The organism is Plantactinospora sp. DSM 117369 (assembly GCF_053764795.1).
Window position 1 is genome coordinate 8310172 of the sequence record NZ_CM132446.1, and the last position, 113298, is coordinate 8423469.

Consider the following 113298-nt stretch of genomic DNA (forward strand, 5'->3'; position numbering starts at 1 on the left):
GGAGCGGATCAGGAGCAGAACCGGCAGTGCCGCGCGTCGATGACCAGGCAGAATGGAGCGTATCCGGCATCGGCAACGCAGCCGGCGTTATCGGTGCCGGTCGGTGGGGGGCAGGGTCAGTGCGGGACGTGGCCTGGGGACAGTACGTGCGGCGCCGGCGCAAGGAACTGGGCTGGACCCAGGAGGAGCTGGCCCGGCGTGCCGGGCTGAGCGTGCGGACGGTACGCAACGTCGAGGGCGAGCGCCCCGGCGCCGATCGGGGCGCCTCGGTCCACCAGCTCGCCAGGGCCCTGGGGCTGCGCGGAGACGACCTCGACCAGCCGGAACCGAGTGAGCCGGCCGGTGCGGTGCGGCTCGCCGTGCTCGGTCCGCTGCGGTTGAGCCGGGGCGGCCGGCCGGTACCGCTGACCGCGGCGAAACCGCGCTGCATGCTCGCCCTGCTCGCCATCCAGCCCGGTACCGACGTCGGCCGCGACGAGATCGCCGACGTGCTGTGGCCGGACACCCCACCGGCGACCTGGCAGAACCTGCTGCACACGTACGCGGCCCGGCTGCGCCGGCTGCTGCCGGCCGGGCCGGGGGCGCCGCGGATCGACAGCACCGCCGTCGGCTACCGGCTCTCCGCCGACGCCCGACAGCTGGACGTACTCCGGTTCCGGCAGCTCACCGAGGACACCGGCACGGGCCGGCCGGACGCCGAGCGGCTGGCCGAGGCGCTGGACTGCTGGCGGGGCCCGGTCGGCGCCGACCTGCCGGACCATCTCGGACAGCACCCGGCCGCGGTCGCCCTGCACCAGCGCCGGATCACCGCCGCGCTGGACTACGCCGACCTGGCCCTGGCCGAGGGGGAGGCGGCGGCGGTGGTGCGCCGGCTCGGCGTACTCGTGGACGTGGAACCGGTGCACGAGCCGCTGCACGCACGACTGGTCCGCGCACTCGCCGGATCCGGCCAGCGGGCCGCAGCGGTCGACGCGTTCCACCGGATCCGTGCCCGGCTCGACGACGAACTCGGGCTCTATCCGGGTGCCGAGCTGGCGGCGGCCCTCGACCACGCGCTCCGGGACGACCAGCGGGACGCCCCGCCCCCGGCACCCCCGCCCGCGCAACTGCCGACCCGGGTGGCGGCGTTCGTCGGACGCACCGGCGAGCTGGCCGAGCTGGACAAACTGCTCTCCGCCGAGGAGCCCGGCGCGACGGTCGCGCTGATCCACGGTACGGCCGGGGTGGGCAAGACCACCCTCGCCGTGCACTGGGCGCACCGGGTGGCGTCGCACTTTCCGGACGGGCAGCTCCACCTCAACCTCCGGGGATACGACCGGGCCGGTGCCGTGCTCGAACCGGCGGCGGCGACCCGGGCCTTCCTGGAGGCCCTCGGGGTACGCCCCGAGCGGATCCCGGAGAGCTACCTCGGGCAGCAGGGGCTCTATCGCAGCCTGATCGCCGACCGCCGGCTGCTGGTGCTGCTGGACAACGCCCGGGACGCCGAGCAGGTCCGGCCGCTGCTGCCCACCGCCGCCGGCAGCATGGCCCTGGTCACCAGCCGGGACAGCCTGCTCGGGCTGGTCGCCACCGACCGCGCGCACCCCGTCCCGCTCGGCCTGTTCACCCTCGACGAGGCCCGGGACTTCCTAGCCGACCGGATCAGCGACGACCGGGTCGGCACCGAGCCGGAGGCGGTCGAGCAGCTCATCGGCTGGTGCGCCCGGCTGCCACTCGCGCTCGCCATCACCGCCGCGCTGGCGGTGTCGCACCCGGGACAGTCGCTGGCCTCGCTCGCCGCCGAGCTGGCGGAAGCCGGCGACCTCGACACCCTCAGCGCCGGTGACCCGGCCACCGACCTGCGCGCGGTCTTCTTCTGCTCGTACCGGACGCTGAGCGTCGAGGGGGCGCGACTCTTCCGGCACCTCGGGCTGCACCCGGGGCCGACGATCACCGTGCCGGCCGCGGCCAGCCTGCTCGGTGCCACCCGCCGGACCGTCCGGCGCCTGCTCGACGAACTGCACCGGGCGCACCTCGTCGCCACCGACGAGCCCGGCCGGTACGCCCTGCACGACCTGCTGCGGGCCTACGCCGGAGAACTCGCCGAGGCCGGCGTCCCGCCGGCCGAGCGTGCCGAGGCGCTGGACCGCATCCTCGACCACTACCTGCACACCGCGTACGAGGCCGACCGGCGGCTCTACGTCCGCAGCGATTCCATCACCCTGGCGGAGCCGGCACCCGGGGCCGAGCCGGAGCGGTTCGCCGACGGGACGTCGGCGCTCGCCTGGTTCGACGCCGAACGGCTGGTCCTGCTCCGGGTGATCGACCTGGCCGCCGACGCCGGCCGGGCCACCCACACCTGGCAGCTCGCCTGGTCGGTCAGCATGTTCCTCAACCGGCGGGTGCACTGGCAGGACTGGGTGCACGCGCAGCAGCGGGCCCTGGAGTCGAACGCGGACCGCGACGACCTCGGGCAGGCGCAGGCACACCGCTTCCTGGGCCTGGTCTACCTGCGGATGTCCCGGGCCGACGAGGCGCACGAGCAGCTCCGGCAGGCCCTCGCCCTGTTCCGTCAGCTCGGTGACCCGGCCGGCGAGGCGAGCACCGAGCGCGGCATCGGCCGCGCGTACGCCCGGCAGGGCCGGCACGACCGGGCGTTGGCGCACACCGAGCGGGCCCTCGAACTGTTCCGGGCCGCCGGTAACCGGGTGGGCGCGGCGAGCGCGCTGAACGCCACCGGGTGGTACCACGCGCAGCTCGGCGATTATCACGTCGCGCTCCAGCGGTGCCGGGAGGCGGTCCGGCTGCACGAGGAACAGAAGGACGTCAGTGGGCTGGCCAACGCCTGGGACAGCCTCGGGTACGCGTACCACGGGCTCGGCAACCACGCGGACGCCATCGCCTGCTATCAGCGGGCGGTCGAGTTCTTCCGGGCCGCCGACGACCGGTACGGCGAGACCGACGCGCTGACCAGTCTCGGCGACACCCAGCTCGACGCCGGCAACCCGGGAGCGGCACTGACCGCGTGGCGGGCGGCGCTGGCCATCCTCACCGACATCGGCCACCCCGACGCGGCGCGGGTACGCACCCGGATCGCCGGCCTGGGCCGTCCCGGCGGGCCGGGCGTCCCTGCCGGACAGCCGTCCCACCGGACCTGACGAAGGTTCCGGGTGGGCACCCGGCCGGCCTGTCCCGGCCGGAGCGGAAATGCGCGGGAGCCGCGCGAGGCCGGCTGGTAGCGTCCGGTGGTCGACGGGGCGGGGTCGGGCGTGCGGGCGGCCGGCGCGACGGCGGGAGTGGCGGATGAACGTGGCGGCGGTGTCGTTCCGGGATGCGAACGTCGGTGACGCCGAGCGGGTCGCCGGGCTGCACGCCGACAGTTGGCGCCGGCACTACCGGGGTGCGTACACGGACTCCTATCTGGACGGTGACGTGTTCGCGGACCGGCTGGCGGTCTGGTCGGCCCGGCTGGCGGACCCGGCACCGCAGGGGGTCACGGTGCTCGCCGAGATCGCCGGGGAGTTCGCCGGCTTCGTCCACGTCATCCTCGACGACGACGCCCGGTGGGGCTCCCTGGTGGACAACCTGCACGTGGCCCGGGCCCACCACCGGCACGGCATCGGCGCCGCGCTGATGCGCCGGGCGGCCGGCACGGTGCTGGAGCGCGGCGCCACGGACGCGATGTACCTGTGGGTGCTGAAGCAGAACACCGCCGCCCGGGCCTTCTACTCGGCGCTCGGCGGCCGCGTCGCCGAGCGGTCGTACACCCGGCCGCCGGGCGACGTACCGGGCCGGCTCAACGGCCGCCCGGCCAAGCTGCGCTGCGTCTGGCCGGACGCGGGCGCCCTGCTCCCGCCGGGATAGCCCGGGCGGTACGGCGGAGGCGGCACCGGACGTAGGCCCTCGCCGTAGGCGCCGTCCGGGGCCCGGACGGCGCCGGACGTCACCGGTCAGCGTGGCGGGCCGGCGACCCCGATCAGGTTGCCCTCGGGATCGGTGAAGTGCCCGACCGCGAGCGGCCCGCCGCTGGCCGGTGCCGGCCCCAGCACCCGGGTCCCGCCGAGGCTCTCGGCCTTGCGCAGAGCCGCCTCGACGTCGGGGACACCCACGTAGAACAGGACCCGGCGCTGGTATCCGGCACCGCCGCCGACACCGCCGTTGATCCCGGTGCCGTCGCCGGTCGCGCTCCCGTCGACGAATCCGTACTCGCCCGGCGCGGAGACCGCCTCGGTGGCGGCGTCGCCGACGCCGAACCGCCAGCCGAAGAGTTCACCGTAGTAGCTGCGGAGCGCCGCCGGATCGGCGCCGATGATCTCGAAGTGCACCACCTGCTGTCCCATGATCTTCCTTTCCAGGTCACGATGTCGCGCCCTCGGTCGTCGGCGCGGCGGCACCCTTGGGGCACCACGCAGCAGAGGTCGGAGCCGCCATCCCGTTCTCGACCTCCGTCGCCGGAACCCCGCCCTCGCCGACGGCGCCACGACCGCGACAGCGCATCAGGCCGGGACGGCCGGGGACTTCCTCGGCGGACCGGCGTCGGGGACGTCCGGCGCGGGCCGGACGTCCCCGGCCATCGACGGCCGACTAGGCTGCCGGGGTGGCGGACGGAGGGTTCCGGCTGAGTGTCGACTACGGCACGTCGCACACCGTGGCTGTGCTGCGCTGGCCGGACGGGCGTACCCGTCCGCTGCTGTTCGATGGGTCGCCGCTGCTCTCCTCGGCCACCTGTGTCGAGGACGGCGGCGCGGTCCTGTCCGGTCAGGACGCCACCGGCGCCGCCCGGCGGTGGCCACAGGGCTTCGAGCCGTACCCGAAGCGGCGCATCGGCGACGGCACTGTGTGGCTCGGCAACCGGGAGGTCTCCGTCACCTCGCTGGTGGTCGCCACGCTGGCCCGGGTCGCCGACGAGGCCGCCCGGGTCGCGGGGCCGGGCTGGCCCGGATCCGTGCTGCTCACCGTGCCCGCCACCTGGGGGCCGACCCGGCGGGCGCTGCTGGTGGCCGCCGCCGTCGAGGCCGGCCTGCCCGAGCCCCGGCTCGCCGCCGAGCCGGTCGCCGCCGCGAGCTACCTGGTGGGGGCCGGTGAACTGGCCGTGCCGGCCGGTGGTCACGTCGCCATCTACGACCTCGGCGCGGGCACCTTCGACGCGACCGTGGTCCGCCGCACCGCGACGGGCGGCTTCACCGTGCTGGCCACCGACGGACTGCCGCAGACCGGCGGTCTTGACCTCGACGCGGCGCTCGTCGGGTACGTCGGTCGACTGCTGGCGGACCGCGATCCGGTCCGGTGGCGGCGGCTGACCGCACCGGACGACGACGCCGACCGCCGCGCCGCACTGACCCTCTGGGACGAGGCCCGCCGGGCGAAGGAGAGCCTGAGCCGGACCTCGGTCGGTTACCTGCACGTCCCGCTCTTCGACGAGTCGGTGCCGGTCGGCCGGGAGGAGTTCGAACGACTGGCCCGGGTGGTGCTGGACCGGACCGTCGAGGTGACGGTGGCGGCGGTCCGCTCGGCCGGCCCCGGAGCGGGACCGGCCACGATCGTCCTGGTCGGGGGTGCGAGCCGGATCCCGCTGGCGGCCACCCTGCTGCACCGGGCCCTCGGGGTGGCGCCGGTCGTCACCGAGCAGCCGGAACTCGTGGTGGCCGAGGGTGCCCTCTCGGTGCCGCCGGACGACATGCTGCCGGCCGGCCCGGCCACACCACCGCCCGGCCCACCGGCCCCATCGCCGCCCGGCCCACCACCGACCGCCCCTCCGGCCCCATCGCCGCCCGGCCCACCACCGGCCGCCCCTCCGGCCCCACTGCCCAGCACGTCCACTCCGGTATCGGGGGCCGATCCGTCGACCGCCGTCACGGTCCGGTCGGTGCCTACGGGCCGGTCGGTGCCGTCCCGGGGACGCGGCCGGGTCCTGCTCGCCGGGGTGCTCGTGCTGGCCGTGCTGACCGTGCTGGCCGTCGCCGTGGTACTGCGCCCGTGGGACCGGCCCGGCGGTCGGGCCGCCAACCCCACGCCCAGCACGCAGGCGACGCCGACCTTCGCCGACGGCACCACGATGCGACGATTGCAGGAGGCGCGGCGGATCACGATCGGCAGCAGGTTCGACCTGCCCGGCACCGGTTACCGCGAACCGGACGGGACCATGACGGGATTCGACGTGGAGATCGGCCGGCTGATCGCCACCGAACTCGGCCTCGACCCCGCCGACGTGCAGTGGACGGAGGCTCCGTCGACGGTCCGGGAAGAGCTCATCGAGCAGGGCCGGGTCGACCTCGTCATCGCCACCTACACCATCACCGAGGCCCGCACCCAACGGGTCGCGTTCGCCGGGCCGTACCACCTACCGGGGCAGCGACTGCTGGTACGCGCCGACGAGACCACGATCACCGGCCCGGAGTCGCTGCTCAAGGGCCGCCGGACCTGCACCGTCACCGGAACTCCACACGGCAGCCAGCTCGAAGATCAGCTCGGTGGCCAGTCGTTGGCGCTGACGTCGCTCGGCACCTACCAGGAGTGCGCGGAGCGGCTCGCCGCCGCCGGGGTCGACGCGATCACCGGGGACGGACCGACCCTGGTGGGCCTGGTCGCCGGCAACACCGCGCGGTTCCGGCTGGTGGGCCCGGCGTTCGCTCCGCAGCCGTACGGGATCGGCCTGCGCCGGGGTGACGAGCCGTTTCGGGCCTGGCTCGCCGAGACGTTGCAGCGGATCATCGCCGACGGTCGCTGGCGGGCCGCCTGGCAGGGCACCCTCGGCCGCTACGACGAGCAGGAGCCGACCGTTCCCGAGGTCCGCTGAGCGTCCCGGTGCCGGACGCGCCGGAACATTCCGGCGACCGCTCCGGGCGAGCCGCGACCGCCGGGGCGGATCCCGGCCGAGAATGCAGGACATGTCGACGGTATCCGCGAGGCCGGACGGTGCGACCTGGTTGCCGCCCCGAGCCGGATCCCGGCCGGGGTCGGCCGCGAGGCCGCTCGCCGCCGGATCGAACCTGGACTACTACCTGGTCCAGCCCGACAACCGGGACTTCGCCGGCCCGGCGGGGATCCTCGTCGAGGAGTTCCGGTTGGACGAAGACCATTCGGCGGTCCGGCTCGACAGCACCGGGTGGACGGCAGGCGGCTCCCGCTGGCAGGGGGCCTCGGCGTTCAGCCGGGGCATACGTACCGACGCCGCACTGCGTGACCGGGTCGTCGGCGCCAACCGGCAGGAAGTCGAGTTCGTCTACCGCCATCTCGGCGGGGGCGAACTGCCGGGCGAGGAGGTGCTGCGCGGATACTTCGACGCCGGCATCCGGCTGCCCACCTCGGCACCGCTGCGGCTGAACCCCGGCCCGGCCACCGCCGGCTTCACCGAGACCCGGGTCTACCGGGTCTTCTTCACCGCCGGGCTCGACGCGGACGGCCTGACCGGACTGCTCGCCACGTGGCGGATGACGCCCGGGCACGGCACCACCGGCGTCCTGACCGGAGTCGCCGGCACCGCTCGACGCCGGATCGGCGCCGACGCCTTCACCTGGGAACTGCGCCGGATCGGTGCCGGCGCCGCCTGGTGCCTGGACCTGACGGCCGACCTGGCCGGCAGCCGCGACGACGCCGTCGGTCCGCTGCTGCGCGAGCTGACCACGACGGCCAGGATGGCGGGGCTGATCCCGGTGACGACCGAGCGCCTCCGCTGACCCTCCGTCACCTGCGGCCACGACGGACCGCGCGGACGGGTGGGAGAGGTTCAGCGGAAACCGGTCGGCGCCGGGTCTCGGTGGCGGGCCCGCCACAGCCAGCCGACGTCCCGGCCGAAGGACCAGCAGAGCAGCGCCAGCGCCAGCCCGACCGAGGCGTACGCCAGCGACCCGGGCAGCAGGCCGGAACTCGCCACCGCGAGCACGATGCCCTGCATCGCGGCGACAGTCTTCCGGGAGAACCGGTGCGGCAGGGCCGCCTTGAGCCACGGCAGCGCCCAGGCGGCCGCGACGAAGGCGTACCGGAGGGCGCCGATCGCGAGTACCCAGGCGCCGAGGGACTGCGCGAGATAGGCGCTGAGCACCAGGATGAGGAAGGCGTCGACCTCCATGTCGAACCGGGCGCCGAGCGCGGAGGTCGTGCCGGTACGCCGGGCGACCTGACCGTCGACCCAGTCCAGCGCCAGCGCCACCCCCGCCACGGCGACCAGCAGCCCCACCGGGGCCGGCGACCAGAAGGAGGCCGCCACCAGCGCGGTCACCCCGCCGACCAGGGTGGCCCGGGCCAGGGTCACCTGGTTGGCCGCGCCGAGCATCCGGGCGCCGGACCGACGCATTCCAAGACCGAGCAGCAGCCAGGTGACCACCGCGTACGCCGAACCGGCCAACCAGCCGGCGGGGCCCAGCCCGACCGTGGCGGAGAGCGCCGCCAGCAGGACGAACTGGACGGCCAGCCCCACCGCCGGCCCGTCCACCTCCGCCGCCGAGCCCACCTGGACCGGTACGGGGCGACCGCCGACGAGCGGCGGGGACACTGTCCGGTGCCGCGCGGGACGCAGGCGGACCAGGGATGTTGCGATCGGGTGATCACTGACAGTCAACGTTCCTCCGTCACGGTTTGGCACGATCAACGTGCCGCGTATCGTTGCCGCTGCCCACCCCCGTGGAAACGGAAAACGTCCGCGTTCGGTTCATCGCGCCGGGAAAGGAGTTGATGACAGTGCGTGCCCGGGCCTTCTGGCTTGCCGCACCCGGCAGGGGCGAGATCCGGCCGGTGCCGCTGGCGCCGCCCGGTGCCGACGAGGTGCTGGTCCGCACCCTCCACTCCGGGCTGAGCCGGGGCACCGAGACGCTGGTCTTCGCCGGCAAGGTGCCACCCAGCCAGTACGCGACGATGCGCGCCCCGTTCCAGGACGGCGACTTTCCCGGCCCGGTGAAGTACGGCTACCTCAACGTCGGGCTCGTCGAGGCGGGACCGGAGCACCTGGTCGGCCGTACCGTCTTCTGCCTCTACCCGCACCAGACCCGGTACGTCGTGCCGGCGTCGGCGGTCACCGTCGTACCGGACGGGGTGCCGGCGGCCCGGGCGGTGCTCGCCGGCACCGTGGAGACCGCGGTGAACGCGCTCTGGGACGCCGCTCCTCTGGTCGGCGACCGGATCGCGGTCGTCGGGGCCGGGATGGTCGGCAGCGCCGTCGCCGGGGTCCTCGCCCGGTTCCCCGGCGCCCGGGTGCAGCTGGTCGACGCGGATCCCGGCCGGGCGGGCGTCGCCGCCGCGCTCGGCGTCGACTTCGCGCTGCCCGCCGAGGCGGCCGGCGACCGTGACCTGGTGGTACACGCCAGCGCCACCTCGGCCGGGCTGACCCGATCGCTGGAGCTGCTCGCCCCGGAGGGCACCGTGGTCGAACTGAGCTGGTACGGCGACCGCCAGGTGAGCGTGCCGCTCGGCGAGAACTTCCACTCCCGCCGACTGGTCGTCCGGAGCAGTCAGGTGGGCACGGTGTCACCGAACGTACGCGGACGGCGTACCTTCGCCGACCGGCTCGGGCTCGCCCTGGAACTGCTCGCCGACCCGGCCTTCGACGCCCTGATCACCGGCGCGTGCGACTTCGAGGAGCTGCCGGAGACACTCCCCCGGCTGGTCAGCGGCGAGCTGCCCGCCCTGTGCCACCGGGTCGACTATCCGTAGCTGCCACCGCGCATCCCGAGCGGAAACACCAGGAGGAGAATCCTTGTTCAGCATCACCGTCCGTGACCACATCATGATCGCGCACAGCTTCCGGGGTGAGGTCTTCGGCCCGGCCCAGAAGCTGCACGGGGCGACCTTCGTGGTGGACGCCACGTTCCGCCGTCCCGAACTCGACGCGGACAACATCGTCGTGGACATCGGGCTGGCCTCCGCACAGTTGGCCGAGGTGCTGGGCGAACTCAACTACCGCAACCTGGACGACGAGCCGTCACTGTCCGGGATCAACACCTCGACCGAGGCGCTCGCCCAGATCATCGCCGACCGGCTGGCCGACCGGGTGCACGCGGGCTCGCTCGGCGCGGGGGCGCGCGGGCTGACCGGGATCACCGTCACCCTGCACGAGTCGCACATCGCCTGGGCCAGCTACGAGCGGACCCTGTGACCGAACCGGATCCCGGCTGGCCGGGTGCGTCCGGAGACGGCACCGGCGCGGTGAGCGCCGGGACCGCGTACGTGGTGCTGCCCGGTGACATCGACGATCCGGGCACCCCGAGCGGCGGCAACCACTACGACCGGCAGGTCATCACCGGGCTGACCGGGCTCGGCTGGCAGGTACGCGAACTCGCCGTACCGGGGAGTTGGCCCCGGCCCGCCGAGGCCGAGCGGTTGGCGCTGGCCGCCGCGCTCGCCGGCGTACCGGACGGCGCGGTGGTGCTGCTGGACGGGCTGGTCGCCTGCGGGGTACCGGAGGTCGTCGGTCCGGCAGCCGTTCGGCTCCGGCTGGCGGTGCTGGTGCATCTGCCGCTGGCCGACGAGACCGGGCTGCCGCCCGAGGTGGCGGCCCGGCTCGACGAGTGGGAACGGCGGACCCTGCGGGCCGCCCCGGCGGTCGTGGCGACCAGCGCCGGCACCGGGCGCCGGCTGGTGGAGCGGCACGGGCTGCCCGCCGCGCGGGTGCACATCGTGCCGCCCGGGGTCGCGGCCGCACCGCTGGCACCCGGTACGGACGGCGCCGCGAGCCTGCTCTGCGTCGCCTCGGTCATCCCGCGCAAGGGACACGACGTACTGGTCGAGGCGCTGGCGGCGATGCCGGACCGGCCCTGGACCTGCCGCTGCGTCGGCCCCGTCGACCGCGATCCGGACCACGTCGACCGGCTGCGCCGGACGGCCGGGGCGGCCGGGCTGGCCGACCGGATACGGTTCGTCGGGCCGCGTACCGGCACCGAGCTGGCCGCCGACTACGCCGCCGCCGACCTGCTGGTGCTGGCGTCCCGGGCCGAGCCGTACGGCATGGTCGTCACCGAGGCGCTGGCCCGGGGCATTCCGGTGCTGGGCAGCGCGGTGGACGGGCTGCCCGAGGCGGTCGGGCGGACGCCGGACGGCGCCGTACCCGGGCTGCTGGTGCCGCCCGGTGACCCGGCGGCGCTGGCCGGGGCGCTGCGCCGCTGGTTCGACGAGCCGGAGCTGCGGCACCGGCTCCGGGCCGCCGCCCGGGATCGCCGGGCCGACCTGCCCGGCTGGGAGGTCACCGCCGCTCGCCTCGGCGGGGTGCTGCACGCGCTGGCCCGGCAACCGGGACCGCCCCGGCGGCCAGCACCGGCCGGGGACGATCCGTCACCGCCGGCCGGGGACGATCGTGGAAGGACCGCAGAAGTGAAGGGAAACCATGACTGAGCGCGGCGAGCGAACCGGGCAACCCGACGGCGGGGACGACGATTCGCCGTACAGCCTGGCCTGGCTCGGCCTGCGGGAGCCGGCCGACGCCCGGGCCCGGGCCAGTGAGCTGGTCGAGCCGCTGCGCGGCCTGCCGACCGGCACCGGTCCGACGGTGATCCGGGACCTGGGCTGCGGCAGCGGTTCGATGGGGCGCTGGCTCGCCGGCCGGCTGCCCGGTCCGCAGCACTGGGTGCTGTACGACCGGGAAGCCGGGCTGCTCGACCACGCCCGGGACCACCTGCCGGCCACCGCCGCCGACGGCTCGCCGGTCAGCGTCCGGACCCGGGAGTGCGACCTCACCCGGCTGACCGCCGACGACCTCGCCGGGGCGTCGCTGGTCACCGCGTCCGCCCTGCTCGACCTGCTCAGCCTCGCCGAGGTGGAACGGCTCGTCACGGCCTGCGTCGACGCCGGCTGCCCGGCGCTGCTGACCCTCTCCGTGCTGGGCGAGGTGGAGTTCTCCCCGGCCGACCCGCTCGACGCCGAGATCACCGCCGCGTTCAACGCGCACCAGCGGCGCAGTACCGGCGGCCAGCGGCTACTCGGCCCGGACGCCGTGCAGGCGACCGCCGAGGCGTTCCGCCGGCTCGGGGCGGAGGTGCGGGTCCGGCCCAGCCCGTGGCGGCTCGGCCCGGCGGAGGCGGAACTGACCGCGCAGTGGCTGCGCGGCTGGGTGGCGGCCGCCGTCGAGCAGCGGCCGGAGCTGGCCGCCCCGGCCGCCGGCTACCTGGAGCGTCGGCTCGGCGCCGCGACCGCCGGTGAGCTGCGGGTGGTCGTCGGGCACGCCGACCTGCTCGCCACGTACCGATGACCCCGTACCGAGCCGCTCGCCGCGAACGGATGAACCGCAGCCCCGGTTGCCTCGTATAACTGGCGAGAACCGACCGAAGGAGGCTGGCGGATGTGCGGGGCGAGGACGGCACGGCGGGGAGTTCCGGCGGACCGGGCGGCGTCGTGAGGCGTACGTTCTGGGCCTGGGCCCGACTGCTCGGCGGTGCCGCCATCCTCGGCTTCCTGCTGTGGCGGCTCGGCACCGGGGCGTTCCTGGACGGGCTGCGGGTGATCGACGCCGGCACCCTGCTCGCCGCGCTGGGGATCGGACTGCTGACCACGGTGTTCAGCGCCTGGCGCTGGTGCCTGGTGGCCCGGGGTCTCGGCATCCGGTTGCCGCTGGGCAGGGCGATCGCCGACTACTACCGGGGGCTCTTCCTCAACGCGGCCCTGCCGGGCGGCGTACTCGGGGACGTGCACCGGGCGGTGCGGCACGGCAAGGACGTGGACGACGTCGGCCGGGGTGTCCGGGCCGTGGTGCTGGAGCGCTCCGCCGGGCAGATCGTGCTGCTCACCGTCGGAGTGGTGGTGCTGCTGCTCGCCTACCCCGCCCCGCTGCTGGCCCGGGCCGGGCTCGGCCGGACGGGACCGCTGGTGGCCGCCGTCCTGGGGACGGCCGGGGTGCTCGGTCTCGCCGGCTGGCTCGTCCTGCGGTCGCGACGGCGGCTCGACCGGCTCCGCCGCCGGGACGGGCAGCCTCCCGTCGCCCGGCGGGACGGTCCCGCTCCGGACGGCACCGACCCGGACGCGGCCCGGCTCGCGGGCTCGCGGTGGGTCCGGGCGTGCCGCACCGCCGTCTCCGACGTACGGCTCGGGCTGCTCGCCCGGCACAGTTGGCCGGGGGTCGCGCTCTCGTCCGCCGTGGTGCTGGCCGGACATCTCGGCACGTTCGTCGTCGCGGCCCGGGCCGCCGGCTCGTCGGCGCCGCTCACCCGGCTCGTACCGCTGATGTTGCTCGCCCTGATCGCGATGGCGCTGCCGCTGAACGTCGGCGGTTGGGGGCCCCGGGAGGGCGTCACCGCCTGGGCCTTCGGCGCCGCCGGGCTGGGCGCCTCGCTCGGCCTCACCGTCGCCGTGGTGTACGGGGTACTCGCCTTCGTCGCGAGCCTGCCCGGCGCGGCGGTACTGGTCGCGCGCTGGATCGGCCGGCTCCGCACGACCAGGACACCCGCCGCCGGTACGCCCGCCGCCACCGCGCCCGCCAACCGGGCGGCGCCCCGGCTCCGGCTACCCCGAGCGGTCGCGTGACCGGCGGCACGACCTGCCGCACGCCCTGCGCCGCCCCGGCCGGCCAGGCGGCTGTGCCCGCTCGCGGCCGGGTCGCTGCGCGCCGCGCTGACCGGTCACGTCGCGGCGAACCGTTCCGAGAGGGCGTAGCGCAACAGCACCACGTCGCCGATCTGGCAGACCTCGGCCAGTTCCGCCCGGCGGTCGGGTCCCCACGGGAACCGGCCGTCGCCGACGAAGCGCGGCGCCCGGGAGTCACCGACGAAGAAGGGCGCGACCACCAACTGCAACTCGTCGGCGAGTCCGGCGGTGAGGAACTGGGTATGGATCGTCCCGCCACCCTCGACCATCAGCCGAGCCACGCCCCGGGCGTGCAGGTCGGCCAGCACCAGTTCGAGGTCGACGGGGTCGCCGCTGTCCACCACGGTCGCCACCTCGCCGAGGCGCTTGCGCGCTTCGTCCAGGCTGGCGCTCGCGCAGTAGACGAGCTTGTCGATGTCGCCGGTGACGAAGAACCGGGCGGTCGGGTCCAGGTCGGCCCGGCCGGTCACGGTCACCTTCATCGGGGTCGGCCGCAACCCCCGGGTCACCCGCTCGGCCCGGCGTTGCGGCGACCGGACCAGCAGGCGCGGATTGTCCTGCCGGACCGTACCCGCACCGACCAGGATCGCGTCGCATTCCGCCCGTACCGCGTCGACCCGGTCGAAGTCGGCGTCGTTGGAGAGCAGCAGCCGCGCCCCGGTGGCGTTGTCCAGGTAGCCGTCGATTGACATGCCGCAGCTGAGCAGTACGTACGGCCGGTCGCCCACTGATCGCACCTCTCCGTCGATGAACAGCCCGCGCGGTGGATCAGTCTTCCGCATCGTCGGCGCCCGTCCCCGCCGACCTCGCCCCGATGCCCGTCGGGTGGCCCGCATCGGATGACCACGCACCGGGTACCAGCCTCCACGCTCTTTCGATGCGCTCGCGGGCAGACCTCCGACAGAGGCACCCTAGATCGTCAGGGCGTACGCACCGACCCCAAGAGGGAGAACTGATGCCGCACACACCGCCCCAGGTAACCACCGCCGAGGCGCCCGAAACGCTCACCGCGCCCGGGCCGTTTCCGGCCGCCGCCGTGCGCCGGCAGGTGACCGTACCGCTCCGCTTCGCCGACGGCTACACCGCCACCGCGCGGGTCTTCACCTTCGACGGGCTGGTGGACGGCCGGGAGCATCTCGCGCTCGGTCTGGGCGACTGGCGGGGCAGGCTCGGCCAGTCCGTCAACGGCGCACCCGCGCCGCTGGTGCGGCCGCACAGCGAGTGCATGACCGGTGACGTGTTCGGCAGCCAGCGGTGCGACTGCGGCCCGCAACTGCGGGAGGCGGTCGAGCGGATCAGCGACCATGGCGGGTTCCTGCTCTACCTGCGGCAGGAGGGCCGGGGCATCGGGCTGTACGCGAAGCTCGACGCGTACGCCCTGCAGGACGTGGGGCTGGACACCTACGAGGCCAACGTGGCGCTCGGGCACGGCGAGGACGAGCGCGACTACACGGTGGCGGCGCAGATGCTCCGTACGCTCGGCGCGGACCGGATCGCGCTGCTGAGCAACAACCCGGACAAGGCGGAACAACTCGGCCGGCTCGGCGTGCAGGTCGCCGAGCGGGTCCCCACCGGGGTGCATCTCTCCGCCGCCAACGCCCGATATCTGAAGACGAAGGCCAACCACACCGCGCACACCATCGACCTGCCGCTCGCCGACTGAGCGGCGGTCCCGGGCTGGCCGGGGCACACCCCGTCCGGCCACCTGCCGACCACGGGTCCGCCCCGGCCGGGAGGGCCCGGTCGCGGCCGGCGGCTCAGACCACCGGGGCCCGGTCGAGGTCGGTGATGTCGATCTCGTGCCGTTCGAAGAGTTCCTCGAGGGCCTCGGGACCGTTCTCCTCGGCGTAGTCCGCCTCGCTCTCGCTGACCGGTACGGCGAGCAGCCAGGCCACCGTCCTGCTGCCGACCACCATCGAGCCGAACTCCCGCTCCCAGAGATAGGGGTCGGTGAGGAAGAGGTGCGGTAACCGGGTGTCCGGCAGGTGCATGCGCAGCACCTCGCGGAAGCAGGCGCCCGGCTCCGGCTCCCAGCCGTCGTTGATCCAGAAGAACGCGGCGGTACTCAGCGCCTCGGCGAACTGCGGATGCAGGGCCGAGTCGGCGACGGCGAGCAGCTCGACGCCGAGCGGCGGGTCGACGTCCCTGGGGATGGCGACCTCGGAGAGGCCGATCGTGCAGTAGGCCGTGGTGTCCGGCCAGGGGTGGTCGGTGGAGTGCAGGATCGCCACCCTGCTCGCCCCGTCGGCGTCGAGGTATTCGACGACCCGTGGGCTGCCACCGAAGACCGCCGCGACGGTCTTCGCGATCACCTTGTTCTCGTTGCTGACGTTCGGCATGTCACGGCCCCAGGTAGTCGTCGGTATGGTCCTCACCTGCGTGACCTCGGTTCGACGATGGTAGCTCCGGCCGATAGTGCGACGGGTCGTTGTGCTCGTCGAGGAACTTCTTGCGGCCGATCCGCCGCCGGCGTGCGCTGGCCTGGTGCTTGCGGAACTCGTACCCGGGCTTGTGCCCCATGTCCCAGCGTGTCCACCGACGGATGACCTTGCCGGTCAACGGGTCCCGGACCTTGCCGTCCGGGCCCTTGTTCGCCTGCCACACCTTGTCGCGTACGCCCCGGCGGAAGGTCTTCGGCCGGCGGTAGGGATCCCGGCGCAGCTTGGCGCGTACGCTCTTGGCGACCGGCGGCAGCTTCTCGCCGTCCCGGACGACCGACCGGAGCGACCGCATCACGCCCTTGGCGGCGGCACCGGCGAGTCGCCGGCGTACCCGGCGTCTAACCATTGGCGATCTTCATGATCGCCTCGTTGAGCAGCCAGTCCAGGGCTCGCCGCAACGCCTCGCGCAGCAGGGCGACCCCGGCGGCGGCCAGACCACCGGTGGCGATCGCCGCCGCGATGGCCAGCACGGTCAGGCTGGCCTGGGCGATGATGTTGAGCTTGAGCGCCAGGACGATGGCGGCGCAGGTCAGCAGCCCGGCACCGACGATGTCCGCCCCGGTGGCACCGCCGGCCAGCCGCTGGGCCGGCGCGGCGTCCCTGGTCCAACTGGTCCGGAACACGTCCGCCGCTTCGGCCTGGGTCGCCGTCCAGACGCCGGCCGCCGCGCTGTTGGCGGCCTTCACCTCGGTGTCGAGTTGGCTCGACAGGCCACCCCAGGCCCGGCCCAGCTCGAACAGCTTGGTCTCGTCGCTCTCCGGCCAGTGGAAGCCGATGGTGGCGAGGAGCTCCACCAGGCTGGGCGGCAACTGGATCCCCATCGCGGGCTCCCTAGGGCTGGGGCCACCCCTGGCTGTCCAGGAGGGCGCGGGCTGCTGCCTTACTGTCCTGATCGGACTCTTCGAAGAGGAACGCCACGATGTCCAGCCGCTCGACGTACCCGTCGATGGTGTCGAGGTTGGAGGTGTAGCAGTTCATCACCATCGCGTGCGCGCCCTGGTAGACGTCGGCGATGGTGGCGCCCAGCTCGTCGTTGCCCCACGGCGCGCCGATGGAGTCCAGCCGCTGCTGGAACGTCTGGAGCAGGGCGTCGGTCCGCTCGACGACCCCGGCGAGTTCGTCGGCGGAGTTGCGCAGCCCCTCCGGCGAGACCTCGGTCGTCGTCATCGGGTCCGCCGCTCGATCCGGGCCATGGCGTCGCTCAGCGAGTCGGTGATCGCCCGCATGTTCCGCATGCCCTCCTCGCGGACCTCGCGGAGCTGTTCCGCCAGGGCCGCCGGGTCCACCGCGAGGGCCGCGGCGGCCGTCTCGTCGTCGGAGCGTGCGGCGAGCCATGCCTGGTTGAACGCCCGCGCGATGCCCTCGGCCAACTGATCGGCCCGCAGCCCCATGGCGTCGTCGGCCAGCCGGATCTCGTCCACCCGCCCGTCGGCGGCGAGCCGCACCCGTACCCGGCCGTCGAGCGCGCTGCCGGTGGTCGGCTCCCGATTCGCCTGCTGCCGGTCACGGGCCGCGTCCGCCTCGCGCTGGACGGACTCCATCAACCGGTCGAGGTCACCCAACACCTGCCACAGATCAGACAATCCACGCCTCCCCACCCGTGCCGGCGGTGGAGGCAAGGCGCGTGCTGCCTCCACCGGGACCTCGAACCTAACGGGCCATCGATACCGGGGCAATCGTCAATACCGGCGCTTCGCACCCGGAGGCGGCGCCCGGTCCATCCCGGGCGGCGGACGCGGGCGGCGGCCGGCTCCGCTCCCCGGCGGGCGGGTCCGCTCCCGGGTACGCCGGCCGGGACACGGCCGACCAGCCGGTGGCCGGCACCGGCCCGGACGTTACCCTCCGGCTTCGGGACGCCCCGGCTCGCGGCCGGGGCCGCCGGCCGGGCCGCACCCCCGGCCCGCGACAACGAGAGGAGACGGGCCATGCTTGTCGACTGGCCGCTGGACCGGTTGCGCGACTACCTGCCGGAACGCGACGAACCGGCAGACTTCGACGCCTTCTGGGCGAAGACCCTGGGTCAGGCGCGGGACGCCGGCACCCCGGCACGGTTCGAGCCGTACGACGCCGGTCTGTCCACGGTGGAGGTCTTCGACGTCACCTTCTCCGGCTTCGCCGGCCAGCCGGTACGCGGCTGGTTCCTGCTTCCCCGGCACCGTACCGGCCGGCTACCCTGCGTCGTCGAGTACATCGGGTACGGCGGCGGGCGCGGGCTGCCGCACGAGTGGCTGACCTGGAGCGCCGCCGGCTACGCCCACCTGGTGATGGACACCCGGGGCCAGGGCAGCAACGGTTACCTGGTCGGCGACACCCCGGACCCGGACCCGGTCGGCCTGCCGCAGACCCCCGGCTTCATGACCCGTGGCCTCACCGATCCGTCGGCCTACTACTACCGCCGAGTCTTCACCGACGCCGTCCGCGCCGTGGAGACCGCCCGGGCACATCCCCGGGTCGACCCGGACCGGGTGGCGGTGGCCGGCACCAGCCAGGGCGGTGGGATCAGCATCGCCGTCTCCGGCCTGGTCGACGGGCTCGCCGCGGTGCTGCCGAACGTGCCGTTCCTCTGCCACTACCGGCGGGCCACCGAGATCACCGACGCCCTGCCGTACCACGAACTGGTGACGTATCTGCGGACCCACCGGGGCGACGTCGAGCAGGCGTTCCGGACCCTCAGCTACTTCGACGGGGTCAACTTCGCCAGCCGGGCCGACGCCCCGGCGCTCTTCTCCGTCGCCCTGATGGACGCGGTCTGCCCGCCGTCGACGGTCTACGCCGCCTTCAACCACTACGCGGGCGAGCAGAAGGACATCACGGTGTGGCCGTACAACGGGCACGAGGGCGGGGCGGGTTTCCAGTTCCCCCGCCAGGCCGAACTGCTCCGCCGGCTGTTCGGCGACCGTGGGTAGCCCGCAGCGGAGGGTCGCCGGGCCGGCCGCCCGGTACGGCGCCGCCTTCGACCGGCTCTTCGCCCGGGGCCGCGACGCCGTGCTGGCCGGTACCCACTACCGCGACTCCCCGCCGGTCGACGGCGGCCGGTGGGGACTCTCGGTGGTGCTGCCGCCGGATCCGCCGTGCGCCGCCCGGCTGGCGGCGGTGACCGCCGAGGCGCTCGCCGTGGCCGGCCCGGACCACTGGCCGACGGGCGCGCCGGAGGCGGCGCACTTCACGGTACGGGCACTCGAGGCGCACCGGAGCAGCGTGCCGGACGGCGACCCGCTGGTGGTCCGGGCCGGCTCGGCGCTGCGCCGGGCCGCCGCGGCGTGCCGGCCGGTACGGCTGGCCCTGCGCGGCCTGACGCTCACCCCGTCCGGTGTGATGGCCTGCGCCTATCCGGTGGACACGGCGCCGGACGAGTTCGCCGCACGGCTCGCCGTCGACCTCGGCGAGGACGCCTGGTTCGAGGCCGACTTCACCCGGGACATCTGGTACGCCACCCTGGTCCACTTCACCGGGCCGCTGCGCGATCCGGTCGCACTGGTCGACTGGGTGGCCGCGCGCCGTTCCGCCGACCTGGGCGACGCGGCCGTCGATGCGGCCGAGTTGCTGCGCTTCCGGTTCAACGGGCGCCAGCCGGTACGGGTACCGCTGGCCGGCGCGCCCTTCGGCACCGGTACCGGGTAGCGGAGGCTTCCCCCCGCCCGACCCATCGTGGCCGTATGATTACCCGGCTCCCCGACCGGTCGACGACGACCCCTCCGCAGCACGGTCGACGACGACTGTCAGATCCACGTCCGCCGCTTTTCCTCCGGCCGCCCGTGAGGAAACGATGGTCAGGAAGTCACGGGAGGAATCGATGGACTCTGACAGCGCCGACCCGGGCCGCCCGGCGGAACCGCTGCCCGCCGAGTTCGGCTCGGCCGAGCAGAACGCCGACGGCGGCGACCGGGCCAGCCCGCTGTCGCCGGTGCCCACCTCTCCCAGCCTGGTCACCGACTCGGTCATCGCCCGGCCGTTGCAGGAGCGGATGCGGTCCTCCGGCGACGAGCCGATCGGCGTGGTGATCGAGCTGCGTACCCGCTATCTGGGCGGGGTGCGCCGGGCACAGGCCCGGGTCCGGGAGCTGATCCGGCAGGTCGCCGACGCCGAGACGCCGGTCTGGCCGATCGGCTCGTACGTCAGCAGCGCCCTCACCGCCGCGCAGATCCGCGCCATCGTGGCCGCCGACACCGAGGAGGCCGAGGAGGTCGCCCAGGAGCAGGCGGAGCTGGAGGCCGGGCTCGCGGAGCAGGCGGCACGCTCCGGCCCGGCCACCGAGGAGCCGTCGGCGTCGACGGTCGGCGCCGGCCCCGCCCCGCGCTCGGCGATCCACCGGATCTGGCCCAACTTCGAGGTCCAGCCGCTCATCCACCGCTCGGTGGTGACCACCAAGTGCCAGGCGGCGCACCGCGCCTTCAACGCGTACGGCCAGGACATCGTCTGGGCGGTGCTCGACTCCGGCATCGACGAGGGGCACGCGCACTTCCAGCGGCACGGCAATCTGGCGCTGACCCCGCCGCTGGCGCACCGCTCCTTCGTCGGCGACAGCGACGCCGACGCGACGAAGGACCTGGCCGGGCACGGCACGCACGTGGCCGGGATCCTGGCCGGCGAGCAGATCGTCGGAGACGACGAGAATCCGCTGACCGCCGCCACCTTCTACCAGCCGGACGCGGGCGACGTGCGTACCGAGCGGCTGCGTCTGCGGTCGATCAGCGGGATGGCGCCGCGCTGCCGGCTGCTCTCCTGCAAGATCCTCCGGGACGACGGCTCCGGTGACATGGCGGCGGTGCTGGCCGCGCTGGAGTACATCCAGGAGCTCAACGACTACGGCCGGGAACTGCTGGTGCACGGGGTCAACCTGTCGGTCGGCTACCCGTTCGACCCGACCTGGTTCGCCACCGGGCTCAGCCCGATCTGCCGTGAGGTCGACCGGCTGGTGCAGTCCGGCGTGGTCGTGGTGGCGGCGGCCGGCAACACCGGGTACGGCTACGTCATCGACGCGGGTGGCCGGCGGATGCGCACGGCGTTCGACCTGACCATCAACGACCCGGGCAACGCCGAACTGGCCATCACGGTCGGCGCCACCTCGTGCCGGCCGCACGCCTCCGGCGTCTCCTACTTCTCCTCCAAGGGCCCCACCGGGGACGGCCGGGCCAAGCCGGACCTGGTGGCGCCGGGCGAGCGGGTGATCAGCGCCGGTGCCGGCCGGCTGCTGGAGCAGGCGCTCGCCAGCGTGCCCGGCGCGACCTACGTGGAAAACTCCGGCACCTCGATGGCGGCTCCGCACGTCTCCGGCGTGGCGGCCGCGTTCATGTCGGTGCACCAGGAGTTCATCGGCCGCCCGCACCGGGTCAAGCGGGCGCTGCTCGACTCCGCCACCGATCTCGGTCGGGACCGTTCGTTCCAGGGCCGTGGGCTCGTCGACGCGATGCGGGCCCTCCAGTCGGTCTGACCCGTCGCCAACCGATGAGGTGTTGAAATGCAGTTTCCGTACGCGGAGGTGGAGATCCGGTCCACCGGCGCGATCCACGACGACGCCCAGCGGCGGGCCGCGGTTGACCTGGTCGCCTCCTCGGGCGCCACCGACGTACTCGTGCTCTGCCACGGCTGGAACAACGACATCCCGCAGGCCCGCCGCCTCTACCAGCGGCTCACCGACAGCCTGGCGGCGGTGCGCCCGGCGGTGCCCGGGGCGGCGTCCCGGACCCTGGCCGTGGTCGGCGCGCTCTGGCCGTCGATCCGCTGGTCGGACGAGGACGAGGTGGCCGGCGGCGGGGTCGCGGTCGGCGACGAGGCCACCGCACTGATCGGGGCGATCGCCACCCGGGTCGAGGATCCGGCCCGGGCGGCGCTGCTGACCCGGCTGGTGCCGAGGCTGACGGATTCGGCCGAGGCCCGCCAGCAGTTCCTCGACGCCCTGCGGGAGCAGATCCCGCCGCAGCCCTCCCCCGGCGGCACGCAGCCGTCCCCCGGCGCCCCGGAGGTGGACGAGGATCCGCCGCCGGCGGCGCTGCTGCACGGCGACGCGGAGACGGTCTTCCAGGCGGTGGGTGGCCCCGAGGTCGACTTCGGGTTGCCCGAGCGGGCCGGCGGCGCGGCCGACACCACGACCGGCGGGGTCGCCGACCCGGCGGTCGGCGGGGCGGCCGGGTTCGGCTTCGACCTCGACAGCGTGCTGGCCAAGGCGCGCGGGGTGTTGAACGTGACCACCTACTACACGATGAAGGACCGGGCCGGGAAGGTCGGCTCCGGTGGCATCGCCGCGCTGCTGCCCGAGCTGGCCGGGGCGCCGGCGCCGGGCGTACGGCTGCACCTGGCCGGCCACTCGTTCGGTGCCCGCGCGCTGGCCGCCGCCGCGGTACGACAACCCCGGCTGCACTCCTACACCCTGATGCAGGGTGCGTTCAGCCACCACGCGTTCGCGGTGGACTTCAACGGTCGGGGCGAGAACGGGCTGTTCCGGCCGCTGCTGGCCGATCGGCGGTTGGCCGGGCCGATGCTGGTCACGCACACGGTCAACGACCGGGCGGTCGGCCTGGCGTACGCGGCCGCGTCCCGGCTCGCCAGGCAGGCCGGCGCCGGGCTGGGCGACGCCGACGACCCGTACGGCGGGATCGGCCGAAACGGGGCGCTGAAGACGCCCGAGGTGGTCCAGCCCGGCGTCGAGCTGCTGGATGTGGGCGGCGGCTACCAGTTCCAGCCGGGGCGGGTGTTCAACCTGAAAGCGGACAGGTTCATCAGCTCGCACGGCGACGTCAGCGGCCAACAGGTCGCCTACGCTCTGTACTGTGCCATCAGCAGTTAGTGATGACAGGTGCGTGAGCCTCCCGGAGCGACGGTTCACGCTCGCCCGGGGGCCGAAATCCCGGTCGTCTTTGATTGGCTCGGCCACCGGTGGGTACGGTCCGCGCTGTACCCTGACGGGTCCGGTGACCTTGGAGGCGCCATGACGGACGGTCCGTTGCACGATCAACGGACGGAGACACAGTATGGGCCCCTGTTGCTCCAGGCCGACTTCGACGCGGCACAGGTCGCCGACGTGCGACGGACGCTCACCGAGCGCCTCCTCGCGGCCGGCCTGGCCGGGGAGCGGCTCGACGACTTCGTGACCGCGGTCAACGAGGCGATAACCAACGCGGTCCGGCACGGCGGCGGACGAGGCGAGCTGCGAATCTGGCGGCGGCAGCAGCAGCTGGTCTGTGAGGTCCGGGACCACGGGCGGGGCTTCGCCGACCCGCTACCGGCCATCCCGACCCGCCGGCCCCGGCCATCCGCCACCGGCGGGATGGGGCTCTGGCTGGCCCAGGAACTCGCCGACTCGATCGAGGTGCACAGCGGTGCCGACGGCGTTCGGGTACGGCTGACCATGGCCGTCACCTACCCGGCCGAGGTACCGGCGGCCTCCGGGCTGGACGGCGTGGCCGGCTCCGGCGGCCCGGGCCCGGCCCAGGTCGACCGGGCGGGGTAACCGGTCGTCCAGTTGATGTTCGTTTGACCTCGATCACCTCGGCCGGAAGTCTGGCTGGTGTTTCCCCGTCACGATTCGGAGGCACCGGCGTTGCTCTCAGCCGACCGTTCCCGCCCACCGGCGCTGCTCGCGTCCGACCGTTCCCGGCCACCGGCGCTGCTCCGGTCCGACCGTTCCCGCCATCCCCGTAAGCTGCTGGCCGCGTCGGCCCTCGGCCTCGCGCTGGCCCTGGTCAGCGGCGCCACCCCGGCCGTCGCCGGTCCGGCCGCCGGCACCCTGCCGGCGATCTCGGCGGCGCCCGGCACCCTCGCGCCCGGAGTGACCTACCGGGAGTTCACCCGGCCCACCGCCGGAGTCGAGGTGCCGCTCCATCTCGTCGAGGTGGACCTGCGCAATCCCCTGGTCACGGTGGACCTGATCACCGCGGGAGCGGTCGCCGCCCGGGCACCGATCTCCGCGCAGGCCGACAGCCGGCGGGCGATCGCCGCGGTCAACGGCGACTTTTTCAACATCAGCAACACCCAGCCCGGGGTCGAGGTGACCGGGTCAGCGGTCGGCCCGGCGATCTCCGGTGGGGACGAGCTGAAGGCGGCCGTACCGAACGGGCAGCGGTTCGGCCCGGGGCTGCCGCCGGGTACGGCCACCTCCGATGTCCTCGGGGTCGGGGTGGACCGGGTCGGCCGGCTCGCCCGGGTCAGCCTGAAGGGCACGGTCTCGGCCGGCCGGGACCGGTTCCCGGTCACCGGCTTCAACCAGTACGCCCTGCCGGTGGGTGGGGTCGGGGTGTTCGACAGCGACTGGGGCGGCGTCTCCCGCAAGCGGTCCACCTGTGGCACCGACACCGACCGTGCCGCGCCGTGCAGCACCGACACGTACGAGCTGAGCGTCCGGCACGGCCGGGTGGTCCGGACCGGCATCGAGCCGGGTACCGGGGCGATCGCCCGGGACACCGTGGTGCTGGTCGGCCGGGAGCAGGGCGCCCAGGCGCTGCGCCGGTTCGAGGTCGGCGACCGGGTACGCGTCGACTACGACCTGGTGCCGGACACCCGGCTGCCGTTCCGGTTCGCGGTCGGCGGGTTCCCGATCCTCCGGGACGGCGAGCCGCTGGCCGGACTGGACGGGCGGACGGCCGCCATCCGTACCGCCGCCGGGGTCAGCGCCGACGGCCGCCGCCTCTTCCTGCTGGCCGTGGACGGCGCCGGACCCGGCCTGACCATCCTCGACCTGGCCCTGACCCTGCGTGAGCTGGGCGCGGCCGGCGCGGTCAACCTCGACGGCGGCGGCTCCACCACCCTGGTCACCCGGACCGTCGCCGAGCCCGCCGTCGAGGTCCGCAACCACCCGTCCGGCGGTGCGGAACGGCCGGTGCCCAACGGCATCGGAGTCTTCTCCCGGCTGGACTCCCGGTAGGCGACGGTCGTTCCCGGCCGCCACCCGCCCGCCCGACCCGTGGCCATATCCGGGTAACCACGAAGGGGCTGCGCCGCCACTGCCGGCGCAGCCCCTTCCCCCCGTGGTGCTACCCCCGGAATGCGGGGACTAGCGGAGGAAGTCGGCCAGGCCCGCGAGGTCGTCGGTGTTGATGTGGTCGACGTCGGCGGCCCGGGCGGGACAGCCGCAGGTGGGACAGCGCCGGCCCCGCCCGTACCTCGGGCGGGGCCGGCGTCGGGCCCCCACGGCCCAGCCGGACGAGTCAAGCCGCCACTGCCTGCCACCGGCGGCCCCGTCAAGCCACCGGCGATCGGCGTCAGGCCCCGGCAAGCCACCGGATCGGCGTCAGGTCCCGTCGGGCCACCGGCGGTCGGCGTCACCGGGGTGACGAGCCGCCGTGGATCGCGCTCGGCATCGGGCTGTAGCCGGCGGCCCGGGTGCTGAACGTCCCCCGGCCCTGGCTGCGGCTGCGCAACCGGGTCGCGTAGCCGAACAGTTCGGCCAGCGGTACGGTCGCGGTGACCACCACCGTGCCGGCCCGGGCGATCGAGCCGACGACCCGGCCGCGCCGGGCAGCCAGGTCACCCAGCACCGCACCGACCGCGTCGTCCGGCACGGTCACCGTCACCTCGACCACCGGTTCCAGCAGGACCAGCTCGCTGGCCTGAAGCGCCGCCCGCAGCGCGAGCCGGCCGGCCGTCCGGAAGGCCAGCTCCGAGGAGTCCTTCACGTGAGTGGCACCGTCGGTCAGGGTGACCCGCAACCCGATCACCGGGTGGCCGCCGAGGGGCCCGTCGGCGAGTGCGTCCCGGCAGCCGGCCTCGACCGCCCGGACGTACTCCTTCGGGACCCGGCCGCCGACGACCGTCGAGGCGAACTCGAAGTCCGGTACGTCGCCGCCGCCCGCCGCCGGGGCACCGTCCAGCGGCGCCACGTCGAGGACGACGTGCGCCCACTGGCCCGCGCCACCGTCCTGCTTGACGTGCCGGTACACCAGTCCGGTCACGCCACGCACCACCGTCTCCCGGTACGCCACCTGTGGCCGGCCGACGTTGACCTCCAGCCCGGCGTCCTGGCGGATCTTCTCCACGGCCACCTCCAGGTGCAGCTCTCCCATCCCGGAGAGCACGGTCTGGCCGGTCTCCGGATCGGTCCGGACGGCCAGCGACGGGTCCTCCTCGACCAGCCGGGCGAACGCCGAGGCCAACCGCCCGGTGTCGGTGCTCCGGCGCGCCTCGACGGCGACCGAGACCACCGGGTCGGCGGCGGTCGGCGGTTCGAGCAGCAGCGGCGCCTCCGGGGCGCAGAGCGTCGCGCCGACCCGGGCCGACTTCAGTCCCACCACCGCGACGATGTCGCCGGCCACCGCCCGGTCCACCTCGGTGTGCCGGTCGGCCTGCACCCGCAGGATCCGGCTGATCCGCTCGGTACGCCCGGCTCCGGCGTCCAGCACCACGCCTCCCTTTCCGACGCTGCCCGCGTAGACCCGCAGGTAGCTCAGCCGGCCGGTGCCGGTCGAGTTGACCTTGAACACCAGCGCGGTGAACGGCGCCGCCGGGTCGGCGGGCCGCTCCCGCAACTCGCCGCCGGAGGTGCTGCCACGCACCGCCGGGACGTCCAGTGGCGACGGCAGGTAGTCGACGGCCGCGTCGAGCAGCGGCTCGATGCCCCGGTTCCGGTACGCCGAGCCGCAGAGCACCACCAGGCCGTCCCCGGTACGGGTCAGCTCCCGCAGCGCGTCCCGGAGCGTCTCGGCGGCCAGCGTCGACCGTTCGCAGTACTCCTCCAGCGCGCCCGGGTGCCGCTCGGCGACCGTCTCCGCCAGTACCCGGCGACGCCGCTCCGCCTCCGCGCGCAGGTCCTCCGGGACCGGGCCCTCGACGGGCGTCTCCCCGTCAGCCCAGACCAGCGAGCGCATCGTGACCAGGTCCACCACGCCGGTGAAGCCCTCCTCCCGGCCGATCGGCAACTGCACCACCAGCGGGGTGACCCGGAGCCGGTCGCGGATCGACCGGACCGCCGTGTCCAGGTCGGCGCCGGCCCGGTCCAGCTTGTTGACGAAGGCGATCCGGGGTACGCCGTGCCGGTCGGCCTGCCGCCACACCGACTCGCTCTGCGGCTCGACCCCGGCGACACCGTCGAAGACCGCGATCGCGCCGTCGAGCACCCGCAGGGCCCGCTCGACCTCGTCGGCGAAGTCGACGTGTCCGGGGGTGTCGATCAGGTTGATCCGGTGACCGGCCCATTCGCAGCTCACCGCGGCGGCGAAGATGGTGATACCCCGACTGCGCTCCTGGGCGTCGAAGTCGGTGACGGTCGTCCCGTCGTGCACCTCGCCGCGCTTGTAGGTGGCTCCGGTGGCGTAGAGGATCCGCTCGGTGGTGGTGGTCTTGCCGGCGTCGACATGGGCGAGGATGCCCAGGTTACGCAGCCGGGTCAGGGGGTGGGAAACGGGACGGTGCAGCTCGGTACGCACGGCCGATGGCCTCTCTGGGTGGTCTGTTCGTCTCGGACTGCGCGATTTCTCCGGACGCGGCCGGGCAGGATGCGGCCAGGCGGGAACTCCCCGAGCCGGCAGCCTGGTCCGACCGACCGCCGCGACCGCCCGTGACGGCGTCGCGGGACCGGATCGGGACGGGACGGGTCGATGCCGGAAGCCGGCATCGACGTGCGCCAGGATGGTGCCGGCCGACCCCGGCGACGGCCGGGAGCGGCGAACGGCTCAGGGGTGCGTCACGGATCTCCGGTGCGGCCGCGCGGGCCGGCGCCGGACGTCAGGAAGACGCCAGGATCACCCGGTGCAGCGACTGGGGAATGACGACAGCGGTGCGGTAGCGCACGGCCGGCTCCCCTCACTCGTCGTCGCACGCGTCCGGCCCGGATAGGCCAAGATCGCGCTGGGCTGGTCACGAGTGTACTGAACGGATCCTCGGCGCACAGCCCGGTTTTCCGGGGTTCCTGATCACGACGGTGCACGGACGGACCAGGACGCAGAGACCGGACGGCTGGGTCACTTCACCGCCCCGGCGGTGAGGCCCTGGACCAGGAAGCGTTGCAGCATCAGGAATCCGGCCGCGACCGGGACGCTGACCACCAGCGAGGCGGCCATCACCTGGTTCCAGTAGACGCCGGCCTGGGTGGAGTAGAGCTGTAGCCCGACCGGCAGGGTCCGGCTCTGCTCGCTGGTCATGATCGAGGCGAAGAGCACCTCGCTCCACGCCGTCACGAAGGCGTAGATGGCGACCGCCACGATCCCCGGGGTGGCGACCGGCACCACCACCCGGAGCAGCGCGCCGACCGGCCCGGCACCGTCGACCAGGGCCGCCTCGTCGAGTTCCCGGGGAATCGAGTTGAAGTAGCCGACCAGCATCCAGATCGAGAACGGCAGCGAGAAGGTCAGGTAGGTGATGACCAGGCCGAGCCGGGAGCCGTACAGGGTGATGCCGGTGAGCTGGTCGATGTTGACGTAGATCAGGAAGAGCGGCAGCAGGAAGAGGATGCCCGGGAACATCTGGGTGGAGAGCACGGTCACCGAGAAGAGGGCCCGGCCGGGAAACCGGAACCGGCTGATCGCGTACGCGGCGAAGACCGCGACCAGCACCGAGCAGACCGCGGCGGCGGTGGAGACCAGCAGGCTGTTCACGAAGTACCGGCCCAGCGGGATGGTCCGCCAGATGTCGGCGAACGGGCGCAGCGTCAGCTCGGTCGGCCACCAGCGGAACTCGCCCTGCACGTCCCGCAGCGGTTTCGCCGCCGAGGTCGCCATCACGTAGAGCGGCAGCAGCACGATGGCGGTGAAGAAGACCAGGCCCACCCAGCGGACCCAGCGGAACCAGCGGGGCTCAAACAGCACGGCGGCGCCTCCGGGCGGTCAGCAGCAGATAGCCGGTGGTGAGCAGGAGCAGGAAGAGCAGCAGCAGCACGGACATCGCCGAGCCGAGCCCGAAGTTCCAGGTCACGAAGGAACTCTGGTAGATGTGCACCGAGATCAGGTCGGCCTGGTCCGGCGTCGCCGCGCCGAACAGCACGAACGGGGTGGTGAAGTCGTTGAAGGTCCAGAGGAACAGCACCAGGACCAGCACCAGGTTGACCGGTCGCAGCATCGGCAGGGTCACCCGGCGGATCTGCTGGCCCGGCCCGGCACCGTCGATCGCCGCCGCCTCGTAGAGGTCGGTCGGGATGTTCTGCATCCCGGCCATGATGATCAGGAAGGCGAACGGCCAGTGCCGCCACACCGAGACCATCACGACGGCGACGAAACTGCGGTCGCCGAGCAGCCAGAACGCCCGGTCGTCGGTGAGGTGCAGGTTCTCCACCAGCAGGTGGTTGAGCATCCCGTTGTCCCGCTGGAGCAGGAAGTTCCAGGCGATCACCGCCGCGTACGCGGGCAGCGCGTACGGGACGAGGAAGAGGGTGCGCAGCAGTCCCCGGCTGCGCATCGGGCGCTGGAGCAGCAGGGCGGCCACGAAGCCGAGCAGCCACGAGCCGGCGACCACCAGCAGGGCGTACGCCAGGGTGGTCCAGAGCGAGCGCAGCAGCGAGGCGCCGATCGCGGAGTCGATGTCCAGTGCCACCCGGAAGTTGCGCAGTCCCGCCCAGGGTGCCGCCGACCAGTTCCGGATGTAGAACTGGGTCAGCTCCCGGAAGCTCATCCAGACGCCGACGGCCATCGGCACCAGGTGGACCAGCAACTCCAGGGCAAGCGCGGGCAGCAGCAGCAGGTACGCCAGGCCGGGCCGGTGCCAACCGGCACCGGCCCGCCGTGCTGCCCCGGTCGGCCCGGGGCGGTCAGCCACCGGTACCCATCTCCTGCTGGGCCTTTTCCAGCGCCGCCGCGACCTCCGGCTCGCCGACCGGCTGTCCACTGGCGACCTTGGCGAACAGGTCCCGCATCGCGCTGCCCACCGTGGTCTCGAACTGGCTCTCCTCGGGCACCTGCGGCAGCGGCCCGGCGGTGTTGGCGAGCACGTCCTGGAAGACCTTGATCTGCGGGGTCTGGAAGGCCGGGTCGGAGTAGGCGTCCTTGACCACCGGCAGCGACCCGAACGCCTTGTTGAGAATCTGCTGCTCCGCGCTGCTGGTCAGGAACTTCACCAGTTCCAGCGCGCCGGCCTTGTTGTCGGTGTTCTTGAAGACCGAGACGTTGATCCCGGCCACGTGACTGTTCACCCGCTTGCCGCCCGGCGGCAGCGGGTCGGCGATCGGGATCGGCGCGACGCCGTACTCGTCGGGCTTCATTCCGGCGGCGGCGAGTACGCTCACCGCGTTGCTCTGCCAGAGCAGCATCGCGGCCTTGCCCTTGGCGAAGTCGCCGATCGGCTGGGTCGGCGTGCTGTACTCGGCGTTGCTGGGGTTGGCGATCTTGTCGGTCGCCATGAAGTCGATGTACTGCTTCACCGCCATCACGTGGTGATGCCCGGTGAACTGCGGCTTGCCGGCGCTGTCGAAGAACTCCGCGCCGTGCTGCTGACCGAAGATGAAGGCGTGGTGCGCGTTCTCGGTGTAGCTCGCCCCCTCCACCGCCAGCCCCCACTGGTCGCCCTTGGTCAGCTTCTTGCCGGCGTCGACGAACTCGGTCCAGTTCTTCGGCGGGCTGGTGATGCCAGCCTCGGCGAAGAGCCGCTTGTGGTAGAAGAGCCCGTACGCCAGGCCGTAGAGCGGCACCGAGGTCGGTGGCTGGCCGGCCGCGCCGGTCGCCGCGAAACTCGGCCCGAGGAACCGGGTCGGGCCGCCGAGCGGCTCCAACTCGGCCGACTCGAACGGCAGGAAGGCGCCGGTGGCCTGCAAGGAGGCGGACCAGGTGTTGCCGATGTTGAGCACGTCGGGGCCCTGCCCGGAACTGGTGGCGGCCAGGATCCGGTTGAGCAGGTCCGGCCAGCCGATCACCTCGAGTTCGACCTTGATGCCGGTCTGCTGTTCGAACTTGTCGAGTTCGGGTTGCAGGATCTTCCGGTCTTCGTCCAGGCTCGGCCCCTGGTTGCTGGCCCAGTAGGTGAGGGTCTTCCCGTCACCGCCGCCGCCGTCGTCTCCGCAGGCGGCCAGCGGCAGCAGCACCAACACCGCCGCCGCGGTCGCGCCGACCTTCCGAAACCGCATGTCTACCCCCAGGACACCATCGACGAAGCGACCGGCGGGTGGACCCGATCGCCATCGATCAATAGAAATCTATCTAATGATGTGTGTCAAACCCCTCGGGATCGGACCCGGAATCGGACCCGGAACCGGCCACGATGCGGCAGCACACCGGCGGGCGCCGCAGGAACGGCGACGCCGCCGGCGAGCGGGTGCTCACCGGCGGCGTCGGAGCTGGATGTCGGAGCTGAATCCGGTACGGCTGATCGCTACGGCTTCGGGATGGCCACCGCCGTGTAGGTGGTCTCCGGCGTCGGCGGGGTGCTGAACCGCGCGTTCGGCAGGTAGAGCCGGTTGCCGTACGAGGCGACCGTGGTCGGGATGTCGAACCGGGGATCGGTCAACCGCGCGACGACCCGCCCGGAGCGACCGTCGGAGGTCAGGCGCAGTACGGCCACCGTGTTGAGCCGGTTGAGCACGGCGTACAGGGTCCGGCCCTCCAGCAGCAGCCCGTCGCCGTTGGTGAGCAGTTCCCCGCCCAGGTCCACCTGCCGGGCCACCCCGGAGGACGGGTCCACCCGGAACAGCAGGCCGGTGTTGGACTGCACCACCAGCAGCGCCCGGCCGTCCGGCGTCCGGCAGATGCCGTTGGCGTTGTTGCCGGTGGTGTAGACGATGTCCCCGGTCAGCGGCAGCCCGCGTACGCCGCCGCGCCGGCCGGTCGGCACGACGTACAGCACCGGATTCTGCGAGTCGGTGAAGTACGCCGAGTGCGGGGTCAGCACCACGTCGTTGACGAAGCTGGTGCCGGTGGTGAAGGTGAGGTCGGCGAGCAGCTTGCCGCTCCAGGCGTCCACGATGCGACCGGTGCCGGCCGTGCCGCCCGCGACGAAGAGCCGGCCCCGACCGTCCAGCTTCAGCCCGATCGACGGGAAGCCCGCTCCCGGCCCCTGGCTGAGCACCCGGCCCTCGCCGGTCGCCAGGTTGACCCGGTAGATCGAACCGTCGGCCCGGGAGCCGAAGTACGCGAACGGCAGCGCGCCGATCGTGATCCCCTCCGGCATCCAACCGTCGGGCAGGTCGAACGTGTCGGGGAACCGCTTCCCGGGGCGCCCGCCCGGGGAATGCGCGCCCGGGGAACGTGCGCTCCGGGAATCTGCGCTCGCCTTCTCCGGAGTGCCGACCGCGGCGGCTATCCCCAGCGCGGCGAAGCCGGTCAGGACATTACGTCGGATCATGGGCGTGTCTCCATCCGTACTCCTGAGTGTGTCGCAGTGCCGGAGGGCACTGGTCGCGCGGGAAGACACGCACGAACGGATCGACGGGTTCAACTGTCGCCGAGATCGACCGACTTTCGGGACAAGGTTGCGGCGGTGTAGAGCCGGCGGGCCGCCTCGGCGCGCTGCGCCGTCACCTCGGTGTCGGGTTCCGTATCGTCGTCCCCGGAGCTGATCAGCGCGAAGAGAGCCGGGTGGGTGGAGACGTCGGGGCGGCGACCGGCGTACCGGAGCAGGGTGTTCGCGGCGTGGTATCGGACCAGGTAGTGCCGCTCCCGTACCGCCAGGGCCAGCGCGTCGACCAGTCGCGGGGTCGGGGCGAACCCGGCGAGCGCGATGGCCGCATCGATCCGGTCCCCCCAGCGCGCCCCCTCGGCCAGCACCGACGCGACCGGCTCGGCCCACGACTCGTCGCCGGTCAGTACGCGCAGGGCCTGGGCCACCCGGACCAGGCACGTGCCGGACGCGGCCGGCAGCGCGGCCCGGAGCAGCGCCTCGGCGCCGGGCGGGGCCAACCCGTCGCCGGCCAACCCGTCGCCGGCCAGCGCGGCGATCGACTCGGCCGCCAGCGAATCACGGGCGGCCATGCCTGCGTCGAGCATCCGGGCCACGACATCCGGCTCGTCCCGGGCGACGGTCAGCAGCCGGGTGAAGTCCGGACCGTCGTGCCAGACCAGGTACGGATCGCCGAAAACGTCACGCCGCCAGTCCGGCCACTTCTCGCCCCTGCCCACCGTTACCTCCCTGCTCTCCCTGCGCCAGCGCTCGGCCGCGTACCGCCTATTCGCCGCCCGCGTCGTGGGCGAGCAGCGCGAGCTGGATCCGGTTGTCCAGGTCGAGCTTGGCCAGCGCGCTGGAGACGTACGCCTTGACCGTGCCGACCGACAGGAACAGCCGGTCGGCGATCTCGCCGTTCGACAGCCCCTCCGCCACCGCGACGGCGACCGCCCGTTCCCGTTCGGAGAGCAGCCCGAACCGCTCCCGGGCCTGCTGGTGGCGCTGGTCCGGGCGGCGGTGCGGGGCGAGGCCCGCCACGTGGTCGATCAGGGTACGGGCCACGGTCGGGGAGAGCACCGGCTCCCCGGCGGCGGCCCGGCGTACCGCGTCGACGATCTGCTCCGGCGGGGTGTGCTTGACCAGGAACCCGGCCGCGCCGTTGCGGAGCGCGTCGAGGATCGTCGCGTCGGCGTCGAAGGTGGTCAGCACGATGACCTCCGGACGCTGCCCGGATCGGGCGGTGATCGCCCGGGTCGCCGCGATGCCGTCCAGCAGCGGCATCCGGACGTCCATCAGCACCACGTCCGGGCGCAGCCGGGTCACCGCGTCGGCGACGTCGGCACCGTCCGCCGCCTCGCCGACGACCTTGATGTCGGGCGCGCCGCCGAGCATCAGCCGCAGGCCGGTCCGGACCAGCGCGTCGTCGTCCACGAGCAGTACCTGGATGGCCGGTTCGGCACCCGGCGCAGGCGAGTCGACACCCGTCGCGGCCAGCTCAGCATCCGTGGCGGCCAGGTCAGCATCCATGGCGGCCGGCTGACGGCCCGGTACGTCGCCCGGAGTCATGCCGGCCAGGGTAGCCGGGTGGAGAGCCGGAACGTCCCGCCGACCACGCCGTGCTCGATGGTTCCGCCGTCCAGGGCCAGCCGCTCGGCGAGCCCGGTCAGCCCGGCACCGGCCCCGGGCAGGTCGGCGGCCGAGCGCGGGGACGGCAGCGGATTGGTGATCGTGGCGACGACGCCGGTGCCCGGGTCGACCTCCACCCGTACCGTCACCTCGGTCTGGCCGGCGTGTTTCCGGGCGTTGGTCAGTCCTTCCTGGACAGTGCGGTAGACCGTACGCTGCACCGCCGGCCGGAGTGACTCGGCGGCACCGGGTGCGCAGACCATCTCGAACGCCACCCGCTGCCCGGCCGCCTGTGCCTCCTGGACCAGCCGGAAGATGTCGGCCAGCCTCGGCTGCGGCGCCGACCGGTGCGGCGCTGGCTGTTCGGCCGTGCCGGCTTCCGGCTCCGGTCCCCCGCCGCCACCGTTCCGGTCGCCCCGCTCCGGCCGCAGTACGGCGAGCACGTCGCCCAGCTCGACGAGGGCCTGCCGGGCGTTGTCCCGGATCACCTCGATCGCCCCGCCGACCTCTCCCGGCTTGAGCGGAGCACCCGCCCCTGCGTCGGCCTGGGTTGTCCGGTACGCCAACGCGCCCGCGTGCACCGAGATCAGCGAGATCCGGTGCGCCAGTACGTCGTGCATCTCCCGGGCGATCCGCTCCCGCTCCGCCCGGCGGGCTCCGGCCAGCCGGCGCCGGTGTTCGTCACGCGCCCGGTCGACCTCCCGGCGCAGGTTGGCGATGAGTTCCCGCCGGGCCCGGACCGCGATCCCCCAGCCCAGCGGCACCAGGTACATCAACAGGATCAGCGTGAGGTACGCCCACCGGGTGACGCCGGGCGGCGGATTCTCGTAGCCGAACAACAGCGAGGGCACCAGGTGCAGCACGGTGACCAGGGTCGCCGGCAGCCAGTTGCGGTGCACCGCGACGGTGAGTACCGCGACCAGGGCCGCGCCGAGCCCGGTCGACGCCAGCGCCAGTACCAGCACCATCGCGACGCCGAGGAGGATGGGAAAGCGCCGCCGCCACCACAGGGCCAGGCAGCCGACGGCACCAACCCAGGGGTCGATCGTGACCATCCAGCCGGGGATCGCGTCGACGTAGTGCAGCGGTGCGCTGCGCCAGGTCCACGCCCAGAAGAGCACCGCCAGGCCGAACAGCACGGCATCCACGAGCCAGTCCCGGACGGTGCGTTGTGGCTTGTCACTGAGGTCGGCGTGGGCGGTCCCGGCTGGCGCGGCGGTCCGGCCTCGACCGGGCCACCGAAGGCGTCGGGCCAGCTCCATGCGCCGAGCGTACAAACGGCCGGCCCGCCGCCGGTCTGGTCGACCGACCAACAGTCCTGGCCAGCCGACCAGAACCGATAGCCGACCGGCGGCGGCGCCCGGCCGGGTCCGCACCGCAATGTCTAAAGGATGGGACAGCAGCAACCGCACAGCGGCCGACCGCCGACCGCCCCGACGACCGCACCGCCGCGTCCGGTTGAGCCCGCCGAGCCAGGCAAGGGGGCGGTGGTCGGGTCGCTGGGATTGCGCCCGCTCCGGCACCGGGTCGACCGCCGGGCCGTCGGCTGGTGGGGCACCCGGGTGATCCTCGGCGTCGCGCCGCTGGTCACGCTCCTGTCCCTCGGGTACGGCGTGCTGCCCGCCGCCCGGAGCTGGCTCGGCCCGATCCTGGTGATCGTGGTACCGGCCTGGTTGGCGTACCTGGTCGTGGTGCCGTCCTGGCGGTACGCCGTACACGGTTGGGAGGTCACCCCGGAGGCCGTGTACGCGGTGTCGGGGTGGTTCGTCCGGGAGTGGCGGGCCGCCCCGATCTCCCGGATCCAGACCGTCGACACGGTCCGGGGGCCGCTGGAACAGCTCTTCGGACTCGCCACGGTGACCGTGACGACGGCCTCGGCGAGCGGCCCGGTCGTACTGGTGGGACTCGACGCGGACCTCGCCGCGCGGACCGCCGGACGGCTGACCGAGATCGTCCGGCAGACGGCAGGGGATGCGACATGACCCCGGCCCCCGAGACGGCTCCACCGTCCGAGACGGCTCCGGCGGGCGACACGACCCCGGCGGCGGAGACCCCGTGGCGGCGACTCGACGCCCGGATCATCTGGGTCGACGGGCTCTACGCGCTGCTGTCGCTCGTACCCGCCGGGTTGGCTCTGCTCGTCACCGACGAACCGCACGCCTCGACGCTGATCCCGGTGCTCGCGGTGGCCGTGGGTGGGGTTGTCGGCGCGGCCCGGGACACGCTGCGCTGGGTCAAGACCCGGTACCGGCTCACCGAGGAACTGGTGGAGCTCCGCACCGGCCTGCTGGTCCGGCGCTACCGCGCGCTGCGCCGCGAGCGGATCCGCACCGTCAGTACGACCGCGCGGCTGCGGCACCGGCTCGCCGGGCTGCGGGTACTCACCGTCGGGGTCGGCCAGCCGGGCGCGGCCGGGTACGAGGCGTTGCAGCTCGACGCGGTCACCCGGACGGTTGCCGGGGAACTCCGTCGGGAGCTGCTCGCCGACTCGCCGGAGGTGGCGCCCGCTGGTGGTGAGGTCGACGATATCGACGGCGAGTCGCCTGGTGAGCGGGCCTTCGCCCGGATCCGCTGGTCGTGGCTCTACTACAACGTGTTCAGCGTGTGGGCGCTGGTCACCGCGGCCGGACTGCTCTGGGGCGGTTACTGGCTGGCGCAGTCGTTCGGGTTCGACGGGGCAGGGTTCGTCGCCGGGCTGCTCGACTGGCGGGCCATCGGTCCGTGGCGTACCGGTGCGATCGCGTTCGTCGGCGTCGGCGCGCTCGGGGTACTGGGCATGGCGGTCGCGTTCGTGACCGAGAACTGGGCCTTCCGGCTGGTACGGGTCGACACGCCGACCGGCGCCGTGCTGCGTACGTCGCAGGGTCTGTTCCGGACCAGGGAGGTGAACCGGGACGTCAGTCGGCTGCGTGGAGTGGAGATTTCCGAGCCGCTGCTCTGGCGCTGGATGGGGATGGCGGACACCAACGTCATCTCGACCGGGCTCTCGATCTGGAGCATGACGCCGGCCACCACGATCCTGCCGCGCGGCCCGGTCGGCGTCGCGCGGTCGGTGGCCGCCCGGGTGCTCGACCTCGACGCCGGAGCCAGCCCGTTCGCCGTACCGCCACGTGGGCATCCGCCGGCCGCGCTGCGGCGGCGGATCGGCTGGGCGGTGCTGGTCACGGTCGCTGTCGTCGGGCTGCTGGCCTGGCTGGGCGGTCTCGTTGCGGCGCTGCCCTCGTGGAGCTGGTTGGTCGGGGTGGGGCTGTTGCCGTTGGCGCTGGGCGCGGCGGTGGTGGCGTGGCGGGCGCTCGGGCACGGGATCGTCGGCGAGTACCTGGTGGTCCGGTCCGGGTTGGTCAGCCGGAGCACGGCGGCGCTGTCCCGGCCGGCGGTGATCGGCTGGCGGCTGCGCCAGTCGGTGCTGCAACGACGCCTCGGCCTGGCCACCCTGGTCGCGACCACCGCAGCCGGCCACGGCCAGTACGCGGCGGTGGACATGCCTGCGGGGACGGTGGTCGCCTTCGCCGAGCAGGTGGTACCCGGCCTACTCGCCCCGCTGGTTGCTGATCCGCTCCTCGGGGTGGACGTGTCACCTCTGGAGGAAACATGTCACCGCGTCGGCTGACCCGAGTGTCGCTCTGGTGTGGAGTGGTCGGGCCACCGCTGTTCATCCTGGTGTTCCTGGTCGACGGCGCCACCCGGGCCGGCTACGACCCGACGTACCACCCGGTGAGCGCGCTGAGTCTCGGCCCGCGCGGGTGGATCCAGATCACCAACTTCGTGTTGACCGGGCTGCTGCTGGTCGGTTTCGCCGTCGGGCTGCGCCGCGCTTTGCGCCCGGGCCGTGCCGACCTTTGGGGGCCGCTGGCGGTTGGCGTGTTCGGGCTCGGTCTGCTGCTCTCCGGCGTCTTCGTGATGGACCCGGCGCACGGCTATCCGCCCGGTGCGCCGCTGGACGGGATCGCCACCAGTCTGCCGGGCGTACTGCACGACAACCCTCGGCATCGTGGTGTTCGTGTCGGTACCGGTCGCCTGCTTCGTACTGGCCCGCCGCTCCGCCGGCCGCCCGACCGGTCGGGGCTGGGTCGGGTACGACCTCCTGACCGGACTCGCCGGCCTGGCCCTGTTCGGCACCTTCGGTACGGCGTGGGAGGCCGACCACCCGTCGACCGGCCTGATCCAACGCCTGATGATCGCCGTCGACTGGGTCTGGATCACCGTCCTCGCACTCCGGCTACTCGCCCTCGTGCCTCCTGGCAACCTCGACTGCTCCCGGCAGGCCGGGCCCCCGTCAGATGCGAAGCTCTCTAAGAGCCGGCACAGGCGATCGTCGTGGGCCGCCCCAAATCGAGGGGCGGTCGGGCCGGGCGATGCCTAGGGTGTGACCGATGGCAACCGACGATCCGGCAGCGAAACGGTGGCCTAGCCTGGGCAGCTGGGCCGATGTCGACCCCGCACGGTACCCGTTCGACCCGGACGGCGTGTTGGCCGTCGTGCGGGCCCTGGCGCCCCAGGTTCCACCCGCGGTGTCGCCGAAGATGCCGCTGCTCGGGCCCGAGGCGTGGGACAAGTACCGCGCCGACCGCGAACTGGCGGCCCGGTGGAACGACGCGATCACCGACATCTTCGTCGACCAGTACGGCGACTGGGCGTTCGGCTGGCACTGGTCCCCCGGCGTGGACGACTATTCCGACGAGCTGACCAGGACCTGGGACTTCTGGAGGCCCATCTCCACCTCACCGGAGGAGAGTCTGCGCCTGGTCGCCGCCGCTCTCGTCGAGTGGCGACGTTGGCTGGAGGAGTTGGCCGAACGGTTCGACAGGTTCCTGCCGGCGCTGCGGATCGACGGCTCGGCCGGGCGGGATGACCTGGTCGCGGTCTGGGAAGCGGCGATCACCCACCTGCTGATCGGCACGGTGAGCCGGATCGAGGACGAGGACGGATGGCAGGGCTGGTGCCACCGGGTCCTCACCTGGTTCCTCACCGCCGCCGGCCTACCGCAGGAACGGAGCGAGATGCTGGTCGGCAGCGCGGTGGACGCGCGCTTCGACGGCTGGGTGGCGCTGACCCGCGCCGACATCGCCGACATCGCCGAGCGACTGGCCAGAGAGATCGCCGAGCCGGGGAACAGGGCGATTCCGCGTACGGGCCAGGGCGGCGACGACTGGCCGGACACCTGGCCGGACGGGTGGCCGTCGTGGCGCGCGACGAACCTGCCCCGCCCGCACAGCTAGGGCCGCCGCCGGGCACCAGGGCAGGCTGCCGGGGTTACGCACACCAGCTCAATACTGAGGGCAGAGGAGGAGCCCGGATCGGTCGAGGTCGCGCAGCCGCTCCCGGATCCGTTCACCCCTCGGTGGATCGACCTCCTCCAGGACGGGCAGTGCGGTTCGCCAGAATCAGAGGGGCGTTCTTGAGGAATGTCGTATGTCGACGGCCGCGCGCCGCCCAGCTTCCGGAGCCCGGCCGATCTCTTCGTTGATGGTGGCCCCTTACCCGTCGATACGGGCTCGCGTAGACCCGCAGCAGGACTGCCACACCGTGGCCCTGCTGGCTCGGACGTGACAGTCAGCCGGTGGTGCCCCAGGTGAGCACGCGGGCCGGCGCGTCGACCAGTATCCGGCGTACGACCTCCGGGCCGAGTCGCGCCCGCAGGCGGGGCAGGAACCGATCCGGCAGGTACGCCAGCCCCGGCATCCCGCCGTACCCGACGTACCGGCTGCGGCGGGCGACGTCGCCGCCGAGCAGCAGGTGCCCGGCCATCCCCTCCCCGCACACCGCCTCGATCAACTCGATCAGCGCGCTGTCCGGCCGCTCCCGGTGCCGGGCCATCCCGTCGTAGCCGAGGTACGCGCCCCGCTGGGCGAGTTCCACGTGCAGCCCCGGGTCCGGGTTCCGGTCCGCGTGCGCCAACACCACCCGTCCGGCCTCGACCCCGTCCGCCCCGAGCAGGTCGAGCACCTCGTGAGCAGCGCTTCCGTGCTCCAGGTGCACCATCACCGGAGCACCGGTCGACCGGTGCGCGGCAGCCACCGCCCCGAACACCCGCCGCTCGAACGCACTGATCGACCAGTACCCGATCCCCGCCTTCAGCAGCCCGGCCCGCACCGGCCGCCCCGTCGGGTCCAGCGCGACCTCCGTACCCCCAAGGGTTTCCGGGTTTGATCCGATGTCGCAGGCCGGGCAGCCGTCGACGAGGTCGGCGTGGAACCGGGCGGCGAGGTCCGCCTCGGCGGCAGTGACCAGCGGGTGGTCCGGACCGTAGTGCGCCTCCCGGTGGGCGCCCGTCGTCGCCACCACCCGCATCCCGGTGGCGGCGCTGATCCTGGCCACCGCCGCCGGGTCGCGGCCCAGCCCGACCGGGGTCGCCTCGACCATCGCGGTGATGCCGGCCGCGAACAGCAGCCCGGTCTCGGTTTGGCTGGCCGGCTCGTCGTCCAGCTCGTCGCCGGGCAGCAGCGGAGTGACCTGGAACAGGTGCTCGTGGTAGTCGGTCGGGCCGAGCAGCTCCGGCGGGACGTCGCCGAGCACGGTCCGCACGAAGCTCACCACGTCACCCCGCTGATCACCGCACCGCCTCGGCCGCCGCCGACAGCCGCCGCACCGTCGGCGGATCCACGGGTACGTCGAAGATCTCGGCGATTGCCTGGCTCCAGCCGTGGATGAAGTACCGCCAGCCGTCGACCACGGTCAGCCCGCGCTCGTCCTGCTGCGTAACGGCCTGGTGCAGAAACTCCAGGCTGCCCCGGTAGTTGAAGTCCCAGGCGTAACCGTTCCGAGGCAGCCGGACCCCGGGCGGCAGCGGCGTCCCAGGCCGATCTTTGCCGAGGCCGGTCGCGTTGACCACCAGGCTGCCGTCCGGCGCCGCGTCGAGCAGCGCGCCGACGTCGCCGGGATCGGTGACCGGCAGGTACCCGACGAGGTCGGTCGGCAGGCCGCCCCGCTCGACGACGCCGCGCAGGTGGGCCAGCCGGCTCGGGTCGGTGTCGGTGCAGACGATCCGGCGCGGCCGGTCGGCCCGCTGGCCGAGGTACCAGACCAGCGCCGTCCCGGCGCCGCCCGCGCCCAGGCAGACCGCCTCCGCCCCCGTCGCCGCGAAATGATCGTCCGGCAGGAAGTCCTGCACGGCGAGGCCGGCGGTCAGCGGGTCCTTGGCGCCGCCGCGCAGCCGGCCGTCCCGCTTCGCGATGCTGGAGATCTCGCCGCAGAGCTGGGCGAAGTGGTCCACCTCGTCGAAGAGGTCGTGCGCCGCCTGGTAGAGCCGGAGCTTGTGGGTGGTCACCAGCGCACCCAGGTGCGCCGGGTCGTCCCGGATCCGCTTGACCAGATCTCGATATTGCGCGTCGTCGGCGTCCAGCGGCAGGTCGTGCCCGACCAGCCGGTCGGTCGGCAGGCCGAGGATCTCCGCCCACCTCGGGAAGACCCGGTTGATCGACGAGCCGCCGGTGGTCACCCCGACGAAACCCATGTAGCCGGCGCCGTCCGACCCCCCGCCGAACGATCCGGCACGTCCATCCCCGTCAATCCGCGCGTCCACCGCTGCCCCCCTTGTCTCTCGCCCCGCTGGTCAGTTTCCCGACCACTTACCCCGAACCCGACCAGCCGGCGGTCCGGACCGGATGTTTCGGAGGATCGCCGCCGAGTACCGCCAGCAGGTCGGCTACGGCGAGCGAGCCCATCCGGTCGATCGCCTCCACGGTCTGCGCCCCGAGGTGCGGAGTCAGGACAACCCGGTCGGCCACATCCTCGGCGAGCAGCGGCGAACCGGCACCGGTCGACTCCGTGTCCAGGGTGTCGGCGGCGTACCCGGCGAGCCGGCCGGTACGCAGCGCCTCGGCGAGGGCCGGCTCGTCGACGAGGTCGGCGCGGGCGGTGTTGACCAGGAGCAGCCCGTCCCGGGCCCCGGCCAGCCACCCGGCGTCGACCAGCGGCCGGCCGCCGCCGGGGGCGTGCAGCGAGACCGCCGTACACCGGGCGGGCAGATCGGCCAGGTCCGCCGGTTCGGCACCCGCCGCCCGGATCGCCTCCGCGTCCACCATCGGGTCGTACGCGAGCAGCTTGGTGCCGAACCCGCGCAGCCGGTCTGCCACCGCGCGGCCGATCCGGCCGTACCCGACGAGCCCGACCGTCGACGAGCCGAGTTCCCGGCCCCGGGACACGCTCCACTCGCCCGCCCGGACCCGGCGGTCCCCGGCCGGGATGCCGCGCAGCACGGCGAGCAGCAGTCCGATGGTCAGGTCGGCGACCGCGTCGGTGTTCGCCCCCGGGGTGTTCGTCACCACGACACCGTGCGCCGCCGCCGAGGTCAGGTCCACCGCGTCGACCCCGACGCCGTGCCGGGCCAGCACCGCCAGTCGGGGAGCGGCGGCGAGGTGCGCCTCGGTCACCGGCGCGGTGCCGGCGATCCAGCCGACAGAGTCGGCCAGCAGTGGACGCAGCTCGTCGAGCCGGTGGTCGGTCGGGCCGCGTACCACCGTCAGGCCGGCGGCACGCAGCTCGCCGAGCAGGTCCCGGAAGCCGGACGAGAACGACCGGGAGGTGACCAGTACGTTCCGCTCGCTCATGCCGACTCGCCGCCCCGGGCCGCGTTCCACGGCTCCAACCGCCGGTACGCGTCGAGGAAGATCGCGTGCCGCCGCCGGTAGTCGGCGTGCCGGGCCGGATCGGGGGTGAACTCGGCGGTGACCTCGGAGAGATCCCGGGCGGCACCGAAGTCGTCGACCAGGCCGAGCCCGACCGCCGCCGTCACCGCCGCACCGAGGCTGTTCGCCTCCTCCACTATGGAACGTCGCCGGACCGTGGCGCCCCAGACGTCGGCGAGGATCCGCAGCCAGGCGTCGCTGGCCGCGCCGCCGCCGATCGCGTCCACCCGGTCCACCGGTACGCCGTGCTCGCGGAACGCGTCGACACAGGTGAGCAGGTTGAACGCCACCCCTTCCAGTACCGCCCGGACCAGGTGCGCCCGGTCGTGGTGCCGGCGGAGCCCGACGAACGCCCCGGCCGCGTCCGGATCCCAGTACGGGGACCGCTCGCCGAGCAGGTGCGGCAGGAAGTAGAGCCCGTCCCCGGCAGCCGTTGCGGTGTCGGCCGCCTCGACCAGCCGGTCGAACCGGTCCCGGTCGCCGGCCGGCTCCAGCACGTCGGCGATCCACTCCAGCGACGCGCCGCCGGCCTGCATGGTGGCGGTCGGCACGTAGTGCCCGGGTACCACGTGGTCGAAGGTCATCGTCCGCATCGCCGGATCGTGCAGCGGGCGCGGAGCGGCCAGCGAGACCCAGGACGACGAGCCGAGATAGCAGTACGCGCCGTCGGCCAGCGAGACGACTCCGGCGCCGACCGCCGCCAGTGGCCCGTCCCCGCCGCCCATCAGCACCGGTGTACCGGCCCGCAGCCCGGTCGCCTCCGCCGCCGCCGTGGTCACCGTGCCAACCACGGCGGTGGCGGGGACGATCTCCGGCAGCAGTGCCGGATCGAGCCCGGCAGCGCCGAGCACCACGTCTGACCAGGCCCCCCGCTCCTGGTCGTACGCGTTCGTGGAGGAGGCGTCGGACGGGTCGGTGGCGAGCCTCCCGGTGAGCCGGTACACCGCGTAGTCCTTGGCCAGGCAGACGTGCCGGACCCGCCCGAACACCTCCGGCTCGTGGTCGCGGACCCACATCACCTTGGTTATCGAGTACGTCGGGTTGAGCCGGTGCCCGAGCAACCGGTACGCCCGCTCCGCCCCGATCCGCGTCACCAGCTCGGCACACTGCGCGCCGCTGCGGGTATCCGCCCAGATGATCGACGGCCGGACCGGCTCGTACGCCTCGTCCAGCAGCACCGCGCCCATCATCTGCCCGGAGATCGCCAGCCCCCGTACCTCGGCCGGTTCCACGTCGTGCCGGGCCAGCAGTTGCCGGGTCGCGTCGGCCAGCGCCGTCCACCAGTGCGCCGGATCCTGCTCGGCGATGCCGCCGGGGGCGTACCGGGTCGGGTAGGTCACGGTGACCGCGCCGACCAGCGCGCCGGTGTCGGTGTGCAGCGACGCCTTGTCGCCGGTGGTGCCGAGGTCGTGCGCGATCAGCATCGCTCACGCCCCCCGCCGGACCCGGCGGCGGCCCTGCAACTGGTCGACCCCCACCGCTACCAGGATCAACGCCCCGATCGCCACCTGCAACCAGAACGGGTCGATCCCGAGCAGCGTGCCGCCGTTGTTGAGCAGCCCGACGATCAGCGCGCCGACCAGGGCACCGAGCGCGGAGCCCCGGGCGCCGAAGAGGCTCGCCCCGCCGATCACGCAGGCGGCGATGGCCTGGAGTTCGTAGCCGCTGCCGGCAGTCGGCACCCCGTTGCCGAGCCGGGAGGCGAGCAGCAGGCCGCCGAGCGCGGCCAGCGTACCGGCCAGCGCGTAGACGCTGAGCAGCACCGCCCGGACCGGTACCCCGGTCAGCCGGGCCGACTCGGGGTTGGAGCCGACCGCGTAGATGTAGCGGCCCCAGATGGTCCTGCGCAGCCCGAAACCGACCAGCAGTGCGATCAGCACGGTCAGCCAGATCAGGTTGGCGACGCCGAGGAACTCGCCCCCGGCGATCGAGGTGAACGAGCGCGGCAGCGGCTGGATGGTCCGGCCGTCGGTGTAGAGCAGGGTGAGCCCCCGGGCCATGCCCAGGGTGCCGAGGGTGACGATGAACGGCGGCATCTTCAGGATCGCCACCAGTATCCCGTTGACCAGCCCGATCGCCGCCCCGGCCAGCAGCGCGAGCACGACGGCGAGCAGCACGGATCCGCTGCCGGCGGTATCGAAGACCGCCTTCGCGGCGATCACTCCGGACAGGCCCACCACCGAGCCGACCGAGAGGTCGATGCCGGCGGTGAGGATCACCAGGAGCTGCCCGATGGCGATGATCGCGTAGATCGAGACCTGGCGTCCGAGGTTGTCCAGGTTGGTGCCGGTCAGGAAGGTGTCGGTGGCCAGGCTCAACCCCAGAACCAGGAGTACGAGTACCGGCAGCCCGCCGAAGCCCCGGCCGAGCAGGCTGCCCAGCCCGAGCACCTCCGGTCCGGCAGCCTGGGTCACTTCTCTGTCTCGGGTGGTCATCAGGACTCCAGAGGGGCTTGCGGGGACTTCGGGGCCGACAGGTCGGCGGCGGAGATCGGCGGGCTGGTGAGCCGGAGGACTCTCTCCTCGGTCGCCTCGGCAGCCGGCAGTTCGCCGACGACCCGGCGCTCGCGTACCACGACGATCCGGTCGCAGAGCCCGAGCAGCTCCGGCAGGTACGACGAGACCACCAGTACGGCGATGCCGGTCCGGGCCATCTCGGCGATCGCCTGGTAGATGTCGGCCTTGGCGCCGACGTCGACGCCCTTGGTCGGCTCGTCCAGCAGCAACACCTTCGCGCCGGTGGCGAGCCAGCGGGCCAGCAGTACCTTCTGCTGGTTGCCACCGGAGAGCGAGGTGACCGGATCGTCGAAGGAGCCGTACTTCAGGCGCAGCCCCTCGACGGCCTGCCGGATGTGCCGGCGCTCCCGACCGCCGCGCAGCACCGGTCCGCTGGCGACCCGGCCGAGGCTGGCGATCCGTGGGCGCACAAACGGGGCAGCTCGACAGGCGCCGGGACGGACAACCGCCGCCCGAGACCACCGCTGCCCAGACCACACGGCTGCCCAGACCACCGCCGCCGGGACCCGTTAGTGCCCAGATCGCTGCCGCCGCCGACGCGCCGAGCCAGCCAACTCGGCGGACGGTCAGGCCTTGACGAGTACGAGCGGGGTGCCGGCCCGGCCACTCGTCGTGGCCCGGGTCAACTCCACCTGGAACCGGCTGCGGTCCCCCCGGTGCAGCGCGAGGAAACTCTCCACCGGGCGGCCGGACTCCCCGATGCTGATGCTGCGCAGCGCGAGCACGGGATCACCGCGCCGGATGCCGAGCAGCCTCGCCTGAGCGGCACTGGCCACCGCCGCCTCGACCGAGCGCACCCCCCGGACCAGCCGCACCCCGTAGGACGCTTCGAGCACCTGATAGAGCGACCGGTCGCTGAGGTCCTCATCGACGAGTCCCGGCGCGAGACCGGCCGGCAGGTGTGTCACGGTCCAGACCCACGGCTCGTCGTCGACGAAGCGCAGCCGTTCCAGGTGGATCACCGGCTCGCCGGGGGCGATCTCCAGGTCGGCGGCGACGGCGGCGTCCGCCGGCAGCACCTCGGCCCGGCGCACCTCGCTGCGCAGGTGGCCACCCCGAGCGGCGACGTCCTCGAACAGCCCGGTGAGGGACTGCACCAGCCCCTCGGCGGTTTTGGGATGCGCGACGAAGGTGCCCCGGCCCTTCACCCGCTCGATGACGCCCTCGTTCTCCAGGTCGGTCAGGGCCTGCCGGACGACCGTACGGGAGACGTCGTACTTGGCGCACAGCTCGTGGTCGCCGAGCAGACGGTCGCCCGGTTGCCGGCGGCTCCGCTCGATGTCCCGGACGATCAGTTGCTTGAGCTGGTAATACATCGGCAGCGGCGAGCCGCGGTCGATCCGGTCCCCTGCCTGCATGTCATGAGAGGATAACAGGCAACGGCGCACGGCAATGCCGCCCGGACAGGCGACCACGAACCGGGCGGGGATGTCGTACCCGCGCCCTACGCTGGCCCGATGGACTGGAAGATCGAACTCATCCCCGTTCCGGTGACCGACGTCGACCGGGCCAAGGCCTTCTACGAGAAGGTGGGGTTCAACGCCGACCACGACCACAGGGTGCACGAGGGCCTACGGTTCGTGCAGTTGACCCCGCCCGGCTCGGCCTGCTCGATCGTGATCGGCGACGGCATCACCGACAAGACGCCCGGCACCCAGGAGATCCAGGTCGTGGTGGCCGACGCCGAGGCGGCGCGCCGGCAGTTGGGCGAAGCAGGCGTCGAGGCGAGCGAGGTCGACGCGCAGCCGTGGGGGAACTTCGTCTATTTCCGCGACCCGGACGGCAACCGCTGGTCGTTGCAGGCGATCGAGTCGCGCCCGAACGGTTAGGCCCCGCCGCCACGCGGTTGGACCTGACGCCACGCCCTCCGGCGTGGCGTCAGGTCGTCGGAAACCGGGTCAGGACTTCAGCTCGTCCTCGGCGTTGCCGGCGGCGGTGATGACGGCCCAGCGTTCGTCCCGGGTGATCAACCCCGCCTGCACCCACTCCGTGGAGACCCGGGAGACCCTGGTCATGAACTGGCTGTGGTTCTTGAACGGTGCCGCCGCCCAGACCTCGTCGAGGAGCGACCTACCGTCGGCCCGCTCCCGGTTCGGCACACCGGAGTCGTGCGAGCCGAAGACGACCGTCGGTTCCGAGCGCCGGAAATAGACGTGGTGCGCCTGGGTGTCGCCGACGTAGAGCGGTCGCAGCGTGTGCTCGTTGGTGGTGAAGGTGCCGTCGCCGGCCGGTACGACCGCCCGGGACAGGTCACCGGCGAGGGTGTAGTGCCGGTAGAACGAGAAGTCCCGGAAGGTGTTTCCGGTGCCGAGCGCCGGCAGCAGCACCGGGCCGTTGAAGATCGCCTGGACGTCCGGGTCGTCCAGCGCCTTCTCCAGCCGGAGTACGAACGGGATGGTCACCTCGATGGTGTCGCCCGGCTTCCAGTTCCGCTGGATGCTCAGGTAGCTGCCCGGGGTGACCGCGCCCTTCCGGGCCACGCCATTGATCTTGACCGAGAAGTCCTTCGCCCAGCCCGGCACCCGGAGCCGGATGTCCAGCTTCCCCCGGCCCTGCACCGTCAGCTTGCTCTGCTCGCTGCGCGGATAGTCGGTCTCCTGCCGGATGATGAACCCGTTCGCCTCCCAGGTCAGCACCGAGGCCACGTAGAGGTTGACGTAGAGCGTGGAGTTGTCGGCGGACCGGAAGTAGACCGACTCCTGGTACTTGGTGTGGTTCTCCAGGCCGGAACCGCCGCAGCAGGTGCCGGTGTTGCCGTAGCCCCGGGTGCTGCCTGGGGTCAGCGGCAGGAAGTAGGTCACGTTCGGGGTGGTGGTGCTCTCGGTGTCCCGCTTGGACCCGAGGATGTGGTTGAGCAGGGTGCGCTCGTAGTACTCCATGTAGGTCGGGTCCGGGTCGTGGAAGAAGAGGTTCCGGGCCACCTTGAGCAGGTTGTACGACGTACACGTCTCGGCGCCGTTCCCGGCGATCGACCCGGCGATGTTCCCCCTCGGCTGGAACAGCTCGGCGTTGGTGTTCGCCGGCAGGTCCGGGGTCGCCGGCCAGGTGCCGCTGGTGCCGCCGTGCGCGTACATCCGGTGCGGCACCACCATGTGCCAGAAGTTCTCCGCCGCCGCGTGGTACGTCTCCTCGGCCCCCTGGTCGAAGACCCGCAGGTAGCCGACGAACTGCGGCACGTGGGTGTTCGCGTGCAGCCGGGTGATGATGTCCCGGTCCTCGACGCAGGCGTCGAAGAGGGACTGCCGGTTGTCGAAGCACTTCGCCGTGTCGAGATACTTCGCGTCACCGGTGAGGGCGTGCAGGTCCGCCATCACCTCGTTCATCCCGCCGTACTCGCCCGCGATGTAGATGGCCCACATCCGGTTCAGGGTCTCCCGGGGCAGCACCGAGAGCCGGCTGTGCACCCAGTCGCCCATCGCGGTCACCACGGCCAGCGCCTGCGCGTTGCCGGCCAGCAGGTACGCGTCGAGCAGGCCCCGCATGATCTTGTGACAGGTGTAGTACGGCGCCCAGATCGTCGGGTACGTGGCGAAGGACTCCAGCCGGACGAACTGGTCCTCCGGATAGGCGGCCAGGAAGCCGGGGTGGCTGTACTTCCCGCTCGCCGCCATCGCCGCCTGGCAGGCGGCCAATTCGGCGACGATGTAGTCCACCTTGTCCTGGAAGAGCGCGTCGCCGGTGGAGGCGTACGCCTGGGCGAAGGCGGTGATCAGGTGCCCGCTGTAGTGGCCGCGCAGGTTGCCGGTGGCGTCGTCCCAGCCGCCCGGCGGGCTCGACCCCTCCGGCAGCGGCAGCCCGGCGGTGACCCGGAAGTTGTGCAGCACCCGGTCGGCCGGGTACGCCCGGAGCAGGTTCAGCACCCGGTCCCGCTTCTCGGCGAAGAGCGTACCGTCGAGCAACTCGACCTGGTCCAGCCCGAACGGCTTCACCACCCAGCGCGGATTGCGGTCGTAGAAGTCCCCCTGGGACAAGGTCGCGGCGGTCACCGCAGCCCCGTCCGGTACGGCGGCGGCGCGGGCCGGCGCCGCTGCGGCGGGCGCGGCCGAGGCCGCGCCGACCGGCAGTTGGGTCGCGGCGACGGTGCCGGCGGTCACCGCGCCGACGGTCCGCAGGAAACGGCGACGGTCAAGTGCGTGCTGGTCTGCGACCACTGTCAACCTCCTCGGTGGTGGCTCTGGTGTCTCCGGTGCCCGCCGCCGCCGATCTCGGCGCGGCAGGCACCGACGTGCTGGCTGACTTCCGATCCGTTGCGGCACCTGACGTCCCGGGGTGCTCGGTGACGCCTCGTCACCTCTCGGCAGGTCGGTGCCGATGTGATCGCTAACATTCAACCAGAGACATGGCCGGCCATGATTGCGACAGTTGTCGAAATTCCCGGCCCCGATCGACCACCGAAAGTCCGGCGATGGTCTCGTCGGCGGTACGCCGAGCCGGGGCCGGTCAGGCTGCGGGCCACCAGGAAGGCCTGCGGGGTGCCCGTCCGACCCGAAGTACCGGTGGACCAGCCGTGAGCCGGTCGACGGAACACCTCTGGTCAGCGGTAGAGGCTCTCGCTCAGCTCCTTCGCCGCCTCCCGGAGCGCCTCGACGGCCCGGCTCACCCCTTCCGGCCCCATCCGGGCGGTCGGGCCGGCGATGGTCAGCGAGGCGACCGGGATGCCGCTGCGATCCGGCAACGGTACGCCCACCGCCACCAGCCCCGGCTCGCTCTCCCCGTGGTTGACCGAGTAGCCCTGCGCCCTGGCCTCGGCCAACTCCTCGAACAGGGTGGCCCGGTCGGTGTTGGTCGCCTCGGTCACCTGCTCCAGCTTCTCGTGCGGATAGAGCCGCTGCACCGCCTCCAGCGACATGCCGGCGAGCAGCACCTTGCCGCCGGATGAGGCGTGCGCGGGCAGGCTGACCCCGGCCCGGGAGGCGACCCGGACGGCGTTCGCCGACTCGACCGAGTCCACGAACCGGACGTGGTTGCCCTCCAGAATCTGCAGGCTGGCGGTCTCGCCGGTCGTCGCCACCAGACGCTCCAGGTACGGCCGGGCCTTGCGCCGGACGTCGAGCTTGGACAGCGCACCCATCCCGACCTCGATCAGCACCGGCCCCGGGTGGTACGCCCGGGTGGTCGGGTTCTGCGCCGCGAAACCGCGGTAGACGAGCATGGCCAGCAGCCGGTGCGCGGTGGAGCGGGCGACGTTCAGCTCGTCGGCCGCCTCGGCGACCCGGATGCTCGGTTTGGTCTTCAGCAGCAGCAGGAGCCGCAGGGCGTGGTCGACCGAAGCGATGTGATACGGCGGAACGGCCGGCTCATTCTTCATGGCGGAATAATAGTCAGGGCCTTACTACTGTGCAGACTCGCGACGTAGGTTTCTGCCAGAAAGCACCGGCCACCCGCGCTACCCGCGATCCGGCGACGCGTTCGAGCGCCAGCACCGGGGGTGCTCCGCAACTCCGGCGCCGATCCCGTGAACATCGCGCCGTTGGTCGATGGGAGATTGTTCCATGTCATTGGCCGACCCGGTAGGACCCGGCCGGCGAACTGACCGGCGCGAGGCCGTCAGCTTCACCATCGAGCTGCTGATCGCCGGCAACATCGCCACCACCCACCACCTGGCCAGCAGCATGAAGCTGCTCGCCGAGGTGTTCCGGTTCACCGGCGACAGCATCCCGTCCGCAGCACCGGATCGTTCGGTCACTACGCGACGCCGGGCAGTTGACCCGACGGCCGACCGGGGAGTAGTCGGTGCGTGGACTGTCGAGCTGGGTGCACAGACGGGGCGCGGAAGCCGGGGTTGCCGAGACGGCGCATGAGGTGCCGCTCGGGTCGACCGGCCGGCGGGGGTCGGGGCCTGGACAGCCCGGGACCGTGGGCGCACAAGCGGGGCAGCTCGACAGTCCGCCCGGCAGACACCCCGACCCCACACCACCTCGCACCCGACCCGACATCAGGAGATCGCCAAAAAGACGGGACACTAGTCCAGGCGCAGCAGGGTCTCCTCGATCTCGGCCTGCCGTGCGTTGGCGAAGGAGGTCTCGACTCCGACGACCTCGAACCCGGCCTTGCGGAGTACCCGAAGCGAGCCGGCGTTGTCGCTGGCGACCCGGGCATGCAGCGGCCGGACGGTGACCAGGTCAAGCAGGAGCGCCAGTGCCGCGCTCGCGATGCCGCGCCCCCAGGCCGCCCGGTCGATCCAGTAGGTGATCTCGGTGTCGCCGTCGACGACGAAGCTGCCGATGCTGCCGACCAGCGCGCTGTTCCAGGTGACTGCCCGCAGCACCACGTCGGCGGAGGCGCGCAGCCGGGCCAGCCGTGCGTCGAAGGCCGCCCGGTCGTCCGGATCGTCGACCGTGAAGGCCGCCATCCGGACCGACGCCGGGTCACGCGACTGCGCGAAGAGCACGTCGAGATCCGCGTCCCGCACCGGCCGCAGCGCCACGATTCCCATGCCGGCCTCCATCCCCCTGGTCGCGCTGGCTCGGCCAGCAACCTAACAGCGGGCACCGACACGGACCGGCCACCCGCTCCGCGCCGCCGACCTGCGGTGCCGTGCCGGCATCGATTGCGGGTTGCGGCGGGCAGCCATGATCGCAGGGGACGGTACCGGCGACGTTGCCATGGAGGCATGGATGGTCCTCACCGCCCCGCCACGACTGCGCCCCCTGCCACCCGCGATGGCCGAACGGTTGGCCACGGTACGGACCGGCGTTGACGAGGCGCGGCTGCGCCGGCACGTGGAGCGGCTGGACGTGCCGCGCGGTCGCCACCACGCGGCACCGGCGATGACCAGGGCCGAGTCGTACGTGGCCGGGGAGCTGGAGCGGGCCGGCTGGCGGGTCGCTCGACGCGAGTTCACCGTGCCGGGCGACTCGGTCTCCGGGGTGAACCTGCTCGCCGAGCCGCCGGCCGAGGAGGGCGCAGACCCTCGCCGGCCGACGGTGCTGATCGGCGCGCACCTGGACACCGTGCCGGGCAGTCCCGGGGCCGACGACAACGCCTCCGGGGTGGCCTGCCTGCTGGAACTCGCCCGGATACTGCCGGAACTCGGACTGGCCCGGCATGTCCGGCTGGCCGTCTTCGACGAGGAGGAGACCGGGCTGCACGGCTCGCGGGCGCTGGCCGGCGAGTTGGGTACGCTCGGCCGCCCCGCCGCGGTCGTCGTCTTCGAGTGCATCGGGTTCTACTCGGCCCTACCCGGCAGCCAGGTGCTGCCGCCCGGTGCCGGACTGGTCTATCCGGGACAGCGCCGCCGGATCCGGCAGCGCGGCTGGCGCGGCGACTGGACGCTGGTGGCGTACCGGCAGTCGGCGGGGCGGCTGGCCCGGCTCTTCGGCGAGTGCCTGACCCACCTGGCCGGACCCGGTACGGCGCTACTGGCCCGGGACGCGCTCGACCTGCGCCTCGCCGGCCCGCTGCTGCGCCGGTACGTGCCGACCACCGAGCACTTCGCCCGCAGCGACCACCAGCCGTTCTGGGACATCGGCGTACCGGCGATCCAGATCACCGACACCGCCGACTTCCGCAACCCGTACTACCACCAGCCCACCGACACCCCGAACACCCTCGACTACCACCGGATCGCCGACATCGCCGCCGCCACCGCCGTGAGCCTCGCCGGCCTCGGCATCAGGTGAGCCGACCGGGCGTCGTGTCGCTCGCCCCGAACTGGCCGTCGGGTCGGGTCGGAAGGTCGGCGTGCAGCCGGGCCAGTTCGGTTGCGGTGCCGATCCCGGCACGGAACGACGGATGTGCGACGTACTCCCGGATCGCCGAGGCAAGGAAGTCGGGTTGCACGTTCAGCTGCCCGACCGGCAGTTCGTCGCTACGCGGTGGGCGGCCCGGCCACGGATGCCAGCCCCGGCGGTAGAGCGTGATGCGGGGGCTGACCGGCGCCGGTCGCGGTGGCCCGCCGGGCGCCAGGTCGTCCCAGCCGATGGTGGTGTCGCCCCGGGCCCCGTGCACGGAGATCCCGGTCGGGTCCAGCACGAGACCCGCCCGCTGGAGGAACGGCGCGGCCAGCGCGCACCCGACGATGACGGCGAACACGGCTCCGTGGTAGGTCTCGGACGGCCAGTCGTTGAAGCCGAGCCCGTCCCGCGCCGGTCCACCCTCGACCACCACCAGCCCTGCGGCACCCCAGAGAGACACGATCGTCAGGACGCCCTGCAAGCGGGGGAACCCCGCGACGACGAACCGGCGGGCCGCAGTTTCGATTTGGAAGGTGGCGGGACGCCGTCGCAGCGGCGCGACGACCCGGGTGAGGACGACGAGCGGCGCTACCACGGTGAGGACCAGCGCCAGCAGGTGGAGCAGCAGGCCCAGGCCGGAGGGCTTGATCCGATCGGTCACCGGTTCCAGCCACCAGGTCACCGCGAACCGGCTCAGGAAGGCAAGGATGCCGAGCGCCAGGGCAGCGGCCCGGAGCACGCCGGGTGACATGATCGAAGGGTAGCGAGGCTGGTCAATGTCGCAGGACGAGTCGCGGACCCGCTGCCCGACGGCCCGCCCAGGTCAGCGGAGTACGCGACGAGGGGTGCCAGGGTCACCTTGTCGGCCGCCGAGAGAAGCGGACGACGACCGTTCCCTTGACGTACTACCGGAAGATCGACGGCAGTGGCCGATCGATACGCGAATTACCCCGACACCTGACCGCCGTCCGGACCGGACGGTAGCCCGTGCTCGGCGTGCGGTCCGTGGTCGGCGAGCTGGGCGTCGAACCACGCGTGCAGAGCACCCAACAGCTCCGGCTCGGTCGTCCGGTAGTCCAGTCGTGCCCCGGCGGGCAGCTCGGAATAATCGATCCCGATCCGGCCGGCGCCGGCCCGCAACTCCGCCAGCCCCGGCATCTCGGTCCCGTGGATCCGGGCCGGGTCGGTGAAGTCACCCCGGCGGAACCGCTCGGCCTCCGCCCGTAGGTGTTTGCGGACCAGAGCCACCTGCCGCCGCTCCACCGGCTCGTCCGCGGTGACCGTCTGATGGCCGCCGTCGGCGGTGGGGGTGAACCGGTGGGTGGTGCGTTCGAGGTCGAACGGCATGACCTCGCGACCGCGTTCGGCGACCTCCGCCTGTCGCCGGGCGTCGGCGGGAGCGCCCTCGTCACGCCCCCGGTCGACGGCGAACAGTACGGCGGCGGCCACCGCGAGGGCAGCCAGCCCGGCGGTGCAGCCCAGCACGACCCGGCGGCGTCCCGGACGGTACGAAGTGGGGTCCGTGCTGGTCATCGGCTTGTCAGTGGTCATCGGCAGCCTCCGCGAGTCGTCGCACGGCGGCCAGGATCGCCGGCCGTTCGTCGGGTGGAATCCGGTCGAGCAGCGCGGTGAACCGGGCCTCCCGGGCGGCGGCGAGCCGGTCGGCCGCGCGGCAGCCCTGCGTGGTGAGGCTGAGCCAGACTCCCCGGCCGTCGCCGGCCGCCGGACGGGGGCAGTCAGCCCGGTGGTGCGGCCGGGTTCGTCCGGTCGAGGGCCGCCCGCAGCAGCGTGCCGGTCTGCTCGTCGAAGGCGACCAGCCGGATCGTCTCGACCACCGAGGGCGTGGACCGGAGCGTGTCGACCGCTATCCGCGCCGCCTGGTCGGCCGGAAACCCGTAGACCCCGGTGGCGATGGCCGGAAAGGCCACGCTGCGCGCGCCCACCTCGTCGGCGACCGCCAGACAGCGGCGGTAGCAGGAGGCGAGCACCTCGGCCTCGCCGTACCCGCCGCCCTCCCAGACCGGGCCGACGGTGTGGATGACGTGCCGGACCGGCGGGTCGAGGTCGAACGCCGGGGTCGCCACCGCCTCGCCGGGCGCGCAGGGGCCGATCGCCCCGCCCGCCTCGGCCAGTCGGGGCCCGGCCGCCCGGTGGATGGCACCGTCCACGCCACCGCCGCCGAGCAGCGACTCGTTGGCCGCGGTGACGATCGCGTCCACGCGCTCCCGGGTGATGTCGCCCCGGACGACTTCGATGACGGCCATCCGCCGATGATGCCAGCCGGCGCGCGACATGTCCGCCCAACGCGACCGCCCCGTCACCTGGCGGGCAGGTGACGGGGCGGTCGGGGTGGCTCGGGCCTACAGCATGGAGACGTGCACGTGGTCGGTGTGGTCACTCGGACCGCTGTAGGAACTCCAGCCCTCGTCCGGGAACCAAATCTCCTTGTACCAGATCACGTAGAGGATGCCGAGCCGGTCCGCGTTGCGGATCAGGAACGCGGCCAGGTCGTTGCCGTACTTCATCTGGTCGTCGTTGGCGGCCCGGCTGAAGCCGGAATTGCGCAGCGACCAGTCGCAGGCGCGGCCCTTCGGATGCTCGAACGGACCACCGGGCCGGAAGCAGCCGACGAACCTCTTGAAGCCCGCCCGGCGCACCTCGTTGTACATGTGCAGCGTCCGGGCGGTGATGCAGCCGCCGGTGGTCGGGTCGTCCCGGTTGCAGGGCAGCCCCGGGAAGCCGTCCGCCATCCCCGGCCCGGGCCGGGCGACCGGCGAGGTTGCCGCCACCAGACCCTTGTCGGGGCGCGAGTTGCCGCCCACCAGGGCGAGCGCCTTCTTCGCGTCCGACTGCTGCTTCTTGATGATCTTCTCTTGCGCGGCCTGCTTGGCGACCTCCTCGTCGATCGCCTTCTTGGCCGCGCCGACCTCGTCCCGCGCCGCGTTGAGCGCCCGGAGCTTGCTGTTGTTGAACAGGTTCAGCTCGTTGAGCGCCGAAGCCCGCTCCATGAACGAATCGGACGAGTCGGCAGAGCCGTTGCTCAGCAGCATCGCGATGGCGCTGAGCTTGCCGCTGCGGTAGGACTCGGCCGCGATCTCGCTCGCCTCCGGAGTGAGTGCCGCCAGCCGGGCCTCCGCCTGCTTCAACTGGTTGCCGAGCTGCTGCTGCCGTCGCTGGGACTTGGTGCGTTCGGCCTTCGCTTCGGCGAGCCGCTTACCTGCGCTGGCGAGCACGTCCCCGAGCACCGGCGAGTCGGCCTCTTCCTGAGGGGCCGGTTTCGGCGCGGGCGCCGCCGACGCCTCCGACGGAACCACGACCAGAGCTGCGGCGGTGAGCAGTGCCAGGGCAGTCGCCAGCCTTCGGCGTAGGGGTGCCCTCACATGTATCCCTTCCGTCGGCCGCCGACCGGGTTAGCTGACGGGTTCGGGATGGAAGTGGTCCCTACCGCTGTCGCGGATTCACCCCAGGGGTGCGTGGGTCCCCGGCTCGCCGTGTGGCGATTAGGCGGCGATCAGCGCCGGACCACGCGGTATCCGGCGGCTATGAACGGCAGACAGCATACCCGGTTTCACTTCCGGAATGGCAAGACCCGTTCGCGGCTAAAGGCGTTGCGAGACAACGACTATCAGTAATCACCGCGTGTCGGACGCATCGAAGGACGTGCTTTGCCCGCCATTATCGACTAGCTGCTGTCGGCTATTTACCAAGCGCGTTCCCACCCGTCCGACGTGCGGAAACACGTCCAGGTTGGTCGGTGGGTGATTCTCCGGTCACCGCCTGCGCCAGGGCGTTGTGCCGAACAGCACACCGGCCACGGTACCGGCCGAGAGGAGACCCGCTGTCACCGCGCCCCGGTGCTGGGACAGCCAGAGTTGCGGACTCCGTGCCCGGTACGGCGTGTCGAACGCGCCGTGTGCGCCCGGGTCCGCCCCGGTGCCGTCGTCGACCGGGTGCCAGAGGTTGGCCGGTCGGCTCCGGTCGGCTGGCTGCTCCGTCTGCTGGCCGGAGTACCCGGTCCGGGCCAGGTACCGGTCGAGCAGCCCGGGCAGGCACCGGTTGCCGAGGATGGTGCCGACGGTCGAGGCGCCCACCCAGTACTCCCGCCGGCCCGGCCGGTCGGCCGCGTACATGACGGCCCGGGCCGCCAACTCGGGCTGGTAGATCGGTGGTACCGGTCGGGCCCGGTTGCGCAGCCGGGACAGCACCCAGTCGAACTGCGGGGTGTTCAGCGCCGGCAGGTGCACCATGGTGAGCCGGACCGGGCTCCGGTCGTGCAGCAGTTCACAGCGCAGCGACTCGGTGAACCCGACGATGGCGTGCTTCGCGCCGCAGTACGCGGACTGCAGCGGGATCGACCGGTAGGCCAGTGCCGACCCGACCTGCACGATCGTGCCGGTCCCGCGCGGCAACATCCGGTCGAGCGCGGCCCGGGTGCCGTGGACGTACCCGAGATAGCAGACCTCGGTCACCCGCCGGAACTCCTCCGGCCCGATCTCCGTGAAGGGCGCGAACACCGAGGCCATGGCGTTGTTGACCCACAGGTCGATCGGCCCGAGTTCGCTGGTCACCCGGTCCGCCGCCGCCTCGATCTGGCGGTGGTCCGCCACGTCGGTCTCGATCGGCAGCGCCACACCCCCGGCCGCGCGGACGTCCTCGGCCGCGCCCCGCAAGCCGCTCCCGCCCCGGGCCAGCAGGGCGAGCCGCATCCCCCGGCGGGCCAGCAGCCGGGCCGTCGCCCGGCCGACCCCGGCACTCGCTCCGGTGATCACCGCTACCCGCGCCGCAGGTCGCCCGCGCATCCCGCTCCCCCGTCCCGAACCTCCCCGGATCGCCGGGCGCCGGCTACCCGGCCGAAGCTCCGGCAAACTCCGCCGATCGGGCAGGGCGGCACGGAACGCGGAAGGCGCCGGAGACCGGAGCAACCGGGGCAGGCCACCCGTCCGGGTGAGGATGAACACCGGCCGCGCGGGTAACCGCGTCCGCGATGGTGCGGCGGGTGGAGGAACGAGTGCGCGGACGCGCGGTACCGGCGACGACCGTCGGTGCCGCGCTGGCCGCCCAGGTGGTGCCGGCAGTGACGGTGCTGCCCGGAGTACGGCTGCGGTTCTTCCCCCGGCTGAGCGGGCGCGGCTCCCCCGGGCACGTCGCGCTCACCTTCGACGACGGCCCCGACCCGGCCTCCACCCCGCTCTTCGTCGAGACCCTGGCCGCGCACCAGACCCGCGCAACGTTCTTCCTGCTCGGGTCGATGCTGGCCCGGGCACCGGAGCTCGGCCTGGACCTCGCCGCCGCCGGGCACGAGGTGGCGGTGCACGGCTGGGCGCACCAGAACCTGCTGCTCCGCGGCCCGCACGCGACCTACCGCGACCTGGCCCGGACCCGCGAGCTGATCGGTGCGGTGACCGGCCGGGTACCCCGGTTCTTCCGCCCGCCGTACGGGGTGTTCAGCGCCGCCGCCCTGATGGCCGCGCGCCGGCTGGACCTGACCCCGGTGCTCTGGACCTGCTGGGGGCGGGACTGGACCCGGTCGGCGACCCGCTCCTCGGTACTCGACACGCTGCGCGGCGGGCTGGCCGGTGGCGGCACGGTGCTGCTGCACGACTCCGACTGCACCTCCGCGCCGGGTGCGTGGCGGGCCAGCCTCGCCGCGCTGCCGTACCTGCTGGAGGAGTGCCTCCGCCGGGGCTGGCGGGTCGGCCCGCTCGGCGAACACGGTTGATCCGGCGCCCGCGATCGCCTCCGGGACAGGGCGGCCCCGACCGGCGCGCCGAGTGCGACGCGCCCGGGGAGCGTGCTCAGCCCACCCGGTCGGTCACCTCACCGGGCACCGCCTCGGCGCGGCTGCCCGGTAGGGCCGGTACGGCCGGTACGGCGGTGCTGGCCGCCTGCCGCGCGCCGGCGAGCGGGTGCCGGGCCCGGGTCACCACGCCGGCGTGCGCCCGCCGCGCCGCCTGGAGCGCGGTGAAGAGCCCGTACGCCCCGCGACCCACCAGCCGGTGCTTGAGCCCAGCCGCGCCGCCCGGCGGCTGGTAGCCGGCCGGTGGCAGGTGGGCCCGGTACCGGGTGACGATCTCGGCGAAGAACTCGCGGCGGCGGCTCGGCGGCACCCGCCGGGGATGGCCGAGCACCTGCAACAGGTGCCAGATCATCCGCTGGAAGATCAGGTGTCGCAGCTCGGCCGGCACCGCCGGGTCGGCGTCCAGGCCGGCCAGGACACGGTCCCAGTGCGCGAAGACCTCGAAGTGCCGCTCGCTGACCGTAGCGGTGATCGCCCCCTCCGGGCGCTGCCGATAGGCGTAGCAGCACCGGTCCAGCAGGGTGATCCGCCGCGCGGCGAGCATCAGCGGGAAGCTGAACGAGACGTCCTCGTACCAGCCGGGGCCGAAGGTGAGACCCAGGTCGAGGAGGAACCGGCGCCGGATCACCTTGTTGCAGGTGATGTGCAGCACCGACAGCAGGGCCGGTCGCTCCCCCAGCGTGAACGTCTCCGGCACCGGACTCCCGGCGCCGACCTGGGAGAGCGACAGGTGCCGGGTCCCGCCGTTCGGGTAGTACCGGGTGTACGCGGTGACCAGCAGGTCGGGCCGGGTCCGGGTCAGCCGCTCGGCGACGGCACTGAGGCTTCCCTCGGGCAGCCAGTCGTCGCCGTCGACGAACCAGACGTACTCGCCGGTGGCCCGGGACAGGCCGGCGTTGCGGGCCGCCCCGAGCCCCTGGTTGCGGCCGAGGGTGACCACCACCAGCCGGGAGTCGCGTTCGGCGTACCGGGCCAGGATCGCCGCGCTGCCGTCGCTGGAACCGTCGTCCACCGCCACCAGCTCAAGGTCGCGGAAGGACGTGTCGAGAATGGAGTCCAGGCAGTCGGCCAGGTACTCCCGCACCTGGTAGACCGGGACTATCACGCTGAGCAGGGTCACCGTGGCAACCTCCGGTGGAGGACGGAGACCGAATAGTAGCGCCGAGTAATCGACCGCCACGCGCTCAGTAACTGTCGAGTGACCAAATTGTGATTTGTCGCTTCGATCAACACCTGTCCGGATCGGCCGGTGGACCGGACCGGCGGCCCCGGCCGGTCACCCGCACGGCCCCGCTCAGAGCCCCGCCACCCAGTTCCACAGGTCGACGACCCACTCGGTCTGGCGCAGGTACGCCACCCCGACCCCGGCCAGGAAGAGCCCGGTGACCAGGTGCGCGCCCCGGGCACTGCGGCGTACCCGGCCGAGCTGGCGCTCCCAGACCACCCGGCCGACCAGCCGGGCCAGCGCGAAGAGGCCGACCGCGACGAAGAGGGTCAGCACGAAGGTGACCACCGGACTGGTCAGGTCGCCCCGGGCCGAGATCGCCCAGATCCCCCAGCAGACGAAGGCGAAGAGGCCACCCAGCATGCTCCAGTGCCGTCCGATGCGCAGCTGCCGCCAGTGGTAACCCGGCGGGAGCTGCTGCCGCTCCTGCTCCGCCACCGGCCACCCGGTGCCGGTCGGCTCGTGCGGCGCCTCGGGCTCGGTACGCGGCCGCGGCACCCCGACCTGCGCCACACCCCGCCGGAAGCCCTCGGGCCCCGGCGGCATCCCCGGTCCCTCCGCACCGGGCGGCATCTCGACGGTCCGCTCGGCCCAGGGCTGCGTCTGGTCTGCCATCTGTCCTGTCCTCCCCATCGGCTCGGGCCCGGAACCCGTCCCAGTTCCGAGGGTAGCCAGCCGGTACACAGCGCGCCGAGCCAGCATCGACCGGTGCCGCCGCCTTCGGCCGGCACCCCATACCGCCCCCCGGCGAGCTTCCGATCCCGCGACCGGCATGGCACCGGCCGGTAGGGTCAGCACGTGACCGATCCGTGCGAGGTCCTCGGCCGGCTCGAACCTGCCGCTGAGGACGCCGACGAGCGGAGCGAGGAGGGGGCATGACCGAGCGGAGCGAGGGCATCAGCCAGCCCAGGCTCGCAGGTCATGACGCCGACGAGCGGAGCGAGGAGGGGACATGACCGAGCGGAGCGAGGGCATCAGCCAGCCCAGGCTCGCAGGTCATGACGCCGACGAGCGAAGCGAGGAGGAGGCATGACCGATCCGGAACGTCGGCGGCGGAGGCTGCGCCACGACCCGTCGAGCGGTGGCGGCGGCCAGCCCGGGGAGGGCCGTCGCGGCGGAGACCCGGGCATTGGGCCGGGAGCCGGGGACGACCGGGACGCGGAACGCGGCCTGCGCGGGCTGATCGGCTCGGGCGCCTCCCAGGTGAGTGTCGGGGCGGCGATGCGGGCCCGGGACGCGGCCCGGCCGACCGAGGCCGACCTCGCCGAGGCGGCCGAACGGCTGGTGCTGGTCCGGCGCAACTGGGTGCCCCGGGACGAGCTGCCGCGCGGCGGCCGCTGAGCGCCCGCCGCCGGCCAGCGGGGCGGGCGGCTCGGCCCCGCTACGACGCCGGCAGCGCCGGCAGCGCGCCGGAGCGCTCGTACTCGGCGACCTGCCCGATCCGCCGCGCGTGCCGCTCGTTGCCGGAAAACGGCGTGGTGAGGAACGCCTCCACGATTGCGGTCGCCTCGTCCAGGGTGTGCTGGCGAGCACCGATCGCGACCACGTTCGCGTCGTTGTGCTCCCGGGCGAGCTGGGCGGTCTCGACATTCCAGGCGAGAGCCGCGCGTACCCCGGCCACCTTGTTGGCGGCGATCTGCTCGCCGTTGCCCGAACCGCCGATCACCACGCCCAGGGTGCCCGGGTCGGCCACCACTCGGGCGCCACTGTGCAGGCAGAACACCGGGTAGTCGTCGTCCGGGTCGAAGAGGAACGGCCCGACGTCCACCAGTTCGTAGCCCTGCTTGGCCAGATGGTTGGCCAGGTGCACCTTCAGTTCGTAGCCGGCGTGGTCGGATCCCAAGTAGACGCGCATACCGCGCAGTCTGTCAGCCCGCCACGGCCACCCGCCGGCAGGCACGGCGAGAGCCGGACAGATCACAGCGTGATCCGGCCGGAGCAGAGGCCACCCGGGCGCCCGACACAGCCTCCAGGCGCTCGCCGCACGGCCCGAAGCCCTACGCCGTCAGCCCGTCCGCCGTCAGCCCGTCCGCCGTCAGCCGTCAGCCGTGTGGCGCCTCCGCCGCGTCCCGGCCGAGTTCGGCCAGGACCAGCCCGGCCCGGGCCTTCGGGGTGAACCAGGTGCTCTTCCTGGGCATCTTCTGCCGGGCCAGGTTGACCGCGACGAAGTCCTGCACGGTCACCGGAGCGATCAGGACCGCCAGCTCCGCCCGGCCCGCGTCGACCTCGCCGACCAGCCAGCGCGCCGGATAGTCCCCACCGACGTACGTGATCCGCTTGTCGCCGGGGTCGAGTCCGAGCGCGTCCCGCAGCAGCACCCGCTCGACGAGTGCGTGGTCCAGATTCTCCACTCCGCCACCGGAGCCGGCGGGAAGCGTGACGGCATAGGTCGTGCCGGCCGCGTAGAGCTGGATCGTGCCGCCGGAGTCCGGCACCGCCGCCGGACCGGGCACCGGCTCGACCTGGGCGCCGGCCGCGCGCAGCCGGTCGAGCAGTTCGTCCGGGGTACTGGTCAGCTCGCTGACCAGCCGGTTGTACGGCTGGATCGCCACCGAGGCGGGTGTGGTGATCACCGCGAGGAACCGGGGCAGCTCACCGATCTGCGCGGCCAGGCTGCGGTGGTTGCCGTCCGCGACGACCAGCTCACCGGCGCCGGCCAGCGCCAGCAGCTCGTCCTGGCCGGGCCCCGGCCCGAGCAGCCAGATGGCGTGGGTACGCCCCGCCTGGTCGGTGTCGGTCGCGGCCGGCGGACCGGCCGCCTCGGTGGCCTCGGCCAGCGCCCGGTGCAGTGCCTCGCCGGCGTTCCGCCCCGGACCGTCCTCGCCGCCGGTCTCGCCGCCGCCGGCCCGGTTGCCGGTCTGGAGCAGCAGCACCGGCGAGAGGAGATGGCCGGTCGCCTCGGCCAGCGCCACCCGCTCGCGCACCTTGGCGATGAAGACGTCCTCGTTCCGGATCACCAGCCCGGGCTCGTCCGCGCTGGTGGAGATCTGGTCGGTGTCGACCATGGCGAATATCCCGTAACCGGGCTCGTCGCCGGGCGCGGTGATCCGGTAGAGCACCACGACCTGCTCGGCCGGGGTGTAGCTGCCGTCGGCCCGGGCCTGGGCCAACCGGGCGACCGCGTCGGGCAGCGCATCGGTGAAGGACCGCCCGAGGCTCTCCGGCGCCCGGTGCGGCATCTCGATCGCGAGTGCGCTGGCTGGGTTGTCCCGGATGATCGCCGTGATCTCGGCGTCGTCGGCGAACTCGTCGTAGTTCTGGGCGCCGGTGCCGCCAGTGGTGACCCAGGCGCGGGTGATCGGATGCACGACCGTCATGTGCGGGAACGCTACCGGCGGTGCCGGACCCGGCGTACGGATACCCCGACCGTTTCCACCCCGTGGGCGGCCCGGCCCGGTGGCGTACCGGCCGGGCCGCCCGGGGTGCGCTCAGTCGAAGCTCGGTGCCTCGGTACGGGTCCGCTTCAGCTCGTAGAAGCCCGGGGTGCCGGCGACCAGGAGTACCCCGTCCCAGAGCCGGCCGGCCGCCTCGCCCTTCGGGGCCGGGGTGATCACCGGGCCGAAGAATGCGACGGTCTCCCCCGGCACCGGGCCGGGAGCATGGATCACCGGCGTGCCGACGTCCTGGCCGACCGGCTTCATCCCGGCGTCGTGGCTGGCCCGCAGCGCCTCGTCGTACTCGGTCGAGTCGGCGGCCTCGGCCAGCGCCGGGTCCAGCCCGACGTCGGCCAGCGCCGCCCGGTACAGCTCCGGCCCCCGGTCCTCCTTGGCGAGGTGGATCCGGTTGCCGAGCGCGGTGTAGAGCTTGGCGACCGCCTCGGAACCGTGCCGCTGCTCGACCGCGATGCAGATCCGCACCGGGCCCCAGGCGGTCTTCAGCCCCTCCCGGTACTGCTCGGGAAGGTCCTCCCGGCCCTCGTTGAGCACCGAGAGGCTCATCACCCGGAACCGGATGTCGACCGCCCGGACCTTCTCCACCTCCAGCAGCCAACGGGAGGTGATCCAGGCCCACGGGCAGATCGGGTCGAAGAACATGTCTACGGACGCGCGCTCGGACACGGCGCGACTCCCTTCGTCGTCGGGGAGGCCGGAATCGGCGACACCGTTACAGATCTTCACCCCAGGGACCCGCCACCGACAGCGGGATGAGACCGTGACCTGGAGCACCGGTGGCAATCCCGCCGGCATGAAACACTCGACGTCGAGCCGTGGGGATGGCTCGACGCTGTCAACGGAGATAGCCAGCGGGAAGACCGGATGGAGATTCACGTGCCAGGAGTGCGTAACCTGACCCAGGTCGAGGCGACGGAGCGGGGTCGTCTGCTCGACGTCACCGGCTATGACATCCGCCTGGACCTGTCGTCCGCCGGGCAGGGCGCGGACGGCCGCACCTTCCGTTCGACGACCGAGGTCCGGTTCCGGTGCGCCGAGCCGGGCGCCGCTACCTTCATCGAGGTGGCCGCCGATTCGGTACGCGCCGCGACGCTGAACGGCGCCCCGGTCGACCTCTCCGGCTGGTCGGCCGAGGACGGTCTCACCCTGACCGGTCTGGCCGCCGAGAACACCCTGGTCGTCGACGCCGACTTCCTCTACTCCTCCAGCGGTCAGGGGCTGCACCGCAGCGTCGACCCGGTGGACGGCGAGACCTATCTCTACAGCCAGTTCGAGACCGCCGACGCGCAGCGGGTCTTCGCCTGTTTCGACCAGCCGGACCTGAAGAGCGTCTTCACCTGGCACGCGACCGTGCCGGCACACTGGCGGGTCATCTCCAACATGCCGCTGCGCGCCGAGGAGCCGGCCGGCGCCGAGACCAAGACGGTCCACTTCGCCGAGTCGGTCCGGATGAGCACCTACATCACCGCGCTCTGCGCCGGCCCCTACCACGAGGTGCGGTACACCCACGACGGTGTCGACCTCGGCTACTTCTGCCGGACCAGCATGGCGCCGTACCTCGACTCGGCGGACCTGAACCTGATCACCACCCAGGGCTTCGACTTCTTCCACCAGCAGTTCGGGGTCCGCTATCCGCTGCCGAAATACGACCAGGTGTGGGTGCCGGACTTCAACGCCGGCGCGATGGAGAACTTCGGCTGCGTCACGCACGCCGAGGCGCACTACCTGTTCCGGTCCCAGGAGACCGACTTCGAGTACGAGCAGCGGGCCAACACGATCCTGCACGAGCTGGCCCACATGTGGTTCGGCGACCTGGTCACCATGCGCTGGTGGAACGACCTGTGGCTGAACGAGTCGTTCGCCGAGTGGGCCAGCCACTGGGCCAACACCAACGCCACCCGGTTCGCCGACGCCTGGACGACCTTCCTCTCCATCCGCAAGAACTGGGGCTACCGGCAGGACCAGCTCTCCTCCACCCACCCGGTCTACTGCGAGATGCCGGACCTGGAGGCCGTCGAGGTCAACTTCGACGGCATCACGTACGCCAAGGGCGCCAGCGTGCTCAAGCAGCTCGTGGCGTACGTCGGTGAGGCGCCGTTCCTGGAGGGCCTGCGCAGCTACTTCGGCAAGTACGCCTGGAGCAACGCCACCTTCGACGACCTGCTCAGCGAGCTGGAGGCGGCCTCCGGCCGGGAACTGCGCAAGTTCGCCGCCGAGTGGCTGGAGACCTCCCAGGTCAACACGCTCCGCCCGGAGGTGTCGATCGGCCCGGACGGGACGTACGAGTCGGTGGTGGTCCGGCAGGAGGCGCCGAGCGAGCACCCGACGCTGCGTACGCACCGGATCGGGGTGGGCCTCTACGACCTGCGGGACAACCGGCTGGTCCGGCGGGACCGGATCGAGGTCGACGTCGCCGGCGAGCGTACCGAGCTGTCCCCGCTCACCGGCGTGGCGGCGCCGGACGTGCTGCTGCTCAACGACGACGACCTGACCTATGCCAAGCTGCGGCTGGACGAGCGGTCGATGGCAACGGTGGTGCGGCACATCGCCGGGTTCGAGTCGTCGCTGGCCCGGGGCCTGTGCTGGGCCGCCGCCTGGGACATGGTCCGGGACGCCGAACTCTCCGCCCGCGACTACGTGGCGCTGGCGCTGGCCGGGCTGCCCGCCGAGACCGACATCAACCTGGTCACCGCGACGCTGCGGCAGGTCTCCGCCACGCTCACCTCGTACGCTGCGCCGGAGTGGGCGCCGACCGGTTGGGCGCACTTCGCCGGTACGGCAGCGACCGCGCTGCGCGCCGCCGAGCCGGGTAGCGGCCTGCAACTGGCCTGGGCCCGGACCTACGCCTCGGCGGCCCGCAGCGACGAGGAACTGGCCGTACTCCGGGGCTGGCTGGATGGTGCCGAGGTGCCGGACGGGCTGACCATCGACACCGAGCTGCGCTGGACGGTGCTGCGTGCCCTGGTCGCGGGAGGCGCGGCGGGGCGAGCCGAGATCGACTCCGAGCTGGCCGCGGACCGTACGTCGAGCGGCGAGCGGGAGGCCGCGCTCGCGCACGCGCTGCTGCCCACCGCCGAAAACAAGGAGACGGTGTGGCGCACCCTGACCGGGGACGAGGCGCTGCCGAACTGGCGGCATCGGGCGCTGCTCCAGGGCTTCCAGCATCCGGCGCAGGTCGAGCTGACCGCACCGTACGCCGAGCGGTTCTTCCAGGTCGTCGCCCAGATCTGGAAGAAGCGGGACAGCGAGCCGGCGCAGGAGTTCGTCATGCTGGCCTACCCGGCATACCAGATAACCGAGGAGACCATCCGGCTGACCGACGCCTGGCTGGCCGAGCCGGGGCATCCCGCGCCGCTGCGCCGGCTGGTCGCCGAGGGCCGGGACGGAGTGGTGCGGGCGCTGAAGGCCCGGGCCAAGGACGCCGCGTCACCGTCCTGACCTCGCCGCCGAACTGACCGCCGCCGGGCGCCGGATCCGATCCGGCGCCCGGCGCCGTCGTCACGCCCGGGAACGATTCGGGTACCGGCCGCCGGCCCGGGCGGTGCGGGGCGACCGCCGGCCGGTCCGGGCCGTTAGGCTTCCCGATGGAGGTGGATTCGATGGCCCAACCACGCTACGAGTGGCATCCGCCCGAGCAGGGGTGGACCGAGGACGATCTGCGCACCCTGCCTGCGGACGGGCACCGCTACGAGATCATCGACGGGAGCCTCCACGTGACCCCTCCGGCCGACTTCCAGCATCACGAGCTGGCTGACGAGATCCGCGCCGCCCTACGCGCCGCCGCCCCGTCGAAGTGGCGGGTGATCCGCGAAATCGGTCTACGGGTACCGGGCGGCAACGCGATCCCGGACATCACGGTGCTGCGACCGAGCGCGCCGCAGGACGCGATGTGGGCTGATCCGGAAGACGTGGCGCTGGTGGTCGAGGTGGAGTCGCCGAGCAGCCGCCGGCACGACCGGTTCACCAAGCTGGGCCTGTACGCCGAGGCCGGCATCGAGTCGTACTGGCGGATCGAACGTGCCGAGCGGGGCCCGATCGCCCACCTCTATCTGCGCGCTCCCGCCGGCCACTACGAGCTGCACCGGTCCGTTCCGCCTACCGGCACGGAGCTGGTCGAGCTGCCGTTTCCGGTCCGGGTCACCCCCGGCACCTGGCTGGCCTGACCGGCCCACGAGCCGAGCGGCGGCCCGGACGAGCGCGCCGTCAGGCCGAGCGGCCAGCCCGGGTGGCGAGCTGGTCCAGGCCGCTGACGATGCCGCCGGTGAGGTCGCCGCCGCCGAAGGCGGCCACCATGGAGAGCGCGGCCAGCTTGGCGTCCCGGTCCGGAATCCGCTTGCGGGCCTCGGCACCGGTCACGATCTCCAGCACCCGCTGGTTCGGCGAGAGCGCGACCAGGACGGCGCGGGCCGGGTCGGCCAGCTCCAGGAGCAGCCGCTGGGCGTGTTCGCGTACCGGTTCGGTCAGCGGACCGACGTAGACGGTGAAGACCAGGCCGGTGGACTCGTCGGCGATCCGCAGCGCCTCGTCGATCCGGAGGAGCTGGCGGGTGGTGAACGGCCCGTCGAGCACGTTCGGCCGGGGGGTGGCGCTCGGCCCGACCTCGGTCCCGGGCCGTTCGGCCGTCGCCACGCTCTTACCAGCGGTCACTTGCGCCCCCTGTCACGCCAGCGCGCTTCGGCGCGCTGATGGTCTCGATCTCGCCGCTGGTCAGCGCCCGGGCCTCCGCGCCGGCCGGCAGCGCGGTCCGGGCGGACTCGGTCAGGTGCTCGGGCGAGGAGAGGAACCAGACCGGCGTGAACTCGAAGGGCCGCCCCGGGCGGTACCGCCGGGCGTTACGGCCGCTCTTGCCGGCCCGGGCCAGCACGGTGATCACGAGCACCGCAGCGGCCGGGATGGCAACGAAGACCAGCAACGTGTCGGAAACAGACAACCTCAACGCCCCCAGGCGAAAACGGGATCATCGTGCCGGTCGGCGCAGGTGACGACCTTGTCCACCCGACCGACCCGGTCGCCGTTCACGGTATCGGAAACCGACGCCCACCAGTTCTCGGGGTGCCGATCCGGCCCGCTCGCGGTCGCCCGGGGCCTGGCCGGGCGGGCTGGCGGACGGTCGGGATCACGCCTCGTCAACGAGCCGAGCCAGCGCCTCGGCCGCGCGCCAGCAGTCGTGGTACGTCGAGTAGAGCGGGACCGGGGCCAGCCGGATCACGTCCGGCTCCCGGTCGTCGACGAGTACCCCGTACTCCTGGGACAGCCGCTTGGTCAGCGCGGCGGCCCCGCCCCGGCCGATCCGCACGGAAAGCTGACAGCCGCGCCGGGTCGGCTCGCGCGGGGTGAGCACGGTGAGCGGCCGGCTCGGGGTGAGCTGGTCGAGCAGTCCTTCGAGGTAGCCGGTCAACCGCTCGCTGCGGGCCCGCAGCGCGGGCATTCCGACCTGCTCGAAGATGGCCAGGGCGCTGCGCATCGGCGCCATCGCCAGCACCGGCGGGTTGGAAATCAGCCAGGCCTCCACGGTGGCCGGTGGCCGGGAGACCGGGGCCATCTCGAACCGGGTCGCCTCGTCAGTGCCCCACCAGCCCTCGAACCGGTCGACCGCCGGATCGCCGAGGTGCCGCTCGTGCACGAACGCCCCGGCCAACGCCCCCGGACCGGAGTTCAGGTATTTGTAGGTGCACCAGGCGGCGAAGTCCACGTCCCAGTCGTGCAGCGCCAGCGGCACGTTGCCGGCCGCATGCGCGAGGTCCCAGCCGACCAGGGCGCCGGCCCGGTGTCCCGCCCGGGTGATCTCCGGGATGTCCATCAGCTCGCCGGTCAGGTAGTTGACCCCGCCGAGCAGGACCAGCGCCACCCGCTGCCCCTCCCGGTCGAGGTAGTCGACCACGTCCTCGGTACGCAGGGTCTCCTCGCCCGGGCGGGGACGCAGCCGGACGACGGTCTCGTCCGGGTCCAACCCGTGGTGCCGGGCCTGGCTGCGCACCGCGTAGCTGTCGGACGGGAAGGCGGCATCCTCGATCAGGATCCGGTCCCGGCCGGCCGCCGGCCGGTAGAACGACACCATCAGCAGGTGCAGGTTGACCGTCAACGAGTTCATCACCACGGTCTCGGCCGGCAGCGCACCGACCACCGACGCGCTCGGCCCGGTGAGTGAGCGGTAGGACGGTACCCAGGGCCGGTCACCCGCGAAGTGGCCGGAGACCCCGAGCCGGGCCCAGGTCTCCAGCTCGGCGTCGAGATCGGCCCGGGCGGCCCGGGGTTGCAGTCCGAGGGAGTTGCCGACCAGGTAGGCAGTCTCGGCGTACCGGCCACCCTCGGCCGGTGGCACGTGGAACAGGTGCCGGTGACCGGGGTCGGCCTCGTCGCGGCGCCGGGCCGCCTCCTCCTGCTCCGGGGTGGTCATCCGCTCATCACTCCTCTGTCGCTCGCCCTCGGCACCCGGGGCGGTACTCCTCGGTCGCTCGCTCCCGCACGGTCCCGGGGGGCGGTAACGGTAACGGCCCGCGCTACATGTCCGTCCGGGCGGCCCACAGCTCGGGGAAGACCTCCCGAGCCATGCTCCGGCGCAGCCAGGCCGCGCCGGCCGACCCCCCGGTGCCGACCTTCGCGCCCATGGTCCGGCGTACCGCCTTGAGGTGCTGGTGGCGCCAGTCGTCGAACTGCTCGGCGATCTCCACCAGAGTCTCACCCAGTTGTCGCAGGTGGTTGTCCGGCCCGGTGTCGGCGTAGATCTCCACCCAGGCGGCGGTCAGCTCGGCGCTCGGCTCGGCCTCGGCGGAGAAGTCCCGGTGCAGCAGCGCCTCCGGCAGCGCGAAGCCCCGGCGGGCCAGCAGGGCGGTCACCTCGTCCCAGAGGCTCGGCGCCCGGAGCGTCTCGACCAGGTCGGCGTAGACCCTCGGCTGCCGGTGGAACGGCCGGACCAGGGTGACGGACTTCAGCCCGAGCAGGAACTCCAACTGCCGGTACATCGCGGACTGGAACCCGGAGCCCTCACCGAGCAGGTTGCGGAACCGGTTGAAGTCCGCCGGGGTCATCCAGCGCAGCCCCCGCCAGGCCGCGTTCAGCCCCTCCAGGTGCAGGGCGGCCCGGTGCAGCGGGGCCAGCGCGGCCCAGAGGTCGTCGGCGCGCAGCCGCTGCCGCGCCTCGCGCAGCTCGAAGCAGGTCAGCCCGAAGTACAGCTCCATGATCTGGCTGACCATCAGGAACGACATCTCACCGGGATCCCGGCTCAGCGGCTGCTGGAGGCGGTGCAGCGTACTCGCGTGCACGTACGCGTCGTACGGCGTCCGCTCGACCGGTTCCAGGGTGGGCTCGCCACCGTTGGCCGCCGCCCGGGCGGCCCGCTGCGCGGCGTTCGCCGGGCGTACCCGGGGTCGGCCGGGTCGCCGCTGCCGCTGGGTCCTCTCCACCGTCGCCTCCGTTCCGTTACGCGCTACCGTCATGATCTCTCCGCCCCGCCGCCGAACGGAATGCCGGACCAACGGCGGTACCAGGCCAGATCCGGTGGTTGTGTGGTTCGGCGCCGGAGTGGTTTAACGTTTGAAAGGTCGATCCGGGATTCGCGATCATGTCACGGAGAGTGAGCGGTTATGGACGAGATGGACTGGGCACTGCTGCGGGAGCTCCAGGCCGACGCCCGGCTCTCGTTCAGCGAACTCTCCCGCCGGGTCCACCTCTCCCCGCCGGCCGTCGCCGAACGGGTCCGCCGGCTGGAGGAATCCGGCGTGGTGACCGGGTACCACGCGCACGTCGACCTGGCCCGCGCCGGCCGGAACGTGGTCGCGATGATCCGGATGTCCTGTTACGGGGCACGGTGCATCCTCCGGGACCCGGAGGTGCCGGACTGGCCGGAGATCCTGGAGATACACCGGATCACCGGGGACGCCTGCAGCATGCTCAAGGTCGCGGCCGAGTCGATCGAGGCGTTCGAGCAGGTCATCGACCGTCTCGCCCCGTACGGGCAGCCGTCGAGCACGATGGTGCTCTCCAGCCCGCTGGACTGGCACCCGGTGCTCCCGATTCCACCAGCGTCAAGCGGCTGACCAGGGCGTTCGTCCGGTTGTCGGCCCACCGGGAGCGTGTGCGCGGCGGGTCGGTGGGAACACGTTCCCCGACGAGACGGGTCGGGCACCCGACCGCGCGGCGGACGCGACGGGTGCCCGGCCGACGGATGCACCGCCGGGGAGGGAAGTCATGCTCACTGCCAAGGTCGTCGGCCGTACGATCGCCGCTGGCGTCACCGTCGCCGCCCTGGTCCCCGGGCCGCTGTTCGGGAACGTGAGCGCGGTACAGGCCGGGCCGAACACCTTCGTGGAGGTCACCCCGAACACCGCCCAGGCGGGTAGCCGGGTCAACATCCGGGCGAGCTGCGACGGCGCGAACAACCAGCAGGCCACGGTGCACTCGGACGCGTTCGGTCGGGTGATCGTACGCCCCGACAACGGCTTCCTCACCGCGTCGGTGACGATTCCGGGCAGCAAGGCGCCGGGGGCGTACGCGGTCAACCTGAGCTGCCAGCAGAACGGCAACAACGCGACCACCACGCTGACCGTGGTGAACATGAGTCAGGGCAGCCAGGGGCCGGCCGCTGGTGGCGGCGGTACGGCCGGCGGCCCGGGCGGGGTGCTGATGATCGCCGGTGGTCTCGGCATCGTCGTGCTCGCGATCGGGTTCGGGGTGGCCGGCCGGCGGCGGCGTACCGAACCGAGTAGCTGACCTGCGGACCGGGCATGTTCCGCTTCCCCGCGGGCGATGGCACGTGGCGGGGTCGGACCGGCCGGTGGTGGGCGCGTACCGGCCGGTGGCGGCGCCGCACGGCCCGGCTCGCCCGGCAGGCCACCGCGGCGAGTATCACCAGCCCGGATCCGGCCGACGGCACCCCGCCAGGCACCCTGGACGCCACGCCGCCCCGGCCGGCCCGGCGGACGAGCCGGCGCCGGTGGGCCCGCCGCCCCGGGCCGGTACCCGTGATCACCCTGCTGCTGGGCCTGCTCGTCACCCTGTTCGGGGTGCAGAGCGTCACCGGGATCACCCTGCTGCCCAGCGGAATGCCGTTCGGCGCTCCGGCGCCGCCCCGGAAGTTTCCGGTGCTGGAGTCGAGCCCGCCGGTCGGGATCGGCATCCGGTCGCTCGACCTGACCGCACCGGTCCATCCGGTCGGCGTCGCTCCGGACGGCACCATCGAGGTGCCGGCGTCGGACCGGCGCGACGAGGCCGGCTGGTACAGCCAGAGCCCGACCCCGGGCCAGTACGGACCGTCGGTGATCGTCGGTCACGTCGACACCCGGACCGGGCCGGCCGTCTTCCACGACCTGGCCGGGCTGCGCCCCGGCGCCAAGATCGAGGTCGACCGGGAGGACGAATCGGTGGCGGTCTTCGAGGTCAACTCCGTCAAGCGGTTCAACAAGTCGGAGCTGCCGGTCGACCGGGTCTACGGCGACTTCAGCCGGCCGTCGCTCCGGCTGATCACCTGCGGCGGCCGCTGGGTCGGCGGCTCTACCGGGTACGCCGACAACGTCATCGTCTTCGCGTCCCTGGTCTCGGCCCGGCACACCTGAGCCCCGCGCCGCACCTGCCGCACCGGCGGCCGGCCCCGTCGCACGTCGCCACCCTGCCGGACCGTCGGCCGGCGTCGTCGCGGCGGTCGCCCGCCAGCGGCAACGTTCGCCGGCTCAGGCCGCCTCGGCCTCGCGCAGGTCCAGCCAGTCCGCCCAGCGCGGGTCCGGCGCCCGGTGGCCGAGCACCCGCCACGCGATGCCCTTCGGCGCGGCCGGCAGCGAGTGCAGCCGCCAGCCCAGCTCCGCCGGGGTCTTGTCGCCCTTGGTGTGGTTGCACTTGGCGCAGGCCGCGACGACGTTCTCCCAGGCGTGCCGGCCACCCCGACTGCGCGGGAAGACGTGGTCGATGGTCTCGGCCGGGCCCCGGCAGTAGACGCAGCGCCAGTTGTCCCGGGCGAAGATGGCCCGGCGGGAGAGCCCGACGTGCGTCCGGTACGGCACCCGGACGAACCGGGTCAGCCGGACCACCGACGGCACCGGCAGGGAGTTGCGGGCGCTGTGCAGGATCCCCTCCCCGTCCGCCACGCAGACGGCCTTGGCGGAGAGAACCAGGATGGCGGCTCGACGCACTGAAACGACACACAGCGGCTCATAGGTCGCATTGAGCACCAACGCTCCGGAGCCCACCGTGGGTCGTATGTCAGGCATCGCGCTCACCCTCTCGGTTGTTTCTCGTCCGCTCCCTCGCCCGCCCGGTGCCGGCCCCACCCCCGGTGCCGGTCGGCAGCAGGCACCGACCGCCGCCAAGACCACGGCCGACGCCGGCAGATCACCGGCGTCCGTGCGCCAATAGTCCCCGATAGCTGGCGCGATTGCACGTACTAATCCGGGGTCCCGCAGAAAGCTCTCACGTCCCGTGGCAAGATGACCGGTTCCGTCCCGTCACCCCGTCCGACGGGCCGCGGACGCCAGCCGCGGGAGGGGGCGTCCGCCACCTGCCGGCGGGTCGGCCGAGACCGCCGGACACCGGTACGGTACGAAGGCAGTCGTGAACCCCGCGACGCTGATCACTGCCGCCGTGCTCGGAATGCCGCAGCCGGAGACGCCGGAGCCCAAGCCGAGTTGCCTGGACAACCCCGTCTGTGACCAGGTCTGGCGGGTGACCAAGTCGGCGTGGTTCGCCGAGGGGAGCAACCTCTTCCTAATCAAGCCGGCCACGATCGTGCTGATCCTGCTGGTGGCGATCCTGCTCCGCTTCCTGCTGCACCGGACCATCAACCGGCTGGTGCGGAGCACCTCGGAGAGCCGGATCCCCGCGGTGCTCCGGCCGCTGCGCGAGCGGATCCCCAGCGCCGCGCCCGACCCACAGGCGGTCGTACCGGAACGGCGCCGGCAGCGGGCCGAGGCGATCGGCTCGGTGCTGCGCAGCATGACCACGGCGGTGGTCTTCGCGATCGCCGTGCTACAGATCCTCAGCGAGCTCAGCTTCGACCTGGCCCCGCTGCTGGCCAGTGCCGGCATCGCCGGCCTGGCCCTCGGGTTCGGCGCCCAGACGCTGGTCAAGGACCTGCTGGCCGGGCTCTTCATGCTGCTGGAGGACCAGTACGGGGTCGGTGACACGGTGGACCTCGGCGAGGCGACCGGGGTGGTCGAGGCGGTCGGCCTGCGGATCACCACCGTCCGGGATGCCCGGGGGGTGGTGTGGTACATCCGCAACGGCGAGATCATCCGGGTCGGCAACAAGAGCCAGGGCTGGGCGATGGTCGTGGTGGACATGCCGATCGGCTTCGCCCGCACCGAGGAGGCCACCGCGGTGCTGCGGACCGCCGCCGCCTCGGTCGCGGTCGACCCGGAGCTGGCGCCGGAGCTGGTGGAGCCGCCCGAGGTGGTCGGGGTCGAGCAGATCACCGTGGACGGGTCGGTGATCCGGACGATCGCCAAGACCACCGCCGAGGGGCAGCTCCCGGTCTCCCGGGAACTGCGCCGCCGGCTGGCCGAGGCGCTGGACAACTCCGGCATCACCGCCGGCATCGCGGCCACCAGGATGTTCCCCCGGCCGTCGACCCCGCCGGCCGACGGGGAGACCGGCCAGGGTGGAGCGACCTGAGCCGCCGGATGTTTCGCCACCCAGCGCGATCGGCCGGTCGGCGGAGCGCGACCCGGCGCCCCGCCGAGCGGCGGAGCCACCGCCGTACGGGTCGGCGCCGGGTACGCCGGACGGTGCCGTAGACGTACCGGACGGCCCCGGTGGGGGGCCGGCTGTCAGGGGTCGCGTACCGAGCGGGCGGTCGGGTATCGTCCGTTCGACCAGTCGGAGATGCGACGATCTATCCGTTCGCCCTAGCCAGTCGTCATACGATCGGGCAGAATCCAGAACTAGCTCCCTCCCGGAGCGTGACGAAGACCTTGCTGATCCGAACGTCTGACGTTCCCGGCAGCCCCATCACATTTGGTCAGCGGTCGAGAACGATGGAGGCCCACCGGTGTCCGAAGAGACACACACTCCCGAGCGGCCGGCAACCTTTCGGGAAGTGTTCGCCCAGCGTGAATACCGGGCGGTCTTCGCGGCCACCGTACTGACCTGGACCGGCGACTATCTCGCCAAGGCCGCCGTCACGCTGTTGGTCTACCAGCAGAGCGAGTCCGTCGCCCTCTCGGCGGCCGCCTTCGCCACCAGCTACCTGCCGTGGCTGATCGGCGGTCCGCTGCTCACCACCCTCGCCGACCGGTACCCGTACCGGACGGTCATGGTGATCTGCGATCTCGTCCGGCTGCCGCTGTACGCGGCCATCGCGATCGACGGGCTGGAGACGCCGGTCATCCTGGCGCTGCTCTTCGCGGCGACCCTGGCGAATCCGCCCAGCCAGGCGGCCCGGTCCGCGATGCTTCCCCTGCTGCTCACCGGGGACCGGCTGGTCGTCGCGCTCTCCCTGCACGGCAGCACGGCACAGGCGGCACAGGTCTTCGGCTACGCGGCCGGGGCCGGCATCGCCCTCTACAGCCCGGCCCTGGCCCTGCTGCTCAACGCCGCCGCCTTCGGCCTCTCCGCGTTGATCATCTGGTTCGGCGTCCAGCACCGGCCCGCCGTGCCGCCCGAGCAGGGCCGGCGGAACCTGCTCCGGGAGACCGGCGCCGGCTTCGCCCTGGTGTTCGGCACTCCGGTGCTGCGAGCCATCGCGATCATGGTGTTCTGCGCGATGCTGTTCGCGATCGTGCCCGAGGGGCTGGCCGCGGCCTGGGCCACCAAGTTCGCGGGTGCGGGCGCCGACCGGAGCGCCACCCAGGCACTGATCATGGTCGCCGCACCGGCCGGTTTCATCCTCGGTGGCCTGCTGGTCGGCCGGGGCCTCCGGCCGGACCTGCGCCGATCCCTGGTGCGGCCGTTCGCGGTGCTCGCCCCGCTGGCCCTGGTGCCCGCCCTGTTCGACCCACCGCCGGTGGTGGTCGCGCTGCTGGCGGCGGTCGCCGGCTTCGCGGTCGCCGGGCTGATGCCGGTGACGAACGGGCTGTTCGTACTCGCCCTGCCGCACGGCTATCGGGCCCGGGCGAACGGCGTGATGAACACCGGCGTACAGGTGATGCAGGGCGTGGCGGTACTCGCCACCGGCCTGCTGGCCGAGCGGTTCACCATCCCCCGAGTGGTGGGGCTGTGGAGCGCCGCCGGAGTGCTGCTGATGCTGTTGCTGGCCCTGCGCTGGCCGCAGGCCGAGCGGTTCGACGCGGCGATCGAGGAGGCCCGGCGCCGATCCGCCGACCGGGAGGCGGCGGTCGGGCCGACCAGGCCGGGGCAGCGGCCGGCGCGTACCTCCCCGCCCAACCCCCGGCCGCCCTCCTCCGAGGCCGGCATCGGCGCCGTCTGAGCCGCCGCACCGGCTGCGGTGTGAGCGAGCCCGCACCGGGGGCACGGCTCCGGCTGCGGTCGATAGCCGAGCCGGATGGCAGGATGGAGCGGTGAATCCCGCAGGTGAGCGAGAGCAGACCCGCCCGTCGCCGACCTTCTACTCCGAGATCGGCGGCGAACCGACCTTCCGGAGACTGGTCGACGAGTTCTACGCGGGCGTCGCCACCGATCCGGTGCTCCGGCCGATGTACCCGGAGGCGGACCTCGGCCCGGCGGCGGAACGGCTCACGCTCTTCCTGATCCAGTACTGGGGCGGCCCGAACACCTACTCGGCGCAGCGCGGCCATCCCAGGCTCCGGATGCGGCACGCGCCGTTCCGGGTCGGGCCGGTCGAGCGGGACGCCTGGCTGCGGCACATGCGGCGGGCCGTGGACCGGCTGGAGCTGTCGCCGGAGCAGCACGAGACCCTGTGGCAGTACCTCGAACGGGCCGCGTACTTCATGGTCAACACCATGGACGAGACACCCGGGCCGGCGCAGTGAGCGGTGGCCCTGGCGGGGACGCTCCCTAGAGCAGTGCGCCCTCGTCGTGCAGCCAGTCGACGAAGGTGGTCGCCACCGCGGCTCCACAGTCCAGCATCTCGACGAGCAGGGCGTCGTGCGCGCCGGCACTCAACGGCACCTGCAACTCGGCGTAGATGGGTAGCTGGCCGCGTTCGGTGGGGTCACCGACGTACGCCTTGCAGAACCGGCGGGTGTGGTTCCACTCGTTGACCACCCGGTAGGCCCGGTCGGCCCAGTCCGGCGGGACCGTGGAGTGTGGCCGCGCCCGCATGACGAGGATCTCGTCGTCCGGCCCCTCCAGGGCGAACAGCACGGCGTGCCGCTCCCACATGGCCAGCAGGCTGCCGTCGCCGTCGGCGAGATAACGCACGTCGAGCAGGTCCAGCGCGTCGCCGACCCGACGGAGCGTCACCGGCGCGATCACCGGGGGGATCTCCCTGATCGAAGCCCGATCCCCGGGCCGGGAGTCCCGGTCGCCGGCCCTGGTCTCGGGTTCCGGCCGGGAGTCGTGTTCCGGCTCCCGGGGCGCCGGCGGCCCGACCCGGACGGCACCGTCCGACGGGATCCTGCTTCGAGTTTCCGGCTCGCCGCCACCGGCGTGGCCGGGGCGCCATGACCACCACGGCATCGCTTGAGCACCTCACTCCCCAGCGGATCCACATGCCTACGTTGCGTTGGATCCGAGGCCCGACGGTACCCGTACAGCCGGCTCGAAGCACCCCCCCAACTGCAGCCCCAAGACGGATGGACCATGCCTCATCAACCGTTCGGGTGATCACGCGCCGGTTTTATCGCAAGCTGGCTGACTTTCTGTGACCATGCCACTCCGAATGGTGCAGCCAATCCGACCCAACGACCCATGATCCGCACCTGTACGGCATCCTGCCCGGGCGGGCCGGAGGAGCCGAGAAAGCCCATCCGGACGATGGCCTGGACCAGCCGTTGAGAGACCTCGATCCGGCTGGCGTCACGTATCGGATCGGTGCCGGCGGCGCCGGGGTCGGGTACCGGATCGGTGCTCGACGGGGGCCCGGTCACCACCACCGCGACGTGGTCGAGCAGGGCGTCCCGGACCGCGCGCTGGCCCACCGCCCGGCCGGCGACGCCCCCACTGGCCGCGCCCCGCAGGGTGTCCGCCGCCGCGGCCGCGATCCGGCGCAGCTCGGCACCGGCGATCGTCTCCAGCACCGTGCCGGGCCCACCGGGCACCGGCCACCGCCAGTCGGCGTCCCGGCGCCGCGGCAGCGCCGCACCACCTCGGCCGAGTTCGGCCAGCAGCTCGGCGGCGGAGACCGTGGCATCGCCGGGACCGGCCCCGGCGACCACCCGGCCGACCAGCACGCCCCAGGGCAGCCGGGCCCAGAGCACGGTCCGGTCCGGGCCGCCGGCCGCCGCGCCGGGAGCCCCGGAGCGGAGCCGGACCACCGCACCCGGGTCGAGCCGGGTCAGCCGGGCCAGAAAGGCACCGGCGTCCGGCCGGCCGGAGAGCCCGTGCCCGTTCCCGTTCCCGGGCGCCACTCCCGCACCACCGGTAACCTTCCCCGCACCGGGCACCGTGTCGCTCCCTACGCCGGCTTGTCCCGGGCCGCCGGCTCGACCAGATAGCGCCGGAGGAACTCCTGCTCCTCGTCGGTCAGCCGGCGGGGCCGCTGCCGCTCCAGGTCGAACGGCACCAGTACCGACCGGGCCCGGCTGGCCAGCACCGTACGGTCGAACAGCTCGTAGCCGATGGTGAACCGGGACTGCCGCAGATCCTCGACCCACATCTCGATGTGCACCGTCGGGGCGCTCTCGGCGGTGGCCGGATCGAGCGTGTACTCGACCGGGCGCAGGTAGTCGATCTCGTGCCGGTAGATCACCACGCCGTCGGCGAACGAGCCGACTCCCCAGGCCCGACCGCCGGCGAACATCAGCGCCACCCGGGCCTCCTCGTAGAGGGTGAGGAAGCGGGCGTTGTTGACGTGCCCGTACGCGTCCAGGTCGGACCAGCGCAGCGTGCAGTCGTAGCCGAACCGCCGGCTGTCGAGCTGCTCCGCCTGCGCCGGCCGGGCCTGCACCGGACTAGTCACGGGTGAGCTTGCGGTAGGTGACCCGGTGTGGCCGGGCCGCCTCGGCGCCGAGCCGGTCGATCTTGTTCTTCTCGTACGCCTCGAAGTTGCCCTCGAACCAGAACCACTTCGACGGGTCCTCGTCGTCGCCCTCCCAGGCCAGGATGTGCGTCGCCACCCGGTCCAGGAACATCCGGTCGTGCGAGATGACCACGGCGCAGCCGGGGAACTCCAGCAGCGCGTTCTCCAGCGAGGAGAGGGTCTCCACGTCCAGGTCGTTGGTGGGCTCGTCGAGCAGGATGACGTTGCCGCCGATCTTGAGGGTCAGCGCCAGGTTGAGCCGGTTGCGCTCGCCGCCGGAGAGCACCTTGGTCGGCTTCTGCTGGTCCGGACCCTTGAACCCGAAGGCCGCCACGTACGCCCGGGAGGGCATCTCGACCTTGCCCACCATCAGGTGGTCCAGCCCGTCCGAGACGACCTCCCAGACGGTCTTGTCGCCGGCCAACCCCTGCCGGTTCTGGTCGACGTACGACAGCTTGACCGTCTCACCGACCTTGACCGAGCCGGCGGTCGGCTGCTCCAACCCGACGATCGTCTTGAACAGCGTGGTCTTGCCGACGCCGTTCGGACCGATGATGCCGACGATGCCGTTGCGGGGCAGCGAGAAGCTCAGGTCCTCGATCAGCACCCGCTCCCCGAATGCCTTGCGCAGCCCGTGCGCCTCGATCACCGTGCTGCCCAGCCGCGGGCCCGGCGGGATCTGGATCTCCTCGAAGTCCAGCTTCCGGGTCTTCTCGGCCTCGTTGGCCATCTCCTCGTAGCGGTCCAGCCGGGCCTTGGACTTGGTCTGCCGGGCCTTGGCGTTGGACCGGACCCACTCCAGTTCCTCGCTGAGCCGCTTCTTCATCTTGGCGTCGCGGCGGCCCTCGACGGCCAGCCGGGCGGCCTTCTTCTCCAGGTAGGTGGAGTAGTTGCCCTCGTAGCCGACGGCCCGGCCGCGGTCGAGTTCGAGGATCCAGCCGGCCACGTTGTCGAGGAAGTACCGGTCGTGGGTGATCGCCATGACCGTGCCGGCGTACTTGGCGAGGTGCTGCTCCAGCCACTGCACGCTCTCCGCGTCCAGGTGGTTGGTCGGCTCGTCCAGCAGCAGCAGGTCGGGCGCTTCCAGCAGCAGCTTGCAGAGCGCGACCCGGCGCCGCTCACCGCCGGAGAGCTGGGTGACGTCGGCGTCCGGCGGCGGGCAGCGCAGTGCGTCCATCGCCAGTTCGAGCTTGGAGTCGACGTCCCAGGCGTCGGCGTGGTCCAACTCCTCCTGGAGCTGCCCCATCTCGGCCATCAGCTCGTCGGAGTAGTCGGTGGCCATCTGCTCGGCGATCTTGTTGAACCGCTCCAGCTTGGCCTTGGTCTCCGCCACCGCCTCCTCGATGTTGCCGAGCACGGTCTTGGCGTCGTTGAGCGGCGGCTCCTGGGCGAGCAGCCCGACGGTGTAGCCGGGCATCAGCCGGGCCTCGCCGTTGCTCGGCCGGTCCAGGCCCGCCATGATCTTGAGCAGGCTGGACTTGCCGGCGCCGTTCGGACCGACCACACCGATCTTGGCCCCCGGCAGGAAGCTCAGCGTCACGTTGTCCAGCACGACCTTGTCGCCGTGCGCCTTGCGCGCCTTCTCCAGGACGTAGATGTACTGGGCCACGGTGCGGCCTACCTCCCACGGATGTGATGTCCCCGGATGCCGTGTATACGACCGACCACGACGTCGGGCTTGCTGTGGACCGCGGTGTCGGGTCACGCCGGCCACGCGGTGCGGCGGAAACGCCATCGTCAATCCTGACAGGTCCGGCCCGCCCCGCCCACATCACCCTCCACCGGAGCCTCCGCCGGGCAGGTCGGGTGGCCATGATCACCTTTGGGTTTCTCCGTCGCGTCCCGGAGGGCAGTACTTGTGGCACTGGGGGTTAGGCACCGCAGCTACGCTCAGTACGCTCAGCGGTGGACACCCGTCATCACCGGAGGTGCACTGATTGTGACCGTACGTAGCTCGTTCGTGGTCGTTGCGAATCGCCTGCCGGTCGACGAGGTGACCACCCCCGAGGGACGCCAGTGGCGGCGTAGCCCGGGGGGACTGGTCACCGCCCTGCATCCGGTGCTCGCCCAACACCAGGGCACCTGGGTCGGCTGGGCCGGCGGAGTGGGCGCCGCGCCGGAGCCGTTCGACCTGGAGGGGATCCGGCTGCACCCGGTGCCACTGAGCGCCGAGGAACTCGAACGCTACTACGAGGGCCAGTCCAACGCCACGATCTGGCCGCTCTACCACGACGCGGTGGAGACTCCGGCCTACAAGCGCCGCTGGCGCGAGGCGTACCGGCTGGTGAACGCCCGGTTCGCCGAGGCCGCGGCCGAGGTGGCCGCCGAAGGGGCGACGGTCTGGGTACAGGACTACCAGCTTCAGCTCGTGCCGGCGATGCTCCGCGAACTCCGCCCCGACCTGCGGATCGGCTTCTTCCTGCACATCCCGTTCCCGCCGATCGAACTCTTCATGCAGATGCCGCTGCGCGCCGAGGTGCTGCGCGGGCTGCTCGGCGCCGACCTGGTCGGCTTCCAGCAGCGGTTGGCGGCGCAGAACTTCGTCCGGCTGGCCCGGCACCTGCTCGGCCTGCGCTACGAGGGCCAGATGATCCAGGTGGACGGCCGGCAGGTCAAGGCCGGCGCGTTCCCCATCTCGATCGACGTCGCCGAGATGGAGCGGATGGCCGTCGACCCGGCGGTGCAGGCCCGGGCCAAGCAGATCCGCACCGAGCTGGGCGACCCGAAGACGGTGATCCTCGGGGTGGACCGGCTCGACTACACCAAGGGGATCGAGCTTCGGCTCAAGGCGTTCCGCGAGTTGCTGTCTGACGGAAAGTTGACAGTTCCGGACGCGGTTATGGTGCAGGTTGCTACGCCAAGTCGGGAACGGGTGGAGCACTACCAGGCACTCCGGGTCAAGGTGGAACGCGAAGTTGGTCGAATTAATGGCGAATTCGGCCGGGTCGGTGTACCGGCCGTCCACTACCTCCATCAGTCGTACAGTCGCAGTGAACTGGCCGCGCTCTACTGCGCGGCCGACGTGATGATGGTGACCCCGCTGCGAGACGGAATGAATCTGGTGGCCAAGGAGTACGTAGCAACGCGCGCCGACTCGGGCGGCGCCCTCGTGCTCAGTGAGTTTGCCGGCGCCGCCACCGAGCTGCGCCAGGCATTCCTCTGTAACCCGCACGATCCGGACGGAGTCAAGGACGCGCTGCTGCGCGCGGTCCACGTGGACAAGGTCGAGGCCCGGCGCCGCATGCGCATCATGCAGCGCCACCTGCGTACCCACGACGTCGGACACTGGGCCCGGTCCTTCCTCAACGAGTTGGGTGTACCCGAGACGGAGGACGAGTGAAGTCCGGCTCCCTGCTCGACGGGGGTCCCCGCACCCTCGACTCGATCGACCCCGAACTGCGGGCCGCGATCGGCCGGATCGCCCGGGTACCACAGCTTCTGGTCGCCTGCGACTACGACGGCACGCTCGCGCCGATCGTCGAGGACCCGACCAGGGCGGTGCCGCTGCCCGAGTCGGTCGCCGCCGTACGCGCGCTGGCCGCCCTGCCGCAGACCACCGTCGCCGTGGTCTCCGGGCGGGCCCTGCGCGACCTGGCCACCCTCTCCCGGCTGCCCAGCGAGGTGCACCTGGTGGGCAGCCACGGTTCCGAGTTCGATATTGGTTTCGTGGAGCGGCTCTCCCCCGAGCTGATCGAGGTACGCACCCGGCTCCGCAACGAGCTGCGCCAGATCGTCGCCGGCCGGGCCCGGGTGCGCCTGGAGACCAAGCCGGCCAGCATCGCGGTACACACCCGGGGCGCCGACCCGGAGCTGGCCGCCGAGGTGATCGCGGCGGTGGACGCCGGCCCCGCCGTCTGGCCGGACGTCACCGTGACCCGGGGCAAGGAGGTGATCGAGCTCTCGGTGATCCCGACCAACAAGGGCACCGCGCTCGAACAGCTCCGTACCCAGCTCTCGGCGAGCGCGGCGCTCTTCCTCGGCGACGACGTCACCGACGAGAACGCCTTCGCCAAGTTGCACGGGCCGGACGTCGGCATCAAGATCGGTCCGGGCGAGACCCGGGCCGCGTTCCGGATCGACGAGCCGGTCGACGCCGCCCGGGTGCTCGGACTGCTGCTGGAGGTACGCCGGAACTGGCTCTTCGGCGAGCGGGCGGTACCGATCGAGCGGCACTCGATGCTGGCCAACGGGCGTACCGTCGCCCTCGTCACCCCGGAGGCGAGCCTGAGCTGGCTCTGCCACCCCAAGCCCGACTCGCCGGCCATCTTCGCCGACCTGGTCGGCGGCAACCCGGCCGGCTACTTCAGCATCGCCCCGGAACGCGGCGGCCTGCCGCTCGGCCAGCGCTACCGGCCCGGCACGATGACCGTGGAGACCCGTTGGTCCGGGTTGACCGTCACCGACTGGCTGGACCGGCCGTCCACCGACGGCGTGCCGAGCGGCTCGGCGGTGATCAGCGGCGACTCCACCCTGATCCGGGTGCTCAGCGGCGCCGGCCGGGTCCGGCTGGACTTCGCGCCCCGCCCCGAGTTCGGCCAGGTCGCGGTGCAGCTCCAGCCGCTCGGCGACGGGCTGCTGGTGCTCGGTTCCAACGAGCCGATCGCGCTCTACTCCCCCGGCGTCGAGTGGGAGATCGTGAACGACGGCGGATACGAGACCGCCCGGGCGGTGGTCGACCTGGCCGCCGCCGGTGGCCAGATCACCTGCGAACTGCGGTTCGGCTCGCACAGCCTGGACCACCACCGGGTGCCGGTGCACGAGCGGCAGGCGATGGCCGAGCAGCCGTGGCGGGACTGGGTCGCCGGGCTGCGGCTGCCCACCTCCGCCCGCGACCTGGTCGGGCGGAGCGCGCTGACCCTGCGCGGCCTGGTGCACGAGGCCAGCGGCTCGATCCTGGCCGCCGCCACCACCTCGCTGCCGGAGGAGCTGGGCGGGGTACGCAACTGGGACTACCGGTACTGCTGGCTGCGGGACGCCGCGATGACCGCGCGGGCGCTGGTCGACCTCGGCTCGCTGAGCGAGGCCGAGGGCTTCCTGCGCTGGGTCGACGGCTGTGTCGAACGCACCGGCGGGCATCCGGAGCGGCTGCACCCGCTCTACACGGTCGACGGCTACGAACTCGGCGCCGAGGCGGTCATCGACACCCTGCCCGGGTACGCCGGCTCCCGGCCGGTCCGGGTCGGCAACCTCGCCAACCACCAGCTCCAGCTCGACGTCTTCGGGCCGATCGCCGACCTGCTGGCGGCCGTCGCCGACCTGCGCGGCGAGGTACGCGACACCGAGTGGCGGGTGCTGGAGAACATGGTCGAGGCGGTCGCCCGGCGCTGGCACGAGCCCGACCACGGGCTCTGGGAGGCCCGGCTGCCACCCCGGCACCACGTCTACTCCAAGGTGATGTGCTGGATGACCGTGGACCGGGCGCTGCACGTGGTGCGGCGGCACGGCGACGGCGACCGGCCGGAGTGGGTCGAGCTGCGCGACCGGATCGGGCACAACGTGCTGGAGTTCGGCTGGCACTCCGGGGCCGGCGCCTACACGGTGGCGTACGGGGACGAGGAGATGGACGCCTCCTCGCTCTGGATCGGCCTGTCGGGGCTGCTGCCCGACGACGACCCCCGGTTCCTGGCCACCGTGCTGAAGGTCGAGGCCGACCTGCGCAGCGGTCCGGTGGTCTACCGCTACCGGTGGGACGACGGGCTGCCGGGCCGGGAGGGCGGCTTCCACATCTGCACGGCCTGGCTGATCGAGGCGTACCTGCGTACCGGTCGGCGGTCCGACGCCGAGGAACTGTTCACCCAGATGGTGGACACGGCCGGCCCGACCGGCCTGCTTCCGGAGCAGTACGACCCGATCTCCGAGCGCGGCCTGGGCAACCACCCGCAGGCATACAGCCACCTCGGCCTGATCCGCTGCGCCCTCCTGCTGGACGACATGGTCAAGTCCTGACCGGTACGCCGCTGCCGTGGACCGCGCGGAGTCGCGTCCACGGCAGCGGCGGCGTGGTCGTCCGGCGAGCGCCGGCCGACCGCTCGATTTTCGTGAAACGGCTCAGAGTTTGTGGAACGGCTCAGAGTTTGTGGACGGTGATGCGGCGGCCATCGGAGCCCGCGGCCACCAGGCTCCCGTCGTCGGAGAAGGCGAGATCGTGGAACCACTGATTCCGCCATCCGCCATTGCCCCGCAGCCGTACTCCGCTCGGCTCCCGGTCGGCGGCCGTGAACAGGTCGACGGTCTCACAGCCGGTTGCCAGGAACCTGCCGTCGGCAGAATAGCGCCAGAGATGGAGCGGGGACCATTCGGACCGATCCTCATCGGGAAATGTCCAGGCCAGGTCTCCCGACTCCAGGGAAATAGCGCGCAGCCCCGCTGAGACGTCCCCGATCAGCAGCGTCTCGGATGGATCAAAGTCAATATTGCCGAAGTGGTCGGAGACGGGAATCCGCTGTACCAGCCGCCGCCGGTCAACGTCCCAGATCTCTAGCTCGTGCGGCTTGTCCAGCGTCCCGCGATCGACTCGGAACAGCGCCAGTCGGCGTCCAGAGGATGAAAGTGCGCCGGCCCCGTAGTGGGTCGGTGATTCGGTCGACACCTCGAACAGGGTCGCACCCCCGGCATCGACCACCCGGGCACGACCGCTCAAGGAGCCGGTATTGCTCAGCCAGCCGGTGTACTCCATCAGCAGCAGGCGCCGGTGGGACCCGTCGAAACCGTGCCGGGCGGAACCCACGGCGAATCCGTCCTGGCAACTGACCAGGAGCCGACTTGCGCCGGTGGCCAGGTCCAGCCGCCAAACCTCCTTTTCCAACAGGTAGACGACACCCGAGCCGTCATGTTCGAAGTACGTGCCGTGCACCTTGGAACGGTGCCGCACCCCGCTTCCGGGGATGGAATGCACCAGGCGCCGGAGGCCGGTCGCGACATCGATCAGACAGATCTCGGTCGCGGATTCGTCCCGGAGCCCGATGACGGCAAGCAGGGTGCCGCCATCCGGATGCAGATCGACGCCGTGCAGATAACGGTTCGGGCCGACCAGGCACTCCAGCACCGCCTCACCCGGCGCCACGGCGTCCCGTTCACGGACGATCACGAACCCGCGCCCCAGCCGCTTGTCGACCTCAGCCGCCAGGGCGTCCCGGGCGCCATCCTCGGTGTAGAAATCAACGGCGCTCTCCCGGGCCTTGCCGCTGCCGGCCCAACTCGCCCTGGTCAGCCGCGATCCGACACGCCCCAACCGGCAGTATTTGCGCTTCACCGGATCAGGAAAGGTCAACAGAATCTGATCTTCAGGCACGCAGCGATGCTAACCACTACGTACGACGGAGACGACGACAGTCGCCGGCCCGCCCCCCTTCGGCGCTCCGGGCCGGGGCGGGGCGGGGCGGATCCGCGAGCCTGGGAGGGTCAGGACGGCAGGCTCACCGTGGCCGGGGTGCTCTCTCGTGATTGGGCAGCAGTTGTCCGACCGAGTGGTACGTTCGGTCAGTCGGATCGACGCGTGACGATACTTCAATCGTTCGGGGTGGCGGAGCTGCCGGTGCTGGCCGGAACTCCGGCCAGCGTGGTTGCCACGTCGCCGAAGACCACCACCGCCGGGGGGCGGAAACCGGCCGCGAGCGCCTCTGCCGCGACCGCGTCCAGGGTCGACCGGAGCACCCGCTGACCGTCGGTCGTACCCTCCTGCACGACTGCGGCAGGAGTGCTCGCCGACCGGCCGTGCGCCCGCAGCGCGGCGGCGATCGCCGGCAGGTTGTTCAGCCCCATCAGCACGACCAGGGTGCCGCGCAGCCGGGCCAGCACCGACCAGTCGACCAGGGAGTCGGGATGCTCCGGCGGGAGGTGCCCGGAGACCACCGTGAACTCGTGCGCCACGCCCCGGTGGGTCACCGGGATGCCGGCCGCCGCCGGAGCCGCGACCGAACTGGTCACCCCGGGGACCACGGTCACCGGTATCCCGGCGGCCGCACAGGCCAGCGCCTCCTCGCCACCTCGACCGAAGACGTACGGGTCGCCGCCCTTGAGGCGGACCACCCGGGCGCCGGCCAGGGCCCGGTCCACCAGTACCCGGTTGATCTCCTCCTGCGCGGCGGCCGGCCCGTGCGGGATCTTGGTGGCATCCACCAGCTCGACCTCGGGCCGCAACTCGTCGAGGAGCAGCCCGGGGACCAGCCGGTCGGCGACCACCACGTCGGCCTCGGCGAGCAGCCGCCGGCCGCGGACCGTGATCAGTTCGGGGTCGCCGGGACCCGCGCCGACCAGCGCGACCCGCCCGACAGGCCGTTCCGGCCGACCGGTGGAGACCGCCGTGTCCGCCGCCAGGCCGTCGGCACCGGTCCGCTCCGGCGGCACGCCGGTGCCGCCACTGTGGCCGCTGTCACCACTGTCGCCACTGTGACCGGCGGTGCCGGGGGCGCCGGTGCCGGTGCCGGGGGCGCCGGCAACCGTGCCGCCCGGCCCGCCGCCGTCACCGTCCCGCACACTGCCGTTCAGCGTGCTCCCCTCCACCGGTGCGGCGCCGTCGGGCGCGGACCCGTCCGGTGGGGGCAGCAGCGGCGGCTCCGCCGCGACACCGGAGAGCGATCCGGCGATCAACTGCTCCCGGATCGCGTCCCTGACCGCCACGGCCCGACGCGGGTCACCCCCGCCGAGCACGGCGACGGTGAGCGGGCCGTACCGGGTGACCGCCGGGGTCCAGGCGGTCGCGGCGTCGCGGTCGTCGGCGCGTACGCAGAAGATCTGCCGGTCGAGCGCGGCGGCGCTGACCGCCTCGGCGGCGGCCGGATCGTCCACGGCCACCTGCACCAGCCAGGCCCCGTCGAGGTCGCCCGGCGCGAACTCCCGGGCGACCCACTCCACCCGGCCCGCGTCGACGTGTGCCCGCAGCGCCGGGGTCAGCTCGGGGGCGACCACCACCACCCGGGCCTCCGCGTCCAGCAGCGCCGGCACCCGCCGGGTCGCCACCGCCCCGCCACCGACCACCAGCACCCGCCGGCCGGCGAGCCGCAGCGCAAGCGGATACATGATCATTTCTCCGACACTCCCGCCGCGTCGAACGTGGCCACCTCGTGCAGTACCCGCACCGCGCTGGCGACCACCGGATAGGCAAGCAGGGCGCCGGTGCCCTCGCCGAGCCGTAGGCCCAGATCGATTATCGGCAGCAGGCCGAGCCGGTCCAACCCGGCGGTCGCGCCCGGCTCGGCCGAGCGGTGCCCGGCAACCATCGCGCCGACCGCGTCCGGGGCGAAGGCGGCCGCCGCGAGCGCGGCGGCGACCGCACTCACCCCGTCCAGCAGCACCGGGACACGCCGCGCGGCGCCGCCCAGGACGAAGCCGGCCAGCGCCGCGTGCTCCAGCCCGCCGACCGCGGCCAGCACCCCGAGCGGATCGGCCGGATCGGGTACGTGCCGGGCCAGCGCTGCCCGCACCACAGCCACCTTCCGGGAGTACGTGGCGTCGTCGATCCCGGTGCCCCGTCCGGTCGCCTCGGCCGGGTCGATTCCGGTGAAGGCGGCGATCAGCGCGGCGGCTGCCGTGGTGTTGCCGATCCCCATGTCCCCGGTGACCAGGATCCCGGCGCCGGAGTCGAGCAGTTCGTGTGCCACCCGAACGCCGGTCTCGACCGCGCTGCGTGCCTCGTCCCGGGTCAGGGCGGGTTGCACGCTCATGTCCCGGCTGCCGGCCCGGACCTTCGCGCTGACCAGCCGGGGAGCCGGCCGCGCCGACCGCTGCGCCGGCACCACCGGCCGAGCCAGCGGGGTGGCCACCCCGACGTCGACCACGGTCACCGTGGCGCCGGTCTGCCCGGCGAACGCGTTCACCACCGCGCCACCGGCCAGGAAGTTGGCCACCATCTGCGCGGTGACCTCCTGCGGCCACGGGGTCACCCCCTGGGCGTGCACCCCGTGGTCGGCCGCGAAGATCGCCACCGCGGCGGGCTCGGGCAGCGGCGGTGGACAGGCGCCGGCCAGCCCGGCCAGCCGGATCGAGAGTTCCTCCAGGGCGCCCAGCGAACCGGCCGGCTTGGTCAGCCTGGCGTGCAGGTCGTGAGCCGCGGCCATGGCCGCCTCGTCGAGGGGACCGATCTCGGCGAGGGTGGCGTCCAACATTATTCCTCCAGGATTCCGGCCAGCGCGGCCACGAACAGGTCGGTGGTGGCAGTGTCCCGTACCGCGAGGCGCAGCCAGTCGGGGCCCAGCCCCGGAAAGGTGTCTCCCCGGCGTACCGCGAAACCCCGGTCGCGCAGGGCCAGCCGTACCCGCGCCGCCCCGGGCAGGTGCACCAGGACGAACGCGCTGGCCGGGGTGCCCGCGACGCGTACCCCGGGCAGCTCGCCGAGCCGCCGGACCAGGTACGCCCGCTCGACGGCGAGCCGCGCGGCGATCCGGCGCTCCGCCTCCACCGCACCGGGCGTGGCGCAGGCCGCCGCCGCGGCGAGCGCGGGGGTCGAGACCGCCCAGAGTGGTTGTACCGCCGCCAACCGCCCGACCAGCTCGGCCGGAGCGAGCAGGTAGCCGATGCGGAGTCCGGCCAGCCCCCAGGTCTTGGTGAGGCTCCGCACGACGACCAGCCCCGGCAGGTCGCGCCGGGTCGCCAGGGACTCGGGTTCGGCCGATCCCCCGGCCGCTCCTCCGGAGCCGATCCCGACACGTCCGGCCCCGGCGGGCCCGGTGTCGGTGCCGATGGTGGAGTCGGCGAACGCCTCGTCGACGACCAGTACCCGGCCGGGGCGGGCCAGGCCGGCCAGGACGTCAGCCGGGTGGAGTACCGAGGTGGGGTTGGTCGGGTTGCCCACGAAGACCAGGTCGGCGTCGGCCGGTACCCGGTCGGGGTCCAGCCGGAAGCCGGTCTCCGCCGGCAGCAGCACCCGCTCGACCCGGTGTCCTGCCGCCCGCAGCGCCGCCTCCGGCTCGGTGAACTGGGGATGCACGACCACCGGTCGGCGCGCGCCGCGCAGTGCCTGGGCGAGCAGCACGAACCCCTCGGCGGCCCCGGCGGTCAGCAGCACCTCGTCGACCGGCCGGCGGTGCCGGGCGGCGACGGCGGCCCGGGCCGGGGCCGGGTCGGGATAGGCGGTCAGCGTCTCCAGCGAGGCGACGATCGGTTCCCGCAACCAGGCCGGCATCGGGTGCCGCTGGACGTTGACCGCGAGATCCACCAGACCGGGAGCGAGTTCGACGTCGCCGTGGTGGCCGAGATCGGGCTCGTGCCGGCCGAGCTGGTCAGGCTCGTGCCGGCCGAGCTGGTCGGGCCGGTGCTGGTCGAGCTCGTCGGGCCCTCGCGGGCCGGGATCGGGCCCGACGGATGGCGGTGCGGCTGCGGGCCGAGGCATGGGCATGATCCTGCCGGGCGGCCGGCGGCGGCGGCCAGCGGGCGCCCCGGAACGGATCGGGAATGGTCGAACCGGCGCTCCGAAGCGCTCGCACATTCGCGAATCTTTATCATGTTTTACCGAGATTTATCCTAGCTTGGAAACGTGACCAACCCCACCACTCGCCCTGCCCCTGGTCGACTCGTACCCCTGCTCCGTGCCGGCCTGATCGCCGGCGTGGTCGTCGCGGCGGCGCTGTTCCCGTTCGTCGCGGTCGGTGGGCTGGCCGCCAAGGCCGGCGCCGACCTGGTGGAGAAGACCCCGGCCGATCTGCTCGCCTCGGCGCCGGCACAGACCAGCTACGTCTACGCGGCCGACGGGACGACCCTGATTACCACCTTCTACGAGGAACACCGGCGGTACGTGCCGCTCTCCCAGATGTCGCCGTACATCCAGCAGGCGATCGTGGCCTCGGAGGACTCCCGGTTCTACGAGCACAACGGGGTCGACCCCAAGGGCGTGCTCCGGGCGTTCGTCGCCAACCAGCAGGCCGGCGGGGTGTCGCAGGGCGCCTCCACGCTGACCATGCAGTACGTCCGGATGGCCCTGCGGGACAGCGCCAAGACCCCGATGGAGGCGCGGCAGGCCACCGAGCAGACGCCGCTGCGCAAGCTCCGCGAGATGCGACTCGCCCTCGACCTGGAGAAGGAGACGACAAAGTCGCAGATCCTGGAGCGCTACCTCAACTCGGCCTACTTCGGCCACCGGGCGTACGGCATCTACTCGGCGTCGGAGATCTTCTTCTCCAAGCTGCCGAAGGACCTCACCCCGGTCGAGGCGGCCACCCTCGCCGGGCTGGTGAAGGCGCCGACCACGTACGACCCGGCCAGCTCGGACCGGAAGGCCGCCACCGACCGGCGCAACTACGTACTCGACCGGATGCAGGCGATGGGCTACCTGTCCCCGCAGGCCACGGCGGCGGCGAAGGCCGAACCGATCCAGCTCCGCCTCAGCAACCCGCCGAACGACTGCATGTCGGTGCCGGAGGAGCACAACAGCTGGGGCTTCTTCTGCGACTACCTGAAGGCCTGGTGGGCCGCACAGCCGGCGTTCGGCAGCAACTCCCTGGAGCGCCTCGACAAGCTGCGCCGGGGCGGCTACACCATCGTCACCAGCCTGGACCCGAAGATTCAGGAGGTCGCCGACGAGCAGGTACAGGCCGGGGAGTCCAACGGCAGCCCGTACGGACACGGCCTGGTCGCGGTCGAACCCGGCACCGGGTACGTCAAGTCGATGGCGGTGAACCGGACCTACTCGCTGGACCAGGACGAGAACGGGCCGCACTCCGACCCGAGCAAGCGCACCCGGATGAAGGGCAACTACCCGAACACCGTGGTCCCGCTGCTCGGTGGCGGCGATCTCCCCGGCTACCAGGCCGGATCGACGTTCAAGATGTTCACCATGCTCGCCGCGCTGGACGCCGGGCTGCCGCTCAGCACGGCGTTCAACTCACCGCACCGGTTCGTCTCGATCTACCCGGACGGCAGCGGTGGCCCGACTGACTGCGGCGGCTACTGGTGCCCGTCGAACGCCAGCGGGGCGATGAGCGGCCACCAAACCATGTGGTCCGGCTTCGGCAAGTCGGTCAACACGTACTTCGTCTGGCTGGAGCAGAAGGTCGGCGCCGAGAACGTGGTCCGGCTGGCCGAACGGTTGGGCCTACAGTGGCGTACCGACATCGACAAGCGGCAGGCTTCGCCGAGCCAGGCGAACAAGTGGGGCTCGTTCACCCTCGGGGTCTCCGACGTCACCCCGCTGGAGATGGCCAACGCGTACGCCACGGTCGCCGCCGAGGGACGGTTCTGCGAGGCGCTGCCGGTCACCTCGATCGTCGGGCCGGACGGCACCCCGGCGACGTACCGGACCGGGGCCGGGATGGATCTGGAGATCGCGCTCCCCCGGTGCAGCCAGGAGGTCGGCGCCGACGCGGCCCGGGCCGCCACCGACGCCGCCCGGTGCCCGACCGGGGACACCCCGGCCCGGGGCTCCTGCGGCGGCTGGTCCACCGCCGACCGGGTCCGGGGCATCGTCGGTCGGCCGGTGGCCGGCAAGACGGGTACCACCGACAGCGACCGGGCCGCCTGGTTCGTCGGCTACACCCCTGAACTGGCCGCCGCGAGCTTCCTCTCCGACCCGGACAGCCCGATGAACCCGGTCGGTTCGGGCCCGGCGAACAAGCCGATCGACGCGGTCGCCGGATTCCTGAAGGGCGCGCTGAAGGATCAGCCGGTACGCCAGTTCAATCCGCCCTCCGCGGAGATGACCGGTTGACCGGGCGAGGGCGCACAGCCTCAGTGGCCGGGTGAGTGCAGATCGGCGGCGACCAGGGACCAGACCTCCAGGTCGACCCGGCCGCTGTGCACGTACCCGGCGTTGCGCAGCAGCCCCTCGTAGGTGAACCCGGCCTTCTCGGCGACCCGTCGAGACGCGGTGTTGCCAGGTGCCACCCGCAGCTCGAGGCGCTGGAAACCGTGCTCCAGGATCAACGCGACGGCAATCGCGTCGACCGCCTCCGCCGCCATGCCGAACCCGCGCGCCTCCGGCGCGATCGCGTACGACACCTCGGTGACCCGGCCTCCCCAGTCGGTACGCTTGGTCCACAGGCAGCCCACCAGCCGCTCGTCCTCGCGCCGGATCACGCCGTAGTGGTCGCCGTTACCGCTGTCCCGCCGTTCCTGGGCCATCTCGGTGCACCAGGCGTCGGCGTCGATCTGTCCCAGTTCGCGCTGGAACGGCAGCCAGCGCTGGGTCTGCTTGTCGGCGAAGATCACCGAAACCGCCTTCGCGTCCGACCCCCGCAGCGGTCGTACGTGCACCCGTGGCGTCGACACGGTCAGGGTCGGAAAGCGGCGCACCGCCACCTCTCCGCTCATGCCGCCGACTCTCCCCGCTCGCCGCCGGACCGCCTCCCGACCGTGCTCCTCCGGCCCGGCTCGCTGCCGATCCGGCCGTGCCGAACCGCCCATCCGGTCACAACCGCCACCTCATCTCGGCTCATGCCCGCCACCGGCCCGACATCATCCGCGACGCCCGCGCACGCCGCTCGCCCCGGATGCTCCCCGTGGACGCGGGCCCGGACGCTCCGCACAAACGCCGGCCCCGATCCGCGAGCACGCCGCCGGCCGGGTCGTCGACCGGATCACGGCACCGGTCCACCGGCCGGGCTGCTCGGCACGGCACCGGCCACCGGCTCGGACCCGGCCGCCTCGCCCGGTCCGGCGACCTCCGCCGCCGCCACGGTATCCGTCCGGCTCGCCCCGGGCGCCACACCCGAGCCGTCACCGGCCCTGACCGGCACTGGCCGGTCGGCGGTGCCTTCCGGCACCGGTTGCTCGTCGACGGGTACCGGCCTCGGACGTGGCGCGGGCGCGGCCACCGGTCCGGGAGCCTCGCCCCCGCCAGTCGGCCTCGGCCGGGCCTGCGGTGCCGGTCCTGCCCCGGGCATGCCGGTGGCCGACCTCGGCGCACCGGACGGCGGAGGGCTGGTCGCTCCCTGGGGTGGACCGCCGGCCGGGCCGGAGGCCCGTTGGCCGGCAGACGGTCCGGCCGGCGATGCCGGCGCGGCTGAGGGTGGCCCGGCAGGTCGCGGTCGAACCGGTGCGCCGGTCGCCGGGCCGGGGCCGGGGCCGGGGCCGGCGGCCCTCGGCGCCGGGGCGCCCGGCGGAACCGCGCCCGGCCGGATCGGAGCGGGCTGGGCAGCGCCGCCAGACGGCGCGGCGCCACCGACCGAAGCAGGACCGCCAGCCGGAGCACGACCACCAGCGGGACCAGAGCCACCAGCCGGAGCAGGACTGCTAGCCGGCGCACGACCACCAGCCGCAGCAGGACTGCTAGCCGGAGCACGACCACCGGGTGGCGCGGCACCACCGGACGCGGTGCCGGACTCCGATTGCCGGGGCGTGACCGCATCCGGACCGACCGGAACGGCAGGTCGGCCAGCAGCGGACGGCGGGACCGGAGCGGACGGCAGAACCGGAGCGGACGGACCGGCCGGTGCCGGAGGTGCCACCGGAGCAGCCGGTCCGACCAGGCCCGACGGGGAGACGGAGGCCGGCGGGGAGACGGAGGCCGGCGATCCGACCATGCCTGGTGACACGGGTGCGGTGGGATTGGCCAGGCCCGCTGGCGAGACCGGAGCGGACGGCGAGACCGGACCCGCTGACGGCGCCGCGGCGGCCGGCGCAACCGGGACGGCCGGTGGCACGGCAGCCGTACCGGCCGGGGCAGGCGTACCGGCCAATGCGGGCGTACCGGCCGATGCGGGCGTACCGGCCGGGGCGGGCGTACCGGCCGGGGCGGGCGTACCGGCCGATGCGGCGGCGGCGACCAGGCGGCTGGCGATCACCGGGCTGCTAGCCCAGTGCAGCGTCAACTGGGAGGCGTGCACCCGGCGCCAGACGAAGCCCTCCGGCGGGCCACCGCCCCAGCTCCACGCCGGGGTCTGCCCCGCGCGTGGGGTCAGTATCCCGCGATGCTGCTTGTAGCCGACCACCCGGGCGCCGAGCCGGGCCACCGGAGTGTCCGCCCGTGCCGTCGCCTCGCGGTAACCGACCACGGTGCGGTCCAGGCTCGCCCCGACGGCGTCCAGCACCCCGCACATCGGGCGCCCGTCGAACTCCCGGGCCAGCCAGAGCAGCCCGGCCCCCTCGGCGATCACCGGTCGACCCGTACGGGCCAGTTCCGCGACCGCGATGCAGAGCCGGCGGTTCGCCGACAGCTCCTCGGCGTACGTCTCGGGCAGCGCACCGCCGATCACCAGGGCACCGGTACCCGCCGGCAGCACCTCGTCGCGGAGCGGGTCGAAGGCGACCACCTCGGCACCGGCCGCCGCCAGCAGTTCAGCGGTCTCGGCGTACGAGTACGACAGGGCGGGCCCGCCGGCCACCGCCACCACCGTACGGGTGACCGGCGCCTCGCCGACCGGGCCCAGCTCGGCGAGCGCCTCCGCGGCCGACCAGGCGGTCACCGGCACCCGGGGCGCCGAGCGGGCCAGCGCCAGCAGCCGGTCGAGGTCGACGGCTCCGGCGATCGCCTCGCCGAGCCGGCGCACCCCCCGGTACGCCTCCACGCCGCGCTGCATCACCGGCACCACACCGTGCTGCCGGGACGGCAGGACGGCGGGCAGGTCGCGTCGGCGCAGCGCCCCGAAGACCGGTACGCCGATGTCGTCCAGCGCGTCGCGGAGCAGTTGCTCGTGTCGGTCCGAGGCGACCCGGTTCAGGATCACTCCGCCGAGCCAGAGCATCTCGTCGTACGCCCGGAAGCCGTGCGCGAGCGCGGCGACCGACTGGCCCATCGAGCCCACGTCGACGACCAGCACCACCGGGGCCCGCAGGGTGGTGGCGATCGCGGCGGTCGAGTCGACCTCGGGCCGGCCGGCCAGGCTGTCGAAGAGCCCCATCGTGCCCTCCACCACCGCGATCTCGGCGTCGGCGGAGCCGTGCGCGAAGAGCGGGGCGATCCGCTGCGAGCCGACCAGCCGGGGGTCGAGGTTGCGGCCGGGCCGTCCGGCGGCAAGGCCGAGATAGGCGGCGTCGGTGTGGTCGGGGCCGACCTTGAACCCGGCGGCGTCCAGCCCCCGGGCGGCGAGCGCGGCGAGCAGGCCGACCGCGATGGCGGTCTTGCCGTGTCCGGACGACGGTGCGCTCACCACTACGCGCGGCGCGTCGATCATGGTCGGCTCCTCGGGGCGCGGTCACCGCCCCCGTGCGGGCGGTGCGGAGGTTCTGGTACGGACGGTGGTGGTGCGAGGGACGGCCCGGCCCGACCCGTCGATCGAACCGACGCGCGTGAGGATACCCGGCACCGGACGCCGCGCCGGCCCGCCGAGCCGGCCACCTGGGAAACCGGCGGGACCGCCCGGGTAGCCTCGTGCTGTGTACCGGTTCCTGCTCACGCCCCGCTGGCTGGGCATCCTCGCGCTGACCCTGGCCGCGGCCACGGTGATGGTGCTGCTCGGCAACTGGCAGTTGAGCCGCTATCAGGAGCGGGCCGCGATCAACGAGCGGATCGACGAGACCGCGACCCTGGCGCCGCTGCCGGTGGACCAGGTGCTGCCCCGGCCGGATGGCGCGGCCGGCACGGTCGGGCAGGCGCCGCCGGCCGGCGCGGCCTGGACCCGGGTCACCGTGACCGGGCGGTACGACAGCACGAACGTGATCCTGATCCGCAGCCGTACCGTCGAGAGCAGGGTCGGCTTCGAGGTGCTCACCCCGCTGCGGCTGGCCGACGGCAGCGCCGTCCTGGTGGACCGGGGCTGGATTCCGCCGGCCGCCGGCGGCAGCGCGCTCGCCCGACCCGAGATCCCCGCCGTACCGTCCGGTGAGGTGACCGTGGTGGGCCGGGTGCACCTGTCGGAGAGCAAGCCGGACGCCGTCACCCGGCGGGACGGCCGGATCGAGACCCGGCGGATCGCCGTACCGGCGCTGGCCCGGGAGCTGCCGTATCCGATCTACTCGGCGTACCTGCTGCTGGACGAGCAGACCCCGGCCGCCGACCCGGCCTTCTCCGCAATACCGATCCGGCACGAGAACGACTGGCAGAACGGCGGGTACGTCGTCCAGTGGTGGCTCTTCGCGCTGCTGACCCTGGTCGGCTTCGGCTGGGCGGCCCGCCGCGAGGCGCGCGGCGACACGCCGGACGGCGACGGCAGCCGGGACCGGGCCGGTCAGGACCGGGACCGGCTGGACCAGCCGGCCCCGGCCACCCCGAGCCCTTGAGCGCCTGAGCCCCTGAGCGCCGCCGGCGATCCCGTCGCTGCCGCCCGCGCCCGTCCCGGCCGACCACCGTGCCGGCATCGCCGTACCGGGCGCACCTCGGGGTGGCGGCGGTCACGGTCCGGGTTAAGGTCTGCGGAACGGCCGGTGTGGCACTGGGGAGGAGCCGGCATGAGCGTGAACCCGAGCGGAGCGCCGGACGTACCTCCGCCACCACCGACCGATCCGTGGCCGACCGACGCCTCGGTCTCGCCTGGCTATCCGCCACCGTCCACCCCGGAGGACCCGCCGACCCCGACTCCGGGCTATCCCGGGCAGCCCTATCCGGTCAGCGGGCAGCCCTATCCGGGTGCGCCGCAGCCCTATCCTGTGCCGGCGTTGCCGTACCCGGGCGGGGGCCAGCCGGGCGGGGGTACGCCGTGGTCACCCCCGGTACCGCCGGAGCCGGTGGTCGCGCAGATCGGCGAGATCGCGGTCACCTCGTCGACGGTACGCACCCCGAGTGGCGACCTTCCGCTGGCCGGCTCCCAGTGGCACGTGGCGGACTACTGGCAGAGCGAGCAGAAGACGCCCACCTGGGCAATCGTGGTGGCGGTGGTCGGCTTCTGCGTGCTGACCGTGTTCAGCCTGCTGTTCCTGCTGATCAAGGAGACCGTCCACCGTGGAACGGTGCAGGTGACGGTGACCAACGGCCTGCGGCAGTACGTCGCCCGGATCCCGGTCACCGACCAGTTCCAGGTCCAGCAGATCCACCAGCAGGTCAACTACGCGCGGTCGCTGGCCGCGATCTGACCGCCGGTCGAATGCGGCGGTCAGGCGCCGTACCGGCGCTGCCGGCCGGCGTACGACCGCAGGGCGCGCAGGAAGTCGACGTACCGGAAGCCGGGCCAGTACGCGTCGCAGAAGTACAGCTCCGAGTAGGCCGCCTGCCAGAGCAGGAAACCGGACATCCGCTGCTCACCACTGGTCCGGATGATCAGGTCGGGGTCGGGCCTCCCCTGGGTGTAGAGGTGTGCCGCGATGTCTTCGGCGCTGAGCCGCTGGGCCAGTTCCGCCGGGGTCGTACCCGCCCGCGCCGCCTGGTCCAGCAGGGAGCGGATCGCGTCGACGACCTCTGCCCGGCCGTCGTAGCCGACCGCGATGGTCAGGTGGAACCGCGCTCCGCGGTCGGCGGTCGCGTCCCGGGCCAGCTTCAGCGCGTGCCGGGTCGAGTCGGGCAGCGTGTCGAGCCGCCCGGCCAGGTGCAGCCGCCACCGGCCGGGACGTTCGGCGAGCCGGGCGGCGACGATCCGCTCGACCACCTCCATCAGGTACCGGACCTCCTCCGACGGCCGCTTGCGCAGGTTGTCGGTGGAGGCGACGAAGATCGTCACGTGTTCGATGCCGAGGTCGGCGCACCAGCCGAGCACCTCGTCGACGTGCTCCGCGCCGTACCGGTGGCCAACGCTCGGGTTCTCGAAGCCCTGTTTCCGGGCCCACCGCCGGTTGCCGTCCATCACCATCGCCACGTGCCGGGGCAACGACCCGGTGACCAGGCGGAGTGGGACCCGCGACGGCGTCAGTCGGGGCGCCGACCTGCGTGGATGGCCCGTACCGTATCGATGGTGTCCGCCTCCGCCGCGGTCTTGTCGTCGCGGTATCGCAGCACCCGGGCAAAGCGCAGCGCCACGCCGCCCGGATAGCGCGGACTGCTCTGCACCCCGTCGAAGGCGATCTCCACGACCTGCTCGGGCCGCACCTGGACCACCCAGTCGCCGCGCTCCACCGCCAACTCCTGGAACCGCTCGGTCTGCCAGCGCAGCAACTCGTCGGTCAGCCCCTTGAAGGTCTTGCCGAGCATCACGAAGCCGCCGGTCTCGGGGTCGCGGGCCCCGAGGTGCAGGTTCGACAGCCAGCCCTTGCGCCGGCCACTGCCCCACTCGACGGCGAGCACCACGAGGTCGAGGGTGTGCCTCGGCTTCACCTTGACCCAGGCGGCGCCCCGCCGGCCCGCGTCGTACGCCGCCTCCGGCGCCTTGACCACGATGCCCTCGTGCCCCGCGTCGACTGCGGCGGCGAACGCCGCCGAGGCCTGCTCGACGGTGTCGACGGTGATCCGCTCGACGAGCTGCGCCGGCGAGACGGTTCGGGCCAGCGCGGCCCAGCGCTCGTGGCCTGGCGCGTCGAGCAGGTCGACGCCGTCCAAGTGCAGGATGTCGAAGAAGTACGGCGTCAGCACAACCCCGCCGCTGGTGTTCGCCGCCGCGACCACCGACGGGGCGACCGTCGCCGGACGCTCCGGCCCGGGGATCTCGGCGGGCGCCGTTCCGGAGGTGCCGATCCGGGGCACCTCGGAGATGTCCACCGGCCCCACCGACCGCACCGACCCGGCCGTCGACGGCGCGACCGGCGCCGCGCCGAAACTCCGGGTGCCGCCCCCGTCGGCGTCGGCGCCGCCGCCCGCACCGGTGGCAGCTCTCCACTCGCCCGACACGCCGTCGACCGCTCCCGCCACGCCCGGGGCGCGGTCAACGAGTTCCGCCGCCTCGCGCCCGGTGCGTTCGGCCTCGGTGGCCCCGGTGTCGCCCGGCGCGCGGCCGACCTCGTCGCGGACGGCCCGGCGGGCTCCCCTGGTGGCCGCCCGACTCGCGGTCTCCTGGAACGGCCGTGGCCGGCCGGAGGCGTCGAGCGCGATCGCCTCGCCGTCCAGCACCAGCTCGCGGGCCGGCAGCGCGCGGACCGCCGCCACCACCTCGGGAACCCGCGAGGTGATCTCGTCGAGGCTGCGGGTGAAGACCGCGATGTCGTCGCCGGAGCGGTGCACCTGGATGCGGATGCCGTCGAGCTTCACGTCGACCACCGCCGGCAGCCCGACGGTGGTCAGCGCCTCCTCGACCGATGCCGCACTCTGCGCCAGCATCGGCGCGAGCGGACGGCCGACCTGCAACGCGAACCCGGTCAGCGCGGCCGAGCCGCCGGTGAGCGCGGCCGCCGCGACCGTCTTCAGGTCACCGGCGAGCAACAGGGCCCGGCGGACCGCCGGCAGCGGCACCTCGGCCGCCCGGGCGACCGCCTCGGCCAGCAGGCCGGCCTGGGCGCCCTGCCGCAGCTCCCCGCTGAACAGGCCGAGCAGCAACCGCCGCTCCTCGACGGTGGCGGCGCCGAAGAGGGCGGCCAACAGCTCGCGACGGCGCTGCTGCGAGCCCGCTCCGCGCACCTCGGCGAGCTCGGCTATCGCCGCGTCGACACCGGCCACCGTCAGGGTCGGCTGCTCGGCCGCCGGTGGCAGCTCGCGGAGGCTGGCGTAGCCGACTCCGGTCTGCCGCTGGCGCAGCTCTCCGGCCAGGTAGCCCGAGCCGGCGACGAGTTCCTCCGGGGCGAGCTTGCGCAGCGCCTCGGCGAGCAGCTCGACCTTGGCCCGCCGCCCGGAGGTGGCGGCGACGGCGGCGGAGGTGGCTGCCAGATCAACGAAGCGCACGGCTCCATCCTGGCAGCCACCGCCGACATATTTCGGCCGGCCCGCCCTCGTCCCCCGGCTGAGCTGGGCGGGGACGGTCAGGCCGGGGCAGGCTCCTCGATGCGCAGGCCACGGGCACGCACACTGTCGGCCACCCGGGCGAGGGCGGCGTCGAGCGCGCAGAGAACGGTGGAAAGCTCGCCGAGCTGGTCCCGGAGCGCATCCTCGGACCACGCGGAGACGTCGACGTCCCGCAGCGCACTGACCGCGGCGTCGAGCCGCGCGATGGCCTCGTTCGTACTCATGTTCGAAATCTTACCGCCCCGACGATCCCGCCGGGCGCTTTCTCCGCTTTCTTCCCGCGGACCTCCGCTGGCGGGACGAGTGGGCTATCTTTCGACTACGGACATCCGTCCTCTGTCCACACTCCCCTCCGGCCAGACGCGGTCCGTTCCCGGACCCGGGCTCCGGCGAGAACCCCGGAGAGTCATGACGAACGCCATCCTCCGCCCAGGCAGCCGGGTCGGCGCGGCTGCCGCCGCAGTGCTCGCGACGCTCGCCCTCACCGCAGCGCCCAGCCCGGCGCACGCCGCGGCGCAGCCACAGTTGCAGATCTCCAGCACCGCCGACGCGACGATCGACACCGACGGCGCCACCATCGGCTTCCACCTCCGCAACACCGGGGACGCACCGGCCACCGCGGTCAGCGCGATCTACGACGCCCGCTCCACCACCGGCGACATCATCTTCTCGGTCCCGTCCGGCGACGAGGACTGCCGCCAGTCCGGCAAGGCGGTGGACTGCCAGCACGGCGACCTGGCGCCGGGGCAGGAGCGGCTCGTCCGGCCGATCATGCTGCGCAGCACCGAGGACGCCCGGCCGGGCCCGGCGGGGATCGTCCGGGTCAGCGTCTCGGCCCAGGGCCCGGATGGCACGGTCTTGACGACGTACGAGCTTCCGGTGAGCATCCGGGCCACCGGCTCGGGCCTGGTGACCGAGGTCGACGACCTCGGTTCCGCGCAGCAGCGGGTCGGCGGCGGCGACCGCAGTCCGCTGCACGCCACCGTGTTCAACTTCGGAAACAGCACGCTGCCCGGCTTCCGGCTGACGATCACCCTCCCGCTCGGGGCGACCTTCGCCGAGCGCTACGGAGACTGCGTCTACGGCGACGACCTCCCCGGCGATCCACCGACCGGCTACGTATACGGCCCGCAGCAGGTGACCTGCCAGATGCACCTGATCCTGGAACCCGGTGCCGGGGTCGCCTTCTCCGATCCGGTATCCGGCGACGCGGCGTTCAACGTCGTCTTCGGCAAGAACCTGCCGGGGCCCACCGAGGAGACCGGCCGGTTCGAGGCCGGCGAGTTGACCGAGCCGCTCCCCGAGGCCCAGCGCCGGGCCGGAGCGCCGGACGGCCCGTCGCTGGCCGGCAAGCTCGCCGAGTTGCGAACCAAGGCGGAGCAGCGGGCCGGGACCGGGCAACAGTCCCCGGTCAAGCCTCGCACCCCGGAACAGGCCGGCGGGAGCGAGCAGCGGACCACGCCGGGCCGGCAGGCCACGACCGGCGACGCCGGCCCGGCCCGGGTGGCCGCCGGGGCCGAGCCCAACGTCGCCGAGTTCAGCATCTGGACCGAACCCAACAACCACGATCTCGAGGTACGCGCCACCTCGGTCACCGGCTCGGTCGGTGACACCGTGGAACTGCCGTACACCATCACCAACCACGGGCCGTCGGACGGCGGCGCCGCCTGGCGGATCGTCGCGCCGAGCGGCACCGTGCTGCTGCCCAGCCCGTGGTGCACCTTCCGGGACGAGCAGGGTGAGCCGGTCGCTGAACTGACCGAGGTCGACTGCGGCACCGAGAGCCAGTGGCCGGCGACCGCCTCCGGCGAGGGCGTGGTGTCGTCGGTCGCACGGGTGAAGATCAAGTCCGCGCCGGGCACGAACGGCACGATCACGATCCGCAGCCTCGGCCCGTCGACGGAGACGGGTCCGAAAAGCAACACCGCCCAGCTCCTGATCAACGAGCCGGGCGGTGGTGGCGGCGCGGACGACGACGGGCTCCCGATCACCGGGGTCCGGACCGGTCCCATCGCCGCCGTCGGCGGCAGCGCCCTGCTGCTCGGTGCGGTGCTGCTGCTACTCGGCCGGCGGCGCCGGTCGACGACATCCCCGCCCGCCGAGTAACCCGTACGGGCGCCACGCAGGCGTGTCGACGCGTCAGGGGGGTCGTGACCGGCGAATCCGGTCCGGCCCCCTTGACCTCCGCCCCCCTTGACCGTCCGTCCCCGACCGTCCGACTCCGGGGTCCGGCACGCCCGGTCCCGACGGGGAAACCCGCGCGGTCGGGCCGGGCAGCTCAGGTCAGGTCAGCCGGCGGCGGCCTCGGCGACCTTGGCCAGCAGCAGCGCCTCGGCCAGGCATACCCGGGCGAACTCCCCCAGGTGCAGGCTCTCGTTCGGCCCGTGCGCCCGCGCGTACGGGTCCTCGACGCCGGTCACCAGGATCGCGGCGTCCGGAAACATCCGGCGGAACGTCTCGATGAACGGAATGGAACCGCCGACACCCATGTCCACCGGCTCGACGCCGTCCCAGGCGGTCCGGAAGGCGGCCCGGGCCGCGTCGTACATCGGGCCCGAGGCGTCGATCACGCAGGGCTCGCCGTCGTGTTCCAGGGTCACGGTGACGCTCGCCCCGTGCGGGGCGTACCGGCGCAGGTGCTCGGTCAGGGCGGCGTACGCCTTCGCCGCCTGGTCGCCCGGGGCCAACCGGACGCTCAGCTTGGCCTTCGCCGACGGGACCAGCGCGTTCGGCGCCTCCGCGGTCGGCGGTGCGTCCAGCCCGATCACCGAGATCGCCGGCTTGTTCCAGAACCGGTCGGTCAGCCGGCCGGTGCCGATGAACGAGACCCCGTCCAGCATCCCGGCCTCGGTGCGCAGCCGCTCCTCCGGATAGTCGACGGCGGCCCCCGCCGTGCTGACCAGCCCCTCCACCGCCACGTCGCCGGCCGGGTCGTGCAGGGTGGCGAGGAGCTGGCAGAGCGTGGTCAGCGCGTCCGGTACGCCCCCGCCGAACATGCCGCTGTGCACGGCCTGGGAGAGGGTACGGACCTCCACGAAGCAGTTGACGATGCCGCGCAGCGAGGTCGTCAGCGCGGGTACCCCGATGTCCCAGTTACCGGAGTCGGCGATCACGATCACGTCGGCGGCGATCTCGTCCCGGTGCTCGGTGAGGAGCCGCTCCAGCGAGTCGGAGCCGTACTCCTCCTCACCCTCGACGAAGAGCACCACGCCGACCGGCAGTGCGTCGCCGAAGGCCCGCAACGCGGCGACGTGGGCCAGCACCCCGGCCTTGTCGTCGGCGGCGCCCCGTCCGTAGAGCCGGCCGTCGCGCTCCACCGGCTCGAACGGGTCGCTCTGCCAGAGGCTCAGGTCGCCGACCGGCTGCACGTCGTGGTGCGCGTACAGCATCACGGTCGGTGCCCCGGGCGGCGCGGGACGCCGGCCGATCACCGCCGGCTGGCCGCCGGACCGGACCACCCGCACGTCGAGGGAGCAGCCGCGCAGCAGCTCGGCGACCGCCTCGGCGGAACGCTCGACCTGGGAGTGGTCGAAGCCGTCGAAGGCGATGCCGGGGATCCGGACCAGCCGCTCCAGGTCGGCCCGTACGCCGGGCAGCTCGCGCTCGATCGCGGCACGCAGTTCGGACTCGGTACGGATAGTCGTGGTCATGGAAAAGATCGTAGGCGGCGTCGAGCAGGCGTGATCGGCCGAGTCCCGGGTGCTACCGGGCTTCCCCGGCCGGAGGTTCCGGTGCGTCGCCGTCGGCGTCCGGGCCGGCGGGACCGGTCGGGCCCGGCTTGCCGCTCCGGCGGGTACGGCCGGCGGCCCGGGCGGCGGCCTCACCCGCCGCGTTCATCCAGGAGCGGGCCCGGCCCGCGCTGCCGCCGGCCCACTCACCGAGGTCACTGGCGCCGTCGCCGAGCCGGCGCAGCAGACCGACCAGCGGGTCCTGGGAGCGTCCGAAAGCCTCCCGGTACGACTCCGCCGCCGCCTTGATCTCGGCGGACACCGAGGTCAGGTCGTCGTCCTCCCGGCGCGGATAGTCGCCACCGAGCAGTCGGGCGTACTCGCCGGAGTCGACCCACCTGCGCAGGTCCGCCGCCCGGGCCACCGGCACCGGGTGGGTACTCCAGGCGGTCATCCGGATCTTGTGCAGGCTGTCCCGGAGGTCGCCGCCGCCGTCGTACTCGGAGGCCTGCTCCAGGAAGGCGGCCGTGTCGATCTGGCTCAGGTCGCCGCCGCCGGCCAGCTTCATCAGCACCCGCAGCGCCGCCGCCGGGTCCTGGCCGGCGAGCAGCCCGGCCCGGTCACCCGACAGCTCCGCCTTACGCCACCACTCCAGCATCGCGGCGATGATCGCCCGGAGGGCGAGCGCGCCGACCGGCAGCCAGCTCAGGTTGGCCGCCCACCGGGTCAGGATGGTCAGGATGGTCTTGTAGACGGCGTGCCCGCTCCCCACGTGCCCCAGCTCGTGGCCGAGCAGGAAGCGGAGCTCGTCGTCGTCGAGCTGGTTGACACAGGCCGAGGTGATCACGATGAACGGCCGGTCGAGACCGATCGCCTCACCGGTCAGCCAGGGCGACTGGGTCACGAAGAGTTCCGGCAGCTCGGCCACGTCCAGCGCGGCGCCGGCCTCGGCGTAGAGCCGGTAGACCCGCGAGTACTGCCGGTGGTCGACCCGGATCGCGGCGGCCAGATAGGAGAGCCGGAAGCCGCGTTCGTTCCACATCCCGAAGAACGCCTTGACCACGTCGTCGAAGCCGCGCAACTCGCGCAGCGCGGTCAGTGCGCCGCGGTCGGCCGGATGTTCCCAGGCCCGGGAGCTGATTCCGCCGAGTACCACCCGCCGTCGGGCGGGAGTGCCACTCGTACCGCCTGCCGTCATGGTGTCCCCCTGCGTCGGCCTGTCCTGCCGATCGTGCCGCAGCGATCCGGATACGTCCATAAGCGGACCAGGGTCAGTCCGTCACCAGAGCCGGAGGTCGGTCCGTCACCGGAGCCGGACGAAGGCGGCGCCCTCCAGCGCCGAGCCGGCGGCACCGTCCACCACCAGGTCGGCCCGCTCGGCGGTACGGTCCGCGGCGAAGTGCGCCCGCTCACCGCGACGCCATACCGTGAGCTGAGCTGCCAGCGCGGCGCCGTCCCGGGCCAGGGTACGGTCCCGGCACAGCTCCGCCGGTGCGGTCACGAAGACCGCCAGGCTCAGCTCGGCGGCGATCACCGCGCGGGCGCTGGAGACTCCCTCGACGATCACCACCGGGGCGGGCGGCAGCACCGTCCAGCCCGGCCCGAAGCTGCCCCGGGCCCAGTCGTACCGGCGGTACCGCGCCGGCCGGCCGGCGCGGAGCGGGGCGAGTACCCACTCCTCCAGGCGTGGCCAGAAGGTGAACTGGTCCGCCCAGCCGTCGAGCAGGTCGTCGGTGTGCAGCACCGGTGTGGCGGCGTCGAGCGCACCCGCCAGCCGGCTGGCGAAGACGGTCTTACCGGCTCCGCTCGGCCCGTCGACCGCGACCAGTCGGGTCCGCCCCAGCCGGGCCGGCTGGCGCAGGATCCGCGCCGCCAACTCGGCGTACGACTCGACCACGGGTGACATCCGGCCGACCCTACTCCCGGCTGAGCTGGGTCGGGAGACAATGATCCAGTGTCGGATCAAGATCGGGGCGTCGCCGCGCTGCTGGCTCGCGCCCGTGTCGGGGTACGCCGCCTGACGCCGCTGGAGACGCTCGCGGCGGTCCGGCGCGGGGCGCTGCTGGTGGACACCCGTACCGATCCGCAACGGGCGGAGCAGGGCGAGCTGCCGGGGGCGCTGGTGATCGACCGCACCGTGCTGGAGTGGCGACTCGATCCGGCGAGCGGGACGCGGATCCCGGAAGCGGCCGGCTACGACATCGAGATCGTGGTGGTCTGCCGGCAGGGCTACAGCTCCAGCCTGGCGGCGGCCAGCCTCCGGTCCCTCGGACTGTGGCGGGCGACGGACCTGATCGGCGGCTTCGAGGCCTGGCGGCGAGCCGGGCTGCCCTGTGCCGACGGCCCGGCCGACGTGCGGAGGTGACTCCGCCGCACGTCGACGCGCCAGACCCGAGCCACCTGCCGGCGGGGTGACCGGCCGGGCGGCACCTGCCGTCGGCGTCACCGGCCGGACGGCACCACCGTCGGGGTCACCGGCCGGACGGCACCACCGTCGGGGTCACCGGCCGGACGGCTCCTGCCGTCGGCATGACCGGCCCGCGTCGGAGTGACGGGCCGGGAGGCACCTGCTGTCGGAAAAGGCGGCTATCTCGCCGGAACGCGCGGGGCCGGGGCGTGTGCCGGCGGTGCGCCCGGCGCGACGAACGGTAACCCGGCCGGCGGTCCCTGCTCGACGAGCCGCCACAGCGCGGTGGTGTCGAGGTGCTCCTCCACCAGGTCGCCGAGGAGGTCCAGGGTGCGTTCCCGGGCCGCGCCGAACGAGGTGTCCGGGGCGACCTGGAAGCCGTGCCGGCCGGCGAGTCGGGCCACCTCGGTGAGGAACCGGCGACGAAACCCGTCCGAGGTGAACGCGCCGTGCCAGTGGGTGCCGAAAAGGTGGCCTACCGCCGCGCCCTCCAGCCGGCCGTCCGAGTAGTGGATCAGTGCTGACGGTGCCGGATCGGCACCGGAGACGTACCCGTGGTGGATCTCGTAGCCCTGGACCGGGACCGACCCGAACGCCGTGCCCACCGATCGCGTCACGGTCTTGGTGGCGCCGAAAGTGATCTCGATGGGCAGCAGGCCGAGGCCGGCGACCCGGCCACGCCCGCTCTCCACCTCGTCGTCGATGCTGCGGGCCAGCATCTGGTAGCCGCCGCAGATGCCGAGCAACGGCCGCCCGGCCGCCACGTGTGCGTGCACCACGTCGGCCAGCCCGGTACGGCGCAGCCAGTCGAGATCGGCCACGGTCGACTTCGTGCCGGGCAGTACGACAAGGTCGGCGGCGGCCACCTCGGCCGGCTCGACGGTCAGCCGAACCCGTACCCCCGGCTCGGTGGCCAGCGCCTCCACGTCAGTGGCGTTGGAGACCCGGGGCAGCCGGACCACCGCCACGTCCAGCCACTCGCGGCCCTTCGGCGGTGCCGGTCGGCCGAGCACCCGCCCGTAGGCGAGCGAGTCCTCGGCGTCCAGCCAGAGGTCGACGTGCCAGGGCAGCACCCCGTAGGTGGGTCGCCCGGTGAGCTGGGTCAGCATGTCGAGCCCGGGACGGAGCAGATCCAGGTCGCCCCGGAACTTGTTGACCACGAAGCCGGCCACGAGTTCCTGGTCGGCGGCGTCCAGCAGGGCCACGGTGCCGAACATCGACGCGAAGACGCCGCCCCGGTCGATGTCGCCGACCACGATCGTCGGCAGCCGGGCATGCCGGGCCAGGCCCATGTTGGCGTAGTCGGTGTCCCGCAGGTTGATCTCGGCCGGGCTGCCCGCCCCCTCGCAGACCACCACGTCGTACTCGGCGCGGAGCTCGGCGAGCGCCTCGAAGGCGGCCGTGGCGAGCCGGGGGCGCAGGGTACGGAAGTTGCCGGCGGTGACGGTGTCGACCGCCCGGCCGAGCAGCACCACCTGGCTCGACCGGTCACTACCGGGCTTCAGCAGTACCGGATTGAACCGCAGGTCAGGTGGCACCCCGCAGGCGGCGGCCTGCATGGCCTGCGCCCGACCGATCTCGCCGCCCCGCCCGTCCGGCCCGACCACCACCGCGGAGTTGTTGGACATGTTCTGCGCCTTGAACGGCGCCACCCTGACCCCCTGGCGGTGCAGCCAGCGGCAGATGCCGGCGGTGAGTACGCTCTTGCCGGCGTCCGAGGTGGTGCCGGCGACCAGCAGACCGCCGCTCATCGGGCTCACCTGGCTCACCGGTTTCGTCAGGCTCACCGGGCTGACCGGGCCCGCTGGTCGGCTGCCCGGATCGGCCCCGGTGACGTCCACTCCGTCCCGGAGGGTGTGGCGAGTCTTGGCAACCGGCGGGCGAGCCAACCGGCTGTGACCCGGCGCGGCCGGCTGGTGGCCGCGTACGCCACCGCCAGGCCCAGTGCGGCGAGCCCGACCGCTCCGGAGAGCCGGGCGGCCCGATCGATGTGCCGCACCTCCGGCCGAGGGCCGTCCCCGAGGAACGGCCGGACCTCGGAGCGTCCGAAGTAGACGTTGCGGCCGCCCAGCCGGACGCCCAGCGCACCGGCCATCGCCGCCTCGCACTGCCCGGCGTTCGGACTGGGATGGTCCGCCCGGTCGCGCCGCCAGATCCGCCAGGCACGCGTCCGGTCGCCCCTGACCAGCGGGGCGGCGGCGATGGTGAGCAACCCGGTCAGCCGGGACGGCAGCAGGTTGAGCAGGTCGTCGAGGCGGGCGGCGGCGGTGCCGAACCGGGCGTACCGCTCCGATCGGTGCCCGACCATCGCGTCCAGGGTGTTCGCCGCCCGGTAGCCCAGCAGACCGGGCAGCCCGGCCACCGCACCCCAGAGCAGCGGCGCGACCACCGCGTCGGAGGTGTTCTCCGCCACCGACTCGACGGTGGCCCGGGCGAGTTCGGGCTCATCCAGCGCGGCCGGGTCCCGCCCGCAGAGGTGGCCCAGCCGTTGCCGGGCCGCCGGCACGTCCGCCCGGCGAAGTGCCTGGCTCATGACCGTGGCTTCCCGCCGCAGGGTCCGTCCGCCGAGCACCGTCCAGGTGGCGGCGGCGACCAGCGCCGCGCGGGTCAGCGGCCGGTGCCGGGTGGCGACCGCCGCCGCCCCGCCGAGCACCACCGGTACGCCGACCGCCAGCGCCGCGAACCCGGCACCCGACGTACGCCGAGGCTGGTACATCCGGCGTTCGAGCGCGGCTGCGAACTGCCCGAAACCGGCGACCGGATGACCCCGCCGGGGGTCACCGAAGAGCGCGTCGAGTGCATAGCCGGCGGCCAGCCCGGCGGCGTTGGCCGCGCCGCCGGCCAGCCACCCCGGCACCCTGTCCCGACCGCCGGTCCGACGCGTCCGGCCGGGTCGTCTCCTGCCGCGCCGGCCCACCGCGTCGCCGGTTCCGGACAACCTGCTGTCTGGGCGCACGGCGACCACCTCCCCTGTCGCGGAGCCTAGTCCGGACCGCGACGAGGCCGATCAACACCTCACTGACCAGCGACAGTGCCGGTGCGGCGGGTCGGGCGGTGCACGCGCCCACGACGGGCCACCGCGGCACCGGATAGGGTCGCGGGCGGCCCCGCGACAGCGGGGTACGCAGCCGGGAGGCGCCGTACGACCGGACATCCCGGCACAATCCGGCCGACGGGAGGCGTAAGTGCTGGCCATCGATGTGCCTATCGAGGAGGTCCGATGACCAGTGTGACGCCCGTCACCGAGGAAGCCGCCAATCGATCGGCCACGGCCGGTCGGGTGCAGGAGGCCGGCACGGCGCAGGAAACTGGCACGGCGCAGGAAACTGGCACGGCGCAGGAAGCCGGCACGGCGCAGGAAGCCGGCACGGCGCAGGAAGCCGGCACGGTGCCGCAGGCCGACGGAGCAGCAGGTGGCAGCGAGCGGGCAGGCGCCAACCAGGCGACGGATGCCGGCCAGGCAGGACGAGGTCGCGCGAACGGCGCGCTGCACCGGCTGCCGTCCCTGACCGGGCTGCGGTGGGTCGCCGCGATGCTGGTCTTCGGTTTTCACATCGGCACCATGCAGATCGTCGCCGAGCCCGGATATCGCCAGATCGTCGACTGGGTCTTCACGCTCGGCCTCTCCGGGGTGCAGTTCTTCTTCATCCTCAGCGGCTTCGTGCTGGTCTGGTCCGCCCGGCCGGGTGACACGAAGCGTGCGTTCTGGCGGCGTCGGGCCGCGAAGATCTATCCGAACCACCTGGTCACCTGGGCCGTGGTCATCGCACTCGCGTTGTACTGGGCCGACCCCGTCAACCTGAAGGCAGCGCTGGCCAACCTGTTCCTGGTGCAGGCCTGGATCCCGGTTGACGGCTACTTCTACAGCATCAACAACGTCAGTTGGTCGCTCGCCTGCGAAATGTTCTTCTATCTCTCGCTGCCGTTCGTCCTCCCACTGATCCGCCGGATGCGGGCGTGGCAGCTCTACGCCGTCGTCATCGCCATGCCTCTGCTCATCCTGGCGATGTGGCCGGGCCAGCAACTGCTGCCGGAGACCGCCCGCTGGTGGTTTACCCAGATCTTCCCGATCGTGCGCTCCTTCGAGTTCTGGATGGGCGTCGCCGCCGCCGAGCTCATGCTGCGGGGGAAGTGGCGAGGGCCGGGGCTGCTCGTCTCCACCGGCCTCTTCGTCGCGATCTGGGTGGCGTCGATGGAGTGGATCCGCGCCGAACTCTGGACCACCGTGCTGGCCTTCGGCTACGTACTGGTGATCGCGAGTGCGGCCCGGGCGGACACCACCGGCCGCTGGTCGCCCTGGCGGTCCCGACCGCTGGTCTGGCTCGGCGAGGTGTCGTTCGCGTTCTATCTGGTCCATGTGTTCCTGATCAAGGCCATCTTCCGGTTCGCCGGGCACACCGGCGGGTTTCCCGGCTGGCAGGGCCCGGTCGTGGCGATCGCCCTGCTGTTGGTGAGCATCGCCGCCGCCTGGTTGCTCTTCCAGTTCGTCGAGACACCGATGATGCGTCTCCTCAGTCCTCGACGCCGGCCTGGAACCGCACCACCGCGATCCACCGTCGTACGCCAGCGACAACCCGAGCAACCGGGTGAATCGGCTGTGGACACCAGGCCGGAGCCGATCGGAGACGATGCCGGGCCGGGGCCCGCCGGAAAGGCTGCCGGGGCGGTGCCGGCACCTCGGCATGGCCAGCAATCCCGGGAGGATTTCGACAGCCGCCCCCGAGCGAGGGCTTAGTTCGGAGACCGGAAAGGGTGTGGTATCTCCCTCACCCACAGCGCCCACGGCCCCCGTAGCAATAGACAACCGGCTGCATCACGGTGGAGTGGGGAGATCGGCCGGTGCCGCGACCGACCTCCCCACCCTCGGCCGGCCCGGATGGCGGTGGGGAGGCGACCACCGCGTCGATCCGGGCGACCCGCTGTCCGGCACCTACCGGGGCCGGACCGCCGGACCAGGCGTGTTCGGGCCAGAACCCTTCCGGCCACGAGCGCCTGGGCCGGATGTGTTCAGACGGACACCGGCAGTCGGCCACGGCCACGGCGGCCACGCCCGGCGCCGCCGGTCTTGCCGAGGTCTGCGGTGTCGGCGTCGTTCTCGTCGCGGAACTCCTGGTCGTCCTCGTCCCCGCCGTTGGCGCCGAGGTCGATCTCGCCGTCCTCGACATCAACCGCGTCGATGCCGTCCCGCCCTTCGTCGCCACTGCGCGGACCGTAGGCGCCGCCAGTCGGCGAGGTGACCGCCTCGGCCGGGCCGGTCACGTCACCGTCGGGCAGCCCGTCGAGGTCGATCCGGCCGTCGAAGGGGTCGGCCGGCAGGTGGGCCGAACCGAAGTCCTGGCCCGGCGGAACCGGCAGGCCACGGTATTCGTCGTCGTCCAGCGGGCGCTCGTCGGGCGACACCGGCGCTTCCTCGGGCGGCACCGACTCGGTGGTCTCGCCGTGCACCCGGGCCTCGGCCTCGGCCTCCTCCATCGAGGAGGTCGCCATCGACGGCCGGTTGCGGGCGAACCTTCCCCTTCCCCGGGACAGGTCGTGACCGACGGCCACCGCCTCCAACTCGTACATGGTCCGGTGGTTGCCCGCGTCGTCGGTCCAGTCCCGCGTGTACAGCCGGCCGACCACGACGACCGGGTCGCCGACCATCACCGAGGAGGCGACGCCCTCCGCCAGCTTCCGCCAACAGTTCACCCTGACGCGCAGGCTGTTGCCGTCGACCCACCGCCCGCTCTCCCGGTCGAGGCGACGGGCGGTCGAGGCCACCTTGAAGTTGGCCACCAGGGTGCCGCTCTGGGTGGTACGCCGCCATTCCGGGGCGGTCAGCACATTGCCGACAATAGTTACGTAAGTATCGAACATCGTCCCTCCACAGGGATCCAGTTGTTCCCGTCCGAGCCGACTCGACCGACAGCGTCGCCGCCGTACCCGACAGGCCGCCACCGTCGCCGGCCCGCCTGTGGACAACCGAATGCCCTGTGGAAAAGGCCCTGATCAAGGACTGTTCTGGTATTGCCGAGTAGCGTCGGAGAGGTGGAACCGGACCTGCTCGGACCGCCCTACGAGCGGCAGACGATCGACCTGGGCCGCGATGAGGAGGGGCCGGTCCTGGCCACCCTGATCCGGCGCCGGGCCAGCCGGCCGAGTGATCGGGGCGTGCTCTACGTGCACGGCTTCGTCGACTACTTCTTCCAGACCCACCTGGCGGACTTCTTCGTCGAGCACGGCTGGAACTTCTACGCGATCGACCTGCGCAAACACGGGCGCAGCCTGCTGCCGCACCAGACACCGAACTTCTGCCACGACGTGACGGAGTACTTCCCGGAACTCGACGCAGCGGCCCGGATCATCCGCGAGACGGACGGCAACCGGACGTTGCTGGTCAACGGACACTCGACCGGTGGCCTGGTCACCGCACTCTGGGCGCACGCGCGCCGATCCGCCGGTATCGTCGACGGACTTTTCCTGAACAGCCCGTTCTTCGACCTCAACATGCCCTGGCTGGTCCGCCGGCCGGCCCTGGCGATGCTCGCCCGGATCAGCCATCGGATGCCGTACCGGACCGTCCCCCGCCGGCTCTCCGCCGTGTACGGCCACAGCCTGC

101 protein-coding genes, 2 pseudogenes and 1 riboswitch (1 of these 104 only partly in view) are annotated in these 113298 nt (G+C 72.9%); of the genes and pseudogenes, 43 read left to right on the top strand and 60 right to left on the bottom strand.

Annotated features, from left to right (window positions below; genetic code table 11):
• The first annotated feature begins 119 nt into the window (after positions 1-119).
• Positions 120-3137 (top strand): BTAD domain-containing putative transcriptional regulator, encoded by a 3018-nt coding sequence (locus ACSMXO_RS35415; RefSeq protein WP_455415370.1) that lies wholly within the window; start codon positions 120-122, stop codon positions 3135-3137.
• 145 nt (positions 3138-3282) lie between these two features.
• Positions 3283-3843, top strand: a complete 561-nt coding sequence (locus tag ACSMXO_RS35420) for an N-acetyltransferase family protein (protein WP_455415371.1) — start codon at positions 3283-3285, stop codon at positions 3841-3843.
• Between the two features lie 86 nt (positions 3844-3929).
• Here ACSMXO_RS35420 and ACSMXO_RS35425 read toward each other — a convergent pair whose 3' ends face one another.
• Entirely contained in the window at positions 3930-4319 is a 390-nt protein-coding gene (locus tag ACSMXO_RS35425; protein WP_346259943.1) for a VOC family protein, read from the bottom strand.
• Positions 4320-4576: 257 nt separating this feature from the next.
• On the opposite strand from ACSMXO_RS35425, the gene ACSMXO_RS35430 reads away from it, so the two are divergent.
• Both ACSMXO_RS35430 and ACSMXO_RS35435 read left to right on the top strand, forming a co-directional pair.
• Positions 4577-6775: an Hsp70 family protein gene (locus ACSMXO_RS35430; protein WP_455415372.1), complete on the top strand. Its 2199-nt coding sequence runs from the start codon at positions 4577-4579 to the stop codon at positions 6773-6775.
• Positions 6776-6866: 91 nt separating this feature from the next.
• Complete coding sequence (locus ACSMXO_RS35435) at positions 6867-7655, top strand: hypothetical protein (RefSeq protein WP_455415373.1); 789 nt, start codon at positions 6867-6869, stop codon at positions 7653-7655.
• 50 nt (positions 7656-7705) lie between these two features.
• Here the strand turns inward: ACSMXO_RS35435 and ACSMXO_RS35440 are convergent, their stop codons facing one another.
• The gene (locus ACSMXO_RS35440) at positions 7706-8536 is read right to left on the bottom strand and encodes a CDP-alcohol phosphatidyltransferase family protein (RefSeq protein ID WP_455415374.1); all 831 of its coding nucleotides are present in this window, start codon (positions 8534-8536) and stop codon (positions 7706-7708) included.
• 113 nt (positions 8537-8649) lie between these two features.
• Here ACSMXO_RS35440 and ACSMXO_RS35445 point away from each other — a divergent pair, with 113 nt between their 5' ends.
• From ACSMXO_RS35445 to ACSMXO_RS35465, 5 genes are all read left to right on the top strand, one after another.
• Positions 8650-9624, top strand: coding sequence for a zinc-dependent alcohol dehydrogenase (locus ACSMXO_RS35445; protein WP_346259947.1), 975 nt, complete (start codon positions 8650-8652; stop codon positions 9622-9624).
• A gap of 43 nt (positions 9625-9667) precedes the next feature.
• Positions 9668-10066, top strand: coding sequence for a 6-pyruvoyl trahydropterin synthase family protein (locus ACSMXO_RS35450; protein ID WP_346259948.1), 399 nt, complete (start codon positions 9668-9670; stop codon positions 10064-10066).
• A 50-nt stretch (positions 10067-10116) separates the two neighbouring features.
• Positions 10117-11298: a glycosyltransferase family 4 protein gene (locus tag ACSMXO_RS35455; protein WP_455419385.1), complete on the top strand. Its 1182-nt coding sequence runs from the start codon at positions 10117-10119 to the stop codon at positions 11296-11298.
• Positions 11291-12151 (top strand): methyltransferase domain-containing protein, encoded by an 861-nt coding sequence (locus ACSMXO_RS35460; RefSeq protein ID WP_455415375.1) that lies wholly within the window; start codon positions 11291-11293, stop codon positions 12149-12151. Before ACSMXO_RS35455 ends, ACSMXO_RS35460 begins: the two co-directional genes overlap by 8 nt.
• Before the next feature lie 173 nt (positions 12152-12324).
• Positions 12325-13419, top strand: a complete 1095-nt coding sequence (locus ACSMXO_RS35465; RefSeq protein WP_455419386.1) for a lysylphosphatidylglycerol synthase transmembrane domain-containing protein — start codon at positions 12325-12327, stop codon at positions 13417-13419.
• Positions 13420-13514: 95 nt separating this feature from the next.
• Here the strand turns inward: ACSMXO_RS35465 and ACSMXO_RS35470 are convergent, their stop codons facing one another.
• Complete coding sequence (locus ACSMXO_RS35470; protein ID WP_346259951.1) at positions 13515-14207, bottom strand: RibD family protein; 693 nt, start codon at positions 14205-14207, stop codon at positions 13515-13517.
• A gap of 227 nt (positions 14208-14434) precedes the next feature.
• Between ACSMXO_RS35470 and ACSMXO_RS35475 the strand changes: the two genes are divergently transcribed.
• Positions 14435-15142 (top strand): GTP cyclohydrolase II, encoded by a 708-nt coding sequence (locus ACSMXO_RS35475; RefSeq protein ID WP_346259952.1) that lies wholly within the window; start codon positions 14435-14437, stop codon positions 15140-15142.
• A 94-nt stretch (positions 15143-15236) separates the two neighbouring features.
• Here ACSMXO_RS35475 and ACSMXO_RS35480 read toward each other — a convergent pair whose 3' ends face one another.
• The 5 genes from ACSMXO_RS35480 to ACSMXO_RS35500 are packed head-to-tail and all read right to left on the bottom strand — an operon-like array spanning position 15237 to position 17503.
• Complete coding sequence (locus tag ACSMXO_RS35480) at positions 15237-15854, bottom strand: suppressor of fused domain protein (protein WP_455415376.1); 618 nt, start codon at positions 15852-15854, stop codon at positions 15237-15239.
• Positions 15820-16266 carry an HNH/ENDO VII family nuclease gene (locus ACSMXO_RS35485; RefSeq protein ID WP_455415377.1) on the bottom strand — a complete coding sequence of 149 codons (447 nt, stop codon included), beginning with the start codon at positions 16264-16266 and terminating at the stop codon, positions 15820-15822. The genes ACSMXO_RS35480 and ACSMXO_RS35485 overlap by 35 nt, the downstream gene beginning before the upstream one ends.
• The gene (locus ACSMXO_RS35490) at positions 16259-16741 is read right to left on the bottom strand and encodes a WXG100-like domain-containing protein (RefSeq protein WP_346259955.1); all 483 of its coding nucleotides are present in this window, start codon (positions 16739-16741) and stop codon (positions 16259-16261) included. The genes ACSMXO_RS35485 and ACSMXO_RS35490 overlap by 8 nt, the downstream gene beginning before the upstream one ends.
• Positions 16742-16751: 10 nt before the next feature.
• Positions 16752-17087 (bottom strand): hypothetical protein, encoded by a 336-nt coding sequence (locus tag ACSMXO_RS35495; protein ID WP_455415378.1) that lies wholly within the window; start codon positions 17085-17087, stop codon positions 16752-16754.
• Positions 17084-17503: a YbaB/EbfC family nucleoid-associated protein gene (locus ACSMXO_RS35500; protein WP_346259957.1), complete on the bottom strand. Its 420-nt coding sequence runs from the start codon at positions 17501-17503 to the stop codon at positions 17084-17086. Before ACSMXO_RS35500 ends, ACSMXO_RS35495 begins: the two co-directional genes overlap by 4 nt.
• 342 nt (positions 17504-17845) lie before the next feature.
• Between ACSMXO_RS35500 and ACSMXO_RS35505 the strand changes: the two genes are divergently transcribed.
• The 6 genes from ACSMXO_RS35505 (at position 17846) to ACSMXO_RS35530 (ending at position 24777) form a co-directional block, all read left to right on the top strand.
• Positions 17846-18826, top strand: coding sequence for an acetylxylan esterase (locus tag ACSMXO_RS35505; RefSeq protein WP_455415379.1), 981 nt, complete (start codon positions 17846-17848; stop codon positions 18824-18826).
• Positions 18819-19541, top strand: a complete 723-nt coding sequence (locus tag ACSMXO_RS35510; protein WP_455415380.1) for a hypothetical protein — start codon at positions 18819-18821, stop codon at positions 19539-19541. Before ACSMXO_RS35505 ends, ACSMXO_RS35510 begins: the two co-directional genes overlap by 8 nt.
• Positions 19542-19713: 172 nt before the next feature.
• Positions 19714-21351 (top strand): S8 family peptidase, encoded by a 1638-nt coding sequence (locus ACSMXO_RS35515; protein WP_346259960.1) that lies wholly within the window; start codon positions 19714-19716, stop codon positions 21349-21351.
• Between the two features lie 27 nt (positions 21352-21378).
• Complete coding sequence (locus tag ACSMXO_RS35520; protein WP_455415381.1) at positions 21379-22704, top strand: hypothetical protein; 1326 nt, start codon at positions 21379-21381, stop codon at positions 22702-22704.
• Positions 22705-22899: 195 nt separating this feature from the next.
• Positions 22900-23367, top strand: a complete 468-nt coding sequence (locus ACSMXO_RS35525) for an ATP-binding protein (RefSeq protein WP_455415382.1) — start codon at positions 22900-22902, stop codon at positions 23365-23367.
• Positions 23368-23457: 90 nt separating this feature from the next.
• Positions 23458-24777 (top strand): phosphodiester glycosidase family protein, encoded by a 1320-nt coding sequence (locus ACSMXO_RS35530; RefSeq protein ID WP_455415383.1) that lies wholly within the window; start codon positions 23458-23460, stop codon positions 24775-24777.
• A 397-nt stretch (positions 24778-25174) separates the two neighbouring features.
• Here the strand turns inward: ACSMXO_RS35530 and fusA are convergent, their stop codons facing one another.
• The 8 genes from fusA to ACSMXO_RS35570 form a co-directional block, all read right to left on the bottom strand.
• On the bottom strand, positions 25175-27274 hold the full coding sequence (gene fusA / locus ACSMXO_RS35535) for an elongation factor G (protein WP_455415384.1): 2100 nt from the start codon (positions 27272-27274) through the stop codon (positions 25175-25177).
• A gap of 534 nt (positions 27275-27808) precedes the next feature.
• Positions 27809-28651, bottom strand: a complete 843-nt coding sequence (locus ACSMXO_RS35540) for a carbohydrate ABC transporter permease (RefSeq protein ID WP_455415385.1) — start codon at positions 28649-28651, stop codon at positions 27809-27811.
• Complete coding sequence (locus tag ACSMXO_RS35545; protein ID WP_346259966.1) at positions 28641-29594, bottom strand: carbohydrate ABC transporter permease; 954 nt, start codon at positions 29592-29594, stop codon at positions 28641-28643. The genes ACSMXO_RS35540 and ACSMXO_RS35545 overlap by 11 nt, the downstream gene beginning before the upstream one ends.
• Positions 29587-30894, bottom strand: a complete 1308-nt coding sequence (locus tag ACSMXO_RS35550; protein ID WP_455415386.1) for an ABC transporter substrate-binding protein — start codon at positions 30892-30894, stop codon at positions 29587-29589. Before ACSMXO_RS35550 ends, ACSMXO_RS35545 begins: the two co-directional genes overlap by 8 nt.
• Positions 30895-31139: 245 nt before the next feature.
• Positions 31140-32108: an SMP-30/gluconolactonase/LRE family protein gene (locus ACSMXO_RS35555; RefSeq protein WP_455415387.1), complete on the bottom strand. Its 969-nt coding sequence runs from the start codon at positions 32106-32108 to the stop codon at positions 31140-31142.
• An 89-nt stretch (positions 32109-32197) separates the two neighbouring features.
• Complete coding sequence (locus ACSMXO_RS35560; RefSeq protein WP_455415388.1) at positions 32198-32881, bottom strand: hypothetical protein; 684 nt, start codon at positions 32879-32881, stop codon at positions 32198-32200.
• A 46-nt stretch (positions 32882-32927) separates the two neighbouring features.
• Positions 32928-33710: a response regulator gene (locus tag ACSMXO_RS35565; RefSeq protein ID WP_455415389.1), complete on the bottom strand. Its 783-nt coding sequence runs from the start codon at positions 33708-33710 to the stop codon at positions 32928-32930.
• Entirely contained in the window at positions 33707-35032 is a 1326-nt protein-coding gene (locus ACSMXO_RS35570) for a sensor histidine kinase (RefSeq protein WP_346259970.1), read from the bottom strand. Before ACSMXO_RS35570 ends, ACSMXO_RS35565 begins: the two co-directional genes overlap by 4 nt.
• Before the next feature lie 129 nt (positions 35033-35161).
• Between ACSMXO_RS35570 and ACSMXO_RS35575 the strand changes: the two genes are divergently transcribed.
• The 5 genes and pseudogenes from ACSMXO_RS35575 to ACSMXO_RS35595 all read left to right on the top strand — a co-directional run bounded on the left by ACSMXO_RS35575 (position 35162) and on the right by ACSMXO_RS35595 (position 38989).
• A complete protein-coding gene (locus tag ACSMXO_RS35575) occupies positions 35162-35752 on the top strand; it encodes a PH domain-containing protein (protein ID WP_455415390.1) in 591 nt (196 codons plus the stop codon).
• Complete coding sequence (locus ACSMXO_RS35580) at positions 35749-37380, top strand: PH domain-containing protein (RefSeq protein ID WP_455415391.1); 1632 nt, start codon at positions 35749-35751, stop codon at positions 37378-37380. The genes ACSMXO_RS35575 and ACSMXO_RS35580 overlap by 4 nt, the downstream gene beginning before the upstream one ends.
• Positions 37362-37736 (top strand): annotated as a pseudogene (locus ACSMXO_RS35585) (DUF998 domain-containing protein); the annotation flags it as partial. The gene ACSMXO_RS35580 and the pseudogene ACSMXO_RS35585, both read left to right, overlap by 19 nt.
• Positions 37737-37761: 25 nt before the next feature.
• Positions 37762-38133, top strand: a complete 372-nt coding sequence (locus tag ACSMXO_RS35590) for a DUF998 domain-containing protein (protein ID WP_455415392.1) — start codon at positions 37762-37764, stop codon at positions 38131-38133.
• Between the two features lie 10 nt (positions 38134-38143).
• Complete coding sequence (locus ACSMXO_RS35595; RefSeq protein WP_455415393.1) at positions 38144-38989, top strand: hypothetical protein; 846 nt, start codon at positions 38144-38146, stop codon at positions 38987-38989.
• A 334-nt stretch (positions 38990-39323) separates the two neighbouring features.
• On the opposite strand, the gene ACSMXO_RS35600 is transcribed toward ACSMXO_RS35595, so the two are convergent.
• The 7 genes from ACSMXO_RS35600 to ACSMXO_RS35630 all read right to left on the bottom strand — a co-directional run bounded on the left by ACSMXO_RS35600 (position 39324) and on the right by ACSMXO_RS35630 (position 46271).
• Positions 39324-40304, bottom strand: coding sequence for a phosphotriesterase family protein (locus tag ACSMXO_RS35600; RefSeq protein ID WP_455415394.1), 981 nt, complete (start codon positions 40302-40304; stop codon positions 39324-39326).
• A 16-nt stretch (positions 40305-40320) separates the two neighbouring features.
• On the bottom strand, positions 40321-41292 hold the full coding sequence (locus tag ACSMXO_RS35605; RefSeq protein WP_455415395.1) for a shikimate dehydrogenase family protein: 972 nt from the start codon (positions 41290-41292) through the stop codon (positions 40321-40323).
• Between the two features lie 46 nt (positions 41293-41338).
• Positions 41339-42319, bottom strand: a complete 981-nt coding sequence (locus ACSMXO_RS35610; protein ID WP_455415396.1) for a phosphoglycerate dehydrogenase — start codon at positions 42317-42319, stop codon at positions 41339-41341.
• Positions 42316-43821: a xylulokinase gene (gene xylB / locus ACSMXO_RS35615; protein WP_455415397.1), complete on the bottom strand. Its 1506-nt coding sequence runs from the start codon at positions 43819-43821 to the stop codon at positions 42316-42318. The genes ACSMXO_RS35610 and xylB overlap by 4 nt, the downstream gene beginning before the upstream one ends.
• A 3-nt stretch (positions 43822-43824) precedes the next feature.
• Positions 43825-44832: an ABC transporter permease gene (locus ACSMXO_RS35620; protein ID WP_346259979.1), complete on the bottom strand. Its 1008-nt coding sequence runs from the start codon at positions 44830-44832 to the stop codon at positions 43825-43827.
• On the bottom strand, positions 44832-45323 hold the full coding sequence (locus tag ACSMXO_RS35625; RefSeq protein WP_455415398.1) for an ATP-binding cassette domain-containing protein: 492 nt from the start codon (positions 45321-45323) through the stop codon (positions 44832-44834). Before ACSMXO_RS35625 ends, ACSMXO_RS35620 begins: the two co-directional genes overlap by 1 nt.
• 156 nt (positions 45324-45479) lie before the next feature.
• The gene (locus ACSMXO_RS35630; protein WP_346259983.1) at positions 45480-46271 is read right to left on the bottom strand and encodes a GntR family transcriptional regulator; all 792 of its coding nucleotides are present in this window, start codon (positions 46269-46271) and stop codon (positions 45480-45482) included.
• A gap of 99 nt (positions 46272-46370) precedes the next feature.
• Between ACSMXO_RS35630 and ACSMXO_RS35635 the strand changes: the two genes are divergently transcribed.
• Positions 46371-46742: a VOC family protein gene (locus ACSMXO_RS35635; protein ID WP_346259984.1), complete on the top strand. Its 372-nt coding sequence runs from the start codon at positions 46371-46373 to the stop codon at positions 46740-46742.
• 69 nt (positions 46743-46811) lie between these two features.
• Here the strand turns inward: ACSMXO_RS35635 and ACSMXO_RS35640 are convergent, their stop codons facing one another.
• Positions 46812-49064: a glycoside hydrolase family 127 protein gene (locus ACSMXO_RS35640; RefSeq protein WP_455415399.1), complete on the bottom strand. Its 2253-nt coding sequence runs from the start codon at positions 49062-49064 to the stop codon at positions 46812-46814.
• 383 nt (positions 49065-49447) lie between these two features.
• On the bottom strand, positions 49448-50221 hold the full coding sequence (locus ACSMXO_RS35645) for an IclR family transcriptional regulator (protein ID WP_455415400.1): 774 nt from the start codon (positions 50219-50221) through the stop codon (positions 49448-49450).
• Positions 50222-50405: 184 nt separating this feature from the next.
• Here ACSMXO_RS35645 and ACSMXO_RS35650 point away from each other — a divergent pair, with 184 nt between their 5' ends.
• Entirely contained in the window at positions 50406-50714 is a 309-nt protein-coding gene (locus tag ACSMXO_RS35650) for a hypothetical protein (RefSeq protein ID WP_455415401.1), read from the top strand.
• A gap of 161 nt (positions 50715-50875) precedes the next feature.
• On the opposite strand, the gene ACSMXO_RS35655 is transcribed toward ACSMXO_RS35650, so the two are convergent.
• A complete protein-coding gene (locus ACSMXO_RS35655; protein ID WP_455415402.1) occupies positions 50876-51349 on the bottom strand; it encodes a GNAT family N-acetyltransferase in 474 nt (157 codons plus the stop codon).
• A 181-nt stretch (positions 51350-51530) separates the two neighbouring features.
• Here ACSMXO_RS35655 and ACSMXO_RS35660 point away from each other — a divergent pair, with 181 nt between their 5' ends.
• A complete protein-coding gene (locus tag ACSMXO_RS35660; RefSeq protein ID WP_455415403.1) occupies positions 51531-52535 on the top strand; it encodes a M20/M25/M40 family metallo-hydrolase in 1005 nt (334 codons plus the stop codon).
• Here the strand turns inward: ACSMXO_RS35660 and ACSMXO_RS35665 are convergent.
• The 5 genes from ACSMXO_RS35665 to ACSMXO_RS35685 form a co-directional block, all read right to left on the bottom strand.
• Positions 52528-53340 carry a hypothetical protein gene (locus tag ACSMXO_RS35665; RefSeq protein WP_455415404.1) on the bottom strand — a complete coding sequence of 271 codons (813 nt, stop codon included), beginning with the start codon at positions 53338-53340 and terminating at the stop codon, positions 52528-52530. The genes ACSMXO_RS35660 and ACSMXO_RS35665 overlap by 8 nt on opposite strands.
• A 194-nt stretch (positions 53341-53534) precedes the next feature.
• Positions 53535-54140: a hypothetical protein gene (locus ACSMXO_RS35670; protein WP_455415405.1), complete on the bottom strand. Its 606-nt coding sequence runs from the start codon at positions 54138-54140 to the stop codon at positions 53535-53537.
• 185 nt (positions 54141-54325) lie between these two features.
• On the bottom strand, positions 54326-54853 hold the full coding sequence (locus tag ACSMXO_RS35675) for an O-acetyl-ADP-ribose deacetylase (protein ID WP_455415406.1): 528 nt from the start codon (positions 54851-54853) through the stop codon (positions 54326-54328).
• A 96-nt stretch (positions 54854-54949) separates the two neighbouring features.
• A complete protein-coding gene (locus ACSMXO_RS35680) occupies positions 54950-55969 on the bottom strand; it encodes a coiled-coil domain-containing protein (RefSeq protein ID WP_346259993.1) in 1020 nt (339 codons plus the stop codon).
• Between the two features lie 3 nt (positions 55970-55972).
• Positions 55973-56106: riboswitch (cyclic di-AMP (ydaO/yuaA leader) on the bottom strand.
• 253 nt (positions 56107-56359) lie between these two features.
• Positions 56360-57388, bottom strand: coding sequence for an SDR family oxidoreductase (locus ACSMXO_RS35685; protein ID WP_455415407.1), 1029 nt, complete (start codon positions 57386-57388; stop codon positions 56360-56362).
• 209 nt (positions 57389-57597) lie between these two features.
• On the opposite strand from ACSMXO_RS35685, the gene ACSMXO_RS35690 reads away from it, so the two are divergent.
• Positions 57598-58308, top strand: a complete 711-nt coding sequence (locus ACSMXO_RS35690) for a polysaccharide deacetylase family protein (RefSeq protein WP_455415408.1) — start codon at positions 57598-57600, stop codon at positions 58306-58308.
• A 76-nt stretch (positions 58309-58384) separates the two neighbouring features.
• Here ACSMXO_RS35690 and ACSMXO_RS35695 read toward each other — a convergent pair whose 3' ends face one another.
• Both ACSMXO_RS35695 and ACSMXO_RS35700 read right to left on the bottom strand, forming a co-directional pair.
• The gene (locus ACSMXO_RS35695) at positions 58385-59506 is read right to left on the bottom strand and encodes a glycosyltransferase (protein WP_455415409.1); all 1122 of its coding nucleotides are present in this window, start codon (positions 59504-59506) and stop codon (positions 58385-58387) included.
• Between the two features lie 174 nt (positions 59507-59680).
• Entirely contained in the window at positions 59681-60226 is a 546-nt protein-coding gene (locus ACSMXO_RS35700) for a hypothetical protein (protein WP_346259997.1), read from the bottom strand.
• A gap of 414 nt (positions 60227-60640) precedes the next feature.
• Between ACSMXO_RS35700 and ACSMXO_RS35705 the strand changes: the two genes are divergently transcribed.
• A complete protein-coding gene (locus ACSMXO_RS35705) occupies positions 60641-60952 on the top strand; it encodes a hypothetical protein (RefSeq protein ID WP_346259998.1) in 312 nt (103 codons plus the stop codon).
• A gap of 40 nt (positions 60953-60992) precedes the next feature.
• On the opposite strand, the gene ACSMXO_RS35710 is transcribed toward ACSMXO_RS35705, so the two are convergent.
• From ACSMXO_RS35710 to ACSMXO_RS35720, 3 genes are all read right to left on the bottom strand, one after another.
• Complete coding sequence (locus ACSMXO_RS35710; protein ID WP_455415410.1) at positions 60993-61466, bottom strand: ribose-5-phosphate isomerase; 474 nt, start codon at positions 61464-61466, stop codon at positions 60993-60995.
• 187 nt (positions 61467-61653) lie between these two features.
• Positions 61654-62928 carry a DUF1015 family protein gene (locus tag ACSMXO_RS35715; protein WP_455415411.1) on the bottom strand — a complete coding sequence of 425 codons (1275 nt, stop codon included), beginning with the start codon at positions 62926-62928 and terminating at the stop codon, positions 61654-61656.
• Positions 62929-63039: 111 nt separating this feature from the next.
• Positions 63040-63669, bottom strand: coding sequence for a mycothiol-dependent nitroreductase Rv2466c family protein (locus ACSMXO_RS35720; protein WP_455415412.1), 630 nt, complete (start codon positions 63667-63669; stop codon positions 63040-63042).
• A gap of 219 nt (positions 63670-63888) precedes the next feature.
• Between ACSMXO_RS35720 and pepN the strand changes: the two genes are divergently transcribed.
• Together pepN and ACSMXO_RS35730 are read left to right on the top strand one after the other, a co-directional pair.
• Entirely contained in the window at positions 63889-66441 is a 2553-nt protein-coding gene (pepN, locus tag ACSMXO_RS35725; RefSeq protein ID WP_455419387.1) for an aminopeptidase N, read from the top strand.
• A 161-nt stretch (positions 66442-66602) separates the two neighbouring features.
• Positions 66603-67166 carry a Uma2 family endonuclease gene (locus ACSMXO_RS35730; protein WP_346260002.1) on the top strand — a complete coding sequence of 188 codons (564 nt, stop codon included), beginning with the start codon at positions 66603-66605 and terminating at the stop codon, positions 67164-67166.
• A gap of 40 nt (positions 67167-67206) precedes the next feature.
• Here ACSMXO_RS35730 and ACSMXO_RS35735 read toward each other — a convergent pair whose 3' ends face one another.
• The 4 genes from ACSMXO_RS35735 to ACSMXO_RS35750 form a co-directional block, all read right to left on the bottom strand.
• Complete coding sequence (locus ACSMXO_RS35735) at positions 67207-67632, bottom strand: DUF5130 family protein (protein WP_455419388.1); 426 nt, start codon at positions 67630-67632, stop codon at positions 67207-67209.
• A gap of 4 nt (positions 67633-67636) precedes the next feature.
• Positions 67637-67939, bottom strand: coding sequence for an aa3-type cytochrome oxidase subunit CtaJ (gene ctaJ, locus ACSMXO_RS35740; protein ID WP_455415413.1), 303 nt, complete (start codon positions 67937-67939; stop codon positions 67637-67639).
• A 180-nt stretch (positions 67940-68119) separates the two neighbouring features.
• On the bottom strand, positions 68120-69400 hold the full coding sequence (kynU, locus tag ACSMXO_RS35745) for a kynureninase (protein ID WP_455415414.1): 1281 nt from the start codon (positions 69398-69400) through the stop codon (positions 68120-68122).
• Between the two features lie 103 nt (positions 69401-69503).
• Entirely contained in the window at positions 69504-70406 is a 903-nt protein-coding gene (locus tag ACSMXO_RS35750; protein WP_455419389.1) for a tryptophan 2,3-dioxygenase, read from the bottom strand.
• A 180-nt stretch (positions 70407-70586) separates the two neighbouring features.
• Here ACSMXO_RS35750 and ACSMXO_RS35755 point away from each other — a divergent pair, with 180 nt between their 5' ends.
• From ACSMXO_RS35755 to ACSMXO_RS35765, 3 genes are all read left to right on the top strand, one after another.
• The gene (locus ACSMXO_RS35755; RefSeq protein WP_346260004.1) at positions 70587-71039 is read left to right on the top strand and encodes an Lrp/AsnC family transcriptional regulator; all 453 of its coding nucleotides are present in this window, start codon (positions 70587-70589) and stop codon (positions 71037-71039) included.
• Between the two features lie 151 nt (positions 71040-71190).
• Positions 71191-71712 carry a hypothetical protein gene (locus ACSMXO_RS35760; RefSeq protein ID WP_455415415.1) on the top strand — a complete coding sequence of 174 codons (522 nt, stop codon included), beginning with the start codon at positions 71191-71193 and terminating at the stop codon, positions 71710-71712.
• A 14-nt stretch (positions 71713-71726) separates the two neighbouring features.
• Positions 71727-72554 (top strand): class F sortase, encoded by an 828-nt coding sequence (locus tag ACSMXO_RS35765; protein WP_455415416.1) that lies wholly within the window; start codon positions 71727-71729, stop codon positions 72552-72554.
• 114 nt (positions 72555-72668) lie between these two features.
• Here the strand turns inward: ACSMXO_RS35765 and ACSMXO_RS35770 are convergent, their stop codons facing one another.
• Positions 72669-73202, bottom strand: a complete 534-nt coding sequence (locus ACSMXO_RS35770) for an HNH endonuclease (protein WP_203861391.1) — start codon at positions 73200-73202, stop codon at positions 72669-72671.
• Between the two features lie 379 nt (positions 73203-73581).
• Between ACSMXO_RS35770 and ACSMXO_RS35775 the strand changes: the two genes are divergently transcribed.
• The 3 genes from ACSMXO_RS35775 (at position 73582) to ACSMXO_RS35785 (ending at position 76877) form a co-directional block, all read left to right on the top strand.
• The gene (locus tag ACSMXO_RS35775; protein ID WP_346260035.1) at positions 73582-74601 is read left to right on the top strand and encodes a mechanosensitive ion channel family protein; all 1020 of its coding nucleotides are present in this window, start codon (positions 73582-73584) and stop codon (positions 74599-74601) included.
• 376 nt (positions 74602-74977) lie between these two features.
• Positions 74978-76354 carry an MFS transporter gene (locus ACSMXO_RS35780; RefSeq protein ID WP_455415417.1) on the top strand — a complete coding sequence of 459 codons (1377 nt, stop codon included), beginning with the start codon at positions 74978-74980 and terminating at the stop codon, positions 76352-76354.
• Between the two features lie 91 nt (positions 76355-76445).
• On the top strand, positions 76446-76877 hold the full coding sequence (locus ACSMXO_RS35785) for a globin (protein WP_346260008.1): 432 nt from the start codon (positions 76446-76448) through the stop codon (positions 76875-76877).
• A gap of 25 nt (positions 76878-76902) precedes the next feature.
• Here ACSMXO_RS35785 and ACSMXO_RS35790 read toward each other — a convergent pair whose 3' ends face one another.
• The 4 genes from ACSMXO_RS35790 to ettA form a co-directional block, all read right to left on the bottom strand.
• Positions 76903-77526, bottom strand: a complete 624-nt coding sequence (locus tag ACSMXO_RS35790) for a type III secretion system chaperone family protein (RefSeq protein WP_346260009.1) — start codon at positions 77524-77526, stop codon at positions 76903-76905.
• Between the two features lie 131 nt (positions 77527-77657).
• Positions 77658-78416: a hypothetical protein gene (locus ACSMXO_RS35795; RefSeq protein WP_455415418.1), complete on the bottom strand. Its 759-nt coding sequence runs from the start codon at positions 78414-78416 to the stop codon at positions 77658-77660.
• 47 nt (positions 78417-78463) lie between these two features.
• Positions 78464-78967 (bottom strand): acyl-CoA thioesterase, encoded by a 504-nt coding sequence (locus ACSMXO_RS35800; RefSeq protein WP_346260011.1) that lies wholly within the window; start codon positions 78965-78967, stop codon positions 78464-78466.
• Positions 78960-80636, bottom strand: a complete 1677-nt coding sequence (gene ettA, locus ACSMXO_RS35805; RefSeq protein WP_346260012.1) for an energy-dependent translational throttle protein EttA — start codon at positions 80634-80636, stop codon at positions 78960-78962. The genes ACSMXO_RS35800 and ettA overlap by 8 nt, the downstream gene beginning before the upstream one ends.
• 330 nt (positions 80637-80966) lie before the next feature.
• Between ettA and ACSMXO_RS35810 the strand changes: the two genes are divergently transcribed.
• A complete protein-coding gene (locus ACSMXO_RS35810; protein ID WP_101367673.1) occupies positions 80967-82367 on the top strand; it encodes an alpha,alpha-trehalose-phosphate synthase (UDP-forming) in 1401 nt (466 codons plus the stop codon).
• A gap of 11 nt (positions 82368-82378) precedes the next feature.
• Positions 82379-84973 carry a trehalose-phosphatase gene (gene otsB / locus ACSMXO_RS35815; protein ID WP_455419390.1) on the top strand — a complete coding sequence of 865 codons (2595 nt, stop codon included), beginning with the start codon at positions 82379-82381 and terminating at the stop codon, positions 84971-84973.
• A 121-nt stretch (positions 84974-85094) separates the two neighbouring features.
• On the opposite strand, the gene ACSMXO_RS35820 is transcribed toward otsB, so the two are convergent.
• The 4 genes from ACSMXO_RS35820 to cobC all read right to left on the bottom strand — a co-directional run bounded on the left by ACSMXO_RS35820 (position 85095) and on the right by cobC (position 90353).
• Positions 85095-86318, bottom strand: coding sequence for a WD40 repeat domain-containing protein (locus tag ACSMXO_RS35820; protein ID WP_455415419.1), 1224 nt, complete (start codon positions 86316-86318; stop codon positions 85095-85097).
• A 215-nt stretch (positions 86319-86533) separates the two neighbouring features.
• Complete coding sequence (gene cobA, locus ACSMXO_RS35825) at positions 86534-88045, bottom strand: uroporphyrinogen-III C-methyltransferase (RefSeq protein WP_455415420.1); 1512 nt, start codon at positions 88043-88045, stop codon at positions 86534-86536.
• Positions 88046-88047: 2 nt separating this feature from the next.
• Positions 88048-89130, bottom strand: coding sequence for a nicotinate-nucleotide--dimethylbenzimidazole phosphoribosyltransferase (gene cobT / locus ACSMXO_RS35830; RefSeq protein WP_346260015.1), 1083 nt, complete (start codon positions 89128-89130; stop codon positions 88048-88050).
• On the bottom strand, positions 89130-90353 hold the full coding sequence (gene cobC / locus ACSMXO_RS35835) for an Rv2231c family pyridoxal phosphate-dependent protein CobC (protein WP_455415421.1): 1224 nt from the start codon (positions 90351-90353) through the stop codon (positions 89130-89132). Before cobC ends, cobT begins: the two co-directional genes overlap by 1 nt.
• A 144-nt stretch (positions 90354-90497) precedes the next feature.
• Between cobC and ACSMXO_RS35840 the strand changes: the two genes are divergently transcribed.
• Positions 90498-92663: a transglycosylase domain-containing protein gene (locus tag ACSMXO_RS35840; RefSeq protein ID WP_455415422.1), complete on the top strand. Its 2166-nt coding sequence runs from the start codon at positions 90498-90500 to the stop codon at positions 92661-92663.
• 20 nt (positions 92664-92683) lie between these two features.
• Here ACSMXO_RS35840 and ACSMXO_RS35845 read toward each other — a convergent pair whose 3' ends face one another.
• Both ACSMXO_RS35845 and ACSMXO_RS35850 read right to left on the bottom strand, forming a co-directional pair.
• A complete protein-coding gene (locus ACSMXO_RS35845) occupies positions 92684-93265 on the bottom strand; it encodes a GNAT family N-acetyltransferase (RefSeq protein ID WP_318394962.1) in 582 nt (193 codons plus the stop codon).
• A 266-nt stretch (positions 93266-93531) separates the two neighbouring features.
• A complete protein-coding gene (locus tag ACSMXO_RS35850) occupies positions 93532-96066 on the bottom strand; it encodes a cobyrinate a,c-diamide synthase (protein WP_455415423.1) in 2535 nt (844 codons plus the stop codon).
• Positions 96067-96268: 202 nt separating this feature from the next.
• Between ACSMXO_RS35850 and ACSMXO_RS35855 the strand changes: the two genes are divergently transcribed.
• The gene (locus ACSMXO_RS35855; protein ID WP_455415424.1) at positions 96269-97111 is read left to right on the top strand and encodes an SURF1 family cytochrome oxidase biogenesis protein; all 843 of its coding nucleotides are present in this window, start codon (positions 96269-96271) and stop codon (positions 97109-97111) included.
• Between the two features lie 168 nt (positions 97112-97279).
• A complete protein-coding gene (locus ACSMXO_RS35860; RefSeq protein ID WP_455415425.1) occupies positions 97280-97900 on the top strand; it encodes a hypothetical protein in 621 nt (206 codons plus the stop codon).
• Between the two features lie 20 nt (positions 97901-97920).
• Here the strand turns inward: ACSMXO_RS35860 and uppS are convergent, their stop codons facing one another.
• The 3 genes from uppS to ACSMXO_RS35875 form a co-directional block, all read right to left on the bottom strand.
• Positions 97921-98616, bottom strand: a complete 696-nt coding sequence (uppS, locus tag ACSMXO_RS35865; protein WP_455415426.1) for a polyprenyl diphosphate synthase — start codon at positions 98614-98616, stop codon at positions 97921-97923.
• 50 nt (positions 98617-98666) lie between these two features.
• Positions 98667-100565, bottom strand: a complete 1899-nt coding sequence (locus tag ACSMXO_RS35870; protein ID WP_455415427.1) for an ATP-dependent DNA ligase — start codon at positions 100563-100565, stop codon at positions 98667-98669.
• Between the two features lie 77 nt (positions 100566-100642).
• The gene (locus ACSMXO_RS35875; protein WP_318394956.1) at positions 100643-100849 is read right to left on the bottom strand and encodes a hypothetical protein; all 207 of its coding nucleotides are present in this window, start codon (positions 100847-100849) and stop codon (positions 100643-100645) included.
• Between the two features lie 184 nt (positions 100850-101033).
• Here ACSMXO_RS35875 and ACSMXO_RS35880 point away from each other — a divergent pair, with 184 nt between their 5' ends.
• Positions 101034-102731, top strand: a complete 1698-nt coding sequence (locus tag ACSMXO_RS35880) for a hypothetical protein (RefSeq protein WP_455415428.1) — start codon at positions 101034-101036, stop codon at positions 102729-102731.
• Between the two features lie 182 nt (positions 102732-102913).
• Here ACSMXO_RS35880 and ACSMXO_RS35885 read toward each other — a convergent pair whose 3' ends face one another.
• The 3 genes from ACSMXO_RS35885 to ACSMXO_RS35895 all read right to left on the bottom strand — a co-directional run bounded on the left by ACSMXO_RS35885 (position 102914) and on the right by ACSMXO_RS35895 (position 106199).
• Complete coding sequence (locus ACSMXO_RS35885; RefSeq protein WP_346260024.1) at positions 102914-104275, bottom strand: dipeptidase; 1362 nt, start codon at positions 104273-104275, stop codon at positions 102914-102916.
• 52 nt (positions 104276-104327) lie between these two features.
• Entirely contained in the window at positions 104328-105491 is a 1164-nt protein-coding gene (locus tag ACSMXO_RS35890) for a M48 family metallopeptidase (RefSeq protein WP_346260025.1), read from the bottom strand.
• Between the two features lie 105 nt (positions 105492-105596).
• Positions 105597-106199, bottom strand: a complete 603-nt coding sequence (locus ACSMXO_RS35895) for a uridine kinase family protein (RefSeq protein WP_346260026.1) — start codon at positions 106197-106199, stop codon at positions 105597-105599.
• A gap of 48 nt (positions 106200-106247) precedes the next feature.
• On the opposite strand from ACSMXO_RS35895, the gene ACSMXO_RS35900 reads away from it, so the two are divergent.
• Positions 106248-106658, top strand: coding sequence for a rhodanese-like domain-containing protein (locus tag ACSMXO_RS35900; RefSeq protein ID WP_455415429.1), 411 nt, complete (start codon positions 106248-106250; stop codon positions 106656-106658).
• A gap of 221 nt (positions 106659-106879) precedes the next feature.
• On the opposite strand, the gene ACSMXO_RS35905 is transcribed toward ACSMXO_RS35900, so the two are convergent.
• Positions 106880-108451: a cobyric acid synthase gene (locus tag ACSMXO_RS35905; protein WP_455415430.1), complete on the bottom strand. Its 1572-nt coding sequence runs from the start codon at positions 108449-108451 to the stop codon at positions 106880-106882.
• Between the two features lie 32 nt (positions 108452-108483).
• Positions 108484-109557 carry a cobalamin biosynthesis protein gene (locus ACSMXO_RS35910; RefSeq protein ID WP_455415431.1) on the bottom strand — a complete coding sequence of 358 codons (1074 nt, stop codon included), beginning with the start codon at positions 109555-109557 and terminating at the stop codon, positions 108484-108486.
• Between the two features lie 363 nt (positions 109558-109920).
• Between ACSMXO_RS35910 and ACSMXO_RS35915 the strand changes: the two genes are divergently transcribed.
• Complete coding sequence (locus tag ACSMXO_RS35915; RefSeq protein WP_455415432.1) at positions 109921-111435, top strand: acyltransferase family protein; 1515 nt, start codon at positions 109921-109923, stop codon at positions 111433-111435.
• A 272-nt stretch (positions 111436-111707) separates the two neighbouring features.
• Here the strand turns inward: ACSMXO_RS35915 and ssb are convergent, their stop codons facing one another.
• Positions 111708-112556 carry a single-stranded DNA-binding protein gene (gene ssb, locus ACSMXO_RS35920; protein ID WP_455415433.1) on the bottom strand — a complete coding sequence of 283 codons (849 nt, stop codon included), beginning with the start codon at positions 112554-112556 and terminating at the stop codon, positions 111708-111710.
• A gap of 171 nt (positions 112557-112727) precedes the next feature.
• Here ssb and ACSMXO_RS35925 point away from each other — a divergent pair.
• Positions 112728-113298, top strand: a pseudogene (locus ACSMXO_RS35925) (alpha/beta hydrolase) (its annotated part continues 461 nt past the right edge of the window); the annotation flags it as partial.

What these genes read in the sequence shown, in the direction of transcription:
- kynU (WP_455415414.1), bottom strand. Translation starts at nt 69,400, where the DNA reads ATGACCACCCCGGAGCAGGAGGAGGCGGCCCGGCGCCGCGACGAGGCC.
- xylB (WP_455415397.1), bottom strand. Translation starts at nt 43,821, where the DNA reads ATGCTGATCGCGCACGACCTCGGCACCACCGGCGACAAGGCGTCGCTG.
- ACSMXO_RS35580 (WP_455415391.1), top strand. Translation starts at nt 35,749, where the DNA reads ATGACCCCGGCCCCCGAGACGGCTCCACCGTCCGAGACGGCTCCGGCG.
- ACSMXO_RS35520 (WP_455415381.1), top strand. Translation starts at nt 21,379, where the DNA reads ATGCAGTTTCCGTACGCGGAGGTGGAGATCCGGTCCACCGGCGCGATC.
- ACSMXO_RS35700 (WP_346259997.1), bottom strand. Translation starts at nt 60,226, where the DNA reads ATGGCAGACCAGACGCAGCCCTGGGCCGAGCGGACCGTCGAGATGCCG.
- ACSMXO_RS35730 (WP_346260002.1), top strand. Translation starts at nt 66,603, where the DNA reads ATGGCCCAACCACGCTACGAGTGGCATCCGCCCGAGCAGGGGTGGACC.
- ACSMXO_RS35670 (WP_455415405.1), bottom strand. Translation starts at nt 54,140, where the DNA reads ATGACCACTGACAAGCCGATGACCAGCACGGACCCCACTTCGTACCGT.
- ACSMXO_RS35485 (WP_455415377.1), bottom strand. Translation starts at nt 16,266, where the DNA reads ATGGTTAGACGCCGGGTACGCCGGCGACTCGCCGGTGCCGCCGCCAAG.
- ACSMXO_RS35875 (WP_318394956.1), bottom strand. Translation starts at nt 100,849, where the DNA reads ATGAGTACGAACGAGGCCATCGCGCGGCTCGACGCCGCGGTCAGTGCG.
- ACSMXO_RS35555 (WP_455415387.1), bottom strand. Translation starts at nt 32,108, where the DNA reads ATGATCCGACGTAATGTCCTGACCGGCTTCGCCGCGCTGGGGATAGCC.
- ACSMXO_RS35495 (WP_455415378.1), bottom strand. Translation starts at nt 17,087, where the DNA reads ATGACGACGACCGAGGTCTCGCCGGAGGGGCTGCGCAACTCCGCCGAC.
- ACSMXO_RS35655 (WP_455415402.1), bottom strand. Translation starts at nt 51,349, where the DNA reads ATGGGAATCGTGGCGCTGCGGCCGGTGCGGGACGCGGATCTCGACGTG.
- ACSMXO_RS35760 (WP_455415415.1), top strand. Translation starts at nt 71,191, where the DNA reads ATGCTCACTGCCAAGGTCGTCGGCCGTACGATCGCCGCTGGCGTCACC.
- ACSMXO_RS35435 (WP_455415373.1), top strand. Translation starts at nt 6,867, where the DNA reads ATGTCGACGGTATCCGCGAGGCCGGACGGTGCGACCTGGTTGCCGCCC.
- ACSMXO_RS35635 (WP_346259984.1), top strand. Translation starts at nt 46,371, where the DNA reads ATGGACTGGAAGATCGAACTCATCCCCGTTCCGGTGACCGACGTCGAC.
- ACSMXO_RS35715 (WP_455415411.1), bottom strand. Translation starts at nt 62,928, where the DNA reads ATGACGGTCGTGCATCCGATCACCCGCGCCTGGGTCACCACTGGCGGC.
- ACSMXO_RS35775 (WP_346260035.1), top strand. Translation starts at nt 73,582, where the DNA reads ATGCCGCAGCCGGAGACGCCGGAGCCCAAGCCGAGTTGCCTGGACAAC.
- ACSMXO_RS35755 (WP_346260004.1), top strand. Translation starts at nt 70,587, where the DNA reads ATGGACGAGATGGACTGGGCACTGCTGCGGGAGCTCCAGGCCGACGCC.
- ACSMXO_RS35890 (WP_346260025.1), bottom strand. Translation starts at nt 105,491, where the DNA reads ATGACGGCAGGCGGTACGAGTGGCACTCCCGCCCGACGGCGGGTGGTA.
- ACSMXO_RS35565 (WP_455415389.1), bottom strand. Translation starts at nt 33,710, where the DNA reads ATGACTCCGGGCGACGTACCGGGCCGTCAGCCGGCCGCCATGGATGCT.
- ACSMXO_RS35445 (WP_346259947.1), top strand. Translation starts at nt 8,650, where the DNA reads ATGACAGTGCGTGCCCGGGCCTTCTGGCTTGCCGCACCCGGCAGGGGC.
- ACSMXO_RS35515 (WP_346259960.1), top strand. Translation starts at nt 19,714, where the DNA reads ATGGACTCTGACAGCGCCGACCCGGGCCGCCCGGCGGAACCGCTGCCC.
- ACSMXO_RS35425 (WP_346259943.1), bottom strand. Translation starts at nt 4,319, where the DNA reads ATGGGACAGCAGGTGGTGCACTTCGAGATCATCGGCGCCGATCCGGCG.
- ACSMXO_RS35675 (WP_455415406.1), bottom strand. Translation starts at nt 54,853, where the DNA reads ATGGCCGTCATCGAAGTCGTCCGGGGCGACATCACCCGGGAGCGCGTG.
- ACSMXO_RS35790 (WP_346260009.1), bottom strand. Translation starts at nt 77,526, where the DNA reads ATGCCGTGGTGGTCATGGCGCCCCGGCCACGCCGGTGGCGGCGAGCCG.
- ACSMXO_RS35885 (WP_346260024.1), bottom strand. Translation starts at nt 104,275, where the DNA reads ATGACCACGACTATCCGTACCGAGTCCGAACTGCGTGCCGCGATCGAG.
- ACSMXO_RS35610 (WP_455415396.1), bottom strand. Translation starts at nt 42,319, where the DNA reads ATGAGCGAGCGGAACGTACTGGTCACCTCCCGGTCGTTCTCGTCCGGC.
- ACSMXO_RS35915 (WP_455415432.1), top strand. Translation starts at nt 109,921, where the DNA reads ATGACCAGTGTGACGCCCGTCACCGAGGAAGCCGCCAATCGATCGGCC.
- ACSMXO_RS35570 (WP_346259970.1), bottom strand. Translation starts at nt 35,032, where the DNA reads ATGGAGCTGGCCCGACGCCTTCGGTGGCCCGGTCGAGGCCGGACCGCC.
- ACSMXO_RS35650 (WP_455415401.1), top strand. Translation starts at nt 50,406, where the DNA reads ATGTCATTGGCCGACCCGGTAGGACCCGGCCGGCGAACTGACCGGCGC.
- ACSMXO_RS35880 (WP_455415428.1), top strand. Translation starts at nt 101,034, where the DNA reads ATGACGAACGCCATCCTCCGCCCAGGCAGCCGGGTCGGCGCGGCTGCC.
- ACSMXO_RS35770 (WP_203861391.1), bottom strand. Translation starts at nt 73,202, where the DNA reads ATGCCTGACATACGACCCACGGTGGGCTCCGGAGCGTTGGTGCTCAAT.
- ACSMXO_RS35620 (WP_346259979.1), bottom strand. Translation starts at nt 44,832, where the DNA reads ATGACCACCCGAGACAGAGAAGTGACCCAGGCTGCCGGACCGGAGGTG.
- ACSMXO_RS35630 (WP_346259983.1), bottom strand. Translation starts at nt 46,271, where the DNA reads ATGCAGGCAGGGGACCGGATCGACCGCGGCTCGCCGCTGCCGATGTAT.
- ACSMXO_RS35505 (WP_455415379.1), top strand. Translation starts at nt 17,846, where the DNA reads ATGCTTGTCGACTGGCCGCTGGACCGGTTGCGCGACTACCTGCCGGAA.
- ACSMXO_RS35705 (WP_346259998.1), top strand. Translation starts at nt 60,641, where the DNA reads ATGACCGATCCGGAACGTCGGCGGCGGAGGCTGCGCCACGACCCGTCG.
- ACSMXO_RS35860 (WP_455415425.1), top strand. Translation starts at nt 97,280, where the DNA reads ATGAGCGTGAACCCGAGCGGAGCGCCGGACGTACCTCCGCCACCACCG.
- ACSMXO_RS35895 (WP_346260026.1), bottom strand. Translation starts at nt 106,199, where the DNA reads ATGTCACCCGTGGTCGAGTCGTACGCCGAGTTGGCGGCGCGGATCCTG.
- ACSMXO_RS35850 (WP_455415423.1), bottom strand. Translation starts at nt 96,066, where the DNA reads ATGATCGACGCGCCGCGCGTAGTGGTGAGCGCACCGTCGTCCGGACAC.
- ACSMXO_RS35460 (WP_455415375.1), top strand. Translation starts at nt 11,291, where the DNA reads ATGACTGAGCGCGGCGAGCGAACCGGGCAACCCGACGGCGGGGACGAC.
- ACSMXO_RS35595 (WP_455415393.1), top strand. Translation starts at nt 38,144, where the DNA reads ATGGCAACCGACGATCCGGCAGCGAAACGGTGGCCTAGCCTGGGCAGC.
- ACSMXO_RS35490 (WP_346259955.1), bottom strand. Translation starts at nt 16,741, where the DNA reads ATGGGGATCCAGTTGCCGCCCAGCCTGGTGGAGCTCCTCGCCACCATC.
- ACSMXO_RS35710 (WP_455415410.1), bottom strand. Translation starts at nt 61,466, where the DNA reads ATGCGCGTCTACTTGGGATCCGACCACGCCGGCTACGAACTGAAGGTG.
- ssb (WP_455415433.1), bottom strand. Translation starts at nt 112,556, where the DNA reads ATGTTCGATACTTACGTAACTATTGTCGGCAATGTGCTGACCGCCCCG.
- cobT (WP_346260015.1), bottom strand. Translation starts at nt 89,130, where the DNA reads ATGTTGGACGCCACCCTCGCCGAGATCGGTCCCCTCGACGAGGCGGCC.
- ACSMXO_RS35475 (WP_346259952.1), top strand. Translation starts at nt 14,435, where the DNA reads ATGCCGCACACACCGCCCCAGGTAACCACCGCCGAGGCGCCCGAAACG.
- cobA (WP_455415420.1), bottom strand. Translation starts at nt 88,045, where the DNA reads ATGTATCCGCTTGCGCTGCGGCTCGCCGGCCGGCGGGTGCTGGTGGTC.
- ACSMXO_RS35660 (WP_455415403.1), top strand. Translation starts at nt 51,531, where the DNA reads ATGGTCCTCACCGCCCCGCCACGACTGCGCCCCCTGCCACCCGCGATG.
- ACSMXO_RS35765 (WP_455415416.1), top strand. Translation starts at nt 71,727, where the DNA reads ATGTTCCGCTTCCCCGCGGGCGATGGCACGTGGCGGGGTCGGACCGGC.
- ACSMXO_RS35845 (WP_318394962.1), bottom strand. Translation starts at nt 93,265, where the DNA reads ATGAGCGGAGAGGTGGCGGTGCGCCGCTTTCCGACCCTGACCGTGTCG.
- ACSMXO_RS35575 (WP_455415390.1), top strand. Translation starts at nt 35,162, where the DNA reads ATGGGACAGCAGCAACCGCACAGCGGCCGACCGCCGACCGCCCCGACG.
- ACSMXO_RS35645 (WP_455415400.1), bottom strand. Translation starts at nt 50,221, where the DNA reads ATGAAGAATGAGCCGGCCGTTCCGCCGTATCACATCGCTTCGGTCGAC.
- cobC (WP_455415421.1), bottom strand. Translation starts at nt 90,353, where the DNA reads ATGCCTCGGCCCGCAGCCGCACCGCCATCCGTCGGGCCCGATCCCGGC.
- ACSMXO_RS35420 (WP_455415371.1), top strand. Translation starts at nt 3,283, where the DNA reads ATGAACGTGGCGGCGGTGTCGTTCCGGGATGCGAACGTCGGTGACGCC.
- ACSMXO_RS35665 (WP_455415404.1), bottom strand. Translation starts at nt 53,340, where the DNA reads ATGTCACCCGGCGTGCTCCGGGCCGCTGCCCTGGCGCTCGGCATCCTT.
- ACSMXO_RS35905 (WP_455415430.1), bottom strand. Translation starts at nt 108,451, where the DNA reads ATGAGCGGCGGTCTGCTGGTCGCCGGCACCACCTCGGACGCCGGCAAG.
- ACSMXO_RS35550 (WP_455415386.1), bottom strand. Translation starts at nt 30,894, where the DNA reads ATGCGGTTTCGGAAGGTCGGCGCGACCGCGGCGGCGGTGTTGGTGCTG.
- ACSMXO_RS35685 (WP_455415407.1), bottom strand. Translation starts at nt 57,388, where the DNA reads ATGCGCGGGCGACCTGCGGCGCGGGTAGCGGTGATCACCGGAGCGAGT.